We start from the raw sequence: 115,343 nt of genomic DNA, 5'->3' as shown, positions 1-115,343 counted from the left end.
ACGGGTCGCCGAACGGCGCGCGAAGCCATTCGGGCCGCAAGCGCGGATTCGCGCCGGGGTGGCTTTCCGGCGCATCGAGGGCGCCGACCAGGAAGAGCCGCGGCCGTGATTGCGGCACGAACCAACGCGCGTCCAGCGTCAGCACGTCAACGGAATAGCCGAGGCTGTTCAGCTCGGAAATCGCGGCCGCGAGGTCCTCGCCGCCATGGCTGGTCGCCAGGCCGACGACGTTCTCCAGGGTGACCACGGCCGGGCGCTTCTCCGCCGGCAGCTCGCGCAGCACCCGGGTGAACTCGTAGAACGTGGAGGACCGCTCGCCCTGCATGCCGGCTCGGGCACCGGCGAGCGACACGTCCACACAGGGCGACGAGGCCCAGGCGAGCGAGACATCCGGCGGCAGCTCGCTGCCCGTGACCTTGCGGACGTCGCCGAGCACGAAGTCGTGGTACGGGGTGTCGCCGAAGTTCGCCTCGTACATCTCGCGCTTGGCCGCCTCCAGGTCGTTGGACCACGAGATGGTGAACCCGGCGCGCTCCAAACCCATCCGGGCGAGCCCGATGCCGGCGAAGAACTCCACAGCGGTCGGACCCAGCGGCAGCTCGGCCTGCGTCGTGACCGCGGTCAGCTTCGGCTTCGACTTCGACACGGATGACACCCTAGGGAACTTACTCCTCGGGTGTGGGACCTCCGCCGGCGGGTCGCACAGTTGTTCGAGGTCACGCCGTCGGGCCCGGGACGGCCACGTGACCTACGGAACACGGTGGCCGGCGGGCGCCCGCCTCAGTCGTCCTGGGCGAGTTCGGGGTGGCGGAACACGTCGACGACCAAGCCCTCCACGTCGATCAGCTTCGGATCGGGCGGCGGATTGCCGGTTGCCTTGGCCAGCCGCACCGCGCTGAGGAAGGTCAACCTCGCCGCCTGCACCACCAGCGCGCGCCGCAGGCCGGTGGTGACATCGCCGCGCTCATAGGCCACGGCGGCGAGCCTCGAGATCGTCGCGGCGCGGCGGGCGATGCGGACGTCGTCGTGTGTCCGCTCGACCTCAGTGGCGCCGCGGGTCACCCTGAACCGCGTCGACGCGGGCAGCGGATCTAACGGGTCCATGACCTTCGGCAGCTTCTCATTGAGCACCGCGCTGAACCGGCTGTCCCAGATGGCCTGCTTGTAGATCGCGAACTCGAGGGCGTCGAGGTGCTTCTTGGCCTTGGGGAATCTGGCGGATGACCGGGTGACCTCCTGGTACTGCCAGAGCGGCCAGAGTTCGACCTCCGCGACCTCGAACACGTCGAGGATTCTCATGGCGACCGCGTCGGTTCGCTGGTTGGTGAGGTGGCGGCGGACCCGACCGCTGAGCAGCTCAAAGGTCTGCCCTATGTAGATGGGCTCGCCATCATAGTCGTAGAACGCATAACACCCCCACTTCGCGCCGCCCCACCTGCGCTTCTTTGCGTCCTTCTTGTCTAATCCGGCGGCGAGCGCTTCGTGGAACTCCAGGACAGACGCCGCGGCGGGGATGTCCGTGCTCGCCGCTCTTGATTGTGCCTTGGCCATCAAATTCCCCCAGTGGTCGGCGTCAATCCTAGGTGGCGACGGTCGGAACGCGCCAGAAGTCTTGCCCCGTCCGGCCGGGGCCGGCGCACCCCACACCCGAATGGAGTAGCGGGCCCGTGGCTGGCTCAGGTTCTGGGCTGCCCGCCGTTCCCCTGATTTTAGGGATTAGCGTTCTGGCGCTGAAACTGGACACGAGTCGTTGCTCGGATAACCGCAGGTCACGGGCTCGGTCTGGGTGGATATTGGAAAAGTGCCCCGCTCTCCGGTCGGAGGGGCTAACGTTTCACGCCGCAGAGGCTATGAGTCCCAGTGAGAACGTTGACGAGGTGGCGTCGCGGACGCCGCCAGTTCGTGCTGCCCTCAAAGTCGTGACGCGCGCCGCGCTCAGGTAGTTCGAGGTGATCGGTAAATGTCGACATGGAGTGAGCAAGTCCCCTCGGCGGGAGTGCTCGAGCTGCCCCCGGATCCGCGGGCGTTGGACGGTTTGGGAAGGAACCACTCCTTCGAGACCGCGTTGGCCGATCTGGTGGACAACTCGATCGACGCCGCGGCGACGAAGGTCGCGATCAGGATCGTGCTGAGGTCGGGCCGGCCGACCTGGCTGTGCGTCGTCGACAACGGGCGTGGCATGACGCCGTACGAGATCGACGGCGCGATGACCCTCGGCGGCCGAAGGGAGTACCGGTCGGACGATCTCGGCCGGTTCGGGCTCGGTCTCAAGGCTGCGTCGTTCAGCCAGGCGAGGAGCCTGACGGTGCTGTCCAAGGCCTCCGGCTGGGAGGCTGTCGGCCGACGATGGCAGCTGGACCGCAGCATGGACGGCTTCCACTGCGACTACGTGCCCGCGGAGTTCGCCGAGCGTGAGATCACCGGAGCGTGGGGGCTGCCCAGCGAGGACGCTTCCGGCACCGTCGTTCGATGGGACGAAGTCAGCGCGTTCCCGATGACCGAGGACTCCGTTCGGGTCGATGAGTTCCTGACGCGGACGGTGTCCACTGCCTGCTCGCATCTCGGCCTGGTGTTCCATCGGCATCTGGAGAGCCGGCGGGTGGCGATCACCGTGGAGATCCAGGACGTGGACAATCCCGGCGGCGGCACGCGCGTCGAGGTCACTCCGGTGAACCCCTTCGGGTACACGCGGTCGGGCAAGGCCGAATACCCTAAAAGCCTCGTCGCGACCAGCGGATCCTCGCGAATCGTGTTTCGGTGCCACATATGGCCTGGTAGAGCCAACACGCCGCAGTTCAAACTGCCGGCCGGGCCGATCGACAGCCAGGGACTGTACTTCTACCGCCGCGACCGGCTGCTGCACATCGGCGGCTGGGACGGAATCCACGCGCCGGACCGGCGCTTGCAGCTGGCGCGTGTCGAGGTCGACATCGACGACGACATCGCCGGGCTCTTCAAGATGAATCCGGAGAAGTCCAGGATTCTGGTCGGGCCCGAGTTCGGCAGCCTGTCCGAGGCGGCGCGGGCCGGTGACGGGACCTCGTTCACCGACTATCTGACGGTGGCCGAGGAAGTCTTTCGGGCGTCGCGCAAACGGAGCAATTCCCGCAAACCGATGATCCCGCCGGGCAAGGGGTTCCCGCCGAAGGTGCGAGACTCGATCGAGGACGAGATTCCGGCGATCCCCGGCGCGAAGCCCATCGACATCCGCTGGAAGCGCTTCAACGGCGAAAACTTCTTCGAGGTCGACCGGGAGGGGCGCACGCTGTGGTTGAACGGCGCCTATCGCGCGGCGCTGTCCGGCGGCCGACGTGGCGGCCTGAACGACCTGCCGATGATCAAAACGCTGCTGTACCTGGTCGTCGAGAACGTCTTCCAGGGTGAGTGGCTCGGCGTCAGGGACAGGGACAACATCGAGCTCTGGCAGGAGCTGCTGACCGTGGCGGCCAAGAGCGAACTCGCGAGCGCGAAAGAGTGATTTGAGTGAACTCTCCGGCCATGAGCAGCGAGCGGCATCTCTCCGCGGTGGGCTTCGAAGGCGAGCTCGCCGCGCACGCTCCGCTCGAAAGACCGATTCCAGGCAGCCCGAGCGCGTCCATTTTCATCACACCGGGCGCGGCGCCCGAGGCGGGGCTTCGGGTGGCCTGCGCTGCGGGCGCTCAAGCGTCGCCGATCGACCTCGAGCACGTGAAGACGAGGTCGGTGCGCCGGCGGGGCGAGGACTACCTGGAGATTGTCGTGTCGCGCGCCGATCTCTTCCTTGAGGCCTATCCGATGCTGTGCGCGGTCGCGGACCGGATCCAGGTGGACGCCCTGTCCTTCGACGAGGCGGTGGGACGCACGCTGCGCAGGATGGGGCAGCTGCTCCGTCGAGAGAGCGCCCTGACGACGGAACAGGAGATCGGCCTTGTCGGCGAGCTGCTCGTGTTCCTGGGGCTGGCCAACGAGCTTGGAGCCACCGAGGCCGCGCGGGCCTGGCACAGCGACTCCCTTGAGGAGCACGACTTCTCGGTGCGGGACACCGACATCGAGGTGAAGACGACCTCCGGCGAGCGCAGAACGCATTGGATCCAGTCGCTCACCCAGCTGGTCGAGTCGCCGGATCGGCCGTTGTGGCTGATCTCCCACCAGCTCACCAAGACCAGCGACACGGCCGGCTGGAGGCTGCCCAAGCTGATCGAGAGGGCCCGGCAGGCGATCGGCAGCGGCGTTGTCCGGGACGCGTTCGAAGCGCACCTGTTCGGCGCGGGCTGGCGCGAAGACTACGAGGAGACGTGCCGCACGCACTGGACTCGGCGAGCTCCGTCGCTCGCGTTCCTGGTCAAGGAGTCGTTTCCGCGGCTGACCGCGGACATGCTGCACGCGGCCGGCGCGTCGATGGATCGAGTGCAGGAAGTCAAGTACAAGCTGGATCTGAGCGAGGTTCTCGCCGACGCGCCGTCGCTCGGCTACCTCCAGTCCGCGTTGACCTACGGAGGACGGGCGTGAGCGACAGCCTGGTGGAGAGCTACCTGGCGGCCTTGGCGGCCATGAAGCGGGGCGGCCCAAGGGATCTGCATCGCAAGGCGGCCAGCGAGGCCGAGTACTTCGAGGCTGGGCTGAAGGTCGGCGACGGACCGCTTCGCGAGCACCTCGCGACGGCGCTGCCGGGGGACATGCTTCGCCGCACCCTGCACATATGTCTTGCGGACTGGGATTTCCTGCCGGCCGCCGTCGACTGGACGGAGGGAACGCAGCCGAACACCCGTGAACGGCGGGAGGTCGTGCTCCGCCGGCTCGACGTCGACGGCGAGACGTCGCGGCTGTTCCTGAAGCTGTTCCCGGTGGCGGACGCGGACGAGACCGTCGTCATCGCCAAGAGCTGGGAGCCCTGGTATTCCCGGGAGACGCTGGCCGAGCGCGGCTTCTACTGGAATCACTACAGCGATTACCTCCTGGAGAAGCGCGGTTGGGCTCCTGAGGCAGTGGCCAAGCTCGACGCCGCGACCGACCACGTCGTCGAGCGGCTCTCCGAGCCCACTCGGGACGAGGCGTACCAGGCGAAGGGGTTGGTCGTCGGCTACGTGCAGAGCGGCAAGACGGCGAACTTCACCGGTGTCGTGGCCAAGGCCATCGACGTGGGCTACCGGTTGATCATCGTGTTGACCGGCACGACCGAGGTGCTGCGCGACCAAACCCAACGCCGCCTGGACATGGAGCTGGTCGGCGAGGAGAACATCCTGCGCGGCATCAGCCCTTCGAACCACGACGCCCTCGATGCCGTCGACTACTACCACACCGAGGACTGGGCCAACGGCAAGTTCGTCCGCCACGGCCGTCAGCCGGCCGACCTCGGCAGTCCCGACATCCACCGGATGACCACCCACAAGTTCGACTACCGCAGCCTTCGGCAGGGGATCTCGGCGCTCGATTTCGAGCGCCGGGACCGAACCCGGCCGCTCTACGACCCGGCGAACCTGTTCACCTGCGACGCTCGTCTTGCGATTGTCAAGAAGAACAGCATGGTGCTGAAGAAGTTGGTGAACGACCTCGACGCGATCACCGCTCGGCTGACCGACATCCCCGTCCTGATCATCGACGACGAGTCGGACCAGGCCTCGGTCAACACCAGCAACCCGAAGAAGTGGGAGAGCGGCAAGAAGGAGCGCACGAGCATCAACTTCCTGATCTCCCAACTGCTGCGCATGCTGCCGAGGGCGCAGTACGTCGGCTACACGGCGACGCCCTTCGCGAACGTCTTCGTCGACCCGAGCGACGCCGAGGACATCTTCCCCCGTGACTTCCTGATCTCGTTGGAGCGGCCGGCCGGCTACATGGGCGCCGACGACTTCCACGACCTGGACTCGGAGATCCCGTGGAACGAGCGCACCTTCGAGAACTCGAAGGAGAAGGCGCATGTGCGGTTCGTCAGTGACGACAAGGCCGATGACATGCTTCAGGAGGCGATCGACGCCTTCGTGCTCACGGGTGCGATGAAGCTGTACCGTGAGGACCGTGGCGCGCCAGCCTACCGGCATCACACGATGCTCGTGCATGAAGGCATGAAAACCGACGTGCATCGTGACCAGGCGCTAGACATCAGAAGACTGTGGAACCAGGCTGGATATTTCTCGCCGTCGGGCGAGCGGCGACTGCGCTCCTTGTTCGAGAATGACATCTTGCCCGTCTCTGAAGCCCGGGCCAGCGACGATCCGAGGCCGAAGGACTACGGCGAGCTCAAGGACTACGTCTCGCGTGCCGTCCGCAGGATCAGCCCCAACGGGGACCCGGTGATTGTTGTCAACAGCGACCAGGCCCTTGAGCAAGAGGACCTGGACTTCGACCAGCGGTCGGTGTGGCGAATCCTCATCGGCGGCAACAAGCTCGCGCGGGGGTTCACGGTCGAGGGGCTGACCGTGTCGTACTACCTGCGCGCGACCAAGCAGGCGGACACGCTCATGCAGATGGGACGGTGGTTCGGCTTCCGGCGCGGATACCGTGATCTCGTGCGCCTGTACGTGACTCCTGACCTGCATGAGGCGTTCGAGTCCATCTGCCTCGACGAGGATCACTTCAGGCAGGAGCTCCGGCAGTACGCGCGTCCGGTCGACGGCGGACCGCAGATCACTCCGGCCGAGGTCCCGCCATTGGTCGCCTCGCACATGCTCAAGCCCACCGCCGCGGCCAAGATGTACAACGCTGTGCTCACTCAGCGGCGTTCGCCGGTGAAGGAGCCGAACCGGGGTTACCTGGACACCCGCGAGAAGGCCGCGTTGGCAGCCAATGTCCAGGCCTTCGAACCTATTCTGGCCACGCTCGAGCTTGGACCCGGGTTCCCGGGCCGAGGCGGGTTCTCCGCGTGGACGGGCCGTGTCGACCATCTGACCCTGCTGCGTGTGCTGGCCAAGCTCAAATGGGCTCACGACGACATCTTCCGAGCAGACCTGGCATGGCTGCGCACCCTGGGCCCGGAGCTTGTTCGAGACTGGGAGGTGATCATGCCTCAGGTCAAGACGACACGAACTGCCACTCTCGCCGGACACGGGCCGTTCAACTTGGTCGAGCGTAGCGCTCCCGAGCACCGAATCCGCGGCAACTCCACGCCCTCCCACCGTGTCCCAGCGGACGCGATCGCTCAAGCCGACCAGTCCCTGACCGGCGGCATGCTGCTGTACCCCATGGTGGACAACGAGGAGAAACGTTCGGCCTTGACGCCCGAGCAAGACCCTGACGGTGTGGTCATGGCTTTCTACCTGCGTGTGCCGAGCCGGGCCGAGCCCCGTGACAAGCGGCTGGTCACCTTCAGCACCAGGGATGCCTCCAAGCCGGCCTATCTGGTGCTGGACGAGTGAGTCGAAGCGTGGCTCCTGCCCGGCGGCAGGGGTGTCGGGCAGGAGCCACGGGGCGACGTCAGAAGGTGACGTCGGCGCAGGAGTAGAAGGCGTTGCCGGTGTCGGCTATGTCCCAGACACCGAGGATGAGGTGGCGGCCGGATTTGCCGGAGGGGAGCTTGCCGGGGATGGAGACGTCACCGGAGGGGCGTTGGCCGTTCCAGTTGGAGACGAGGAAGGGGGTGGGGTCGAGCTGGGCGCGGGTGAGGGGCTTGGTGGGGTCCCAGCCGTTCCTGGTGACGAAGTAGCGGAAATCGGTGGTGGCGTGGATGGCGGTGAAGTGCCAGGTGAAGGTGTAGGAGGCCCCGGAGGTGAGCTTGGTGGCGGGCCAGGTGCCGGAGCGGGGGTCGTCGAGCTGGGCGAAGCGGGCGATGCCGCCGGCGCAGATGGCGCCGTCGGCGGGACCGGCGGCGGGGAAGTTCTTGGGCCCCTCGACGGACTGGGGCTCGTACTGGATGTCGCCGCAGTTCGTGACGATGCCCTGGGCACACAGGGAGGAGCGGCTTACGGGGTTGGTGGTGTAGCCGTGGGCCTGGGCGGCGCCGGCGAAGAGCACGGGCAGGGCGACGGCGAGCGCGGCGAGCACGGGTAGGGCGAACCTCTTGCGCATGAACAGCCCCCATGGGTCGGCAGGGATCATGGCGCGGCGGCCGAAGTGGTATAGACCACTTGCCGAGTTCAGTATGGTGCCCTGACGAAAACCGTCGCAACGTCCGATTGGGCTACCGGGTGCGCAGGCCGTCGAAGGCGATTGTGCACACAGCGTCAGCGATCGAGGCGCCGGAGCGGGGGCGGTACCACTCGATCAGCGAATTGACCATGCCGAACAGCAGCCTGGCGGTGACGGCTGGCTCAACATCGGTGCGGACGTCGCCCTCGGCCTCGGCCTGCTTGACGAGATCGGTGACCAGACGATCGAACTCCTTGCGCCGGGCGACGGCGGCGCGTTCGATCTTGGTGTTGCCGCGGGCCCGCAGCAGCAGGGTGACGAACGGCAGGCGGTCGACGAGCACGCCGATGCTGCCGCGCACCACATGCTCGAGCCGGTCGATGGCCCGCCCGTCCATGGCCTGGGCCTCCTCGGCCACCGCGAACAAGCCGTCGAGGGCCCGGTCCATGGCCAGCCGCAGCAGTTCCTCCTTGCCGCTGACATGGTGGTAGATGGCGGACTTGGTGATGCCGAGCTTGCGCGAGAGCTCCTCCATCGAGGTGGCCTCGTACCCGCGCTCGTTGAACACCTTCACCGCGACGGCCAGCAGCGACTCCTGGTCGTACCCGGGCCGACCCCGGCGGGGCGCTGGCTCCACGGCGTTCTCCCAACCCTTGCGAACTGACCGAATGGCCGGTTAATAATAGCGTGCCGACGCCCGAAGGAGAGCCGCCATGCCGGAAGTGTTTCTCGTCGACGGAGTGCGCACGGCGCAGGGCCGCTACGGCGGCGCGCTGGCCAAGGAGCGCCCGGACGACCTGGCGGGTCTCGTGGTGGCCGAGGCGGTCCGCCGGGCCAACGCCCCGGCCGAGGCGATCGACGAGGTGATCCTCGGCGCGGCCAACCAGGCCGGCGAGGACAACCGCAACGTGGCCCGGATGGCGGTGCTGCTGGCCGGCCTGCCCGAGCACGTCCCCGGTTACACGGTGAACCGCCTGTGCGCCAGCGGGTTGACGGCGGTCGCCTCGGCAGCGCAGGCGATCCGCTCGGGCGAGGCGGACCTGGTGGTCGCCGGCGGCGTGGAGTCGATGACCCGCGCCCCGTGGGTGATGGCCAAGCCGGGCACCCCGTGGGCCCGCCCCGGTGAGGTGAGCGACACCTCGCTGGGCTGGCGCTTCACCAATCCCCGCTACGACAAGCAGACCACGCTGACCATGGGGGAGACGGCCGAGGAGGTCGCGGCCCTGGACGGCATCAGCCGCGAGGACAGCGACCTGTTCGCCTTGCGCAGCCACCAGAAAGCCGTCAAGGCCATCGAGAACGGCCATTTCGCCGGGGAAATCGTGTCGGTGGGCGACTTCGCCACCGACGAGGGACCGCGGCCGACGACCACTGTGGACAAACTCGCCACGCTGAAGACGGTGTTCCGCAAGGACGGCGTGGTCACGGCCGGCTCCTCGTCCCCGCTGTCGGACGGCGCGGCGGCGCTGGTGCTGGCCAGCGAGGAAGCGGTGAAGCGGCACAATCTCACGCCGCGAGCCCGGGTGATCGCCAGCGCCTCGGCCGGCGTCGCCCCGCGCGTGATGGGCCTGGGCCCGGTGCCGGCGACGGAGAAGCTGTTGTCCCGCACCGGACTCCGGGTCGACGACCTGGACGCGGTCGAGCTGAACGAGGCGTTCGCGGTGCAGAGCCTGGCGGTGATCCGCCGGCTGAAGCTGGACGAGGAGAAGGTCAACGCCGACGGCGGCGCCATCGCGCTGGGCCATCCGCTGGGCTGCTCGGGCGCGCGGCTGGTCGTCACCCTGTTGGGGCGGCTGGAGCGCGAGCAGGGTCGGCGCGGCCTGGCTACGTTGTGCGTGGGGGTCGGTCAGGGCGTGGCAATGCTCGTGGAAAGGGTCTGACGTGCGGGTAGCGGTGGTCGGCGGCGGCCGGATGGGGTCCGGCATCGCCCAGGTGTTCGCGACGGTCGGCGCCGACGTGACGGTGGTGGAGAGCGACACCATCGCCGCCAAGGCCGCCTTGACACGGGTCGAGACGGGCCTGCGTCGCGCCGCCGAGCGCGGCAAGCTGGAGGGCTCGGTGACGCAGGTGCTGTCCCGGGTCGACTTCGTCACCGAGATCCCGGCGCTGCCCAAGGACGCCGACCTGGTGGTGGAGGCGGTGCCCGAGGCCCCGGAGCTGAAGGTCCGCGTGCTCACGGCGGTGGAGCTGGCGGTGTCGACCGAGACGGTGGTGGCCACCAACACCAGCTCGCTGTCGGTGGCCGAGCTGGGCGCCGTGCTGGTGCACCCGGGCCGGTTCGTGGGCATGCACTTCTTCAACCCGGTGCCGGTGTCCAAGCTGGTGGAGATCGTGGTGGGCCCGCACACCCGGGACGACGTGCGGGACAAGGCCCTGGAGTGGGTGAAGCTGCTGGGCAAGGCCGATGTGGTGGTCCGCGACTCGCCGGGCTTCGCCACCAGCCGGCTGGGCGTGATGCTCGGCCTGGAGGCGATCCGCATGCTGGAGGAGGGCGTCACCGACGCCGAATCCATCGACCGGGCCATGGAGCTGGGCTACGGCCACCCGATGGGCCCGCTGCGCTCCACCGACCTGGTCGGCCTGGACGTGCGGCTGGCCATCGCCGAGTACCTGGAGCGCACGCTGGGCGACCGGTTCGCCCCGCCGAAGCTGCTGCGGGAGAAGGTGGAGCGGGGCGAACTGGGCCGCAAGTCGGGCCAGGGTTTCTACGCCTGGAACTGACTACTTGCCGTGGAAGGTGACGGGCTGCTTGGCCAGGAACGACTCCACGGCGCCCTGGTGGTCGGCGGTCAGGCCCAGCCGGGCCTGCGCCGCCGCCTCCGCGGCCAGCACGTCGGCCAGCGGGGGCTGGAAGCTCGCATGCAAGGCCGCCTTCGCTTCGGCGAAGGCGACGGTGGGGCCGGCGGCCAGTCGGGTGGCCAGCGCCCGGACCGCGTCCGCGAACTCGGCGTCCGGCACGACCTTGCCGACCACTCCCCACTCCAGGGCCTGCGCGGCGGTGAACGGCTCGCCGAGCAGCACCAGCTCGCTGGCCCTGGCCAGACCGACGGCGCGCGCCAGCGTGGCCGAGAGGCCGGAGTCGCAGGTCAGGCCGATGGCCGTGAATGCGGTGGCGAACTTGGCCGACTCGGCGGCGATCCGCAGGTCGCAGGCCAGGGCGATGCCCAGCCCGGCGCCGACGCATGTGCCGTTGACGGCGGCCAGCACCGGCTTGGGCAGGGCGGCCAGCGCCGACACGAGCGGGTTGTAGTCGTCGCCCACGATGTGCAGCGCCGTCGACGGGTCGGCCCGCAGCGCCTCGGCGTGCTGGGCCAGGTCCTGGCCGGCGCAGAAGGCCCGTCCTGAACCGGTGAGTACAACGGCCCGCACGGTGTCGTCGGCCCGGACCTGCTCGACGGCGGCCTTGAGCTCCTGCCGCATCTCGATGGTGAGCGCGTTGCGCCGGGCCTGGGCATCCAGGGTGATGGTCGCGACTGCGCCGTCCACGTCGACCGAAACGGTTTCCCCATCCATGGACACACGCTAGCATCTATACCGAACGGACGGTAAGTAATTCGGTCGCGAGAGGGTGCTGAGATGGCTCTGCTGCGCAGCTATGTCAACGGCCGGTGGCACACGCCCACGGCCGACGGCCAGCCGCTGCACGACGCGGTGACCGGCGAGGAGGTGTGCACGGTCTCCTCGGCCGGCGTCGACTTCGCCGCCGCCCTCGAGCACGGCCGCCGCGTGGGCGGCCCGGCGCTGCGTGCGCTGACCTTCCACCAGCGGGCCGCCCTGCTCAAGACGGTCGCCTCCATGCTGCGCGAGCACCGCGAGGAGCTGTACGCGCTGTCCGCGCGCACCGGCGCCACCAAGACCGACTCGATGGTCGACATCGATGGCGGCATCGGCGTGCTGTTCAGCTACTCCAGCAAGGGCCGCCGCGAGCTGCCCAACGACACCGTCTTCGTGGACGGCGACGTGGAGCCGCTCGGCAAGGCCGGCACCTTCCTCGGCCAGCACATCCACACCCCGCTGCGCGGGGTGGCCGTGCAGATCAACGCCTTCAACTTCCCGATGTGGGGGCCGCTGGAGAAGTTCGGCCCGGCCTTCGTCGCCGGCGTGCCGACGCTGATCAAGCCGGCCAGCCAGACCGCCTACCTGACCGCCCGCATGGTCGAGCTGATCATCGAGTCGGGGCTGCTGCCGGAGGGCTCGCTCCAGTTCGTCGCGGGCAGCGCCGGCGACCTGCTCGACCACCTCACCGAGCAGGACCTGGTCGGCTTCACCGGCTCCGCCTCCACCGCGCAGCGGCTGCGCTCGCACCCGGTCGTGGTGAACCGGTCGGTACGGTTCAACGCCGAAGCCGACTCCCTGAACTGCTCGGTGCTTGGCCCGGACGCCAAGCCCGGCACCACCGAGTTCGACCTGTACGTGAAGCAGCTGGTCAGCGAGATGACCGTGAAGGCCGGCCAGAAGTGCACGGCCATCCGTCGCGCCTTCGTGCCGGCCGAGCTGATCGACGCGGTGGCTGAGGCGGCGTCCGAGCGGCTGGCCAAGGTCAAGGTGGGCAACCCCCTGGCCGAGGGGGTCCGGATGGGCGCCCTGGCCAGCCTTGAGCAGCGCGAGGAGGTCCGGCGCTCGCTGAAGGGCCTGCTGGAGGCCGGCCGCGTGGTGTTCGGCGACCCCGACAAGGTGGACCTGGTCGACGCTGACGCCACCAAGGGCGCATTCATGTCACCGGTGCTGCTCCGCGCCGACGACGCCGACCTGCCGCAGCCGCACGAGGTCGAGGCTTTCGGTCCGGTCAGCACGCTGCTGCCGTACACCTCGACCGAGCACGTGATCGAGCTGGCCGCCCGCGGCCAGGGCAGCCTGGTCGGCTCGGTCGTCACCGGCGACGCCGACTTCGCCCGCGAGGTCGTGCTGGGCGTCGCCCCGTGGCACGGCCGCCTGCTCGTGCTGGACGCCGACGACGCCAAGGAGTCCACCGGCCACGGCTCCCCGCTGCCGATGCTGGTGCACGGCGGCCCCGGCCGGGCCGGCGGCGGCGAGGAGATGGGCGGCATCCGCGGCGTCCTGCACCACATGCAGCGCACCGCGATCCAGGCCAGCCCCAAGGTGCTCAGCAAGGTCACCAACCGCTGGGTGGCCGGCGCCGACCGCACCGTCGACGGCGTGCACCCGTTCCGGAAGTCGTTGGCGCAGCTGAAGATCGGCGACACCGTGGTGGCCGGCCCGCGGGCGGTGTCCCTTGCGGACATCGAGCACTTCGCCGAGTTCACCGGCGACACCTTCTACGCCCACATGGACGAGGAAGCCGCCAAGGCTAACCCGTTCTTCGAGGGTCGGGTCGCCCATGGCTACCTGATCGTCTCGTTCGCCGCCGGCCTGTTCGTGTCGCCCGAGCCCGGGCCGGTGCTGGCCAACTACGGCCTGGAGAACCTGCGCTTCCTGACGCCGGTGAACCCGGGCGACGAGCTGACCGTGACGTTGACCGCCAAGCAGATCACCCCGCGCGAGGCCAACGACTACGGCGAGGTCCGCTGGGACGCGGACGTGACCAACCAGAACGGCGAGTCCGTGGCCAAATACGACGTGTTGACCCTGGTGGCGAAAAATGACTGATCTGCGACAACACTTCGAGGACACCATCGCGGCCGACCACCGGATCGAGCCGCGGGACTGGGTGCCGGACGGCTACCGCAAGACGATGATCCGCCAGATCGCGCAGCACGCGCACTCGGAGATCATCGGCATGCAGCCGGAGGGCGAGTGGATCACCCGCGCGCCTTCCTTGCGGCGCAAGGCGATTCTGCTGGCCAAGGTGCAGGACGAGGCCGGGCACGGGCTCTACCTGTACTCGGCGGCCGAGACGCTGGGCGCCGACCGCGGCGAGCTGACCGAGATGCTGATCTCCGGACGGCAGAAGTACTCGTCCATCTTCAACTACCCGACGCTGACCTTCGCCGACGTCGGCGTGATCGGCTGGCTGGTGGACGGCGCGGCGATCTGCAACCAGGTTCCGTTGTGCCGCAGCTCGTACGGGCCGTACGCGCGGGGCATGATCCGCATCTGCAAGGAGGAGTCGTTCCACCAGCGGCAGGGCTACGAGCTGTTGCTCACGCTGATGCGCGGCACCCAGGCCCAGCGGGACATGGTGCAGGACGCGGTCAACCGCTGGTGGTGGCCGTCGCTGATGATGTTCGGCCCGCCCGACGACTCCTCGCCCAACACCGCGCAGTCGATGGCGTGGAAGATCAAGCGGCACACCAACGACGAGCTGCGCCAGCGGTTCGTCGACATGAGCGTTCCTCAGGCCGAGAAGCTCGGGGTGACGCTGCCGGACCCGGACCTGAAGTGGAACGAGGAGCGGCAGCACCACGACTTCGGGGCGATCGACTGGGACGAGCTCAAGCGCGTGATCTCCGGCGACGGGCCGTGCAACGCCGAGCGCATCGCCAACCGGCGTCGGGCCCACGAGGACGGCGACTGGGTCCGTGAGGCCGCGATCGCCCACGCCGCGAAGAACTCCGGAAAGGCGGCGGTGGCATGAGCCGGAACAGTTGGCCGCTGTACGAGGTTTTTGTCCGCGGCAAGCGGGGTCTGAACCACGTGCACGTCGGATCGCTGCACGCGGCCGACGACGAGATGGCCGTGCACAACGCCCGCGATCTCTACACCCGCCGCAACGAGGGTGTGAGCATCTGGGTCGTGAAGGCCGCCGACATCACCGCGTCCAGCCCGGACGAGAAGGACCCGTTCTTCGAGCCCAGCGGCGACAAGGTGTACCGGCACCCGACGTTCTACGAGATCCCCGACGACGTCCCCCACATGTGAGCAGGCGGCCATGTTCGACAACGCTTACGAGGCCCTGGGTTCCGATGGTGACGCCCGCTGGGCCTTCGGGACCGGCTTCGCCGACCCACTGTCCGGTATGGACACCACCGTTCCGTCCGATGTGGACGCCGAGCGGCTGGCGGCGTACTGCCTGATGCTGGCCGACGACGCCCTGGTGATGTCGCACCGGTTGCAGGAGTGGTGCACGCGGGCGCCGGAGCTGGAGGACGAGGTCGCCCTGGCCAACATCGGGCTGGACCTGTTGGGGCAGGCCAGGTTGCTGCTGACCCGGGCCGGCAAGGCCGACGGCAGCGAGCGTTCCGACGACGACTACGCGTTCCTGCGGGACGCGCCGGAGTACCGGAACGTGCGGCTGGTCGAGTTGCCGAACGGGGACTTCGCCTTCTCCATGGCCCGGCTGCTGGCGTTCAGCACGTGGCGGCTGGCGTTGTTGCAGCGCCTGGTGTTGTCGGCGGACCCGGTGTTGGCCGCGATCGCGGCCAAGGGCGTCAAGGAGGTCACGTACCACCGTGACTACGCGGCGCAGTGGGTGGTGCGGCTCGGCGACGGCACCCCGCTGTCGCACGAGCGCATGCAGGCCGGATTGGCGGCGGTGTGGCCGTATGTCGGCGAATTGTTCGCCGCGCACCCGTCCGACATGGTCGATCCGGTGCTGGTCCGGGACGAGTTCGACGCCGTGATCACCCAGGTGCTCGACGCCGCCGGGCTGGCGCAGCCGGAATCCGTTGGCCCGGTTGAGATTCTGGGCCGCGACGGCTCGCACACCGAGTCGCTGGCCGAGATGCTGGCCGTGATGCAGAGCGTCGCGCGGGCCCATCCGGGTGCGACATGGTGACCGCGCAGGCCGTCGCCGAGACGGTGACCGACCCCGAACTGCCGATGCTGACCCTGGCCGAGCTGGGCGTGCTGCGGTCCGTCGTGGACGAAGGCGACCGGGTGGTCGTGGCCATCACCCCGACCTACACCGGTTGCCCGGCAATGGATGCCATGCGCGACGACCTCGACCACCGGCTGCACGAGGCCGGCTACCGGCAGGTGGAGATCAAGGTCGTGCTGGAGCCGGCCTGGACAACCGACTGGATCACCGAGTCCGGGCGGCGCAAGCTGGCCGAGGCCGGCATCGCCCCGCCCGGCGCCGCGCCTCGGCGTCCGGCCGGCCCGATTCCGTTGACCCTCGGGCCATCCATGCGGGTGGTGGCCTGCCCGCGCTGCGGAAGTGCCGACACCGTCGAGCTTTCCGGGTTCAGCGCGACCGCGTGCAAGGCGCTGCGGCAGTGCCGGTCCTGCGCCGAACCTTTCGAGCACGTCAAGGAGATCTGAGTGGCCACCACGTTTCACGCGCTCACGGTGTCCGAAGTGGAGCGACTGTGCGATGACGCCGTCGCCGTCACCTTCGACGTGCCCGGCGAGCTGACCGACCTGTACGCGTTCCGACCCGGGCAGTCGCTGACGCTGCGCCGGGAGATCGACGGCCGTGAGGAGCGGCGCTCGTACTCCATCTGCGCCCCGGCCGGCGCCAAGCCGCGCATCGGCGTGCGCGAGGTGCCCGGCGGGGCCTTCTCGCCGTGGCTCGTGCACGAGGTGCGGGCCGGCGACCGCATCGAGGTGCTGCCGCCGAGCGGGTCGTTCAGCCCCGACCTCGATGTGCCCGGCCATCACGTGCTGATCGCCGCCGGCAGCGGCATCACGCCGATCCTGTCGATCGCCTCCTCGGTGCTGGGCAAGTCGTCCGCGACGCTGCTGTACGGCAACCGGCGCACCGACTCCGTGATGTTCGCCGACGAGCTCGCCGACCTCAAGGACGCCAACCGGGAGAACCTCGACCTGGTGCACGTGCTGTCCCGGGAGCCGCGCGAGGCCGAGCTGTTCACCGGCCGTCTCGACGCCGACAAGCTTCGGGCCCTGCTGCCCGCGCTGCTCGACGTGGCCGAGGTCGACCACTGGTGGCTGTGTGGGCCGTACGGCATGGTCACCGACGCCCAGGCCGTGCTCGCCGAGCTCGGCGTGCCTCGGGAGCGGGTGCACCAGGAGCTGTTCTTCGTCGACGACCTGCCGCCCGAGCCCGTCCGGCACGCCGAGCCCGGCGTCGAGGGCCCCAGCTCATCGGTCAAGGTCCAGCTCGACGGCCGCACCACCGACGTCACGCTGCCCCGCGACGTGACCATTCTCGAGGGGGCTCAGCGGGTTCGCCCCGACCTGCCCTTCGCCTGCAAGGGCGGCGTCTGCGGCACCTGCCGCGCCCGCGTCGTCACCGGCGACGTGGACATGCGCCGCAACTTCGCCCTCGAACCCGCCGAGGTCGCCGCCGGCTTCGTCCTCACCTGCCAGACCTTCCCCACCTCCGACCACATCGAGATCGACTTCGACGCCTGACCGAGCAGCCCCCGAATCAATCCAACCAGGCGAACCTGGCAACGCCGGGCCGGCGCTCTCCCGGCTGCTCGCGACTGGTCCGTTCGGGGCGGCTCGACTCGTGGCGCCGTGCGGCAGCCGGATTGCCAGGTTCGGGGTCTAGCGTGGATTCGGGGGCTGCCTTCGACTCGGGTGTGCGACGATGCCCCCGGTTTCGATCCAACCAGGCGAACCTGGCAGTGCCGGGCCGGCGCCGGGTGGCGAGCTGCCCGGCCGGGGCTGCCCGGCCGGGGCTGCCCGGCCGGGGCTGCCAGGTTTGGGGCTGCCAGGTTTGGGGCGTAGCGTGGATTCGGGGGCTGCTCGGCGCCGATCGCCCACGGCAGATTCATTCATTCGGTGTGCGGCTGAGCGTGACTCGCGGGGGTCGGGAAGTCGATCATGGTGGGGTGAGGCTCGCCAAGGCGGTCAGTGATGTGCTGGACCCGAAGAACGTGGTGGTCGCGGGGCTGGTGGTGATCGGGTGGCGCACGGGCGGACCGACGGGGCTGGCCTGGGCGTTGCTGGCGGTGGTGTTCGCGGGAGTGGTGCCGGGGGTGGTGATCCGGCTGGGCATCGCCCGGGGCAGCTGGCACGACCCGCACGTCCGCACCCGGCAGGCGAGGCTGGTGGTGATCCCGCTGGTGATGGTGTCGGTGGGCGGCTGCATCGTCCTGTTCGCGCTGCTGGGGGCGCCGCCGATCCTGGTGGGGGCCCTGATCGCGATGATGACGGTGCTGGTCCCGCTCTTCCTGGTGACGCTGGCCTGGAAGGTGAGCGTGCACGCGGCGGTGGGCAGCGGGGCGGTGACGGCGTTCGCGGCGCTGATCAGCCCCTGGTGGATGCTGGGATTCGCGGCGGTGGCGGCGGTGGGCTGGTCGCGGGTGGTGCTCAAGGAGCACACGGTGGCCCAGACGATCGTGGGGGCGCTGATCGGGGTGGCGGCGACGGGCTCGGCGATCCTCCTGCTTGGACAGTGGTGAGCGGCGGAAAAGAGTCACGCGTGGGCCCGGCCGGCCCGTGTCACGATGAGGGTCGTGGCACTGGAGTGCACCTTCGCCGAGCTGGACGCCGTGGGGGAGGCGTTGGGGCTCACGCTCCGTCGATTCCCGTTCACGTTTCCGTATTACGGCAACGGCATCAACCGAACAGCCTTGCAGGCCAAGGTGGGAGCGAGCCTCGCACGGCGGGGACTGTTGCGGGACAACAGGTTCGTGCCCGAGCTGCACGAGACGTTGACGCTGTTCGGCACGGGCGAGCCGGCGGTCGGGCTGCTCGGCTCGGCCGGGGCGGAGCAGCTCACGGCACTGGGAGTGTTCGGTGTGGACCGCGGCGTGCTCGCGACCCGGCGCGACGAGGCCATCCGCTTCGAGTTCGTGCCCTGTGACGAGATCGTGCCGGCGCTGGTCGGGCGCTTGCCGGCCATGGCCGGTGCGCACGGCGAGCCGAACGGGCAGCCGCGGCTGGGCGGGGGATCGTTCGTGCTCGACGGCCACTGCATCGGCTGGGTCGACACGGAGGCGGGCCGGCATCTGGCGGTGACCAGCCGCGGGGAGGACGGGCGGACCCGGATCGAGTACTCGCCGGGCGACGGAGCGGCGCTGGAACGGCGGCTGCGGCTGGCCTTAGCTTAGGCTAACCTAAGGCAATGCTGAAGCAGTACAAGCTGGTCACGGTGACCGGCGCGCGTCAGGTCACGCCGCGCACCCGGCGGCTCACCTTCGGCGGCCCGGAGCTGGCCGACTTCACCGACGTGGCGCCGGACCAGCAGGTCAAGCTGTTCTTCGGACGCAACGGCGAGCCGCGGCCCTGGGTGCCGCAGCCGGCCGCGGACGGCGATGTGATGCGCTGGTACCGGTCGTACATGGCGATGCCGGAGGACATCCGGCCGTGGATGCGGGCCTACTCGGTGCGCGAGCATCGCGCCGAGGCAGCCGAGATCGACATCGACTTCTTCCTGCACGAGGACGGCTGCGGCCCGGCGACGAGCTGGGCCGCGGCCGCCGAGCCGGGCGACGTGGTGGGCCTGCTCGGCCCGTCGCCGAGCCAGCTGGCCGAGCCCGGCCCGTACGACTGGCGGCTGTTCGCCGGCGACCAGAGCGCGCTACCGGCCATCGCCGCCTCGCTGGCCGCGCTGCCGGCCGGCGCGAAAGCCTTGGCCTACATCGAGGTTGCCGACGAGCACGAGGTGCAGGAGCTGGCCCGTCCGTCCGGTGTCGACGTCCGCTGGGTCCACAGTGGACTGGTCGACGCGGTGCGGGACGCCGAGTTCCCGGCCGGTCCGGTGTACGCCTGGCTGGCCGGCGAGGCCTCGGTGGTCAAGGCCCTGCGTCGGCATCTGATCGGCGAGCGCGGCGTGGCCAGGGCCATGATCGCCTTCAGCGGCTACTGGCGGGTCAACGCCACCCAGGAGGAGATCGACATGTCCTGAGCCCGTCGCACCTCTTCCTCGGGATGTAGTACACCTGCTACATTCTGTCCGAGACATTGGACAGGGGGAGGGGTTCATGAGCGTGCTCGACGTTCGTGACCTGCGGATGCGCTACGGCACGGCCGATGTGCTGACCGGGGTCACGTTCCAGGCCCACCGGGGGGAGGTGCTCGCCCTGCTCGGACCGAACGGGGCGGGCAAGACCACGACGATCGAGATCCTGGAGGGATTCAGGAAGCGCTCGGCCGGCGAGGTCAGCGTGCTGGGCATGGACCCGGCACGCGCGGATGAACAGTGGCGCGCCAGGCTGGGGGTAGTGCTCCAGTCCTGGCGCGACCACCGCCACTGGCGGGTGCGCGAACTGCTCGCACACCTCGCCCGGTACTACCGGCCCTATCGCACGCCGTGGCCGACGGGCGAGCTGATCGAACGGGTCGGCCTGGCCGCCCACGCCGACCAGCGGATCAGCACGCTGTCCGGCGGCCAGCGGCGCCGGCTCGACGTGGCCGTCGGCATCGTCGGCCGGCCGGAGCTGCTGTTCCTGGACGAGCCCACGGCCGGCTTCGATCCCGAGTCACGGCGCGACTTCCACGACTTCGTGCACGAGCTGTCCGACTTCGAGGACACCACCATCGTGCTCACCACCCACGACCTGGCCGAGGCCGAGAAGCTGGCCGACCGGATCCTGATCCTGGCCGGCGGCAAGGTGATCGCCGACGGCTCGCCCGACGCCCTGTCGCGCCGGGTGGACGCGGCCACCGAGGTGCGGTGGACCCGGCACGGCGAGCGGTTCGTGCATCCCAGCACCGAGCCCACGGCGTTCGTGCGGGAGCTGCTCGCCCAGTACGGCGAGGAGATCGCCGATGTCGAGGTGCGCCGGGCCAGCCTGGAGGACACGTACATGGCGCTGGTGCGGGACTTCGAGTCCGGCGCCGGCGAGGCGGCCGTGCGCCAGTTCGAGGAGGTGACCCGGTGAACGCGATCAGGCTCGGGCTGGTCCGCGGCCGCATCGAGCTGCGGCACATGTTCACCATTCCGGCGGAGATCCTCCAGTTGTTCCTGCCGGTCACCGTTTTCATGGCGGTGATCGCGTTTCTGCGCTACGTCCCGGTGGGCGGCAGCACGGTGTCCCTGGGCGCGATGATGCTGACGGGCGTGATCGGCTCGAGCCTGACCTCCAGCGGCCTGACCCTGATGAGCACGGGCCTGGCCGCCGACCGGGAGGACGGCACGCTGCTGCGGGCCAAGGCGCTGCCCAACGGCATGGCGGCCTACCTGACCGGGAAGACCTTGGTCGCCTCTGTTTTCGCGCTGGTGGCGGTGGTGATCCTGCTGGTGTACGGGCTGCTGCTGTTCGACGACGTGGCCTTGCGCGGCGGCAGCGGTTGGCTGAAGCTCGTGCTGGTGACCGTGTTGGGGCTGTTCGCGACGCTGCCCATCGGCGGCGTGCTCGGCTCGCTGTTCCCCAACGCCCGCGTGTCCGTCGTCATCTCCATCCCGATCCTGGCGCTGACCGGCGTGTCCGGCATCCTGTTCCCGATCACCGTGCTGCCCGAGTGGGTGCAGTGGATTGCGCAGGTGTTCCCGATGTACTGGCTGGGCCTGGGAATGCGGTCCGCGCTGCTGCCCGATTCGGCGCTGGTGGTGGAGATCGGGCACTCGTGGCGGGACTGGCAGACTTTCGCGGTGCTCGGCGCGTGGGCGCTGCTGGGACTGGTCCTGGCCCCGACCGTGCTGCGGCGCATGACCCGGCGCGGCACGGGCGCCCCGATCCGAAAGGCGACACGGCGAGTTGGCTGAGGCACGGACGACCGAGACGGTGCACAACCGCATCGCCATGCTGCGGGCCGAGCGGGGCATCAGCCGCCGCCAGCTCGCGGAGGCGCTGGGCGTGCACTACCAGACCGTCGGCTACCTCGAACGCGGCGAGTACAGCGCCAGCCTCTATCTGGCGCTGCGCATCGCCGAGTACTTCGAGGTGCCGGTCGAGGTCGTCTTCTCCACCACGCCGTTTCCGAGGATCGGCAGCGAGGCCTAAAGCTGTTGCAGGAGGTCGATCACGGCCTCGAGCGCCTCGGCGGCGACCAGGGCGGCGACCAGCAGGGTGAGCAGGGCCAGGAAGCGGTAGCGGGGGCGGGCGGGGGTGAGCAGGGCGGCCACCCGCTGGGGGACGGGGCCGGCGGAAACGCCAAGGGCGGCAACGGAAAGCCGGGAGTGGCGGGCGGCGAGGGCGGCGGTGGCGACGGCACGGGCGGTGAGCACGCGGTCACCGATGGCGTCGGCGGCGACCTCGTCGGCCCAACGCTCCACTGTGTACCGAACGACGGCCCGCAGCGGCCACAGCAGGGGCTGGGCGGCGCTGGCGAGGTCGACGAACAGCACGAAGCGGTGGTGGCGCAGGGAAACGTGGGCTCGTTCGTGGGCTAACAATGCTCGGCGCTGGTCGGCGTGCAGGGCCCGGACCATGCCGCGGGAGACCACGACGCCGCCGGGCAGGGCGTAGGCCAGGGGCTCGTCGTCGGGCAGGATGGCCAGCCCGTCAACGGGAATCCGCCACGCGGTGCGCCGGTGCCAGGCGGCGATCGCCCCGGAACCGGTTGCGGCGACAAAGAGAGCAGCCAGGACCGCGCCCAGACGCGGGTCGCCGCCGAGGAACGAGGTCACCGAGGTGACGGCGAGGGTCACGGTGCTGGACACGGCCAGCAGCACCGAGATCCCGGCGATCAGCCAGCTGGTCGGGCGCGGCGGCCACGACCGGCAGCAGACCAACAGCCAGGCCAGCATCGGCGCCAGCAGGGGCACCAGCGCGCCGTCATCCATCCGAGTCCGCGAGCAGTTGTCGCAGCAGCACTTCGTCCTCCTCGCCGAGATCGGTCACGAACCGGGCCAGCACAGTGCGCCGGTCCGGCTCGGCGTCGAGGAGCTTACGCATCCGCCCGGCCACAATCCCGGGTTCGTCCTGCACTGGGGAGTAGGCGTACGCCCGACCTTGCCTCTCCCGTGCAGCCACGCCCTTGTCGTGCAGGCGGGACAGGATCGTGACCACCGTGGTGTACGCGAGCGAGCCGCCCAGCTCGGCCTGCACCTGGGCCGGGGTCATCGGCCCGTCGGCGGCCCACAGCGCCGCCAGCACCTCCGACTCGAGCTCCCCGGATCTGCGTCGCATCGGGACAATCTACGGCGAAAGACCACATACCTGTACGGGCGAAGTCAACTCCGCGCGATGAGGGCACGGACCAGCGGCGCGAACTCGGGGTTGCGCTCGGCCTCGGCCAGGGCGCGCTCCAGCTCGCCGTCGTTGACCGGGCGCGCGGCCTCCAGTAGCGCGAAGCCGGCCTCGGTGACCTCGGTGTAGATGCCGCGCCGGTCGGTGGGGCACAGGTAGCGGCGCAGCAGCCCCCGGTCCTCCAGCCGGTTGACCAGCCGGGTGGTGGCCGACTGGCTGAGCACCACGGCGTCGGCCAGCTGGTTCATCCGAAGGTGGTGCTCCTGCTGGGTGGACAGGGTCAGCAGCACGCCGTACTCCCGCACCGACAGCTCGTGCGAGGCCTGGAGCGCCCGTTCCAGCCGGTCCTCGATGCGGTTGTGCAGCGCCGCCAGCGTGCACCAGCCCTGCGCGCGGCGGACGTCCTCGTCGGCCAGTGTCACGGCTCACTCCTCCTCGGCTTGCCCGCGTCGACATGCCTGGGGCATCCTTGCGTGCAACATTATCAAGCGTCTGCAACTATTGCGGAAGCTCGCTAATTCAGTGTACTGGGAAGGGAAGATCATGCCCGTCGCCCTGCTCGCCCTGGCGGTCAGCGCATTCGGCATCGGCACGACCGAGTTCGTCATCATGGGCCTGCTGCCGGAGGTCGCGACCGACCTGCACGTCACGATTCCGACGGCGGGGCTGCTGATCTCCGGCTATGCCCTGGGCGTGGTCGTCGGGGGGCCGCTGCTGACGGTCGCCGGCAACCGGATACCGCGCAAGAACCTGCTGCTGGGCCTGATGGTGCTGTTCATCGCCGGCAACCTGATCTCGGCGGTGGCCCACAGCTACGCCCTGCTGCTGACCGGCCGCGTGGTCGCGGCGCTGGCCCACGGGGCGTTCTTCGGGGTCGGCTCGGTGGTGGCGGCCAGCCTGGTCCCGGCGGCCAAGCAGGCCAGCGCGATCGCGCTGATGTTCACGGGCCTGACGGTGGCCAACGTGCTCGGTGTGCCCGGCGGCACGGCCCTGGGGCAGGCCTTCGGCTGGCGGTCGACGTTCTGGGCGGTGACGGCGCTCGGCGTGGTCGGCCTGCTCGGCGTGGCGTTCCTGGTGCCGAAGCAGCCGCTGGAGCCCGGCCGGGGCCTACGCGGCGAGCTGGCGGTGTTCAAGCGGCCGCAGGTGCTGCTGGCGCTGGCCATGACGGCGCTGGGCTTCGGCGCGGTGTTCGCGGCGTTCACCTACATCGCGCCGATGATGACCCAGGTCGCGGGCTACTCGAACGGCGCGGTGACCTGGCTGCTGGTGCTGTTCGGCGTCGGCCTGGTGGTCGGCAACCTGATCGGCGGCAAGGCGGCCGACCGCAGGCTCATGCCCAGCCTGTACGTCATCCTGGCCGCCCTGGCCGTGATCCTGGTGGTGTTCGTCTTCACCGCGCACGCCCAGATCCCAGCGGCGATCACCCTGTTCCTGTTCGGCGCCATCGGCTTCGCCACGGTCCCGGGCCTTCAGACCCGGGTGATGCAGCAAGCCGACGGGGCGCCGGCGTTGGCCTCGACGGCGAACATCGCGGCGTTCAACCTCGGCAACGCCTTCGGCGCGTGGCTGGGCGGCGTGGCCATCGACGCCGGCCTGGGCTACACCGCGCCGAACTGGATCGGCGCGGTGCTCGCCCTGGGCGGCCTGGTCGTCGCGGTGGCCTCCGGCCTGCTGGAGCGCCGTCAGCAGACGTGGCCGCCCTCGACCTCCAACGGCACGACCGAGCCCGCGGCGGCCGGCGTGACGTGCAGCGTGAGCAGCCCGTCGGCGTAGACCGGGCGCACGTAGTCCCGCGTGTCCACGACCGTGTCGTCGGCGACGCTGCAACCGACACCGACGACACGGTCGATCGCGCTCGCCGCGACCAGGTCCCGAACCGACAGCGAACCGTGCAAAGCGTCCTGACCCGGGAACCGGAACGCACGACCGCCCTCGCGGGACGACACGACGGCGAAGTCCGCGGGCCCGTCCGACTCGAACCACACGGCGTGGTGCGGGGACGGTTCCCGCACTACCTGCGTGCACAACAGGGTGGCCGAAGGGGCCAGCTCCAAGGCGTAGTGCTCGGCCTCGTGTCGGTCCCGGTGCCCGCCGTCGGAGGAGTAGAGCGTCACCGGACGTCCACGAAGATCGGATTCGAGTACGTCCACAGGTCGCTCCAGGGGTCCACGCCGCCGGCCGGGTCCATGCGAGGCTCGATCGAGCCATCGGCGTGCACGTTGCCGTCCGTGCCGCGCAGCCGCACGTAGAACGGGGCCCGCACGTTGCGGAAAGTGTGCTGGAAGACAGCCACGGGCACGAACCCGCGCCGCGTCTCGAAAGATTCGACGACCCGCACGTTCGGCGTGGCGAAAGTGTCGCGGTCGGCGACCGGCCCGGTGACCTGGCCCTGGATCAGGTCCAGGCGAGCCAGCTTCGGCACGCTGCCGCCGGCGTTGGGCCGGGTCGCCAGCCGGGCCACGATCAACACCGTCACGTTGCCGCCGCGCCGAACCGTCGTCCGCCCACCCAGGGTGACCGGCCAACCGCCCTCGTCGGAGAACACCGTGACCTCGAGACCGGCGAGCAGCCCGCCCATGGCCACCCACACCCGGCCGTTGCGGATGCCGTCCATCACCGCGCGGTAGCTGCGGTCGGTGGCCCCGACGACGGTCCGCGAGTACTGGCCCGGCCAGAAGTCGGCCCAGCTGTGCTTCACGCCGGAATCGACCGGGTCCAGGTGCTTGCCGGTGGCGTTGTAGTCGGCGTCGGGGGAGGGGCTGGTCAGCGTGTCGCCGAAGTTGCGGTGCGAGTCCGAGTTGGACGTGATCCACCAGCCCTTGCCCTCGGCCAGCATCGAGTCCCACAGGCCGCCGAGCTTGGCGGTCATCCAGTCGAAGCCGCCGTGGGTGCGGTAGAGCTCCAGCGGATAGCCGGGCCACGAGTCGACGCCGGGGCTGTTGGAGTAGCCGCCGCGGGCCGCGCCGTTGCCGCCCAGCGCCACGGGCGTGCTGTCGGCCTGGGCGCCGGGGGAGCCCTCCATGCCGACGGCGATGTGCGGGGCGGTGTCACGCCAGTTGCGCAGCTCGTGCGGGGACAGCCGGCCGTTGCGGGACGGGTGGTTGGCCAGGAACAGCGCCGAGTTGATCTTGCCGGCCCTGACCTGGGCGTCCAGCCAGCGCAGGCCCTGCACGGCGGCCAGCTCGTTGGCCGGGGAACTGGGGTTGGTGCCGTTCACGTTGCCGTCGAACAGCCGCTCGAACGTTTGCAGCATCTGGGCTTCGTCGTGCGAGCAGTCGAAGAACACCGTGGCGTGCTCGGCGGCCGGGGTGTTCCACTCCAGGCCCTGCCACAGCAGCAGCCCCCGGTGTTTCCGCCGGGACGCCAGCACGTCGGCGTAGGTCTGCTGCACCGCGTACTTCTCGTGGGCCAGGTAGCCGTGGTCGGTGATGACCATCCAGTCCAGGCCGTTGCGCACGCCCCCGGCGACCTGCTGCTCCACGGTGTACATGGCGTCGTTGGAGTACTGGGTGTGGATGTGGTGGTCGCCGGCCAGCCACTGGTAGCGGCCGGGGCTGTCCCAGGTGGGGCTGGCGGACGCCGTGCCGGCGGTCAGCGCGCCCGCGCCGGCGACCGTCGCGCCGAGCAGGCCGGCGTTGCGCAGGAACCGTCTGCGGCTCACGTCCAGGGGGCGGAGTTCCCGTTCCTGAACGGACATGTCGGCATAATCGGGCGTGTCGCCATGGTGGTGGTGATGGTGGTGGTGCTCGTGCACGGCGTCTCCTCAGGTCTGCGCACACCCGCTGTGGCCGGCCGGACGCTAGGAGCCGGAGATGGCCGGCGCGTGTCCGCGGGCTGAACTCGGGGCGGTTCACCTGGAACGAACAGAGTCGAAACCTCGCCGACACGGGAGACCTTGCGCACGGTCCTATCGTGAGCCTCGTGGTGGAGGTCGGTCGGACCGGAGCTCGCTTCGGGTCGGCGCGCAACCGCGACCGGTGGGAGGACGTCGAACCGGCCGTGGAACAGCGCGAACCGGAGCTACCCGAGCCGGAGGAGTCGGGCCAGCACGACACTGGCCAGCACGAGTTGGCTCCCGAGATCGGGAGAACCGGCGCGCGGTTCGGGTCGTCGCGGGCCCGTTGGCGCTGGCAGCGCGGTCCCGACGAGGAGCCGCCGGCCGAACGGCCGCGGGGCGAGCCGCCGCGTGGCCTTGAGCCGGCCGTCGACGAGCAGCGCTACGACGAGTGGCTCAACGGCGGCCCGCGCGAGGAGCCGGACGAGGCGCTGAGCACCCAGGCGCTGCCGATGCCGCCCCGGTCGGCGCCGCCTCCGCCGCCGGCCTATCCCGAGGACGACTTGGCGTGGGACGACCTCGGTCCCGGCGAGGAGCCCAGCTCGTTGGTGCGCCCTTACGCGCGGACCGGCGGCCGGACCGAGGCGAGTCGGGAACTGAGGCTGGAAACACTGATCTCCGTGCGCAATCCTGACGTAGTACTCGTCATGGAACACCGACGCATCGTGGAGCTCTGCGAGCAGACCCGCTCGGTCGCCGAGGTCGCGGCCGCGCTGCCGGCGCCGCTGGGCGTGGCCCGTGTCCTGATCGACGACCTCATCGAGCTGGGAGTGCTTACGGTGTTCACCGGAGACAGCCGCCCGGACGAGGCGCTGCTGGCCCGGGTGCTGGCCGGTCTGCGCAGACTGTGACCCGTCGGTAACGCTTGACGACCGTCAGGAAGGCGTGAAAAGTTCTCGGCTACTCCGCCGAACGGAGTCCCGGCAGACCAGCCATCCAGGCGGCAGCCGAGGCGAGGAAAGGGGCTGGCCACGTTCCGACTCGCCGACACGGGCCCGCAGCACGAGCCGACCCCGCGACAGGTCGCCGATGATCTTGTCGCGATGCTCAGCTTAGCGGAGAAGATCCAACTCACTCAGCAGGCCCAGCCCGCGCTGCCGCGGCTCGGCCTGCCGGCCGCGGACCTGACGGTGCGCGGCGCCACCGAGGGCATCGAGTCGGACTTCCCGCCGCCGCTCGCGCTGGGCAGCAGCTGGGACCCGGAACTGGTGGCCCGCATCGGGGCCGCGATCGCCGACGAGGTCCGCGCGACCGGCGGGCTGGTCCGGGAGGTCCCGGTCGCCTACCCGTCCTACGACCCGCGGCAGGCCGACAACGACGGCGGATTCGCCGAGGACCCGTTGCTGTGCTCCAAGCTGGCCACGGTGTACGCGCTGGGCATGCGCGGCCCGGAACGGGCCCACCCCAAGACGGTGCCGGTGCTGCGGCACGTGGACATGGGCCGCTGCTCGGTGGCGCCCGGCTTCAACCTGCGGGTGTTCAACGAGTACGAGCTGCCGGTGTGCCGCGCGGTGTTCGAGACCGGCGGCGGGGCCGGGGTGGTGCTGTCCCAGCTGCTGATGGAGGACTACCCGGCGCTGGCCGCGCAGCTGGTGCGGTTCGTGGTGCGGGGCTGGAGCGACGGCGAGGCGGCGATCTGGAGCGAGAAGCTGCCGGACCGGCCGCTGACCTCCGGCGGCCAGGCGCTGGCGCTGCGGCTGGGGGCCGACGCCTTCCTGGGCGGCGGCGACACCGTCGAGGAGATCACCGAGGCCTACCACCGGGGCGAGATCACCGAGCCGCTGATCACCGCCGCGGCCCGCCGGATGCTGATGCTGCGCCTGCAACTGCTGGCCTCCAGCACCGGCCCGGTGATCGTGGACCGGCCGGGGCACCGGGAGCTGGTGCAGCGGGCCGCCCGCGAGTCGATCGTGTTGCTGCGCAACGACGGCCTGCTGCCGCTGCTGGTCGGGCCGGGCATGCGGCTGGCCGTCATCGGCCCGCACGGCGAGGGGCTGGCGGCCGAGCTGGGCCGGCGGGTCACCGCGCAGCACGTGAGCGGTTCGGACCGGGTCACCGTGGCCGGGCTGGACGGCGAGTTCGAGCTGACGGAGTGGCGGCACGGCCGGTACACGCTGGAATCCGAGACCATGGTGGTGGACGCGATCACCGGCCCGGACGGCGAAGTGACCACTGTGGACGGTCAGCCGCTGGAGTGGCAGCGGGTGACCCACGGCATCGCCGACGCGGTGGCGCTGGCCCGCGAGGCCGACGTCGTGGTGCTGGCCGTTGGCGGCCATCCCGAGCTGGACGAGGGAGACCGGTCGACGCTGGAACTGCCGCCGCAGCAACACCAACTGATCCGCGCCGTGCGGGCCGCCAACCCCAACGTGGTGCTGGTCGTGCGCAGCGGCTATCCGTACGCGCTGCGCTGGGAGGACACCTACCTGCCGGCGATCCTGTGGAGCGCGCACCCGGGCCAGGCCTGCGACCGGGCGACCGCGGAGATCCTGTTCGGCGACCACGCCCCGTCCGGGCGGCTGCCGCAGACCTGGCCGCGCGGCGACGAGGACCTGCCGCCCACCCTGGACTACGACCTGATCCAGGCCGGCGGCACGTACCTGTACCAGGAGGCCGAGCCGCTGTACCCCTTCGGCCACGGCCTGACCTACACCACGTTCGAGTACGACAACCTGGACCTGAGCGCCCGGGTGATCGACGCCAAGGGCAGCGTCACCGTGACCGTTCGGGTCCGCAACACCGGGTTCCGCGACTGCCACGAGATCGTCCAGCTCTACACCCGCCAGCTCAACTCGCAGGTGCGGCAGCCGCGAAAGGTGTTGCGGGACTTCAGGAAGGTGCTCGTGCCGGCCCGGGGCAGCCAGACCGTCACGTTCCGGCTGCGCGCCGCCGACCTGTGCTTCTGGGACGTCAACGGGGACAAGTGGACGGTGGAAACCGCGCTGCACGAGGTTTTTGTCGGCGGCTCGTCGGCGAAACCGGCCGCCAGCGCCGTTCTCGACGTGCACGGCAAGACGCTCGCGCCCCGTGCGCTGGCGCGGACCTCGGTCAAGGCCCACTGCTACGACGAGTCGATGGGGCTGGCGCTGGTCGACATGTCCACCGAGACCGGCCCGGTGGTGTCGGCGGTCAAGGACGGCGGCTGGCTCGGCCTGCTCGGCTACGACCCGACCGGCTGCCGCAGCTGGAGCGTCACCGCGTCCAACGACGGCGACGAGCCGGTGTCGGTGGAGCTGCGGGCCGGCGCGCCGGACGGCCGGCTGCTGGGCACCGTGCTGGTGCCGCCGACCACCGACCGCCGCCGGTACGCCGTGGCCACCGGGTCGCTGATGCCGGCCGACGAGGTCGGCGACTTCTTCGTGGTGTTCCCGGAGAAAGGACCGTGGATCACCAGGATCGCCTTCGCCTGAGTCCGCAAGCCCGGGCTCACCCGATCTGGATCGAGCGCTTGGCCAGGCCGAGCCAGAAGCCGTCGATCACGGTGCGCTGCGTGGACAGCTCGTCCTCGCCCGCGCCGAGCGTGACGAACAGCGGCGCGAAGTGCTCGGTGCGGGGGTGGGCCATGCGCCCGGCCGGGGCCTTGTTCTCGAAGTCCAGCAATGAGTCCAGGTCGCCGCTGTCCAGGGCCCGGTGGCCCCAGTCGTCGAACTCGGTCGACCACGTCGGCGTGCCCTCGGCCCGCAGCGCCCGCAGGTTGTGGGTGAAGAAGCCGCTGCCGATGATCAGCACGCCCTCGTCGCGCAGCGGCGCGAGCTTGCGGCCGATCTCCATCAGCCGCTCGGGATCCAGCGTGGGCATGGACATCTGCAGCACCGGCACGTCGGCGTCCGGGTACATCTCCACCAGCGGCACGTACGCGCCGTGGTCGAGGCCCCGGTCGGGGACGTCGTGCACCGAGGCGCCGAGGAGCTGACGGACCCGGTCGGCCAGCTGCGGCGCGCCGGGGGCGGCGTACCGCACGTCGTAGTAGCGCTGCGGGAAGCCCCAGAAGTCGTAGACCAGCGGCACGGTGGTGGTCGCCGACAGGCTCAGCGGGGCCTCCTCCCAGTGCGCCGAGACCATCAGGATCGCCTTGGGCTTGGGCAGGTCCTTCGACCACGCGGCCAGCTGGCCGGTCCACAGCTCGTCGTCGGCCAGCGGCGGCGCGCCGTGGCTGAGGTACAGGGTGGGCAGACGCATGGGACAACCTCCCGCCTAGTTGTTGAACTTTCAACAGGATAGGCGGGAGGTAGTTCAAATTTCAAGTACAGCTACCAGGTGACCGGCAGCTCGGTCACCCCGGACAGCGCGCCCATCGGCCGCCGCGGCACCTCGTCCACCGGCACGGCCAGCCGCAGCGTCGGGATGCGGCGGAACAGCTGGGTGAAGGCGATCTCCAGCTCGGCCCGGGCCAGGTTCTGGCCGAGGCACTGGTGGATGCCGAAGCCGAAGGCCAGGTGGTGGCGCATCGGGTTGGCCACGTCCAGCTCGTCGGACTGCTCACGGTCGGCGATGGCGCTGGCCACCAGCACGCCGTCGCCGGCCTTGATCGTCACGCCGCCGAGCTCGATGTCCTCGGTGGCCTGGCGGGGCAGCATGCCGGCGATAGTCAGGTAGCGCAGCAGCTCCTCCACGGCCGCCGGGACCGCCGCCTCGTCGGCGCGGACCTTGGCCAGCTGCTCGGGGTTGTCCAGCAGCAGCATCGTGCCCAGCGAGATCATGGTGGACGTGGTGTCGTGGCCGGCGATCAGCATCACCATGCCCAGGGTGGCCAGCTCGGCCTGGTCGAGGTGGCCCTCGGCCAGCTGCTCGGCGACGAGGTCGTCGAGCAGGCCCTCGCCCGGGTTCTCGATCTTCCTGCCCACCAGCTCGTGCAGGTACTTGATCAGGTTCTGGAGGGCCAGGCCGTCGGCGTCGAGCCGGCGGCGGGACTGCTCCTCGAAGAACTCGTGGTCCTCGTAGGGCGCGCCCAGCAGTTCGCAGATCACCGTGGACGGCACCGGCAGCGCGAAGCCGGCCAGCAGGTCGGCCGGCGGCCCGGCGGCGATCATCGCGTCCAGCCGCTCGGTCACGATGCGCTCGATCCTGGGCCTGAGGGCGTTGATCTTGCGGACCGTGAAGGACGGGATCACCATGCGCCGCAGGCGGGTGTGCACCGGCGGGTCGTTGGCGACCAGCGTGGCGTTCATGTTGGTCGGCCGGTTCATCGCCGGCAGCGGCGCCGGCGACGGGAAGCCCGGCCGGCCTCGGTCGGACGACACGCGCGGGTCGGACAGCAGCGCGCGGGCCTCGGCGTGGCCGGTGACCAGCCAGGCGGTGCTGCCGTCGTAGAGCCGGACCTGGCTCACCGGTCCGCGTTCGCGCAGCTCAGCCGCCCCGTCCGGCGGGTCGAACGGGCAGGAGCGGGTCAGCTGGAGATCCGGGATGGTGTCGGTCATGAGTGTTCCCCCACTGCTTTAAGAAACGTACAGTATCTTCATTTCGAGGCTAGACTCCCCGGACAAGAAACGCAACGGATCTAATCGGGAGCCCCATGTCCGGCGCTCGACGACGCGGCGAGGAACTGGAACACGCGCTGCTCACCGCCGCGTGGGCCGAGCTGCTCGAGGTCGGCTACCCCAAGCTGACCATGGAGAACGTGGCCGTGCGGGCCGGCACCAGCAAGCCGGTGATCTACCGCCGCTGGCCCACCCGGGCCAAGCTGGTGATCGCCGCCCTCGCCCACAACCTGCCGCTGCAGAACGAGGACGTCGACACCGGCTCGCTACGCGGCGACCTGCTGGAGATCGTCGGCCGCGGCATCCGCCGCTACACCCGCATGCCCGGCGACACCCTGCCCGGCCTGATCACCGAGACCTTCCGCGACCCCGAGGTCTTCGAGGAACTCCGCGGCCGTCTCCGTCAGGACGAGGTCGTCCAGCTCCTCCGCCCCCTGCTCGCCCGCGCCGTCGCCCGCGGCGAACTGGCCACCGACCAGATCAGCGACCGCGTCCTGCGCCTGCCCTTCGACCTCCTGCGCAGCGAAACCCTGCTCTACGGCGTCCTCGTCGACGACACCACCATCACCGAGATCATCGACGACCTGGTCCTCCCCCTCTACCACCACCACGCCGGTTCAGCGGCGGGCTAGGGTGTCGATGATGCCTTCGCAGGTGCGGACCACGGTCTTGGCGGCGTCGGTCTGGGCGCGGCGCCACACGGGGTTGGAGGCGTAGGCCTGCCAGCGGTCCAGGACGCCGAGGGCGAGCTGGAGGTGGTCCTGGTCGTCGTCGAGGCCGAGGCGGCTGGCGGGGCTGGTGCCGCCCCGGCCGAGCAGGCGTTCGGCTTCGGCGGCGATCTCGCTGGGGAGCTCGACGCGGCCGGTCTGCAACGCCGCCAGCAGGCGCAGTTCGCGGAAGTCCTGGGTGGTGACCTGGATCCGCTCGACCTCGGCGTGCAGGCCCCGGGCGTCGGGGCGGGGTTCGGCCCGCAGCACGGTCTCGACGGCGACCAGAGCCGAGCGGGCCTTCAAAACCGGGGCGCGCTCGGTGAAGTGGCGTTGGACCGCCAGCCGAAGGTCGTTCAAACCGCTGCGCTGCACCAGTTCCGTGGCCAGGCGGCTGGGATCGCCGTAGCCGCGGCGCACCAGGGTGGTGGACAGGCGCACGCCGAACAGGCCGAGCCGTTCCAGCAAACCCTGCCGCAGCACGACATCTTCCAGCGACGGGTTGAGGAACCGGTCGGTGGACAGGAGAAGCTCGTCGAGCTCCTCCCGGGGCAGCGCGGCCAGGGCGGCCAGGGTGTCGAACTCGGCGTCGGTCAGGGTGCGGCCGGCGACGGCCAGAAGTCCGTCCACGGCAACGACATCCTGGCACAGCTCGCCCAGCTCGGGCTCGGCCCGCAGCCGCCGGGCGACCATCTTGGCCGAGGTCATGGCGTCGACCCGGCCGCCGCCGAGCTCGTCGGCCCGCGACAGCACGACGATCGTGTTGACCGGAATCGGATTGCCCTGGAGGGCCTGCCGGTCCTCGGCCCGCACCGGCCCGGTCAGGTGCAGCACGGCGTCCACATCGGACGTGTGCCCCTCGACGAAGTCGTCCTCGTCCAAGGCGTCCAGCAGGGTCGACTTGCCGGCCTTGGCTCGGCCGGTGACGCCGACCCGCAGCGGCTCGTCGAACAGCTGCCGTTGCTGGGTGAGGAAGTTCACCGCCTTGACGCTGCCGCGGTACAGGCGCAGGGCCCACTCCAGCATGGCCCGGGCGTCCTCGGTGAGCACCTCCTGGGTGATCATGAGGTCAGCGCCAGGGCCTGGGCACGCTGCCGGAGCGCCACCAATGTGTTGATCTCCTCGGTGATGGTCTGGTTGCGCTGGTTGCGGGCCTGCAGGTCGGCGGTGGCCAGCTCGCGGGCCCGCCGGATGGAGTCGCTGAGCGCGTCCTGCAACTGCTCGGCCTGCTCGGTGAAGTGGTCCCGCAACCGCCGCTGCACCTGCCGCAGCGCGTCCCGGCTGTGTTTGCCCACTTGGAACACCAGCTCGTCGACGTGCCGCTGCACCGCCGTCTTGGCCACGGCCTGACGGCGTTTGAGCTGCATGTCCCGATCTTCCTGCAACGTCTTCGCGCCCATCACGGCGCCGGCGCCGACGGACACGAAGTTCACCAGCCCCATGCCCAGCAGGCTGGTCAGCAGGCCGAACATCAGCATGCCGCTGTACGAGCCGCGCAGGCCCGTGATCGCCTTGTTGGCGATGCCGGGCGGGGCCAGGTCCGGGGTGTGCAGCCCGCCCAGCCGCTCCAGCACCGAGGCCGGATCGCGGAAACCCAGTTCCGGCAGGGTGCCGCGGCTCTCCTCGTCGAACTGCTCGGCGATGCGCTGGGCCAGCCAGTGGGTGCGCTCCACGGTCCAGTCGTAGTTGCGCAGCACGGCGTCGGTGAGCTTGTCGGCCAGCCAGTCGCCGAACTGCTCCCAGGTCTTGGCCGGATCGGCCTTGTCGAAGGCCTCGTCGGTGTGCCGCAGGATGATCCGGGTCCGCTCGCGCAGATCGTGGTCCACATCGGACATCAGGTCGGCCATGCCGTCCATCAGCATGTTCTGCCACCGCGAGGACTGCCGGCGCAGCAGTTCGGCCGCGCGCTGGGCGTCCTCCAGCCCGGCCAGCGAGGACGGGTCCTGTGTGGACAGTTCGGCCCGCAGCCCGAGCGAGGCCTGCTCGGTCACGGCCAGGATCGCCTCCGAGGCCGACCGGCGGGCCAGCAACCCGGCCTGGGCCTTGACCGTGTTCTCCAGGTATCCCACCAGGGCGGGAAAACCGGATTCCTCGTTGACCGCGGTGCTGCCGGTGGACAGGGCCCGCTCGCGCAGCACCGAGGACACCGCGACCAGGGGGATGGCCAGCCCGGCCTCGGCCAGCATCATCCGGTCGCGTTCCAGGTGCGACCGCCAGCGCGGGCTCATGTCGGTCTTGGTCAGCACCCCGAGCACGTTGGGGCAGATGGTGGTGGCGAACCGCAGGAACTGCAGCTCGGTGGGGGAGAGCTCGGTCAGCGAGTCGGTCACCGCCAGCACCGCGTCGGCCTCGGCCAGCTCGGCCAGGGTGCGGCTGGTGTGCTCGGACCGCAGGCCGTCCACACCGGGAGTGTCGACGATGACCAGGCCGCCGGACAGCACCGCCCGGGGCACCCCGATCTCGGCCCGGACCACCTGCCCGCCGCTGATCTCCTGGGCGACCTGCTCAAGGCCGACCGACTCCAGCCGCTGCTGCCCGGGCCGCACCACCGCCGCCCAGGCCTGCTCGGCGTGCCGGATCACCGCGGGGGCGGCGCTGGCCACGTCGTCGTGCACCGGGCACACCGACACGCCCAGCAGGGCGTTGACCAGCTGGCTCTTGCCCTGTTTGAGACCACCGACCACGACGACCCGGATCGCCGGGTCGGCGAGTCTGCCCCGCAGGCGGCTGAGCCTGCTGGTCAGGTCGCGCCGGCGGCCGATGGCCGGCTGTCGGAGCGCCTCGTCGATCACATCGAGGGCCGTCATGGTCATCACCCGAAAGATTGTGTCCTTTCCGATCGGGTGATGCACACCAGGCCGGGCCCACGCTGAGGGAGCGGGCCCGGCCTGGAGATCACATGCCGACGTTCGGAGCTGTGCCGATCAGAGATCCGGACAGGATCAGAAGCCGGGCAGGTGGGAGGCGTCGAGGTTGTGGGTCACGTCGTTGACGTGCACGCCGCCCAGGTTGATGTTGCCGATGTCGCCGATGTGGTTGTCGGAGCCGATGTTCAGGTCCTTGACCGTGGTGTCGGCCACGTCGCCCACGTGCTGGAGCACCTGGTCGCCGTGCACCGTGTTGGCCACCGTGTTGACCGTGTCCAGGGTGTGGGACACGTTCGCGACGCTGGTCGCGGCGCTGATCGGGTCGTGCGCGATGCCGGTGACCACGTGGATCGGGTCGCCGGCGGCGATCTTGGTGATGTCGGTGATGTTGTTGGCCGTGCCGGCCACCACCTTGGTCAGGCCGTCCACGTCGACCGAGTGCACCGCGGTGGTGACGTGGCCGCTGGCGTCGGCCACGACCTTGCCGGCCACCGGCACGCCGCCGGCGACACCGGCGACGGTGTGGGTGGTGGTGTCCAGCGTCTTGGTGATGTCGGCGTCCGCGGTGGCGGTCACCGAGCCGACGGTGCCGACCAGGGTCTCGGCGGTCGGGACGGCCGGGATGCCGCCGTGGGCGACGACCGGCACCTGGGCGGCCAGCTGCTGGACCTGGTCCAGGGAGCGGGCCGGGTTGGCGGCCACGCCGCGGACCTGGTCGACCAGCGCGGTCGGGTCGGCCGGCAGGCCCGGCACGGTGGGCAGGCCCGGGACGGCCGGGATGGCGGCGGTGAGGCCGTCCAGCGGCAGGTTGGGCAGGGTGGGCAGGCCGGCGGTGGGCAGGCCGGCCACCGGGAGGGCGCCGGTCAGGGCGTCGACCGGGAGGGCGCGGGCGACGCCGTCGACCGGCAGGGCGCCGGTGAGGCCGTCCACGGGAAGAGCGCCGGTCAGGCCGTCGACCGGCAGCGCGCCGGTGAGGCCGTCCACGGGAAGAGCACCGGTGAGACCGTCGACCGGGAGAGCGCCGACGGGCAGGTCGCCGACGGGCAGGTCGCCGACGGGCAGGCCGCCAACGGGCAGGCTGCCGACCGGGAGGGCGCTGGTCAGCTGGTGGGCCAGCTGCTGGAGGGTGTCGATGGCGCCGCCGGTGCCCGGCAGCGAGGGCAGACCCGGCACCGCGCCGGCGACGGTCTGCTCGAACGCCTCGACCACGTGGGTCGGCGCGTAGTCCATCACGAGCGGCAGGATCTCGTGCACGTCGGCGGCGGTGATGTCGCCGAGGCCAGCGGTCTGCAGAACACCCTCGGGGTTGCTCACGAACTGCGTCAGCGAAGCGGGGTCGCTGAGCAGCTTCAGGGTGAAGGCTTGCAGCGTCATGGCCATGGGGTGGTGCTCCTGACTTCCATCGGGGGACTTGACGGGGAGAGTCACGGTCTGCGCCGTGATGGAGACGAACCGTAGGGGCTCGCCGCCCGTACGCCATCCGGGATCACTCCCAGTCCTGTCGGCCCGAGCACTAGGGATCGGGCTCGGGGCCGGGCCTGGGGGACTAGGGAACCCCCTTCGTTACGGGCCCAGATCACGAATGGGTTACCTTGGCCCCTCACGACATGAGCCCCGGCCGCAGCGCCTCGCGGAGGAACACTTGCCGTACACGCTAGGGATCGATGTCGGCGCCAGCCGCGCCGCCGCGGCCATCACCAGGCTCGACGGACCCCACCGGGGCGCCCCGCACCCGGTCTCCCCGGTCTCGGCCGACCCCGGCCCGTTCGTCGGCCGCATCGGCGACGACGTGCCCATCGTCCTGGGCAATCGCCAGCACAACGCGCACGAGTTGATGGCATCGGGCATCGACCGCATCGTCGAGCAGGTCGCCGCCCACCACGGCGACCGGCCGGCCCGGGTCACCGTCACGCACCCGCCCACCTGGGGCCCCTACCGCATCGACCTGCTGCGGGACGCGCTGTCCCGAGTCGGCTTGGGGGACTCGGTCCTAGTGCCCGAGCCGGTCGCCGCGGCGGTGGCCGCCGCCGCCCGGCACCGCATCGACGGCCCGGCCCCGATCGCCGTGTACGACCTCGGCGGCACCTCGGTGACGGCCACCCTGCTGCGACCGGTCCAGGGCGGCTTCGAGATCATCGGCCGCTCCGAGACCGCACGGCACCCGGCCGGCGCCGACTTCGACGACGAACTGGTCGCCCTCGTGACAGCGGGCAATCCGAACGCTGGCGCGGGCCGACCGGACCCCGGCGCGGCCTGGGACGACCTGCTCAAGCTGCGGCAGGAGTGCGTGCAGGCCAAGCACGCGCTCTCCGCCGCGGCCGAGGTCGTCGTGTCGCCGTCGCAGGTCCGGGTGACCCGTGGCGAGTTCGAGGAGCTGATCAGACCGTTGTTGCACCAAGGAGTGGATGTCTTGCTGCGGGCGTTGTCGGGTGCGGGTCTCACGCCGGACCGGCTGGGCGCGGTGGTGCTCGTCGGCGGCTCGGCGCGGATGCCGCTGGTCCGCCAGGTGCTGATGGAGCGCCTGCGCCGGCCGGTGCTGGTGGACGGCGCGCCGGAGGCCACCGTGGCCGCCGGGGCGGCGCTGCTGGCCTCGCGGTCGCTGCCCGAACCGGGTAATCCGGTCGCCGAGACGGTGGTCATGGCCAAGATCACCGACGAGACCGTGGTGCTGTTCCCGATGCAGGACCCCGACCTCGACGACGACGAGGACAAGACCGAGGAGCCGCCGGCCAGACCGCCGGTGGAGACCGAGCCCCCGGAGCTGGTGCCGGCCAAGCCGGCGCTGGCCGCGGCCGCCCCGCGTCCCGCCGGCCGGCGCCGCCGGCGCAAGGCCAGCCGGCGCGGCCTGGTCATCGGCATCATGACCCTGTTGCTGGTGCTGGCCTGCGCCTATCTCGTTCTGCAGTACTTCAACACCCCAATAGGGGGCGGTCTGTGACGGTGCTGGAGACCGATCTGCGGCAGCTGGACGAGTCGATCACCGCCGACCCGTCCGCGCCGAGAGTGGTCGGGGTCCGCGCGCCCGGCGGTTACGGCAAGACCGCCCTGCTCACGCGGTGGGCCCAGCTCTATCGCGACGCCGGCGTGCCGGTGTACGACGGCCGGCACGAGCTGCCGACACGCGACGCGGCCGTGCTCGTCGACGACGCCCACCGGCTCGACGACGACCGGCTGCGCGCGCTGCGGGGGCTGGCGGTCTCGGGCAGCGCCCAGCTGGCCGTGGCCTACCGGCCGTGGCCGCGGCGGGCGGCGCTGACCGAGCTGGTCGACGCCGTGACCCGGGTGCGGCCGCCGGTGCTGCTCGGGCCGCTGAGCCGGGCCCAGATCGGCGAGCGGGCCGGGCTGCTGCTCGGCGCCAAGCCGTCGGACGACCTCGTCGACCTGGTCGGCGAGCAGACCGGCGGCGTGCCCCGGTTCGTCGACCGGCTCGTACGGGCCGTGTCTGGCACCACCGACTGTTCGGTGCCGGCCGCGGCGGTCGAGGCGTTCCGTTATGAGGTGGAGAACCTCGACGACGGCGTGCGCCGGCTGCTGCTGGCCACCGCCCTGGGCGCGGGCCTGCGGACCGACCTGCTGGCCTCGCTGCTGGGGCTGGACCTGGAGGCCCTGGGTGACGCCATGGACGGCGCCCGGGCCAGCGGCCTGGTCGACGAGTACGGGATGCTGCTGCCGATAGCGCAGCGGGCGCTGGTCGCGCTCAGCCCGTGGGAGCGGCGGCTGAGCCTGCACCAGCGGCTGATCGAGATCCAGCAGGCCCGGGGCGGTCCGCTGCTGCCGCTGGTCCGTCCGCTGCTCGGGGCGCCGGTGAGCGGGGCGCTGTTCGCCTCGGCGTTCAAGACCGCCGGGGACGAGGCGCTGGCCGAGTCGCCGGCCCTGGCCGCCCGGCTGTTCACCGCCGCCGTCGACGCCGGCGAGCCGGCGCTGGCGTTGGCGGCGCGGCGGGCCGAGGCCGCCGCGCTGTCCGGGGACCTGGACGGCGGCTTACGGCTGGCCGACCAGGCGATCGCCGCCGAGGCGGCGGCCGACCGCGCCCATGGGGCCAGCGTCGCCGCGGCCGTGCTGGCCCACCGGGGTCTGTTGGGCAGCAGCACCGAGTTGTACCGCTGGGCCGGCGAGGGCTCGGCCGTGCCGTTCGCGGCGTTGGGGCTGATCGGCACCGGCCGGCTGGCCGAGGCCGACGAGCTGCTGTCCCAGCCGGGCAGCGGCGGGCCGCCGACCCTGCTGGCCGGGGCCGCGCGGCAGCTGGCCCAGGGCGTGCGGGAGTCGGTGACCGGCTCGGCCACCACCGCCCTTGCCACCCTGACCCGGGCCGCCGTGCTGATCGAACCGTTGGGGCGCAACGTCTTGCTGCCCGACACCCCGGCCGCCCTCGCCGCGCTGGTGGCCATGCACTGCGGCGAGTTCGCCGTCGCCGAGTCGGTCCTGCGGCGGGCCATCGACTCCGGCATGGGCGGGGCCATCGCCCTGCGTCGACACCTGCTGCTGCGGGGCTGGACGGCCATGCTGCGGGGCGGCTTCGAGGCCGCCCGGGCCGATCTGCTGGCCGCCACCGCCAGCGGGTCGGTCGAGCCGCGGGACTGGCTGCTGGCCACCGGCCTGGAGATCGGGCTGGCCCGCCGGGACAGCGACCTGTCGGCGCTGCGCACCGTGTGGGATCGGGCCCGGGAGGCCATCGTCCGGCACCCCGCCGACCTGTTCGCCCTGCTGCCGCTGGGCGAGCTGGCCGTCGCCGCCGGACGGCTGCACGACACCGAGCGGCTGGCCCCGCACCTCGGGCAGGCCACGGAGTTGTTGCAGCAGCTGGGCAATCCGCCGCTGTGGTCCACCCTGCTGTCGTGGAGCCGGATGCACGCCGCCGTGCTCGACGAGCATCCCGAGGACGCCGGCCGGCACGCCGCCGACCTCGCCGCCTACGCCCCCGCCCATCCCTACTGCGCGGCCGTCGCCGACGCTGCCCGGGTGTGGGTCAAGCTGCTGGCCGGCGACGTCGACGCCGACGAGACCGAGGCCTCGGCCCGGGCGCTGGCCGCCGCCGGCCTGGTCTGGGACGGCGCCCGGCTGGCCGGCCAGGCCGCCATCCGCACCGCCGACCGGGCCGCGATGGTCGCTTTACTGGACTGCGCCCGGATCATCCAGGGCCGGCAGCAGGAGCCGGCCCAGGAGACCCCGCTCGCCGACTCCGCCACCACCCTGTCCGAGCGGGAGCGGGAGGTCGCCGAGCTCGTCGTCAGCGGCCTGACCTACAAGCAGATCGGCGAGAAGCTGTTCATCTCGGCCAAGACCGTCGAGTACCACGTGGCCCGCATGCGCCAACGGCTCGGCAGCGACACCCGCAGCGACCTGCTCAACCAGCTCAGAGGCCTGCTCGGCACCCGGGCCTAGGTGGTGTCCCGTGGATCTGGGCGATGAGAGTCGGGATCGAGGTGGTTCCTGGCGGCGCTGCGGGAACGCCCTCGTACCGGGTCGTATTCGGGCGTTTCCGCGGTGTCGTCAGGGGCCGCGTCGGCGCGGCTATCGCGGTCGTGATCCGCGGGACGCCCCCTAGTCCTCGTCGTCCTTGTCCTGCTTGGGCGCGGTCCGCTCGGCGCCCCGGCGGCGGAAGAACCCGAAGCCGGGGATGCCGACGATCGCCTGCCGCACGTCGCGGGTGACCTTGAGCAGCTCGGTCACGTCGGGGCCGACCCGGTCCAGGGTGCTGAGGATGGGCAGGATGTTGTCGGTGAGGTGCTCGGTCAGCCGGGGCAGCTCGTCGACCAGCCGGATGGCCGCGTCGACCTCCTCCTCGGACAGCTCGGTGACGAAGCGGCCGGCCAGCGGGGCGGCCCGCAGCGCGATGGGCTCGTAGACGCGGATGAGCTCGTTGGCGATGGCGGCGGTGTTCTCGGCCAGGGCCACCACGGCGGCGGCCTCGGTGCTGACCCGCGCGGCTCCGCCGACGACCTCGCCGGCCCGGCCGCTGACGTGCTCGGCGACGGCGACCACCCCGGCGGCCTGGCTGCCGACCTGCTCGGCCACCGCCACCACGCCCGCGGCCTGGCTGCTGATCTTGGCGACGTCCAGCACCAGCACGCCGGCCGAGTTCGCGACCGCCTCCACCTCGGCGACCAGCCGCTCGGCCCGGCTCACCACGTCGTTGATCCGCTCGACCAGCGACTCGGCCGCGCCGACCAGCCCGATCACCCGGGCCGGCAGCGACACGAGGGCGACGGTCGTGTCGATGGCGGCCACGGCGACCGCGCGGGCGAGACCGATGATCGGCAATGGCATACCGCCCACTCTGCCCTGGCTGAGGCCGGATTGGCGAGCCGACCGCGCCGGCAAACGTTTGCTGGGCGGGCAGCGCGTTGACACATGACGTTAGATCACGGACATGGGGCACACCACACTGACCGTGACCGAGCTCCGACTGCCCGCCGCCGGGCTCGGGCCCGAGAACCCGCTGCCGGTGCTGGGCGAAGGGCTGGAGAAGGTGCTGCCCTGCCTGCTCCAGGACGGCTACGGGCGGTCACTCTCGGCGACCGCGCTGCCGGCGGTGACGCTGGAGAACGACCACCTGCGGGCGACCGTGCTGCCCGGGCTGGGCGGCCGGCTGCACTCGCTGCTGCACAAGTCCTCGGGCCGGGACCTGCTGTTCCGCAACCCGGTGTTCCAGCCGGCCAACCTGGCCCTGCGCAACGCCTGGTTCGCCGGCGGCGTGGAGTGGAACCTCGGCAGCACCGGCCACACCACCATGACCTGCTCCCCGATGCACGCCGGCACGGTCGAGGGCCCGGACGGCTCGCCGGTGCTGCGGCTGTGGGAGTGGGAGCGGACCCGGAACCTGGTCTACCAGGTGGATCTGTGGCTGCCGCCCGGCTCCGAGTTCCTCTACGTCGGCGTGCGCATCCGGAACCCCTGGGAGCACGAGGTTCCGGCCTACTGGTGGTCGAACGCCGCGGTGCCCCGCACCGACGACACGCGGGTTCTCGTTCCGGCGGAACAGGGTTGGCACTACGGCTACACCCAGGAACTGTCCCGTTCGGACGCTTCGCTGGTCACGGTGGCCGATCGCGACGCCGCCGACATGTTCTACGACATCCCCGCCGGCCAGCAGCCGTGGATCGCGGCCGTCGACCCGTCCGGCTTCGGCCTCATGCAGACGTCCACGGATCGCCTGCGGGGCCGGAAGCTGTTCGTGTGGGGGACCGGGCCGGGCGGGCGGCGCTGGCAGTCGTGGCTGGCCCCGGGCACCGACGGCTACCTGGAGATCCAGGCCGGATTGGCGCCCACGCAGCTGGAGTACGTGCCGATGCCCGGCGGGGCGTCGTGGGACTGGCTGGAGGCCTACGGCCCGTACGGGGATTTCCCCGAGCTGCCAATCGATTCGTGGCGGACCGTGGCCGACGCCGAGCCGTCGCCGCTGTTCGCCGGCTCCGGCTGGGGCGCGCTGGAACTGGCCCGAACCGGCCTGGATCCGTTGCCCGGCACGCCTTTCGACTCCCTCGGCGACGAGCAGGCCCCGTGGCTGGCCTTGCTGGACGGCAAGATGCCGGTCTCGGACCCGCTGTCGCCGCCCGGATGCACTTTGGTGGCTTGGCTTTCGCTGCTGGAGGACGCCCCCGAGTCGTGGCTTTCCCTGTACCACTTGGGGGTTGCCCGCTGGTACCACGGCGACACGCTCGGCGCGGAGTCGGCGTGGGAGCAGTCGCTGGCCCTGGCCGAGTCGCCGTGGTCGTTGCGGGCCTTGGCTTTCGCCCGTCCGGACCGGGCCGCCGGGCTGCTGCTGCGGGCCATCGAGCTGGCTCCGTCGGTGCCGGGGCTGGCGGTCGAGACCCTGGAAGCGCTGCTGGCCGCCGGCTCGGCCGACGAGGCGGCGGCCGTGCTCGCCTCGCTGCCGGAATCCGTTGCCACGCTGGGGCGCCTGCGGCTCATGGACGCCCGGATCCGGCATGCCCGCGGCGACCTCGCCGGCGCTCGGGCCGTGTTCGACGAGGGCTTCGAGGTGGCGGATCTCCGTGAGGGCGAGGAGTCGCTGACCGATGTCTGGCGCCTGATCGCCGGCGACGAACCGGTCCCGCCCGCCTACGACTTCCGCATGGTCGCCGACTAGACCCCGGGGTCAGCGGCGGCCGGCTACCTGGGAGTACATGCGGGCGGGGTGGGCCGGGTCGAGGAAACCCGGCAGCGGCGGCAGGTCCCGCACGAAGGGGAGCAGCCGGTCGTACATGGCCGGGGCGTCGGCCGGCCGGTGCTCCGGGGCCTTGGCCAGCACGTCCTGGAGGAGCTGGCCCAGGGTCGCCGGCACCCCGGGCACGGCCGGCGGCAGCTCCTTGACCTGCCGGTCGAACACGGCGTACGCGGTGGGGCCGGTGAACAGCTGCCGGCCGGTCAGCATCTCGTGCAGCACGCAGCCCAGGGCGTAGAGGTCGCTGGACGGCCCGGCGGCCCCGCGCTGGATCTGCTCCGGGGCCATGTACGCCGGGGTGCCGAGGATCTGCCCGGCCCGGGTGAACTGGGCCAGGTCGGCCTCGCGCAGCAGGGCCAGCCCGAAGTCGAGGACCTTGACGCTGCCGTCGGGACACAGCATCAGGTTGGTGGGCTTGAGATCCCGGTGGTAGATGCCCAGGCTGTGCGCCGCCGCCAGCACCGAACAGGCTTGCGCGGCAATGGAAGCCGCCCACGCCACCGGCACCGGCCCGTGCTCGCTGACCAGATCGGCCACGGTCACGCCGTCGATGAACTGCATCACCTGGAACAACCGGTGCTCGTGCGCCCCGAAGTCGTACAGCACGGGCGCGCCCGGATGCTCCAGCCGGGCCAGGATCCGGGCCTCGCGGATGAACCGCTGCTCCAGCTCGTCGTCGGAACCGCCGGGCCAGTGCAGGAACTTCACCGCGACCCGGCGGTCGAGGTGCTTGTCGTATCCGGCGTGCACGGCGCCCATGCCGCCCCGGCTGAGCGGCAGGTCGTCGAGCTCGTACCGGTCGGCGATGAGCATCGACCCTCCCGCTAGCGTCCCGGTCGCAGGCTACCCTCGGCCAGCCCGTCCACGCCGAGCCGAACGACGGCGCCACCGAGCGTGGTCGCCTCCCGCAGGCGATCCTCGAACGCCAGCAGCCGCTCGAACGCCTCGCCGCACGCCCGCTGCTCGGCCAACGGCAGCCGGGGCACCTGGGTCCGCCGCACGTCCAGCCGGCTGGAGCCGGTCGTCGGCCGCGCGGTCGACGCCCGCAGCGCGCCGGCCAGGAACCAGGCGTCCAGCTGCTGGTCGTCGACGCGGTAGACGGTGAGATACGGCCCGAGCGCGGCGGCCTCGGTGGCGACCCGGGCCATGCCGGTCGGGGCGGCGACCACCTCGCCCGGCTCGACCAGCACCAGGTCGCCGGTGTCGGCGGCCCGCTCACTGGCCGGCCGGCCCTCGACCAGGTCGTCCATGGTGAGCACGGCGACGTCGTCGCCGGGCGCGAGCTTCACCGGCGCGTGCCGGACGCTGAGCGCCCCGGAGCGGGCCAGGTCGCCGACGGTGGTGGTCGGCGCGGACCGGTGCGCGGCCAGCACGACCAGGTCCGGCGGCGTCAGGTCGAGGCCGCGCAACCGCTCCACGGCGTCGGCGAACTGCCGGCCGATGTCCGGCCCCTGGGCCAGCTGCCGCCGCCGGGCCGGGCTGATGTCCACGTCGTCGTCGAGCAGGTCGATGATGCGCACCGCGTCCTCGGCCATCGGGTCCAGCCACGCGGTCGTCACGCCCTCGGTCCGGTCGGTGATCAGCACCGTCGACGGCGGCCGCAGGTCCGGCGTCGGCCGGCACAGCAGCCACAGGTCGGAGCCGGTCTCGGGCAGCGCGATCACGGCCCGCAGCGCGCCGGTGCGCAGCAGCTTGGCCCGGATCCGCCGGCCGGGCCGCCGGCTGGCCGCGGTCGGCGGCATCAGGATGGCGACCATGCCGCCAGGGTCGACGTGGGCCAGGCAGTGCTGCACCCAGGCCAGCTCCGGCTCGCCGCGCGGCGGCACGCCGTACTCCCAGCGGGCGTCGCCGACCAGCTCCTCGTGGCCCCAGGTGCGGTCATTGACCGGCGGGTCGCACAGCACGGCGTCGACGTGTCGGCCGGGGAAGCCGTCGTGCCGCAGCGAGTCGGCGGCGACCATGTCCACGTCGGTGTCGCGCAGGGCGAGCCGGCAGGCGGCGATCATCACGGCGGCGCGGTCGGTGTCCTGCACCAGAACCTGGTGCGCGGTGCTGGCCATCGGCAGGCTGCCGACGCCGCAGGCCGGGTCGAGCACGACGCCGCCGTCGGGGCAGGCCAGCTCGACCATCAGCTCGGCCACGGCCGGCGGGGTGACGGCCAGCCGCCGGGAGTGGGCGTCCAGGTAGCGGGCGACGATCAGCTCGAACGCCTCGGCGGCGCCGTGTTCGTCGGCCAGCTGGCGGAGCAGCTGCGCCAGCCGCTGGTCCTCGAGGCCGCTGCCGCCGGCCAGGAACAGCCCGGCGCGGGCGACCTCTTCGCCCAGTCGCAGGTCGTCGACACTGGAGCGCAGGGCCTGCCAGGCCCGCTCGGCGGTGGACAGCTCGAAGGCCTTGCCGTTGCGGCGCAGCCAGGCCTCGACCTCGGCGAGGGAGAACAGCGGGCTGGCGGCGCTGCCGCCGACCGGCTGGGGAAAGTCGTCGAACCGCCGCCGCCAGTTGCTGACGGCGGCGCGGCCCACATCGACCAGTCTGGCGATGTCGGCGGCACTGACGGTGGCGTCGTGGTTCACCGACCAAATGGTAGCAGCAGCTGTGCACAACCGTTTTGCTTGTGAACTCAGTTCACAAGTGGTTCACTGGTGCCATGGCGAACAGTTCCGAGCTTCGGTTGACCGCAGTGTCGCGCACCCACGCGGGGTGCCTGCGCGCCTACAACCAGGACGCCGTCCACGTGGGCGACTACGTGCTCGCCGTGGCCGACGGCATGGGCGGCCACGCGCACGGCGAAGTCGCCAGCTCGGTCGCGGTGACGGTACTCGCCGAACTCGACGCGGCCGTCGCCGCGGGGGAAGTCGCCGAAATCGACAAGTCCGCCGCACTCGGCTCGGTCGTCGGCGAAGTGCTCCGCCGCCTCGATGCCCTCGCCGCCCGCGACAGTGGAATGCACGGCATGGGCACCACCATCACCGCCCTGCTCTGGGACGGCGCCTCGCTGCTCGGCGTGCACATCGGCGACTCGCGGGCCTACCGCTGGCGCGCCGGCGTCATCGAGCAGCTCACCCAGGACCACACCCTCGTTCAGTCACTGCTGGACAGCGGCCGCGTCACCGAGGAGGAGGCCGCGGTGCATCCGCGGCGCAACCTCCTCGTGCGCGCCATCCAGACCGGCGGTCCCGCCGAGGGCGACCTGTTCGCCGACCCCGTCCAGCCCGGCGACCGCTACCTGCTCTGCTCCGACGGCCTCACCGCCGTGCTCACCGACGAGACCATCGCCGGCGTGCTCGCCGACCTCGCCGACCCGGACGCCGCCGTCGACCACCTCATCGACCTCTCACTGCGCGGCGGCGCCCCGGACAACGTGTCGGTGGTCCTGGCCGACGTGTCGCTCGCGGACCCGACCGCCGACTGAGATCCGGCCCCAGGAATCCGGCGGCCTGCGGATCCGGCCCCTCGCGGTCCGGTTGCCGGCCAGCTGGCGTTGTGGCCGGTGGCCGGGAAGGTTCTAGTCCGAAAATAAGACCCCAAACCGCCCTGCTGAGGCAGGTGGTGCTGGTGAGTCTGTTGGGACTCCCCATTTTCAGCCCGGAACGGGCCGGGCCCAGCCCGACCGCGGACTTTCCTGGGAATCCGGCTACCGAAAACACCGTCGGCGGCACTCTGGGTAGCGTATGCGGGGTGAGCTGGGGCAAGGGTGGCTCCCCCAGGAGGGTGACCTGGTGGGCCTGGTTGTGCTGGAGCGTGATCGCGGCCGAGGTGCTGGCCGGCGTCGTGCTGTGGTTCGCCGACGGGTGGACGTTCGACCAGGCGGTGGAGAACTTCCTGTTCACCGACAGCCTGCTGGCGATGACGTTCGCGCTGTGCGGGGTGCTGGTCGCCTGGCGGCGGTCGCGTAATCCGATCGGGTGGTTGTTGCTGTGCGGCGGGGCCGCCCACGGCACCACCGTGCTGCTGGTCGGGCTGCTCAGCTTCGGGCTGCGGCACGGCTGGTCGGAGCCCACGCTCGGGGTGATCGTCACCGCCGCGACGGCGTCCTGGCCGCTCGGGCTGCGGCTGTTCATCCCGTTCGCGCTGCTGCTGTTCCCGACCGGCACGCTGACCCGCCGGTTCCGGCCGGCGGCCGGGCTGACCGTGGTCATCGCCGTGCTGTTCGAGTGGTGGAGCCTGATCACCACCTCGCCGTACTCGGTCGGCGGCCCGGCCCCGTACACCGGCGCGTTCGCGATTCCGGCGCTGGAGCCGATCCGCCCGCAGCTGGACCTGGCCGCCATCGTCGTGCCGATGCTGATCGACGTGGTCGTGCTGGCGGTCCGGTACCGGGACGGCGACGAACGGCAGCGGCGGCAGATGCTGTGGCTGATGCTGGCCGTGCTGGTCGCGGTGCCGTGGGCGCCATTCGGCATCAGCGCCACCGCGCTGCAGATCCTGATCTTCCTCCAGCCGGTCGCCATGGCCATCGGTCTGCTGCGGCCCCAGCTGTTCGACATCAAACTGGTCGTCACCCGGACTCTGCTGTACCTGCTGCTGTCGGCGGCCGTCGTGCTGCTCTACAGCGGCGTGGTGGTGGTGTTCGACCTGGCGCTCAAGAGCAGCATCGGGGACCTGGGCGCGCCCCTGATCGCATTGGGCGTGGCCATCGCCTTCCAGCCCGGCCGGGCGTGGCTGCAACGCGGCATCGACCGCCTCTTCTACGGCGATCGCGGCGATCCCGTGCGGGCGTTGCGAAATCTCGGCGATCGCCTGCGCCACGGCCCCGGTTCGCTCGACGACCTACTCACCGCCGTGCGGGATTCGCTGCGGCTGCCGTACGCCGCGTTCCGACTGGACGGGCGAGAAACCGCGACATCTGGTCAGCCGACCGCGTCGGTCGAGACCTTGCCGCTGTTGAACTCCGACAATGGCGATGTGGAACTGGTGGTCGGCGTGCGGCCGGGACAGGGGCGACTGAACCCCGAGGACATGCGTGTGCTCGGCGTCCTCGTCGCGCCCTTGGCCGTCGCCGTTCGCGCCACTGTGCTGTCGGCCGAACTTCAGGCGTCGCGACAACGTCTCGTGTCCGCGCGCGAGGAGGAACGCCGCCGGCTACGGCGGGATCTGCATGACGGGCTCGGCCCCACCCTCAGCGGCCTGGCCTTCACCACCGACGCCGCCCGCAATCTCGTCACCGCCGAGAAACGGGCCGGGGCGCTGGAACTGCTCGGCCAGCTCCGGGAGCACACCAACTTGGCCATCAGCGAGATCCGCCGCCTCGTGGAAGGCCTGCGCCCGCCGGCGATCGACGAGCTCGGCCTCGTGAATGCCTTGCGGCAGCAGGCCGATCGGCTCAGCTTCCGGGCCGGCGGCGATCCGCTGCGCATCGTCATCGACGCCCCGAGCGAGCCGCTGGAGCTGCCCGCCGCCGTCGAGGTCGCCGCGTACCGGATCGTCGTCGAGGCTTTGACCAACGCCGCCCGGCACTCCGCCGCCGACGAGGCCCGGGTGGCCATCTCCGTGTCCGACGAGCTGCTGATCGAGGTCACCGACAACGGCGGATCCTCTTCCACTGCTTGGCAACCCGGCGTCGGCACCGCGTCCATGTCCGAACGCGCCGCCGAGGTCGACGGCTGGTGCCGCAGCGGGCCCGGACCCGGCGGCGGCCGCGTCAGCGCCGCCCTCCCGCTCGGCCTCGGGGGCGGGGGACTCAGCCGGTCGGGCTGACCGGCCCCGCGAACTCCGCGTGCGAGATCGACTTGCGCGCCTTGAACTCCATACGGATCCACTCCAAGGAAAGGACACCCCCCACACTGCACAGCCTGCCCCGACCGGCGTCCCGGCCCCAGGGTGCAGGCCCCCAGACCGGCCGGGAAGTTCGTCCCGGATGGACCGGAATCGTTCGCGATGAGGCGATAGGAGCTGAGCAGGTGTCCGATCCCGAGATCACTGTCGTGCTGGCCGACGACCATCCCGTTGTGCGCAGCGGACTTCGGGCGCTGCTCACGTCCACTCCCGGCATCACGGTCGTGGCCGAGGCCGTCAACGGCCGCGAGGCCATCCAGGCCGTCGCCGCGCTGCGGCCCACCGTGCTGCTCGCCGACATCCAGATGCCCGAACTCGACGGCATCGACGCCACCCGCGCCGTCGTCGCCGTCGCCCCCGGGACCGCCGTGCTCATGCTGACCATGTTCGAGGACGACGAGTCCGTCTTCGCCGCCGTCCGGGCCGGGGCCCGTGGCTACATTCTCAAAGGCGCCGACCAGGAGGAGATCCTCCGCGCCGTCCGCTGCGTCGCCGAGGGCGGCGTCATCTTCGGCCCCCGCATCGCCCGCCGCGTCGACTCCCTGCTCAGCAGCGGCCCCGGCGCGCCCAACCTGCCCTTCCCCCAACTCACCGAGCGGGAGCGCGAGGTCCTCGGCCTCATCGCCACCGGCCTGGCCAACCCCCAGATCTGCGAGAAACTCCACCTCGCCCCCAAGACCGTCGGCAACCACATCTCCTCGATCTTCGCCAAGCTCCAAGTCGCCGACCGCGCCCAGGCCATCGTCCGCGCCCGAGACGCCGGCCTGGGACGGTGATGGCCGGGGCATTGATGGCTGGGGAGCTGGGGGCCGAGACGGTGAGAGCCGGGGTGTCGGGGGCCGGGGTGTTTGGCCGGTCCGGCTTGCTCAGCGCGGGGTGATGTCGGCCCTCCTTCCCACCTGCTGCCTGGTGACGTGTGAGCGTCTGCGGTGGGGGTGGGACGGGAGAGTCGGCGGGCGCGCCGCGAGGCAATGGGGGAGAAGTCCATTGCCGGCTGGCACCGAAAGACTGGCTCGACTCGTTGGCGCGAACAATCCCGGTCCGGCAGCGCTCCGGCCAGACCATCCCTCGCGCAACCCCGATGCCGGCTCAGCCCCGATGCCCGCCCGGCCTCATTGCCCGCCCAGTCCCATTGCCCGCCCAGTCCCATTGCCCGCCCAGCCCCATTGCCCGCCCAGTCCCATTGCCCGCCCAACCCAGGGGGCTTCCCCCGCTGCCATTCTACCGCCCAATGTCCGAAGTGGATCTTGGAGCGGCTTGGCCTGTGGATAGAGGGGGTGACGGGATGTGGCCTGTGGACAACTCCCGGGAGCCAGGGCCAAGTGGGCCACTCAGGTGGGGAGCCGGAGTCAGATGGGGACTGGAGTCGGGTGGGGGCTGGAGTCAGTTGGGGGCTGGAGTCGGGTTGGGGCCGGAGTCAGTTGGGGGCTGGAGTCAGGTGAGGAGCCGGAGTCGGGTGGGGAGCCGGAGTCAGGTGGGCGACCTGCCCGGGGCGGTCAGGGCCCAGAGCGGCCGTGCGTGGGGAAGGCGGCGGCGCGGGAGGCGGGCAGGGGAAGGGGCGTGGCGGGGGAAGCGTTCGCCGGACGGGGGGTAGTCGAGCACGGCGTTCTCGGTGGGGATCTCGCCCCGTGCGGAGACCGGCCGGTGCTACTCGAGGACGGCTCGGAGGAGGGAGTCAGGATCCGTCATGGGGCCACCTTTCGGCGGCGTTCATGAGGCCGATCATGCCGGACACCAGTCGCATCTGGTCGACGGTGCGGATGTCGGCCTCCACGAGCCGGGGCGAGCAGACGAGGACGGCGACGGCCTGGGCGCGGGAGAGGGCGACGTTCAAGCGGTTGCGGGACAACAGGAAGTCCAGGCCCCGGGGGAGGTCGACGGCGGAGGAGGAGGTCATGGTGGTGATGACGACGGGAGCCTCCTGCCCCTGGAAGCGGTCGACGGTGCCGACGCGGACGCCGGGGAAGCCGGCGACCTCCAGGGCGCGGGTGACGACCCGGGCCTGGAGGTTGTAGGGGGCGACGACGAGGATGTCCTCGTCGCCAAGGGGACGGACGTCGCCGTCTGTCCACTTGCGACCGTGAAGGGAGCGAACGATGTCGACGACGACGGCGGCTTCCTCGACGGAGCGGGTGGTGTTGCCGCGATGGTCGACGGAGGCGAGATACAGGCCGGCGTCGATGCCGTCGATGGAGCGCTCGGCGGCGGAGGGGTGGGCGTGCAGGAGGCCGGCGTAGGACAGCCGCGACACGGGATCGCAGACGGCGGGGTGCATCCGGCGCGACTGGTCGAGGAAATAGCCCAGCGAAGGGGGAATCACGTCGTTGTCGCCGATGAGGTGCCCGAGCGCCGAAGCCTCGGCGCCGGCGGGATGGGTGCCCTGAACCACTTGCGGCAGCTGCTGGGGATCGCCGAGCAGCACGAGGTTGCGCGCGCACATGGAGACGGCGAGGGCGTCGGCGAGGGCGAACTGGCCGGCTTCGTCGATCACCAGCACGTCGAACGGCTCGGCCCGCATGGCGGCGTTGGCGAAGGTCCACGCGGTGCCGCCGACCAGATGCCCGTCGGTGTGCTCGGCCCGCCACCGCGCCAGCCCGTTGTTGTCCTTGGGCTGCTCCCAAGGCACATCCTTCTCGGGCGCCTTCTTGGGGCGCTTGGCGGCCGGCAGCGTGGGGGCGGAGGACTTGGCTGCCCGCAGGACATTCTCGACGGCCTTGTGACTGGTCGAGGTGACGGCGACGGTGCGGCCGGAGCCGACCAGGTGCGCGATGAGCTTGCCGGCCAAGTAGGTCTTGCCGGCTCCGGGCGGGCCCTGGACGGCCAACGTGGAGCCGTCGAGCAGGTCGACGGTCTCGATCACGGTGCGCACGAGGTCATCGCCGTGCGCCGGCAAAGGCCGGCCGTCACGGAGGCGAGGGGGAGTGCGGCGCAGCAGGTCGATGCCGGGATGCCTTGGCAGGTTAGGCAAAGCGTCCACGGCCAGCTGCGCGAGGTCGGCGACGGCCTCGTCCTTGGGCTGCGGCCGCACGGGCGATCCGGGCAGCACGGCGTTGGGACGGCCGGTGTCGGTGTCGTCGGGCTTGGCGCTCTCGATGAGCGTCAGCTCCTCGGCCGTGGCGGCGGTGACGATGGCGTCCCGCGTGGAATCCCCGTAGCGCAAGCGAACCTGGTCGCCGAAGGCATAGGGATGCGGCCGATCCGGATCGCAGACCAGGGTCAGGACCCGCTTGGCCAGCTTGACCCGGCCGGCGGGCGGCTGCCACGGCTCGGCCCGCACGGAGACCGGCACGGCGCAGGTGGTGTCAACCTCCAAATCGGACAGTGGGGCGGCCACCTGGCGGAAGAACTCCCACCACGCGGGATTGGTCTCCCGGCGGTGGTAGCCGACCGACGCGGCCAGCAGGGCGCGGGCCTTCTCGCCGTCGGTGGCGTCCACGGGATTGTCGGGCAGGCCCGCCAGCAGCGGGTCGACCAGGGCGGCCAGCCGGGCGGCGCGTTCGGCCCGGCGCTCGGCGGCGACGAGGTCCTCGGTCTGCGTGACGAGATCGTCCTCAATGGACTCGGGTTCGAGCTCGATCCCGGCTTCTTCCCGAACCCGGTGCAGGAAAAGGAAGAGCTCGCGGGTGGACACGCAGTCGTACTCGTTGTAGTCGCTGATGCCCTGGAGGACCTCGGCGGCACGCGGGTCGCAGAGTTGGTGCAGCGTCAGGTATTCCTCGTACGCCTCGATGCTGGACACGGCGGTCTTCACGTCGCCGTCGCGCGCGGCCGGCATGTACAGCGGCTCCAGGCACTTGATGGAGTACGACCGCTGCGACACCCGCAAAGCCTTGCGCACCACGGCATACAGGTCGATCAGCTTGCGGCCGCGGAGCAGGTCGTCGACGGCCTCCTCGCGGGTGCCGTGCACCGCGGCGAGCCGCTTCAACGCCGTCACCTCGTACGGCGCGTAGTGATACACGTGAGCGTCGGGATACTCGGCCAACCGGGCGGTGGCGAAGTCGACGAACTGCTCGAACGCGACCTTCTCGGCGGCCCGGGAGTGGGCCCAGAACGGCGTGAACCCGTCGGTCGTCACGGCGCCGAACAGGTACTCCAGCCCGGCGCCGGCCAGCGCGAACGGGTCGCCCTCCATGTCGAAGAACACGTCGCCGGGACTGGGCGCCGGCAGCGTGGCCAGCTCGGCGCCGTCCACCACCTCGTAGCTGATCTTCCCGGTGGCGTCCTGCCGCACCTGGATCGCCGCCTGCGCCCGCAAAGCGGTGAACGTGGTGGCGGACAGGTCGCGCGGGCGGTCGTCCGGCTCGGCCACGGCCAGCGCGTCGATGGTGCCCAGCCCGGCCTCGACCAGCTTGCGCCGCTGGTCGGCCCGCATGCCGGCGACCAGCGACAGGTCCCGGTCGGCTTCCCGACCGGACTCGCAGGTGCTCAGGAACCTGCAGGTGGCACAGGCCGGCCGGGCGTCGTCCCACAGCCGGGCCGGCAGCGCCGGCGCGCGCACGGAAAGCTTGGCCCGCAAGCGATCCAGCAGCGGCACGAAGTCGTCCACCCGCAGCGCCACGTCGCTGCCGTCGCCGAGCAGCAGGTGCATGTGCGGGCCGGTGGGAAACCCGGTGCGGCGCAAGGCATCCGCGTAGGCGGTGAGCTGGAGCACGGCCGCCGGCCGGGCATGCCGGGCCAACTTGGTGTCGTACGCCTCGTAGCGACCGTCGGCGTCGGCGATGAGGAAGTCCGCGCGCCCGGTCAGATCGCCGTCCCGGAACACCGCCTGGTAGATCACCGGCGTGCCGGCGCGCAGCGCGGCGAGGGTGGCGGCCACCGGGTCGTCGCCGGAGATCTCGACCACCTCGTGGGAGGCGCGCAGCCGCTCCAGCACCGCCAGCTCGTGGGCCTGCCCGTGCTTGACGGCCAGCTGGTCGCCGCCGGGATCGGGGCGCGGCGCGCCGGGCAGCCCGGCGGCCACCGCCTGGTCGAGCACGCTCCGGTGCTCGCACTCAAGCAGGTCGGCCAGGTCCGTTGGGGTGAACATCGCCGGGCCAGTCTCGCACAGCCGGAGATCAACCCCCGGTTGCCACGCGCGCGGCCTCCACGGCGAGTCGCTCGGCCAGCCCCGGGTCGTGGGCTGAGCTGAACACCGACAGCACCAGGTTGACGCAGCGCACCACCACTTCGACGCCGCGCTCGCCGATCACCTCGGTGGCCTGGTCACACGGCCCGGGCAGGTCGCGCCGACTCCCGGCGATGACCCGGGTGGCCAGGTCGAACTCCCGGGTCGATGCCGCGACGTCGCCGCTGCCGACGTAGGCGTCGATGGCGACGAACTCGATCGGCAGCGGGCCCTGGCCCTGGAACCACTCGCAGCCGTTGACGGTGGCCTCGGTGAACGTGGCGGCCGGCCCACGGTCGATGTTGGGGGAGATCCGGTCCAGCGCCGCACGGGACAGCAGCGAGCACGAGGACACGTGCGGGAAGGCCGGTTGTGGCGGCGGCCCGGCCAGCACCGGGGCCAGCAGGCCGAGCCCGGCGGCCACGACCGAGGCGATCGACAGCCAGGACAGCTGGGCGACCCGCCGCGGCGAGAGCCGGTGCCGGCAGCGAAAGGACGAAGTGGACAGCAGCAAACCCAGTGACACGACGGTGATCGTTGACACGACGAGCCATTCGCGGGCGCCGAACGTCGGCTGCCACCAGTTCACGTCCCAGGACCGGCGGACCGTCCAGCACAGCATGAAGGCCAGCGGCACCAGGGTGATCGCCACGAGCCGGACCCGGCGGCCACGAGACGTGGCCAGCACGACCTCCAGCAGCGGCGCCACGCAGGCCAGGGACAGGCTCAGCGCCAACGGGATCGTGCGGTGGTAGATCGACGGCTCGATGGGCCAGGACACCTCCAGCCACGCCAGCGCCGCCACTACCACGGCACAAGCCAGGAAAGCCCCAGTGATTTCCCTTGCCCGCCGGGGCTTCGGCGCCGGCCCGTCGACCAGCAGCGGATAGACCATGTTGGCGCGCAACAGCTCCGCGGCCACGGTGCGGCCGGTCGCGGTGCGTCGTCGCAAAGGTTTGTAGGCGGCGGCCAGCTCGTCGGCGACGTAGGCCCGGAGGTCGGCATGGGGTCGCAGCGGCAGCAAGGCGGGGATCGGCCCATCGTCGGCGTCCAGTTGGTCGAGCGTGAACTGGACCGACGCGGTTCGGGGCTGTTGAGCCAAACGCGCCCGCTGCCACGACGCGTACCCCGCCCGGGAACGGGCAAGTCGATCGTGCAGACTGTGGGCGAACCCGGCGGTGCCGATTCGGTGGTGCAGCCAGGTTTCGACGCCCAGCCAGCCGGCGACGGCCGCCAGAAGCGGCGCGACCGTCGGCAGCCGCACCGCCAGCGCGGCCAGGCCCAGCGTCGCCACCAGCCCGGCCACGGCGGCCCCGGTGCTGATCGGACGCCTTCCAGCCATGCGAGCATGATCCTCGCCGGTCGGATCGTCTCTGACTTATTTTAAGTCGTGTATTGACGCTTTCCTGTGACCCCCATAACATTCGGCCTTGTCGGGGCCGCCAACTACTGACACCTGTCCTCTTTCCAGCGAAGCAGGAGGGCCTCGTGACTGAGCTTGCGAAGGCACCATTCACCACAGCGGCCTCGGTCGCAGACTCGCCGAGCGCCAGCGAGGTGGGACTGTGACCCCTGTGCGTATCGCCGCGCTCGCGGCGGCGGTCGTGACCCTGTCCGCGACCGCAGTGAGCATCGCCATGGCGCCGGCGGCCAGCGCCGCGGTGAATCCAGGCACCTACACCGTGACCAACGTCAGCAGCGGAAAGTGCGTGGACGCCGCCTCGGCGGCCACCGCCAACGCCACCGTCGTGCAGCAGTACAGCTGCAACGGATCCGGCGCCCAGCAGTGGACCTTCACCGCCACCGACTCCGGCTACTTCCGCATCGGCGCGGCCAGCGCGCCCGCGCAGGTCTGGGACGTCACCAACGTCTCCACGGCCGACCAGGCCCTGGTCCAGCTGTGGCTCTACGGTGGCGGCGCCAACCAGCAGTGGCTGCCGGTCGACGAGGGCAACGGCAACTACCACCTGGTCAACCGCAACAGCGGCAAGTGCCTGGACGTGCCCGGCGCCTCGGTGAACGACAGCGTTCAGTTGCAGCAGTACACCTGCAACGGCACCGCCGCGCAGTCGTTCTCCATCGGTGGCGGCGGCACCACCCCGCCCCCGCCGCCCGGCACCCCGGACTTCGGCCCCAACGTGACGGTCTTCGACCCGTCCATGTCGGCGTCGACGATCCAGAGCAAGCTCACTTCCGTCTTCAGCGCGCAGGAGACCGCCCAGTTCGGCACCGGTCGCTACGCGCTGCTGTTCAAGCCCGGCACCTACAACGTCGACGCCAACGTCGGCTACTACGAGCAGGTCGCCGGCCTGGGGCTGACCCCGGGCCAGGTCACGATCAACGGCCAGGTGCACGTCGAGGCCGACTGGGACGGCGGCAACGCCACCCAGAACTTCTGGCGTGACGCCGAAGGCCTGACCATCAACCCGCCCGGCGGCACCAACACCTGGGCCGTCTCGCAGGCCGACCCGCTGCGCCGGGTGCAGGTCAACGGCAACCTGAAGCTGGACGACAACGGCTGGTCCTCCGGCGGCTTCCTGGCCGACTCCCGGGTCACCGGCCAGGTGCAGTCCGGCAGCCAGCAGCAGTGGCTGTCCCGCAACGACACCATCGGCTCCTGGGCCGGCTCCAACTGGAACATGGTGTTCTCCGGCGTGCAGGGCGCGCCCGGCAACACCTTCCCCAGCCCGCCGTACACCACGATCACCAACACCGCGGTGATCGCCGAGAAGCCGTACCTCTACGTCGACGGCTCCGGCAACTACAACGTGTTCGTGCCGGCGCTGCGCACCAACAGCTCGGGCACCTCGTGGGCCAACGGCAACCCGGCCGGCACCTCGCTGCCGATCAGCCAGTTCTACATCGTCAAGTCGGGTGACACCGCCGCGACGATCAACGCGCAGCTGGCCGCCGGCAAGAACCTGCTTGTCACGCCGGGCATCTACCACCTCAACCAGACGCTCAACGTGACCCGCGCCGACACCGTGATCCTCGGCCTCGGCGTCGCGACCTTCGTGCCGGACAACGGCGTCACCGCCATCTCCACCGCCGACGTCAACGGCGTGAAGATCGCCGGCCTGCTCATCGACGCCGGCACCACCAACTCGCAGACCCTGGTGCAGGTCGGCCCGAGCGGCTCGTCCGCCGACCACTCCGCCGACCCGACCGTGCTGTCCGACGTGCACTTCCGCATCGGCGGCGCGACCGTCGGCAAGGCCACGCAGTCGCTGGTCGTCAACAGCAACAACGTGATCACCGACGACACCTGGCTGTGGCGGGCCGACCACGGCAACGGCGGCACCGTCGGCTGGGGCACCAACACCGCCCAGAACGGCCTGATCGTCAACGGCAACAACGTCACCGCGTACGGCCTGTTCGCCGAGCACTACCAGCAGTACCAGGTGATCTGGAACGGCCAGGGCGGCAAGACCGTCTTCTACCAGAGCGAGATGCCCTACGACGTGCCCAACCAGGCGTCGTACATGAACGGCACCCGCAACGGCTGGGCCTCCTACAAGGTCGGCGCCAACGTCACCAGCCACGAGGCGTGGGGCCTGGGCGTGTACTGCTACTTCAGCGCCAACACCAGCGTGAACAACTACCACGCGTTCGAGGCGCCGCAGAACAGCAACGTCAAGTTCCACGACATCATGGACATCTCGCTGGGCAACAGCGGGTCGATCACCCACGTCATCAACGACACCGGTGCGCAGACCCCGACCAACACCACCCCGGTGAACATCGTCAGTTACCCGTGAGCCCGGGGGTGGTCGAGGGGAGCCGCTGGGCCTCCTCGACCACCCTCCACCATCGTGCCGATTAGGACGCCTCACCCGCGCTGAACGAGGGTGAGGCGTCCTTTGTCGGCATAATGACCGGTGAGATGAGACGCCGAGCCAAGCCGCCACTGCCGCAGCGCCTCGGCCTCGACCCGGTGCGGATGCGGATGCCGGCGGAGGGGCCGTGGCGGACGCTGCGTGAGCACCTCGTGTTCCGACTGCCCCGAGTGGACCCCGCGCGGATCGACGAGATGTTGCGGGAGCGACGAATCGTCGACGTGGACGGTCCGCTGGGGCCCGACGCCCCGTTCGTGCCGGAGGGCGTGATCTGGTTCCACCGGGACCTGCCGGTGGAGACGCCGGTGCCGTTCGCCATCGACATCGTGCACCGGGACGATGATCTGCTCGTCGTGGACAAACCTCATTTCCTGGCCACGATCCCGCGCGGACAGCACATCGCCGAGACCGCCCTGGTGCGGCTGCGCCGAGACCTCGACCTGCCGGACCTCGTGCCCGCGCACCGTCTGGACCGGGTCACGTCCGGGTTGGTGCTGTTCCTGATCCGCCCCGAAATCCGTGGCCGGTACCAGACGATGTTCCGGGATCGCTTGGTGCGCAAGGAATACGAGGCCATCGCCCGACACCGTGCCGACCTGGTCCTGCCCACGACCGTGCGCAGCCGCATCGTCAAGGAGAAGGGCGTGATCGTCGCCCAGGAGGTGCCCGGGCCGCCCAACGCCGAGACCCTCGTCGACCTCGTCGAGCACCGCGACGGTCTCGGCCGCTATCGGCTGCGGCCCCTCACCGGCCGTACCCACCAGCTGCGGCTGCACATGAGCGGGCTCGGCGTGCCCATCCTCAACGACGACTTCTACCCCGTGCTCACCGAGAAGCCCCTCGACGACTTCACCCACCCGCTCCAGCTGCTGGCCAAAGTCCTCGAGTTCGACGATCCGCTCACCGGCGAGGCCCGCCGCTTCGAGAGCCGCCGAACCCTGTCCACCTGGCACTGACTCCCTGTGTTGGGTAATAGGCGCCGGCTCTGATATCAGGCGGCCGAATACTGTCGCCGGTGGTTGATCTCGCAATCGGGTCGCGCGGGCTTGACGGCAGGTCGGGTCCGATCGCCCGCTCGATCCGCAGGTCACGCACCTGGTTGCTGCCTCTATCCACAGGGGGCACACCGTCGTGGGTTCTATCCACAGGCAAAGCCGCTCCAAGATCCACTTCGGACGTTGGGCGGTAGAATGGCAGCGGGGGAAGCCCCCTGGGTTGGGCGGGCAATGGGGTTGGGTCAGGGGGCCGGCGAGGTCTGGGGTGTGTTGTGCTGGTGGCGGGTGTGGGTGTACTTCGGGTGCCCGCGCCGCGCGGTTGCCGGGGGCGGGGATTGCGATGAGAGGTGGGGTGGATCGTTTTGGGTTGGTGGCGGCGGGGTGGAGTCTGCTTGAGGGGCGAGGGGCCGTTATCCAGCTGACTCCGGGTGGATTTTGCGCGGAGACCTCTGGGCGATGGCGTATCAAGGCGCTATCGGGCAGGCTCCGCCTGCCTCGATACGCAACAAGCTTATGCCATCGCCCCCCTCCGCGCAAAATCCACCCTCCGGAGCGTGGAGGTGAAGATGATTGTCGCCGTGGTGCTGTGGGTGGGGTCGTGATGCTGCTTGTGGGGTCGTCGCGATTATGTATGAAACGGGATTTCACCCGTTAGTGGTTCGATTTGGATCTTCAATAGGGGTATTCTTGGGGTATGGAAGAAATCACCCGAGAGCTAGAGTCTGCGGAGCCTTCGGGAGCGATGCTGGACCTGCTCCTGAGTGCTGATCTTTCCACTCTCACACCTGAGCAACAAGTCACCGCATTCATCGCGGCCCGCAAGATCACGGCGGTTGCCGACCATGCCCGGCTGTGCATTCTCCGGGGTTTCGACGATCTGGCCGAGATGTCGATGGCCACCCACGAGTCCGAACAGTCCCTGTTCCGCCAGCAAGAACGCGCCGAGGTCCTGGACCGGCTGCCTCGGCTGTGTGAGCAGCTGCGACGCGGGGAGATCGACCTACGCCGGCTGGAGACCGTGGACGAGCGGGTGGTCCACCTCGACCCCGCCACGATCCCCCAGATCGAAGACCAACTGGTCGACGTCGCCGCTGAGCTCACCCGCACCCAGTTGGCTCGCCGCACCACCAAGCTGGTCGCCGAGGCCGATCCTCTCGGCTACGAGCAGCGTCGCCAGAAGGCGCGCGACAAGGAACGGCGGATCGAGTTCTACCCGCTGCCCAACGGCATGGCCGAGCTGCGGATCCGGATGTCGGCGATCGACGCCCGGCAGTGCTATGACATCGCCACCGCTGATGCCCGCGCGTTGTGCAAGGACTGCCGCACGACTGACCAGAAGCGAGTGGACGCGTTCCTGGACCGGTTCCTCGGGTACGGCATCGACCGCAAGGTCCAGGTCCACGTCACCCTGTCCATGGAGACCTTGATGGGCTTGACCGAGGACCCGGGCCTGCTCGACGGCTACGGCCCCATCAGCGCCGACTCCGCCCGCGAACTCGCCATGCTCGGCCCCTGGCGCGGCGTCCTGCTCGACGAGTACCAGCGGGCCGCCGCCATGGCCACCCACCTCTACAAGCCCCCAGCCCGCTGCCGGGAGTTCACCAAGCTCCGCGACGGCGGCACCTGCTGCGCCCCCGGCTGTGTCAACCCGATCCAGGAAATCGACCACACCGTGCCCTGGCCCCAGGGAAAGACGAACCCGGACCAGCTCAAGGGCTACTGCCAACACCACCACCACATCAAGCACGGCAACCACACCGTCACCCTCGACGACGACGGCACCCTGCACTGGGTCACTCCCCAGGGCCGCCACTACACCACCCAGCCCCACCAGTACTGACCACCACGCAGTCCCACCCCGCTCACTGAAACTGTTCTTTGACAATTCCACAACGGACCGAAACACCCTCCAACAACACAAAGCCGGTAACCTGCGAAAGCGACTGGCAACACAGACTTTCCGCTTTGACAATCGGAGGGTGGATTTTGTGTGGAGGGGGGCGATGGCATAAGCTTTTTGCGTATCGAGGCAGGCGGAGCCTGCCCGATAGCGCCTTGATACGCCATCGCCCAGAGGTCTCCACACAAAATCCACCCGGAGCCACCAACCCACCGCCCCATCCCCAACCACACAACGCCCCCTACCCCACAAAGCAGAACCCACCCCACCCCCAACCACATAAAACCCCCACCCCGCAAAAGCAAACCCACCCCCCGGCAACCGCGCGGCGCGGGCACCCGACCCACAACCGCACCCGACTTCGGCCCCGCGCTTGCCGCTGACGCCGGCCACGTCCATGCCGGGCGGGATGAACGGCCCCGAGCGAGTGAGGCGGCTCAGACGCCGAGAGAGTCGGTGATCGCCTTGGACAGCCGGGGGAGCTGGTTGTTGAGGTAGAAGTGGGCGCCGGGGTAGGGCGTGATGCTGAACTCGGCGGTGGTGTGCTCCTGCCAGGCTTGGGCTTCCTCGGCGTCGACCTTGGGGTCGCTCTGTCCGAAGTGGACGTGGATGGGCGTGGTCAGCGGCGCGCCCGGCTGCCAGCGGTAGGTTTCGGCGGCCCGGTAGTCGTTGCGCACCACCGGCAGGATCATGCGCAGGATCTCGTCGTCGGCCAGCACCTTGCTGTCGGTGCCGGACAGTGCCTTCATCTCGGCGATGAGCGCGTTGTCGCCCTTGGTGTGCACGGATTCGTCCCGGTGTCGGGACGGCGCGCGGCGGCCGCTGGCGAACAGCGCCCGGAGTTCGACGCCGCGCTCCTCCAGCCGGCGGGCGACCTCGTAGGCGACGGTCGCGCCCATGCTGTGGCCGAACAGGGCGACGGGCCGGTCGGCCAGCGCCAGCACGGGCTCGACGGCGGCGTCGGCCATGGCCTCGATGGTGGTCAGGAACGGCTCGGAGCGGCGGTCCTGCCGACCGGGGTACTGCATGGCCACGACGTCGAGCCGGGGCGAGAGGGCCTGGGCGAACGGCAGGTAGGCGGGCGCGGCCCCGCCGGCGTGCGGGAAGCAGACCAGCCGCACGGCGGCGTCGGGGGCCGGCTGGTAGCGCCGGGCCCACTGGTCGTTGGTGACGCTCGCGGTCATGCTCACTCCCTGCCACGGATCGACAATCCGGCCACCATTAGAAGGCAGAACGGTCTCGCCACGCCTCTCGCCGGGCCCGAAGCTAGGGGAAGCCGTAGTACCTGATCGCCCTGCTGGTAGGCGCGGCCGCCCGAGGTGACGCGCGTCGCGCGCAGTGATCGGGCTTCTACATGGTGCTACCGGTCATTACGATGATGCCTCGTGACCCGAACGAAGCCAGCTGACCGCCACCCGGCTTCGGGTCCGGACCACCCCGGCATGCTGCCGGCCGCCCTGGCCGGCCGTCGCGCCGACCTGGACGACGAGGCCGACCACCTGGAGCGCTCGCCCCGGGACATCGCCGTCGACCTGCTGTGCGTGCTGGTCTCGCTGATTATCGGCGCGTTCTCGCTGCTGATCTCCTCCCCGGACGACCCGTGGACGCCGAGCTGGGACGTCAGCATCGCGCTCGGGGTGGCGGCCTCGATCGGGCTGTGGTGGCGCCGCCGCTTCGCCGTCTCGCAGACGCTGATCCTGATCGGACTGTCGGCCTGGTTCCTGACCGTCGGCGGCGCGAGCGTGATCGCCCTGTTCACGGTGGCCGTGCACCGCAAGACCAGGCCGGTGATCTGGCTGACCGGGCTGGCGCTGGTGTCCAGCCTGGTCCAGTACCGGGTGCAGCCGCTCGACCCGGACACCAGCCTGGCCTACTGGCTGGCGGTTCTGATCAACTCGCTGCTCTCGGTGCTGGCGGTCGGCTGGGGCATGGCGATCCGGGCCCGCCGGCAGCTGGTGGTGGAGCTGTCCGAGCGGGCCTACCGGGCCGAGACCGAGCAGGAGTTGCGGGTCGGCCAGGCCCGGCTGCGGGAGCGCGAACGCATCGCCCGGGAGATGCACGACATGCTCGCGCACCGGTTGTCGCTGCTCAGCATGCACGCGGGCGCGCTGGAGTTCCGGCCGGACATGCCGGCCGACGAGCTCAGCCGGGTGGCCGGCGTCATCCGGGCCACCGCCCACCAGTCGCTGCTGGACCTGCGTGAGGTCATCTACGTGCTGCGCGAGCCGGGGGAGGGCGAGGACGACCTGCCGCTGCGCAAGCACACCCTGGCCGACCTGCCCGAGCTGGTCGAGGAGACCCGGCAGACCGGCGCCGAGGTGCGCTACGACGAGCGGCTGGCCGAGGCCGACGAGGCCCCGGCCCAGCTGGCCAGCACCGTGTACCGGATCCTCCAGGAAGGCCTGACCAACACTCGCAAACACGCGCCCGGATCCGCGGTGCGCATCCAGGTGCTGGGCGCGCCCGCCGAAGGCATCACCCTGGAGATGGTCAACCCCGTCGCCGACCACCGGCCGCGCGCGGACCGCCTGGACCCGGCGGCGGCGCCGGTGCCCGGCTCCGGCTCCGGCCTGGCCGGCCTGGTCGAGCGGGCCTCACTGGCCGGCGGCCGGCTCGAACACGGCCGCACCACCGGTGGCGAGTTCCGCCTGTGGGCCTGGCTACCCTGGCCGTCATGAGCGAGCTTCCCGACGCGCCGATCCGACTGCTTGTCGTCGACGACGACCCGCTGGTCCGCGGCGGCCTGCGGACAATGCTCGGCGGCACCGCCGAGCTGGAGATCCTGGGCGAGGCCACCAACGGCGTCGAGGCGCTCAAGGCCGTGGAGTCGCTGCGGCCCGACGTGGTCCTGATGGACATCCGGATGCCGCAGATGGACGGCCTGACCGCCACCCAGAAGCTGCGCTCCCGGGAGAACCCACCCGAGATCATCATCCTGACCACACTGGACACCGACGACCACGTGCTGCGGGCGCTGCGCGCCGGGGCCAGCGGCTTCCTGCTCAAGTACACGCCGCCGGCCGAGATCGTGGCCGCCATCAAGCGCGTCGCCGCCGGCGAGCCGATCCTGTCGCCGACCGTGACCCGCAAGCTCATCGACCACATCTCCGACGACTGGCAGCCCAACCGCCAGCAGGTGGCCAAGGACCAGTTCGCCCAGCTCTCGACCCGGGAGCAGGAGGTGGCCAAGGCCATCGGCGAGGGCAAGACCAACGCCCAGATCGCCCAGCAGCTGTTCATGAGCGTGCCGACGGTCAAGGCGCACATCACCCGCATCCTGACCAAGCTCGACTTCAACAACCGGGTGCAGATCGCCCTGCTCGCCCACGACGCCCAGTGACCCCAGCGCAGTGACCCCAGTGCAGTGACCCCAGTGCAGTGACCCCGGCAACGCCAGGAAGGCCCGATACTGGCGCCTGGTGCAGTGAGCGGGCCTTTCCTGTCAGTTTTTTGGTGTCATGAAGGGCCCCATACTGACGTTGAACGTGAGGAAGGGCCCCTTCATGGCGTCTGGTGTCATGAAGGGGCCCTTCCTGGCGTTGAACGTGAGGTTTGGTCCCTTGATCTTGGGGGAATTCCGGTGATCCGGGAGTTGGCCGTGCCTCGACATCGCCGTGTCGGGGCGGTGGGGCGGGGCCGATCGGGCAGCTGACCGGCCGATCGGACGTATACCAAAGTCGGTACCCGGGACCGACGGAAGGTGCGGTCGGCTGTACCGAAGCTGGCTGTGTCGACCGGTGGCCCCGGCCAGACTTGAGCCCATGACCGGATTCACGTCTGCGCCTGGTGGAGCCGTCGACCGCGCCGAGTACATCGGCACGACCACGAGTTTCCTCAAGTCCACCACCAAGGTGGACTACGCCAAAGCGATGATCAACCAGAAGGTGCTGTTCCCGCACCGCGGGACCGTCGTGCTGCACAGCAGCCGGCTGGTGCTCACCGACTGGGGTGGCGAGGGCAGCGACGTGACCGTCTACCCGAGCCAGATCGACAGCATCAGCAACACGTTCACCCCGCACTACGACCGCTTCATCGGCGGCGGGGTGAAGAAGTTCGGGGCGCCGATCATCCTGCACCAGACCGACGGCGAGGAGGTCTACCTCCTGCTCAACTACCGCTGGTTCTGGGAGCGGACGGACAACGTCCGCTGGTTCGCCATGCTCACCGAGTGGCACCGGGTCGCCCGCAACGCGTCCCACGGCTACCGCTGACCTTCACGTTTTTCAGGAGAATACTGTGGACAACAACACCTGGCTCCAGCTACTGGGGTTGGTCATCACCGTCGCCCTCGCCATCGCCGCGCTGCGCATGCTGCTGGCGCTGCTGGGTCTGGTGTCCTCGTCCGGCCGGCTCACCCGGCGCTCCCAGCACAACAAGACGCTGGCCCTGGCCCACATCTTCTCCATCGCCGGCTACGGCCTGGTCACCTACGCCCAGCTGGTCTACGTGGGCACCAAGTACCAGATCCCGATGGACGTGGCCGCCGTGGTGTGCCTGGCCATCGGCTGGACCTCCACCATCGTGATCGAGCGGCGCATCCGCCGGTCCGTCGCATGAGACCCGCTGTCTCACGAGGCCGGCGGTGAGGCGGCCGCCGGTTTCGAACTTCGTCGGGGAGGAATCCGCCATGGCAGTTGTCGCACCGGGAAGCCGTGAGCACTCCTCCGTTTACCCTCAGGTCACGTCGAGTCACGTTTTGTCCAGTTATACTGCGGAAACCGGGGAGATCAGCGCGGCGATGACGATGGAATCGCGTGACTTCGAGGGGGACTCGATGGCCGACACCGCGGTGTTGTCCAGCGGTTCCGGCCTCGTCGACCGCGAGGGCCAACTCGCGGCGGTGGCCGGCCGGCTGGCGCGGACCCGCGACGGCCAGGGCGGACTCGTGGTGGTCAGCGGGGGAATCGGGACCGGAAAGACTGCCTTTCTTCACCTCTTGTCCGAACGGGCGGCCGACGGGTTCACCGTGCTGCTGGCAGGATGCGCGCAGGGCCAAGCGGCACTGTCGCTGGCCGAACGCGTTGCGGCGGAGGCGTGTGAGCAGTTGACTGAGCAAGCACCGCGGACCTCGTCGGGCACGGCCCCGTACGCGCGGCTGCGAGTGCTCACCGGGCCGGTGATCCGGCTGGCCGAGCGGCGGCCGGTGCTGGTGCTGGTCGACGACGCGCACCGGTGTGACCACGATTCCTTGGCCTGGCTGAACTTCCTGGTCCGGAGGGCCGCGGGCGTCCCGGTGCTGGTGGTGGTCGCGCAGGCCGACCACGGCCCGGTCGACGCCGCGGAAGTGTTGTCGGAGGCGGCATCCGCGTCGGACAACACGATCCTCACATTGCCGCCGCTGGATTCCGACGGCGTCGCCGAGGTGCTGCACCGCGCGTTCGGGGAGCCGCCGATGCCGGCGTTCACCGAGCTGTGCCGCACGTTGTCGGCCGGCGTGCCGGCGCTGCTGCGCCGGCTGGCCTCTGTGTTGTGCACGTCCGGGATCTACCCGGTCGACGAGGACCTGGCGCGGGCGATGGAGGTGGGCAGCGTGGCGCTGGCCCCGCTGTTGCCGCACTGCCTGTTCGGCTCGAACCCCGGCGCCGCGGCCGTGTTGCGGGCGGTCGCGTCGCTGGGGGTGGCCGATGTCGAGCTGGCGGCGGCCCTGTCCGGAGTCTCGGCCCGGGACGTCGCCCAGGTGATCGACGAGCTGGACCGGCGGCTGGCCGCCGGCCCGGTCCGCGACGCCGTGCTGGCCGGCGTGCTGGCCGAGCTGTCCGCTTCGGAGCGGGGCCGGCTGCGTGCGGGCGCGGCGGCGCTGCGGGCGGACGCGGGGCTGGCGCCCGCGGCGCCGGGCGAGGAAAGCCTTGCCGTAGCGGCAACTTCCGAGGAGGTCCTGCCCGACGCGGAGTTGGCCGCGGTGCTCGCGGCCGAGACCGACCCGCTGGCGCTGTCCCGAGCGGTCCTCAGGTTCGGTGGCGGGTCGATCAATCCGATGTGGAGCCCGATCGCCGTCGAGCTGGCCACCCAGGCGATGACCCGACTGTCCGATGAGGACGATTTGACGGTCGCCGCGCTGGAGCCGGTGCTGCTGATGCTGCGCTCCCAGGCCGACACCTACATGTCCCGGTACGTCACCGGGAGCTGGCACTGCCCGGCCTCGGCCCGCCGCGCGTCGGCGGCGCGGGCGTGGGCGGCCACCCTCAGCGGCAACGACGCGCGGCGGGCGGCCGAGGACACGCGGCACGCGCTCGGCGCCGGCGTTCGGGGCCTGGGCGAATGGTGGTGGTGGACCAGCGCGTCCACGCTGCACGCCGCCGACGAGACCGGCGCCGCGCTGGAGGCGATCACCGCCCGGCTCGACGACGATGTCGACTCGGCCTGGGCCCGGTGCCAGAGCCTGTCCTTCCGCTCGCTGATCGCGCTCGACGCCGCGCAGCTGGGCGACTCCCTGGACGACGCCCGCGAGGCGACGGCCATCGTCGAGCGCGAGGGCTGGCAGTCCCGCGGCGCGATCGCCCGGACCGCGCTGGCCCTGAACCTGTTGGCCCGCGGCGATGTCGACCGCGCGCAGTCGGCGCTGGCCCGGGTCGACCGGGACTGGCTGAGCGACCGGCCGGTGCTGGAGATGCGCTACCTGGTGGCCGTCGCCCGCCACCGGTGGATGTCCGGCGACCAGAGCGGGGCGGTCGACGTGATGTGGGAGTGCGAGCGCCTGCGCGAGTCCGTGCGCATCGAGAACCCGGTGATGTCGCCGGTCTGGCTCGACCTGGTCTGCGGCCTGTCCACGCTCGGCCGGGGCCGGGAGGCCCGCGAGCTGATCGAGTGGGCCGAGCAGGGGGCGCAGCGCTGGGGCACCGCGCACGCCCTCGGCGCGGCCGCGCTCGGCCGTGGCCTGCTGACCGGTGGCAGCGACGGGATTCGGTCCATCTCCGAGGCGGTCACGCTGCTGTCCCGGTCGCCGGCGCGGCAGACCTACTGGCGGGCCAAGAGAATTCTCGGCAACCGGCTGGCCCGGCAGCGGGACGGCGTGGCCCCGCGCCGGCACCTGGTCCGGGTCGCCGGCGCCGAGCACGCCATCGCCGGCGCCGACCGGCCGATGCCGGAGCGGCCCGCGGCCGAGCGGTCGGCCCCCAGCGGGCACCGCCAGGGCGCGGGGCAGTCGGCCGAGCGGACGCTCAGCGAGTCCGAGCGCCGGATCGCCGCGTTGGCCGTCGACGGCCACACCAACCGGGAGATCGCCGTCCAGCTGTCCGTGCACGTGCGCACCGTGGAGGCGCATCTGACCAACGTGTACCGCAAGCTGTGCGTGAGCGGGCGCCGCGAGCTGCGGAGACGCCTGGCGTGAGCGACATGGCGACGATCGACGGTCGGCCGGCCGGCGACGTGGTGGCGCGAGTGCGCGCCGGCGTCGGTCAGGTCGTGCACATCGGTGGCCCGCAAGGCAATCCGGCCACGTCCGCCGTGGCCGAGCTGGTGGCCGCGTCGGTGGAGAGCGGTTTCCACGCCGTGCGGGCCATCGCCTCGCCGGTCGAGACCGGCCTGCGCTTCGGCGTCGCCTCGCAGATCCTGTTGGCGCTGGGGGCGAAGCCGGTCACCGAGGAGCGCGCCGCCATGCGGGCGGTGCACGCCCGTGTGCTGCCGGCCGTGCGCAAGCGTCCGCTGGTGATCGCGGTGGACGACGCGCAGTGGCTGGACCCCGAGTCGGGCTGGTGGCTGCGGGCGCTGGCCCGCCGCGCGCGGACCGAGCCGTTGCTGATCGTGTTGGGCAGCACCGGGGCTCGGGTCTCGGTGTTCGACGACGACCCGGCGGCGCTGTCGATCTGGCTGGGGCCGGGCGCGGGCGCGGTCGAGCCGGTGCTGGACGGGATCCCGGACGACGTGCTCCGGCTGTTGCGGGCGATCGCGGTCGCCGACGGCCGGCTGGACCTCGATCTGGTGCGGCAGCTGGCCGGGCGGGACGGCATGCCGCGCGTCGCGCTGCTGGACGCCGCGCTGCGCACCGGGCTCGTCGTGGCCGGCCGGCGCGGGCCGACCGCGGCGAACCCGGCCGTCGCCGAGGCGCTGCTGGAGTCCATGACCGGCGCGGACCGCGCCGACCTCTACACGCGGGCGGCCGAACTCTGTTACCGCGCAGGGCTGCCCGAGGCCGACACCGCCGCGTTCGCGCTGCACGTGCCGCCGCTGCGGACGCCATGGGTGGTGCGCGCGCTGCGGCAGGCGGCGGCGGACGCGAGGACCCGGGGCGAGCACGAGTTCGCCGCGCGGCTGCTCGAACGCGCGCTGGCCGAGCCGGTCGACGAGGTGACCGAGGTGCGGCTGCTGGCCGAGCTGGGCGAGGTCCAGCTGCACACGGCCCACGAGCTCGGCGAGCGCCGGATCGCGCGGGCGCTGCTCGGCGCCGGCGGGGATCGGTTGGCCCGCACCATGCTGCGCGCCGCGGACGTGCTCAGCCTGCACCACTGCGCCGACGACGGCCGGGCGGCGATCGCCCGCGCCTGCGGGCGCGACGACCTGGGCCGGGCCGGCCGGGACGGGATGGTGGCGCTGTACTGGCTCGGCGAGAGCGGCATGCCGAGCCCGCCCCGCCCCGGCGCCGACCTGGTCCCGGAACTGCCCGATTTACCGGCCGACCCGGCCCAGTCCGGGGTGGCGGCCTGGCGCCGGGCGGCCAACGGCCGCAACCTCAAGGCGGTGCGCGCGCTGGCCACCGCGGCGCTGGAGGGCCAGGCCGTCACCGACGCCCTGCTGGCGCCCCGGATCTGCGCGGCCAACGCGCTGGTGCTGACCGACGACGTCGACCTCGCGGCCCGGGCGCTGGACGAGGTCGTGCGGGAGTCCCGTCGCCGCGCCATCCCGGTCGCCGCGGCCAGCGCGCTGCTCAGCCGGGCGCGCCTGCAGCTGTCCACCGGCCGGTTCCCGGCGGCGCTGCGGGATCTGGCCGTGGCCAAGCACGAGGTGCGCGACGACCGGTGGCCGCCGATGCTGCAGCCGTCCGTGGCCGCCACCGAGATGATCATCTACGCGGTGCTCGGCCGGCACGAGGACGCCGAGCGGGTGGAGGCGACCCCGCCGGCCCCGGCGGCCGAGCGCGGCTACGGCTGGACGCTGCTGCTGTTCGCGATGGGACTGCGGCGGATCTCCGCCGGCGTGGACGTGGCCAAGGGCCGCGACTACGTGCTGGAGGCCGGCCGGCGGCTGCTGTCCCGGCAGTGGGACAACCCGGCGCTGCTGCCGTGGCGGTCCACCGCCGCCCTGGCCGGCCCCGGCAACGGGCTGATCGAGGGCGAGCTGGCCGCGGCCCACGCCTGGGGCACCAACAGCAGCATCGGGTTGGCCCACATGAACGCCGGCATGGCCCGCCGCGACCAGGCCTCGATGGGGCACCTGAACGCGGCGGCGGCGCTGCTGCGGGACTCGCCCACCGACACGTACTACGTCCGGGCCCTGCTGGAACTGGCCACCCTGCACGCCGACGAGGGCGACTGGCCCGAGGTCGGCTCCCTTCTGGAGGAGGCCGGGGACCTGTCCGCCGACCTCGGCTGGGACATCGCCGAGCAGCGGATCGCCGAGCTGGCCTCGCGCCGCGCGGCCGCCGTGCTCGGGGCCCGGCTCTGCCTGTCCGAAGTGGAGGCGAGGGTGGCCGGCCTGGCCGCGGACCGGGTGCCCAACGCGGTGATCGCCCGCCGCCTGTCCATCAGCACGCGGGCGGTGGAGGCCCACCTCACCGGCGTGTACCACAAGCTCGACATCCAGGGTCGGGGGCAGCTCGGGTCGGTGCTGCGGAAGGCTGAGTAGGTGCGTTGATGCTGTTGGAGAGAACCGACGAGCTGGCGCTCGCGGACGAGGCCCTCGCGGGCGCGGCCCGCGGGCGCGGCAGCTCGATGCTGGTCAGCTCGTGGATGGGCGGCGGCAAGTCGGCCCTGCTGGAGGAGATCGCCCAGCGCGCCTTCGACCACGACGTGACGGTGCTGCGGGCCAGCGCGGCGCGGGCCGAGCGCGACTTCGCCTTCGGCCTGGTGCACCAGCTGTTCGAACGCGACGACCTGCTCGGCGAGCAGGAGGAGGCCGACCCGGCCATCCTGCACGAGCTGTTCACGGCGCTGGTGGACAAGGCCGAGCGGCGCGCGATCCTGCTGCTGGTGGACGACGTGCAGTGGGCGGACGCCCCGTCGCTGTCCTGGCTGTGCTACCTGGCCCGCCGCATCGACGGCGCGCCGGTGGCGCTCGTGATGTCCACAAGGGACGGTGACCCGGACTCCGAGCAGGTGGCCGTGCGCGAGCTGGCCCGCACCGCGACCGTGGCGACCCAGCTGCGGCCGCTGTCCCCGGACGGCGTCGAGACCCTCGTGCACGAGTACTTCGGCCCGATGCGGGACAACGCCTTCGCGCTGGCCTGCCACTCGACCAGCGGCGGCAACCCGATGATGCTCACGCTGCTGCTCAACGGGATCCGCACCGAGCACCTGGACCTGGACGCCGAGCGGGTCGACGCGGTGCGGCCGGTGGCGCTGGGCGGCTGGGTGCTGGCCGCGCTGCGGGCCCAGCCCGAATCGGTGCGGCTGGTGGCCAACGCGCTGGCCATCCTCGATTCCGACGCCGACCTCGACCTGATCGCCCGGCTGACCGAGCTGGACGCCGTGGAGTGCGCCTCGGTGCTGCGGTCGCTGTCCCGGCTGGGGCTGCTGTCGGCCAAGCGCCCGGCCCGGCTGGTCAACCGCGCGGTGGCCGAGGTCATCGAGGAGGCGATGTCGACCGAGGACTACGAGCGGCTGCACCTGCGGGCCGCGACCGCGCTCGGCGAACGGACCGGGACCGCCGAGCAGATCGTCGAGCACCTGTCGCTGGTCACCGTGCCGCACGAGCAGTGGGCGGTGGACGTGCTGCGGATGGCCGCGCGCACGGCTATCGGCCGCCGCAACGGCGATGTCGGCCGTGCGCACCTGCGCCGGGCGCTGCTGATCAGCCCGCCGGAGAGCACCACCCGGGCCGAGATCCTGATCGAGCTGGCGGCGGCCAACCGGGCCGTGGACCAGGCCGCGGCCGTCCGGCACCTGCGGCAGGCGCTGCCGATGCTGCCCTCGGTCCACGACCGGGCCCAGGCCGTGGTGGACATCGTGCCGGTGGTGGTCGACTGGGCCGCGCCGCCGACGGTGGCGCTGGTGCACGCGTTCACCGGGCAGCTGCCCGAATCCGGCGGTGTCGACGAGCAGTTGGCGACCAGCCTGCGTGCGCGGGCGCTGTACTCGATGCTCGGCGACGCCGTCGCCCAGCCGACGGTGCTGGACGAGCTGGATCGGCGTGGCGGCCAGTTCCCGGTCGACACCGCCGCCGACCGTGAGCTCACGGCCGTGCTGGTGCACGCCGGCGCGCTCACCCAGCGGATGACCGCTACCCAGGTCGGCATGGCCGTTGGGCCGTTGCTGTCCCGGGAGCACGTCCGCCGCGGCTATCCGGGCACCGCGGTGCCGCTGGTGATCTCCTCGGCGATGGCCGCGCAGCGGCACGACATCGTGCGGTCGTGGCTGTCGCTGGCGATCGAGCGGTCCCGCATGCTCGACGACATCGAGGACCGCCTGCTGCTGCTGAGCCAGCTCGCCCTCAACACCGCCCACAGTGGACAGCTGACCGACCTGGTCCGGCACGCCACCGAGGCGCTGGAGCTGGCCGGCTCGCCGGACCTGGCCGGGGCCACCGGTTTCCTGGAGCCGCTGGGCTTGGCCGTGTTGCACCTGGTCGGCGCGGGCAACCACACCGTGCTGATCGAACGGGTGGCCGCCGCCTACGACGCGCGTCTGGAGGAGTCGCTGACCCTGCGGCACCGGTGCGTCCGGCAGCTGCTGGCCACGGTCCTGGCCACGCCGCAGACCGTGCGGCCCGCGGTGGAGCGGCTCCAGGACTCCGGCCGCCAGCTCACCCAGCTGGGCTGGACCAACCCGGCGCTGCTGCCGTGGCGGGTCTGGCTGGCCCGCGCGCTGTTCCGGCTCGGCGACCTCGACAGCGCCGCTTCCCTGGTGGAGCAGGAGGTTTCGCACGCGCGGGCCTGGAGTTCGGCGGTGCCGCTCGGCCGGGCGCTGCGGGCCAGCGCCCGGCTGACCGACGGCCCGCGGGCCATCGAGCTGCTGCGCGAGTCGATGGCCGTGCTGTCCGGCGGGCCCAACCGCTTCGAGCTGGCCAAGACCCTGACCTTGCTGGGCGACCGGCTGCGCACCGTGGACCAGGTCGAGTCCGAGCAGCGGCTGCGGGAGGCGGTGTTCGCCACCGCGGTCAGCAGCCAGGGCTGGATGCCGGCCGGCGACGAGGACCCCCGCACCGGCCGGCACACCGAGGCCGCCAAGCGCGCCGGGCTGACCGCCACCGAGCAGCAGGTGGTCGACCTGGTGCTCGGCGGCCGGGCCAACGGCGAAATAGCGGCCAAACTCGGCGTCACCCGCCGGGCCGTCGAAAAGCACTTAACGAAGATTTATCGCAAGCTTGATGTTGACGGCCGTTCCGGACTGCTCATCGCGTTCGCCGAGGCGAAAGCCGGGCAATAGGGGGCGCCCGGAAATAGGGGCCGCCGCCGGCCGTTGTCCGGGGCGGGTCGAATTGATCTTCGTCGCCGGCTCTCCGCGCCGTGGTGGACCACTGCGCGACCGGTGACGACCGGGGCCCGCCGTCCCCACCCGCGAGCAGCGCCACGCCTGGTCAGGGCGGGGCGCTGCGTGGCGTCAAGATCGCGGTGAATGGGCGGTTCGACCGGTCCCCGCGGGCGCGTGGGCGGGCGGGCGGGGCGGGCCCGGGGCGATCGCCGCCCCGGGCGGGGCCGGTCGGATCTACTCTCCGTGTGCCCTGCCCATTTGTTCACCCACTCTACGGGCGGGCATCCGGCCGTCGAACGGCCCGCCATCGAAATGAAACGGGTCCCGGCAGTTTAATCCGCTTTCACCGCCGCGCAGTGGGCGGGTGGGCGCCGCTACTCCGTTCGGACGCCCCCGTATTTGCGGTCACGTTGCGTCTTTGCAGGTCAGAGGCGGTTTCTAGCGGGCTTAGTGGGGAGGCGTGACCGCCAGTAGGGGTTCCTAAGGGGTTCCGTACCTGGGGGGTCGACAACCTTCGCAACGGTCCGAACCATTTCACTTTCGGACCGAACCTGTAGCCAACCGGCTACAGGTCACATTGACTTCGTAAGAGCCGTGAAGGTACCTTCGGATCAGAGAGTTTGAAATGTGCGAGCCGGCCTTTCGTCTTACGTTCACCACATGTGCTGGCTTGAAATCTTTTTAAGCTTAGTGGCTTGGGGGCTGCGAATGAGTAACGGACAGGTCTTAGAGGCGTTGCCGTCCACCGTCGACATCGACGACGGTTACGAGCACATCTTCAAGTCATTCTTCGAGCGCTACGGGATGTGCATGGCGGTGCTCGACCGGCGGCTGCGGGTGCAGATCGCCAACTCCGACCTGCTGGAGCAGCTCGGCGCCGATCCGGCCGAGCTCAACGGCCAGCAGCTGCACGACTACTTCCACCCGTCGGTCCGCACCCACCTGCGCGGCCAGTTCCGCCGGCTCGTGGAGGGCTACCGCACCCGGTTCACCGACCGTGTGGTGGCGATCCCGCTGGGCAAGCCCGCCTTCTCCGGCGAGCTGACCAGCATCGCGGTGCAGACCGACATCGGCCAGATCAGCAACGTCATCACCTTCATCCGGCCGGAGCGGGTGGCCACCGACTCCCAGCGGGCCATCGCTCAGAACAAGAAGCTGCTCAGCAAGCTGGACGCCCGGATCCTGGAGGGCGTGGCGATGGGGACCGGCACCGTGCGGCTGGCCAGCGACCTGTTCCTGTCCCGGCAGGGCGTCGAGTACCACGTGAGCACCATGCTGCGCCGGTTCAAGGTGCCCAACCGGGCGGCGCTGGTGTCGAAGTCCTACTCGATCGGGATCCTGTCGGTGGGCGTCTGGCCGCCGCACGTGCCGGCCGAGTACATCAAATGAGGGTGGCTCTGTTCTTGGGCGGCTCCTGCCAGTCGCGGTTCTCCTTGTGCCAGGCCGCGGTGTCGGCCAGGCCTGCTCGAACGGGACCTGCGGGACGTAGCCGAGCTCGGTGGAGATCTTGGTGATGTCCACCGAGTAGCGGCGGTCGTGGTCCCTGCGGGGTGCCCAACACGTTGGTGCGGATGAACTGCGCGGATCCCTGGATGGAACGGTCCACATGGGACTCGGCCGCGAAGTGGACAACGACGTCCACGCCGGCCATCAGCTTGCCGACCAGCTCCGCGTCGCAGATGTCGCCCCGCACGAAGCGAAACCGGGGATTGTCGTTGACGGGGGCCAGGTTCGCGAGATTGCCGGCGTAGGTCAGCTTGTCCAGCACGACGACCTCGGTGTCGGCGTAGGCCGGGTGGTGACCGCCGAGCGCCTTGCGCACGTAGTCGGACCCGATGAAACCGGCGCCGCCGGTGACCGGGATCTGCATAGTTGGCTCTCTTTGTTGGTGTGCAATGAAGATTCGATATCCACATCGGACAGCCACGCGCGGGTGGCGGTGTCGGCAGTGTGGGCGGACGGGGGATCCGGTCACCGCCGGCTACCAGTCGGGAACTGGGAAAACTCTCACACCGGCTGTGCTCCCGGCCGCCGATGTCGTGAGTCGGACTACCTTTCGCGGCCATGAAGGTACGTGAACTCGCGATCGAGGGCGCGCTCGAATTCAGCCCGACGGTGTTCGCCGACCAGCGCGGCCTGTTCGTCTCCCCGCTCCAGGAACCGGCCTTCTCGGACGCGACCGGCGCGCCCTTCCGGCTGGCCCGGTCCTTCCACAGCACCTCGCGCCGGGGGGTGCTGCGGGGCATCCACTTCACCACCGCGCCGCCCGGCTGCGCCAAGTACATCCACTGCGCCCGGGGCCGGGCGCTGAACTTCGTGGTCGACCTGCGGGAGGGCTCGCCGAGCTTCGGCCGGTGGGACGCCGTCGACCTCGACGAGGTGTCCTACCGGGCCATCTACCTGACCAGCGGCCTCGGCCACGCCTTCGTGGCGCTGGAGGACGACACCGACATGGTTTTCCTGTGCACGGCCCCGTACCGCGCCGACGACGAGCTCTCGGTCAACCCGCTGGACCCGGAGATCGGCCTGCCGGTGCCGGCCGGCCTCGACCCGGTGCGGTCGGACCGGGACACGGTCGCGCCGACGCTGGCCCAGGCGCTGGCCGACGGCCTGCTGCCGAGGTTCGAGGACTGCCGGGTGTGACCGGGCCGCGCGTGGGACTGGATCGGGCCGGATTGTGGGGGTTCGACCAGACTCGGGCCGTCAGCCGCCCGGGACACCGCGCGAGGCGCCGATGATCGCACCCGCTTGACCCAAGCACAGATCGCCGACAAGACGGTAGGTACGGGCAGTGAAGGGAATCATTCTCGCCGGCGGCAGCGGAACGCGCCTGCACCCGGCGACTCTCGGGGTGTCCAAGCAGCTGATGCCCATCTACGACAAGCCGATGGTGTACTACCCGCTGTCGGTGCTCATGCTCGCCGACATCCAGGACATCCTGCTCATCTCGACGCCGACCGACCTGCCGCTGTTCGAGCGCCTGCTCGGCGACGGGTCCGAGCTGGGCCTGAACATCAGCTATGCGGTGCAGCCCAGCCCGGACGGCCTGCCGCAGGCGTTCACCATCGGCGCCGACCACATCGGCGACGACTCGGTCGCGCTGATCCTGGGCGACAACGTCTTCCACGGCCCCGGTTTCTCCGAGCTGCTGGCCAACACCGCGCGCAATCTCGACGGCGCGGTGCTGTTCGGCTACCCGGTGGCCGACCCCGAGCGCTACGGCGTGGGCGAGGTCGACGCCACCGGCAAGCTGATCTCCATCGAGGAGAAGCCGGCCCAGCCCAAGTCCAACCGCGCCATCACCGGGCTGTACTTCTACGACAACGACGTCGTGGACATCGCCCGCAACCTCAAGCCCTCGGCCCGCGGCGAGCTGGAGATCACCGACGTGATCCGCGCCTACCAGGCCCGGGACAAGGTGCACGTGGTCGACCTCGGCCGCGGTTTCGCCTGGCTGGACACGGGCATGCACGACGCGCTGCTGGAGGCCTCGCAGTACGTGCAGACCCTGCAGAACCGGCAGGGCGTGGGCATCGCGTGTCTCGAGGAGATCGCGATGCGGATGGGCTTCATCAGCGCCGACGAGTGCTACCGGCTGGGCGAGAAGCTGGCCAAGTCCGGGTACGGCAAGTACCTGATGACCGTGGCCGCCGCAGGCGCCTGAGAGAAGGGGGAACCTCCATGGCGGGCAAGCACATCGCGGTGTTCAACTTCCCCGCGCACGGGCACGTCAACCCGTCGCTGCCGGTGGTCGCCGAGTTGGTGCGCCGGGGGCACCGGGTCACCTACTTCGTGCCGGAGAACTACCACGAGGCGGTGGCCGCGACCGGCGCGACCCCGGTCGCCTACGTCTCGTCCGCGCCGGTCGACTGGTCGACCGAGCGGATCCCGGCCGTGATGACGCCGGAGGTCGTCTACAAGGCGCTGCGGTTCCAGGTGGACGAGGGCTTCGCCCCGCTGTCGGTGGCCGAGCGGCGGCTGGCCGACGACCGGCCGGACCTGATCATCTACGACCAGGTCGCCATGCACGCCGGCAAGCTGTTGGCCCGCAAGTGGAACGTGCCGGCGGTGATGGCCTGCACGACGTTCGCGGCCAACGAGCTGTACTCGCCGTACGCGAGCATGTCGGCCGACTTCCCGGTGGACATCGACCCGAACCACCCGGACCTGGCCGAGATGGCCAAGATCACGCCGGCCACGCTGGCCGAGCACGACGTGCCGATCGAGGAGTTCGCCGCCCGCAACGAAAAGGCCGTGCTGGTCTACCTGCCGCGGTCGTTCCAGCTGGGGCAGGAGCACTTCGACGACAGCTACGCGTTTGTCGGCCCGGCGCTGGACGAGGGCGGCCGGCACGACGACACCGACTGGACGCCGCCGACCGACGGCCGCCCGCTGCTGCTGATCACCATGGGCAGCCACGACTACGAGAACCGGTTGCAGTTCTACCGGGACTGCGTCACCGCCTTCGCCGATTCCCCGTGGCACGTGGTGATGGCCGTCGGCAAGCGGATCGACGTCGCCGACCTGGGCCCGCTGCCGGCGCACTTCGAGGTCCACTCGTGGATCCCGCAGCCGGAGATCCTCAAGCACGCCAAGGCATTCCTCGCTCACGGCGGCATGGGAAGCGTGATGGAGGCGCTGAGCAACGGGGTCGCGCCGGTCGTGCTGCCCAAGCTCGCGGAGCAGGGTCTGATCGCCGACCAGGTGGTGGCGCTCGGCGTCGGCCGCAAGATCGCGCCGACCGAGGTCACGCCGGCCCGGCTGCGCGCGGCGGTCGACGAGCTGGCCGCCGACGAGTTGGCCCAGCAGCGGGCCAAGCAGCTGAGCGCGGACATCCGTGCCGCCGGCGGCGCGCCCGCGGCGGCCGATGCGGTCGAGGCGGTGTTGCCATGAGCGATTCCCGGCGACTGCACGTCGCTTTCCTGCCTTACCCGGCGCACGGGCACACCCCGCCGATGCTGCCCCTGGTCGCGGAGATGGTCCGCCGCGGCCACCGGGTCACGTGCTTCACCTCGCCGGCCTTCCAGGAGCGGGTCGAGGCCACCGGCGCCCGGGCCGTGCTCTACGGGGCCGAGCTGGAGACCCGGCCGGCCAAGGACTGGTTCACCGTCGACGAGGTGTGCTGGATGATGACCGACCTGGTGAACAACACCATGGCGGTCGCGCCCGGCATCGACGCCGAGTTCGCGCGGGACTGGCCCGACGTCATCGCCTACGACACCACCCTGTGGGCGCCGGGCCGGTTCACCACCTGGCGGGCCCGCGAGAACGTGGTCCAGATGATCGCCACCTTCGCGTCCAACGAGCACTTCTCGATGGCCGCCGACGGCGGCAAGGTGGCCGGCGAGGGCGGCACCGAGGTCGGCGAGATCGACCCCGACCACCCCGGCCTGGTCGAGCTGGGCCGCCTGCTGGACAAGCACTCCAGCCACTACGGCGTGCCGGCGGACGCGATCGACGGGCTGCTGGAGGGCTTCGACGAGTTCAGCCTGGTCTTCGTGCCCCGGGAGCTCCAGCCGGCCGGCGACACCTTCGGCGACAGCCACGTCTTCGTCGGCTCCCTGCTCAGCGAGTCGTCGACCGACCAGGGCTGGCGGCCGCCGGACAACGGCCGGCCGGTGGTGCTGGTGTCGCTGGGCACCACGGTCAACCGTGGCCCGGAGTTCTTCCAGGACACCATGCGGGCCATGGCCGACCTGCCGTGGCACGTGGTGATGACCATGGGCAACAAGGTGAATCCCGACGAGCTGGGCGAGCTGCCCGACAACGTCGAGGTGCACCAGTGGATTCCGCTCGACGACGTGCTGCGGCACGCGAGCCTGATGGTGTGCCAGGGCGGCATGGGCACCGTGTTGCAGTCGCTGTGGCACGGCGTGCCGATGATCGTGGTGCCCCATCACGGCGAGCAGAAGCTCAACGCCGACCGGCTCGACCAGCTCGGCCTAGCCCGGGTGCTGTCCCAGGAACAGGTGAGCCCGCAGGCGTTGCGTGAGCTCGCGCTGGAGCTGGTCGACGACACCGAGCTGCACGGCCGGGTGGCGGCGATGCGCGATGTCGTGCGCGACAGCGGCGGTGTCCGGCTGGCCGCCGACACCCTCGAAGCCCGCGCCAAGGGAGGGCGATGATGGACGAACCGATGTACGGGCTGCCCACCGAGCGCGTCACTCCGTTCGATCCGCCCGAGGTCTACCGGGAACTGCGGGAACGGGGTTGCCCCGTCAGCAGGATGCGGATGCCGGTCAGCCTGGACGGGCAGGACGGCTGGCTGGTGACCAGCCTCGAGCACGCGCGCGAGGTGCTGGCCGACAACCGGTTCAGCCACCGCAAGGAACTGGTCTCGCTGGCCATCCCGTCGCCGGTTCCGTTGGGGGACGGCAAGTACGAGCCGACCCCGGCCGCGCCCGGCGCGTTCATCGCCATGGACCCGCCCGAGCACGGCCGCTACCGGCGCATGCTCACCGGCCACTTCACCGTGCGCCGGGTGCGGGAGCTCGAACCGCTGATGGAGCGGGTGGCCGGCCGCTACCTGGACGAGATGGCCGCCGCCGGCGGCCCGGTGGACCTGGTCTCCGCCTTCGCCCACCCGTTCCCCATCGACATGATGTGCGAGCTGGTCGGGGTGCCGGAGTGGGCGCGCCAGCCCGCGGTCGACCACCTGGCCATGGTGGCGCGCACCTCGTACACCATGGACGAGATCATGGCGGCCATCATCGAGCTGCCGGTGATCCTGACCAAGCTGGTCGAGGACGCCAAGGCCGCGCCGGCCGGCGACGACATGCTCAGCGCGCTGGTGCGGCTGCCGGACGTGACCGACGAGGAACTGGTCAGTCTGTTGTGGACGGTGCTCGGCGGCGGCTTCGACACCAGCGGCAACATGCTGGCGCTGGGGGTGTTCGCGCTGCTGGAGCACCCCGACCAGCTGGCCAGGCTCCAAGCCGAGCCGGAGCTGCTGGACAACGCCGTCGAGGAGCTGCTGCGCTACCTGACGATCTCCCAGTTCGGGGCCAGCCGGGCGGCGCTGGAGGACGTGGAGATCGGCGGGCAGCTGATCAAGAAGGGCCAGACCGTGGCGGTGGGCCTGCCGGCCGCCAACCGCGACCCCGACAAGTTCCCGGACCCCGACCGGCTCGACATCTGCCGGTCCACCCAGGGGCACGTCGCCTTCGGGCACGGCGTGCACCAGTGCCTGGGCCAGAACCTGGCCCGGATGACGCTGAAGGTCGGCTACCGCATGCTGTTCGAGCGTTTCCCCACGCTGCGCCTGGCCACGCCGGCCAGCGAGGTGCCCACCGGCGGCGACCTCGTGCACTACGGGGTGCACAAGCTGATGGTCACCTGGGACTCGTGACCATGCCTCGTCTGTAGTGATCCTGCTAGAGCCCACCTTCACGCCGGCCCCGCACCAGTGGGGCCGGCGTGATACTGCGGCCATGCCAGCGTTGCCGCCCTGCCCTCCCTGTTCCCGCGTTTGTGTCGGTGGCGAGAAGGCCACGTTCGCACCGGCTGCCCCAAGGAGCTGACTTCAGATGGAGAACGAGCAGAAACTCCGTGACTACCTGAAGCGGGTCACGGCCGAACTGGGCCAGGTTCGGCGGCAGCTGCGGGAGAGCGAGAACAGGCAGAACGAGCCGATCGCCATCGTGTCGATGAGCTGCCGGCTGCCCGGCGGCGTGACGACTCCGGAACAGGCGTGGCAGCTGCTGGTCGACGAGCGCGACACGGTCGGGGAGTGCCCGACCGACCGGGGCTGGGACATCGAGGGCCTCTACGACCCCGACCCCGAGCACATCGGCACCACCTACACCCTGGCCGGCTCCTTCCTCGACGACGCGGCCGGGTTCGACGCGGACTTCTTCGGCTCCTCGCCGCGGGAGGCGCTGGCGATGGACCCGCAGCAGCGGGTGCTGCTCGAAGCCACCTGGGAGGCGTTCGAGCGGGCCGGGCTGGTGCCGGCCGAGCTGCGCGGCAGCCGGACGGGCGTGTTCGTGGGCGTCAGCGACCAGGCCTACGGCAGCGGGGAGGTGGCCGACCGGGACAGCGTGGAAGGGCATCTGCTGCTGGGCACCAGCATCGCGGCCGTGGCCGGCCGGGTCGCCTACAGCTTCGGCCTCGAGGGGCCGACGATGACCGTGGACACGATGTGCTCCTCGGCGCTGGTCGCCGCGCACACGGCGGCGCAGGCGTTGCGCCGTAACGAATGCACGCTCGCGGTGGTGGCCGGGGTCACGGTCATGGGCTCGCCGCGCAACTTCATCGAGTTCAGCCGGCAGCGGGGCCTGGCGGCCGACGGCCGCTGCAAGCCGTTCTCGGCCGACGCCGACGGCACCGGCTGGGGCGAGGGCGTCGGCGTCCTGGTGCTGGAACGGCTTTCCGACGCGCAGCGCAACGGGCACAAGGTGCTGGCCGTGATGCGGGGCAGCGCGGTCAACTCCGACGGCGCGTCCAACGGCCTGACCGCGCCCAACGGCCCGTCGCAGCGGCGGCTGATCCGGCAGGCGCTGGCCGACGCCAAGCTGACCGGCGCGCAGATCGACGTCGTCGAGGCGCACGGCACGGGCACCACACTGGGCGACCCGATCGAGGCGCAGGCGCTGCTGGCGACCTACGGCCAGGACCACAGCGAGGAAAGGCCGCTGTGGCTGGGCACCATCAAGTCGAACATCGGGCACACCCAGGCCGCCTCGGGCGCGGCCGGGATCATCAAGATGGTGCTGGCGATGCAGCGCGGGGTGCTGCCCAAGTCGCTGCACTCCGAGGAACCGACCCCGCACGTCGACTGGTCGGCCGGCCACGTGCAGCTGGTGACCGAGTCGATGGCGTGGCCGGCCGACGGCGAGGAGCCGCGGCGGTCCGCCGTGTCGTCCTTCGGCGGCAGCGGCACCAACGCGCACGTGATCCTCGAACAGGCGCCCGCCGTGACCGAGGAGGAGCCGGCCCGCACGCCGACGACGCGGGTGGTTCCCCTTGTCCTGTCCGGCAAGTCGCCGGAAGCGGTGGCGGAGCAGGCTTCGCGGCTGACGGGCGTGGACGCCGACCCGGTCGATGTCGCCTTCACGCTCGCGACCCTTCGGTCCGCCTTCGACTTCAGCTCGGTCGTGCTCAGCGACGCCGTGTCCGAGGGCCTGGCGGCGATCGCCTCTGGCGAGAGCCGTCCCGTGGTCCGGTTGACCGGGCAGACCGCGTTCGCCTTCACTGGCCAGGGCGCGCAGCGGGTCGGCATGGGGCGCGAGTTGCACGCCACGTTTCCGGCGTTCGCCGCCGCGTGGGACGAGGTGGTGGCCCACCTGGACCCGAAGCTGGCCGATGTCGTGTGGGGCACGGACCAGGCAGTGTTGAACCAGACGGCTTTCGCGCAGCCGGCGCTGTTCGCCTTCGAGGTGGCGCTGTTCCGGTTGCTGGAGTCGTGGGGCGTCAAGCCCGACTTCGTCTTCGGGCACTCGGTCGGCGAACTCGCCGCCGCGCACGTGGCCGGCGTTCTGTCCATTGAGGACGCTTGCGCGCTGGTGTCGGCTCGGGGTCGGCTGATGCAGGCGCTGCCCGAGGGCGGCGCGATGGTGGCGGTGCAGGCGGCCGAGGCCGATGTGCTGCCATACCTGACCGACCGGGTGTCGATCGCCGCGGTCAACGGCCCGGATGCCGTGGTGCTGTCCGGCGACGAAGAGGCCGTGCTGGCCGTGGCGGCCCGGTTCGAGAAGACCAAGCGGCTCCAGGTTTCGCACGCGTTCCACTCGCCGCTGATGGAGCCGATGCTGGCCGAGTTCCGCCAGGTCGCCGAGGGGCTTTCCTTCAGCGAACCGCGAATCCCGGTGGTGACGACCTCCGCCGGCGGCGGGCGCTGGACCGAACCGGAGTACTGGGTTCGACACGTGCGCGAGGCGGTTCGCTTCGCCGACGGCGTGCGGGAGCTCGAAGACGCCGAGGCCACCCGGATCATCGAGATCGGGCCGGACGCCGTCCTGTCGGGGATGGCCGCTTCGTGCGCGCGTGCGGCTTCAGTTGTTGCCATGCAACGGCGTGAGCGTTCGCAGGAGCGTGAGCTGGTCGCCGGCCTGGCCCGGGCGTTCGCCCTCGGCGTGGACGTCGACTGGACGGCCTTCTTCACCGGCATCGACGCCCGGCCGGCCGACCTGCCGACGTATGCCTTCCAGCACCAGAGCTTCTGGCTGGCCACGGGCAGCAAGGCCGGCGACGTTCGGTCGGCGGGTCTGGAGTCGACCGGGCACCAGCTGCTGGGCGCGGCCCTGGACCGGCCGGAGGTCGGCGGGATCGTGCTGACCGGCCGGCTGTCGGTGGATGCCACGCCGTGGCTGGCCGATCACGTGATCGGCAGCACGAAGTTGTTCCCCGGCACGGGTTTCGTCGAGCTGGCGCTGTGGGCCGGCGACCAGGTCGGCTGCGACGTGGTCGAGGAGCTGACGTTGCAGGCGCCGCTGGTGCTGCCCGATCGGGGCGGCGTGGCGGTCCAGGTCGTGGTCGACGAGTCGAACCAGGCCGCGGTGTACTCGCGGGCCGAGGGCTCCGACGAGTCGTGGATCCGGCACGCCACGGCGGTTCTCGGCACCGGATCGGCCGAGTCGTTCGAGCTGACGGAGTGGCCGCCGGCCGGGGCGCAGCCGGTGGACCTGACCGGCTGGTACGACCGGGCGGCCGAGGTCGGCGCGGTGTTCGGCCCGGTTTTCCGGGGCATGCGGGCGGCGTGGACGGTTGGCGAGGAGGTGTTCGCCGAGGTCGCGCTGCCGGAGGGCACCGAGGTCGACGGCCTCGGGGTGCATCCGGCGCTGCTGGACGCCGCCCTGCACGCCTTCCGCCTGACGCGGCCGGACACCGAGCGGGCGGCGATCCCGTTCGCCTGGGAATCGGTTTCGTTGCACGCCACCGGCGCTTCCGCGCTGCGGGTGCGGCTCAAGCCGACCGGCGACGGCACGGCCATGCTGTGGGCGGCCGACCCGACCGGTGCGCCGGTGGTGTCGGTGGAATCGTTGGCGTTGCGGCAGGTTGACACCGACGAGGTCGGCGCGCGGCGGTCGGGTGACTCGCTGTTCGCCGTCGAGTGGGCGCCGGTCACGGACACGGCCGAGGCCGTGGCCCCGGAGCACACGGTGTTCGAGCCGGACGTGACCTCGGTCCGCACGGCCACGTATGCGACGTTGGCGCGGTTGCAGGCCGGCGAGCCGGTGGTCGTGGTGACCCGCGGCGATCTCCCCGGCGCGGCGGTGGCCGGCCTGGTCCGGTCGGCCCAGCTGGAGAACCCGGACCGGTTCGTGCTGGTGGACGCCGAGCCGGGGGTGGACGTCGAGGCGTTGCTGCCGCGGATCATCGGCTCCGGCCGGTCGGAACTGCGGGTGCGGGACGGCGAGCTGTTGGCGGCCCGGCTGGCCCGGGTGGCGGTGCCGGAGCCGGCGGCGGTGTTCGACGGCCCGGTGCTGGTCACCGGCGGCACCGGTGGCTTGGGCGCGCAGCTGGCTCGTCACCTGGTTGTGGCGCACGGGGTTCGCGACCTGGTGCTGACCAGCCGTCGCGGCCCGGACGCGCCCGGTGCGTCCACTGTGGAGCGTGAGCTGACCGAGCTCGGCGCGACGGTGAAGATCGTCGCCTGCGACGCGGCCGACCGGGACCAGCTGGCGGCGGTGATTCGCCCCGACCTGGCCGCGGTGGTGCACGTTGCCGGCGTCATCGACGACGGTGTGCTGTCCGCGCTGACGCCGGACCGGCTGGACACGGTGTTCCGGCCGAAGGTGGACGCGGCCTGGAACCTGCACGAGCTCACCAAGGACCTGAACCTCAAGGCGTTTGTGCTGTTCTCCTCGGCGACCGGGGTCATCGGCAACGCCGGCCAGGCCAACTACGGCGCGGCCAACGCCTACCTCGACGGGCTGGCCGAATACCGGCGTTCCCTTGGCCTGCCTGCGGTTTCGCTGGCCTGGGGCATGTGGGACGGCGGCATGGCCGACACCGTCGACACCGCGCGGATCAACCGCGGCGGCGTGTTGGGCCTGTCGATCGAGCAGGGCCTGGCCCTGTTCGACGCCGCGACCGGCAGCGAACACGCCGCGCTGGTGCCGATTCGCCTGGACGTCAAGGCGTTGAACGACCTCGGCCCCGACCGGGTGCCGGCGATGCTGCGTGGTCTGGTCCGAGCCCGGCGGCGGGTCGCCGGGCAGGCGGCCGCCGGCGCGCTGGCCGCGCGGCTGACCGGCGTCCCCGTCGACGAGCGCCTGGCCGTCGTGCTGGGTGTCGTGCGGCAGGAGGCGGCGACGGTCCTCGGCCACGCCGGCCCGGAGGCGATCGCTCCGGAGCGGGCGTTCACCGAGCTGGGCTTCGATTCCCTGCTGGCGGTGGAGTTCCGCAACGGGTTGAGCGAGCGGGTCGGCGCGCGGCTGCCGGCGACGCTGGTGTTCGACTACCCGACCCCGGCCGTGCTGGCCGAGCACCTGCTGGCCGAGGTGGTCGGGGACAGTCCGGCCGAGGCCAAGGCCGTGCGGGCCAAAGTGTCCTCGGACGAGCCGATCGCGATCGTCGGCATGGCCTGCCGCTACCCGGGCGGTGTCAGCTCGCCCGAGGACCTGTGGCGGCTGGTCGCCGACGGCGTGGACGCGGTGTCGCTGTTCCCCGGCGACCGCGGCTGGGGCGTCGAGGGCAGCTACGACCCGACCGGCGAGCGGCCCGGCACCACGTACACCCGTGAGGGCGGCTTCCTGCACGACGCCGCGATGTTCGACCCGGGCCTGTTCTCGATCAGCCCCCGCGAGGCGATCACCATGGACCCGCAGCAGCGGTTGCTGCTGGAGACGGCGTGGGAGACGTTCGAGCGGGCCGGTATCGACCCGAAGTCGTTGCGGGGCAGTGACACCGGTGTGTTCGCCGGCCTGATGTACCACGAGTACGAGGGCAACCAGAACACGGGTTCGATCGCCTCCGGCCGCGTGTCGTACACCTTCGGTCTGGAAGGGCCGGCGGTCACGGTCGACACGGCGTGCTCGTCTTCGCTGGTGGCCATGCACCTTGCCGCGCAGTCGCTGCGCTCGGGCGAGTCCTCGCTGGCGCTGGCCGGTGGTGTGACCGTGATGCCGACGCCGGACATGTTCATCGAGTTCAGCCGGCAGAGCGGCCTCGCCAACGACAGCCGGTGCAAGTCCTTCGCCGACGCGGCCAACGGCACGGGCTGGTCCGAGGGCGTCGGCCTGCTGCTGCTGGAGCGGCTGTCGGACGCCAAGCGGAACGGCCACCGGGTGCTGGCCCTGATCAGGGGTTCCGCGGTCAATCAGGACGGTGCTTCCAACGGTCTGACGGCCCCGAACGGCCCGTCGCAGCAGCGGGTGATCCGCCGGGCGCTGGCTTCCGCTGGGTTGGATGTGTCCGATGTGGACGCCGTTGAGGCGCATGGCACCGGCACGCGGCTGGGCGACCCGATCGAGGCGCAGGCGATTCTGGCCACCTACGGTCAGGACCGCGACGAGCCGCTGTGGTTGGGGTCGATCAAGTCCAACATCGGCCACACTCAGGCTGCGGCCGGTGTTGCCGGTGTGATCAAGATGGTCATGGCCATGCGGCACGGTGTGCTGCCGCGGACCTTGCACGTCGACACGCCCAGCACGCACGTGGACTGGACCGAGGGTGCGGTTGAGCTGCTGACCGAGCAGCGGGCGTGGCCGGAGACCGGTCGTCCGCGCCGGGCCGGCATCTCGTCGTTCGGTGTGAGCGGCACCAATGCGCACGTGATCATCGAGCAGGCCCCGGCGGTCAAGGAGACGGCCGTTGAGCGCTCGGCCTTCGCGCCGCTGGTGCTGTCCGGTGCGACCAAGGAGGCCCTGCGCGGCCAGGCCGCTCGACTCGCATCCATTGTGGACGGTGAGGAGCTGGCGGACGTCGCCTACTCGCTGGTGAAGACGCGGACGTCGTTCGAGCACCGCGCCGTGGTGTTCAGTGCCGACGCGCTGCGCGCCTTCGCCGAGGGCCGGCCCGCGCCGGGGGTGGTGACCGGCGCAGCCGTGGATGGCCTGACGGCGTTCATGTTCTCCGGTCAGGGGTCGCAGCGAGTGGGCATGGGGCGCGAGCTGTACGCGGCCTTCCCGGTGTTCGCCGAGGCGCTGGACGCGGTGTTGGCCCACCTGGATGGGGATCTTCGCGGCGCGATGTTCGACGGCACCGCTGACCTGAGCCAGACCGGCTACACGCAGCCGGCTTTGTTCGCCATCGAGGTTGCCCTGTTCCGTCTGCTGGAGTCGTGGGGCGTCAAGCCGGACTTCCTGGTGGGGCACTCGATCGGCGAGTTGGCGGCCGCACATGTCGCTGGCGTACTGAGCCTTGCGGATGCGTGCCGGCTGGTGACCGCCCGTGGTCGTCTGATGCAGGCGCTGCCCGAGGGCGGCGCGATGGTGGCCGTCCAGGGCACTGAGGCCGAGGTTCTGCCGTACCTGTCCGAGAAGGTGTCCATCGCCGCGATCAACGGGCCGGACTCGGTCGTCGTCTCCGGCGACGAGGACGCGGTGCTGGCGGTGGCCGCGAGGTTCGAGAAGACCAAGCGGCTCAAGGTTTCGCACGCTTTCCACTCGCCGCTGATGGACCCGATGCTCGACGAGTTCCGTGCGATCGCCGAGGGCATCAGCTACGCCCAGCCTCGGATTTCCGTGGTGTCGAACCTGACCGGCGAGCTGGTCGCCGAGTTCGACGCCGAGTACTGGGTGCGGCACGTGCGTGAGGCCGTGCGGTTCCACGACGGCGTGACCACGTTGCGGGCTCAGGGCGTGACCACCTTCCTGGAGGTCGGGCCGGACGGCGTCCTGGCGGCCATGGCCGAGGGTTCCGTCGCGCTGCTGCGCCGCGACCGTGACGAGGTCGAGGCGGCCACCGCCGCGCTGGCCGGGCTGCACGTCCGCGGGATCAAGGTCGACTGGCTCAAGCTGATCTCCGGCCGGCTGATCGACCTGCCGACCTACGCGTTCCAGCGCGAGCGCTTCTGGATCAACGCCAAGCCGGTTGGCCGGTCCACTGTGGACAACTGGCACTACGGCCTGACCTGGACCCCGGTCAACAGCGCCCCAAGTGCCCCGGTGTCGGGCGCCTGGGTGCTGGCGGTGCCGGAGCACGAGCTGGACAGCGGCGTGGTCGGCTCGGTCGCCAAGCAGCTGCGCGAGCGGCTCGGCGAGGTAGTCCCGCTCGTCGTCGGCGACGTCGACCGCGAGACCCTGGCCGGCCGGCTGGCTGAGCTGCCGGGCGAGGTGACCGGCGTGATCTCCTTGCTGGCCCTGGACGACCAGGCCGACCCGGACCACCCCGAGGTCTCGGCCGGCGTCGCCCGGACCCTCACCCTGGTGCAGGCCGCCGGCGACGCCGGCCGCACCACCCCGCTGTGGTGCCTGACCCAGGGCGCGGTCGCCGTCGACGACAGCGACCCGCTGAGCAGCCTGCCGCAGGCCGGCATGTGGGGCCTGGGCCGGGTGATCGCGCTGGAGTACCCGCAGCAGTGGGGCGGACTGATCGACCTGCCCGAGGTGCTCGACGACCGGGCGACCGAACGCCTCATCGGCGCGCTGGCCGGCCCCGGCGGCGAGGACCAACTGGCCATTCGCGCCGCCGGCGTGTTCGCCCCGCGCATCACGCTATCCACTGTGGACGGACCCGTGGCCAAGCCGTGGCAGCCGCACGGAACCGTGCTGGTCACCGGCGGCACCGGCGCGCTCGGCGGCCACGTCGCCCGGCAGCTGGCCGGTAGCGGTGCGGAGCACCTGCTGCTGGTCAGCCGGCGTGGTCCGGCCGCCGACGGCGCGGCCGAACTGGAAGCGGAGCTGACCGAGCTCGGTGTGCGGGTGACCGTGGCCGCGTGCGACGTCGCCGACGCGGACGCCGTCCGTGAGCTGCTGGCCTCGATCCCGTCGGAGCAGCCGCTCACCGCGGTCGTGCACACCGCCGGCGTCCTGGCCGACAGCGTGGTGGATGCCTTGACACCGGAGCGTTTTGTCGACGTGCTGCGCTCGAAGGTGACCTCGGCCGAGGTGCTGGACGAGGTGACCCGTGACCTCGACCTGGACGCCTTCGTGCTGTTCAGCTCGCTGTCCGGGGTCGTGGGCACGCCCGGCCAGGGCAACTACGCCGCCGCCAACAGCGCCCTGGACGCGCTGGCCGGACGCCGCCGGGCCGCCGGTCTGCCGGCCGTCTCCATCGCCTGGGGCCCGTGGGCCGGCGGCGGCATGGCCGACGAGGCGATCATGGCCCGACACCGCCGTAGCGGCGTCGTGCCCATGTCCCCGGAACGCGCCGCCGCCGCGATGCGCCTTGCCGTCGATCACGGCCAGGTCCGGCCGATCATCGTCGACGTCGACTGGGAGCGCTTCGTCCCGACCTTCACCGGTCCCCGCACCAGCCACCTGTTCGACGTCGTGCATGAGCCGAGCGGGCCGGCGGTCAGCTCCGACGCCCTACGGGAACGCCTGACCGGACTGGCCCGGCCGGAGCGGATCCGCGTGCTGGAGGACCTGGTCTGCGGCACCGCCGCCGTCGTCCTGGGCCACGCCAGCGCCACCGCCGTCGAGCCCACCCGCGCCTTCCGTGAGCTCGGCTTCGACTCCCTCATGGCCGTCGAACTCCGCAACGGCCTCGGCGCCGCCACGGACCTGTCCCTGCCCGCCACCGTCGTCTTCGACCACGTCACCCCGGCCGCACTGGCCGAACGCCTCCTCGTCGAGCTCTTCCCCGACGAGGCCGGCGACCAGTTCGACGACCTCGAGACCCGGACCCGCAAGGCCCTGGCCGAGATCCCGCTGCAACGACTGCGCGACGCCGGCCTGCTCGACACCCTGCTCACACTGGCCGACCCGGACGCCCAGCCCGCCCCCGCCGGCCAGGCCGATATCGCCGACTCGATCGACGAGATGGACGCCGACAGCCTGATGCGCCTGGTGCAGGGCGACTTCGCCGCGCACCAGCTCTCCGAAGGGAACCAGCCATGACTGAGCCGACGGCGAAGGTCGTCGAAGCGCTCCGGACCGCGGTCAAGCAGATCGAGACGCTGCGCGCGCAGAACCGCGAACTGGTGGACGCGGCGAGGGAACCGATCGCGATCGTGTCCATGGCGTGTCGGTTCCCGGGCGGGGTGCGGACTCCGGAGGACCTGTGGCGGTTGCTGGCCGACGGGACGGACGCCATGTCCGGGTTCCCGACGGACCGGGGCTGGGACCTGGAGACGCTGATCGACTCGGATCCGGACCGGGTCGGGGCCAGTTATGTGGACCAGGGCGGCTTCCTGGACGACGCGGCGGAGTTCGACCCGGGGTTCTTCGGCATCTCGCCGCGCGAGGCGGTGGCGATGGACCCGCAGCAGCGGCTGCTGCTGGCCACGTCGTGGGAGGCGATGGAGCGGGCGGGCATCGACCCGCACTCGCTCAAGGGCGGCCCGGTCGGCGTGTTCACGGGCACCAACGGCCAGGACTATGGCCTGCTCGCGGCGGAGGCCGTCGAGGAGACGGAGGCCTATCAGGCCACCGGCAACAACGCCTCGGTGATGGCCGGCCGGCTCTCCTACACCTTCGGGTTCGAGGGCCCGGCGGTCACGATGGACACGGCGTGCTCGGCGTCGCTGGTGGCGATGCACCTTGCCGCGCAGGCACTTCGGTCCGGCGAATGCTCGCTGGCGCTGGCCGGCGGTGTGACGGTGATGTCCACGCCGACGATCTTCTCGATCTTCTCCCGGCAGCGCGGCTTGTCCAAGGACGGCCGGGTGCGGGCGTTCTCCGACGACACCGACGGCACCGGCTGGGGCGAAGGCGTCGGCATGGTCGTGCTGGAGCGGCTGTCCGACGCCAAGCGCAACGGCCACCCGATTCTGGCCGTGCTCAAGGGATCCGCGGTCAACCAGGACGGCGCGTCCAACGGCCTGACGGCCCCGAACGGCCCGTCGCAGCAGCGGGTCATCCGGCAGGCGCTGAACAACGCCAACCTGTCGGCGTCCGAAGTGGACGTCGTCGAGGCGCACGGCACCGGCACCACCCTGGGCGACCCGATCGAGGCGCAGGCGCTGATCGCGACCTACGGCCGCGACCGGGACCAGGAGCGGCCGCTGTGGCTGGGGTCGATCAAGTCCAACATCGGCCACACCCAGGCCGCGGCCGGGGTCGCCGGCGTGATGAAGATCGTGCTGGCGTTGCAGAACGGCGTGCTGCCCAAGACTTTGCACGTGTCCGAGCCGACGTCCCATGTGGACTGGAGCGCCGGCACGGTCAAGCTGGCGACCGAGCAGGTGCCGTGGCCGGCCCGGGCCGACCGGCCCCGCCGGGCCGGTGTGTCCTCCTTCGGCGTCAGCGGCACCAACGCGCACGTGATCATCGAACAGGCGCCGGCGGTCGACGAGCCGGAGCGGGTTGAACCCCACGGTGTCATTCCCTGGCCGCTGTCCGGGCGGACCGAGCAGGCGCTCAGCGATCAGGCCCGGCGGCTGCGGGACGCGCTGGACGACGGTTTCTCGGTGGCGGACATCGGTTTCTCGCTGGCCACCACCCGTAGCGCGTTCGACGAGCGCGCGGTGCTGATCGGCCAGGACCGTGACGAGTTCCGCGAGGCCCTGGACGCGGTCATCGGCGCGACACCGTCGCCGCGGGTGCTGCGCGGCCGCGCGCTGGGCCGGGGCAAGGTCGCTTTTGTCTTCCCGGGCCAGGGTTCGCAGTGGGTCGGCATGGCCGTCGACCTGATCGAGGCCTACCCGGTGTTCGCCGCCCGCATGGACGAGTGCGCGCAGGCGCTGTCCGAGTTCGTCGACTGGTCGCTGCTGGACGTCCTCGGGGATGCCGAGGCGCTGGAGCGGGTCGACGTCGTGCAGCCGGTGCTGTTCGCGGTGATGGTGTCGCTGGCCGCACTGTGGCGGTCGTTCGGGGTCGAACCGTCGGCCGTGGTCGGCCACTCGCAGGGTGAGATCGCCGCCGCCTGTGTCGCCGGCGCACTGTCCCTTCAGGACGCCGCGCGGGTCGTTGCCCTGCGCTCGAAGGCGATTCTGGCTCTGTCCGGCAAGGGCGGCATGGTGTCCGTGCCGCTGCCGGTGGACCAGATCGAGCTGCCCGATGGCGTGTCGATCGCGGCGGTGAACGGGCCGTCCTCGGTCGTCGTCTCCGGCGATCCCGACGGCCTGGCCACCGTGCTGGCCACGATCGACCGGGCCAAGGCGATCCCGGTGGACTACTCCTCGCACTCGGCCCAGGTCGAGTCGCTGCGCGAGGAGCTGCTGGAGATCCTCGCCCCGATCCGGCCGCGCGCGGCCGAGGTGCCGTTCTACTCGGCGGTGACCGGCGAGGAGTTCGACACCACCGGCCTGAACGCCGAGTACTGGTACACCAACCTGCGCCAGACCGTCTGGTTCGCCAAGACGGCCCAGGCATTGGCCGCGAGCGGCCACCGCTACTTCATCGAGTCCAGCCCGCACCCGGTGCTGGCCTTCGGTCTCCGGGAGACCCTGGACGACGACTCGGTCGTCCTCGGCTCGCTGCGTCGTGACGACGGCGGCCGCCAGCGCTGGATTACCTCGCTGGGCGAGGCCCACGCCCTCGGCCTCAAGCTGGACTGGGACGCCGTGTTCGCGGGCGTCGACGCGCGCCGCACCGAGTTGCCGACCTACGCCTTCCAGCTTGAGCGTTTCTGGTTGGAGCTCAAGCAGTCCGCCCGCGCCGACGTCACGTCGGCCGGCCTGCGGGCCACCGACCACCCGCTGCTGGGCGCGGCCATGGCCGTGGCCGACGACGACCGTCTGGTCTTCACCGGCCGTATCTCCACCCGCACCCATCCCTGGCTGGCTGATCACGCCGTGCTCGGCACGGTTCTGTTGCCCGGCACGGCTTTTGTCGAGCTGGCCCTGCACGCCGGGGAGCAGGTGGGCTGCGCGCACCTGGCCGACCTCGCGCTGGAGACCCCGCTGACGCTGCCCGCGCACAGCAGCGTCCAGCTCCAGGTCTCGGTGACCGCGGCCGACGAGTCCGGCAACCGGGCCGTCACGATCAACTCCCGCGAGAGCGAGGACGTGCCGTGGACGCGGCACGCCACCGGCACCCTCACCGCGACCGCTCCGACCAGCACCTTTGACCTGTCGGTGTGGCCGCCGGCCGGCGCGACGCCGGTGGAGTTCGGCGACATCTACGGCCGGCTGGCCGAGACCGGATTCGGCTACGGCCCGGTGTTCCAGGGCCTGCGTGCCGCATGGCGCTCGGGCAACGACATCTACGCCGAGATCCGGCTGCCCGAGGAGCAGCAGGACCTGGCCGCCCGCTTCGGCGTGCATCCGGCGCTGCTCGACGCCTCCCTGCACTCGTACCTGATCGACGAGGTCGACGAGGTCGCGCTGCCCTTCGCCTGGACCGGCGTGACCCTGCATGCCGTCGGCGCCAACGCCCTTCGCGTGCACGTCACGCCGGACGGCCGCGTGCTGGGCGCCGACGAGACCGGCGCTCCGGTGGTGTCGGTCGAGCGCATCGTGTCGCGGCCGCTGCCCAAGGGCGGGCTGCGCCAGCGTGTCGACTCGCTGTACGAGGTGGAGTGGGTCCCGGCCGTCTCGGCCGACGACAATTCCGAGTACGTGGTCCGGGACGCGCCGGAGGACCTGTACGAAGCCCTTGCCCTGGCCCAGGAATGGCTCGCCGACGAGCAGTCCCGGCTGGTGCTGGTCACCAAGGGCGCGGTCGCGGTCGGCCCGGACGAGGACGTGCCGAACCTGATGGGGGCGGCCGTGCTCGGCCTGCTCCGTTCGGCCCAGAACGAGAACCCCGGCCGATTCACCCTGGTTGACATCGACGAGGAGCCGGTTTCCCGCGAGGCGGTCGACGCGGCGGCGAGGACCGGTGAGCCGCAGATCGCCATTCGTAGCGGCGAACTTCGCATGCCGCGCCTGGCCCGCGCCGACGCCGGTGACGAGTTCACCTGGAACACCGAGGGCACGGTCCTGATCACCGGCGGCACCGGCCTGATCGGCGCATTGGTGGCTAAGCATCTCGTCACCGAACACGGTGTGCGCAACCTGCTGCTGACCAGCCGTCGCGGGCCGGACGCCCCCGGTGTGTCCACTTTGGAGCAAGAGCTCACCGAACTCGGTGCTGCGGTAACGATTGCCGCCTGCGACGCCGCCGACCGGGAGGCGCTGGCGGCCTTGCTGGCCGAGCACCCGGTGACGGCCGTCGTGCACAGCGCCGGCGTGCTGGACGACGGCATCGTCACGGCGCTGACGCCGGAGCGGCTGGACACCGTGCTGCGGCCCAAGGTCGACGCCGCCCGCAACCTGCACGAGCTGACCGGCGACCTGGACGCCTTCATCCTGTTCTCCTCCGGCGCCGGCGTGTTCGGCGGCCCCGGCCAGGGCAACTACGCCGCCGCCAACTCCTACCTGGACGCGTTGGCCCAGCACCGCCGGGCCAACGGCCAGCCAGGTGTCTCGCTGGCCTGGGGCCTGTGGGAGCAGGCCAGCGGCATGACCGGGCATCTGGACACCGCCGAGAAATCCCGGATGCGGGTCAACCAACTGTCCAATGAGGACGGTATGCGGCTGTTCGACGCCGCGCTGGGCGCCGACCGGGCCCTGCTCGTCCCGGTGGCGCTGGACTTCCGGATCAAGGACGTGCCGCACCTGCTGCGCGGCCTGATCCGCACCACTACCCGTCGCACGGCCAAGGCCGCCACGGTTGAGGGCTCGGCCTTCGCGCGCAGCATCGCCGCCCTCGCCCCGGAGGAGCGCGGCAAGGCGCTGCTCGACCTGGTCCGTGAGCACGCGGCGTCGGTGCTCGGCCATGCCAGCCCCGAGGCCGTGCGGCCCGACAACGCCTTCCGTGAGCTCGGTTTCGACTCGCTGACCGCGGTGACCCTGCGCAACCAGCTCACCGCCGCCACCGGCCTGAAGCTGCCGGCCACGCTGGTCTTCGACCACCCGTCCCCGGCCGTGCTGGCCCGCCACCTGCTGACCATGCTGGAGGGGGAGCGGACGGTCGTCGAGGCGGCGCCGCTGGCCGCCGCCGACGACGACCCGATCGTGATCGTCGGCATGGCCTGCCGCTTCCCCGGCGGGGTCGGCTCGCCCGAGGACCTGTGGAATCTGGTGACCGGCGGCGTCGACGCCATCTCCGGCATGCCCACCGACCGCGGCTGGGACCTGGACGCCATCTACCACCCGGACCCCGACCACCCCGGCACCACCCACGTCCGCGGCGGCGGGTTCCTTTACGACGCCGGGGAGTTCGACGCCGGCTTCTTCGGTATCTCACCCCGCGAGGCGCTCACCGTCGACCCGCAGCAGCGGTTGCTGCTGGAGACGGCGTGGGAGACGTTCGAGCGGGCTGGCATCGACCCGAAAACGTTGCGCGGCAGCGACACCGGCGTGTTCGCCGGCCTCATGTACCACGAGTACGAGGGCAATCACAACACCGGGTCGATCGCCTCCGGCCGCGTCTCCTACACCTTCGGCCTGGAAGGGCCGGCGGTCACGGTCGACACCGCGTGCTCGTCTTCGTTGGTGGCCATGCACTTGGCGATGCAGGCCCTGCGGTCCGGTGAGTCTTCGCTGGCCCTGGCCGGCGGTGTGGCCGTGATGTCCACGCCGGAGTTGTTCGTCGAGTTCTCCACCCTGCGGGGCTTGTCGGCCGACAGCCGCTGCCGCTCGTTCGCCGACGCGGCCGACGGCACCGGGTTCTCCGAGGGCGTGGGCATGGTGCTGCTGGAGCGCCAGTCCGACGCCCGTCGCAACGGCCACCAGATCTTGGCTGTGGTCAAGGGTTCCGCGGTCAATCAGGATGGTGCTTCCAACGGTCTGACGGCCCCGAACGGCCCGTCGCAGCAGCGGGTGATTCGCCGGGCCTTGGCGGTCGCCGGCCTCACTCCGTCCGATGTGGACACTGTGGAGGCGCACGGCACCGGAACCACGCTCGGCGACCCGATCGAGGCGCAGGCGATTCTGGCCACCTATGGCCAGGACCGCGACGAGCCGCTGTGGTTGGGGTCGATCAAGTCCAACATTGGCCACACGCAGGCTGCGGCCGGTGTTGCCGGCGTCATCAAGATGGTCATGGCCATGCGGCACGGTGTGCTGCCGCAGACCTTGCACGTCGACACCCCCAGCACGCACGTGGACTGGACCGAGGGTGCGGTTGAGCTGCTGACCGAGCAGCGGGCGTGGCCGGAGACCGGCCGTCCGCGCCGGGCCGGCATTTCCTCGTTCGGCGTGAGCGGCACCAACGCGCACGTGATCATCGAGCAGGCCCCGGCGGTCAAGGAGACGCCGGCCAGCGAGCCGGTGCCCCAGCCGGTTCCGCTGGTGTTGTCGGCGAAGTCGGATGCCGCGCTGCGCCAGCAGGCCCGCAAGCTGGCCGCCTTCCCCGAGGACAACGTCGCCGACATCGCGTTCTCGCTGCTGAGCACGCGGGCGCAGTTCGACCACCGCGTCGTCGCGGTGGGGCAGGAGCACGACGCGCTGGCGTCGGTGCTGGACCGGTTCGCCGATGGGGACCTCGCCGCCACGGCGGTGCACGGTGTCGCCGATGTCGTGGGCAAGAAGGTGTTCGTCTTCCCCGGTCAGGGTTCGCAGTGGGTCGGCATGACCACCGAGCTGCTGGCCACCTCGCCGGTGTTCGCGGCCCGGATGGCCGAGTGCGAGGCGGCGCTGTCGTCCTATGTGGACTGGTCGCTGACCGAGGTGCTGTCCGACGCCGAGGCCCTGGAGCGGGTCGACGTCGTGCAGCCGGTGATGTTCGCGACGATGGTGTCGCTGGCCGCGCTATGGCGTTCGCACGGCGTGCAGCCGGACGCGGTGATCGGCCACTCGCAGGGCGAGATCGCCGCCGCCTGTGTGGCCGGCGCGTTGTCGCTGGACGACGCGGCGAAGATCGTTGCCTTGCGCAGCCAGGTGATCGCCGCCTCGCTGGCCGGCCTGGGCGGCATGATGTCGGTCGCGCTGCCGGTGGCCGAGGTCGAGCCGCTGCTGGTCGAGGGCGTCTCCATCGCCGCCACCAACGGCCCGCGTTCGGTCGTGGTGGCCGGCTCGCCGGAGGGGCTGCTCTCGATCCAGGCGACGGTCGAGGCCAACGACGGCCGGGCGCGGATGGTCCCGGTGGACTACGCCTCGCACACCGATCACGTCGAGGCGATCGAGTCGGAGCTGCTGACCGCGCTGGCCGGCGTCACGCCTGTCCAGGCGTCCACGGCGTTCTTCTCGACCGTGACCAACGACTGGATCACCGACACCACCGAGCTCGACGCCGCCTACTGGTACCGCAACCTGCGGCACCAGGTCCGGTTCGCCGAGTCGGTGCGGGTATTGGCCGAGCAGGGCTACGGCTTCTTCATCGAGACCAGCGCCCACGCGGTGCTGACCATGAGCGTTCAGGATGTGCTGGACGAGGCCGGTGTCGACGCGGTCGCGGTGGGCACGCTGCGCCGCAACGACGGCGGCCCGCAGCGGTGGCTGCTGTCCTTGGCCGAGGCCTACGTCCGCGGTGTGGACGTCGACTGGAAGCTGACCGGCCGGCCCGTCGATCTGCCGACTTATGCCTTCGACCGCAGGCACTACTGGATCAAGTCCGTTGTGGACGGTCCCGTGCGCTCGACGGTCGACGAGTGGCGGCACCGCGTCACCTGGCGTCCGGTGGCGGATGCCAAGCCCGCCAACGGAACCTGGCTGGTGGTCACGCCGTCGGCCGAGCGCGACTGGTCGATCGGCGACAACACGATCCACGTCGTCACCGACGGCGCGGACCGGACCACGCTGGCCGAGCAGCTGCGGGCCGCGCTGGCCGAGCCGGTGGCCGGTGTCGTGTCGCTGCTGGCCCTCGACCAGCCGGTCACCGCGACCCTGCACCTGACCCAGGCGCTGGGCGACATCGACGCCGACGCGCCGCTGTGGCTGGTGACCAAGGGCGCGGTCTCGGTCGGCGACAACGACCGGATCGGCAATCCCGAGCAAGCCCAGGTGTGGGGCATGGGCCGCGTGATCGCCCTCGAACACCCCGAGCGCTGGGGTGGCCTGGTCGACGTTCCCGCCGAGATCGACGACGTCGTGCTGCGCCGCCTGGCCGGTGTCCTCGGCGGTGCCGACGAAGACGAGCTGGCCGTCCGCCAGAACGGCGTCTTCGCGCGGCGGCTCACGCCGGCCGCCCCGCATGTCAAGGCCACCGAACCGTGGAAGCCGGAAGGCACGGTCCTGGTCACCGGCGGCACCGGCGCGCTCGGCGCGCACGTGGCCCGCTGGCTGGCCGAGGCCGGCGCGAGCCACCTGGTGCTGACCAGCCGTCGCGGCCGGAACGCCGATGGCATCGAGGAACTGGAAGCCGAGCTGACCGAGCTCGGGGCCGAGGTGACGGTCGCGGCCGTCGACGCCGCCGATCGCGACGCCATGGCCGAGCTGATCGCGCAGTACCCGCCGAACGCGGTGATCCACACCGCCGGTGTGTTGGACGACGGTGTCCTGGAGAGCCAGGACGCCTCCCGTCTGGACCGTGTATTCGCGCCCAAGGTCACTGCGGCGCGGAACCTGCACGAGCTGACCCGCGATCTCCCGCTGAGCGCGTTTGTCCTGTTCTCGTCCGCTGCCGGTGTGTTGGGTAGCGCGGGGCAGGCCAACTACGCCGCCGCCAACGCCTACCTGGACGCCCTGGCCGAGCAGCGCCGGGCCGACGGCCTGGTCGCGACCTCCGTGGCCTGGGGTGCTTGGGCGGACAGCGGCCTGGCCGCCGACGCCGGCGTGGTGGAGGAAAGGCTGCGGCAGACCGGGGTCTTCCCGATGCGGCCGGGCCAGGCGATCACCGCGCTACAGGGTGCGCTGGACGACGGCGATGCCACCCTCGTGGTCGTCGACATGGACTGGCAGCGCGCCGCCGGCCGGCCGTGGAGCCGTGAGCTGGTGGAGGTCGAGACCACCGCCGGCGCCGGCGACTCGCTGCGGGACCGCCTGTCGGCGCTGTCCCGGGACGAGGCCGACCGTGCGCTGATCACGTTGGTGCGTAAGCAGGTTGCCGAGGTCCTCGGGCACGACGGGATCGAGGACGTGCCGCTGGGCCGGCAGTTCCGCGAGCTCGGCTTCGACTCGCTGACCGCCGTCGAGCTGCGCAACCGCATCGGCGCGGCGACGGGTCTGAAGCTGCCGACCACGTTGGTCTTCGACCACCCGACCGTCCGCGAACTGGCGGCGTTGCTGGGCAACGACCTGCTCGGCACGAGCGCCGATGTTGTTGTCCCGACTCAGGTTCGGACGGTCGACCCGGACACCGACCCGGTGGTCGTGGTGGCCATGAGCTGCCGCTTCCCCGGCGGCATCGGCTCGCCCGAGGACCTGTGGCAGCTGCTGGTCGACGGCCGCGACGCGGTCGGCGACTTCCCGACCGACCGCGGTTGGGACCTCGACAACCTGCACCACCCGGACCCCGACCACCTCGGCACGACCTACGCCCGCGGCGGCGCCTTCCTGGCCGACGCCTCGCAGTTCGACGCCGGGTTCTTCGGGATCAGCCCGCGTGAGGCGCTGGCCATGGACCCGCAGCAGCGGTTGCTGCTGGAGGCCTCGTGGGAGGCGTTGGAGCGGGCCGGCATCGACCCGCACTCGCTCAAGGGTTCGCCGGCCGGCGTGTTCATCGGCACCAACGGCCAGGACTATCCGATGGTGCTGGCCGCCGCCGAGGACGACGTCGCCGGGCACGCCCTGACCGGCAACGCCAGCAGCGTCGTCTCCGGCCGCGTCTCCTACACCCTGGGTCTCGAAGGCCCGTCGGTGACGCTGGACACCGCGTGCTCGGCGTCGCTGGTCGCGATGCACTGGGCCGCCCAGGCTTTGCGCTCTGGCGAGTGCTCGCTGGCGTTGGCCGGCGGTGTGTCGGTGATGTCCACGCCGGGCGTGCTCATCGAGTTCAGCCGGCAGCGGGGCCTGTCGGTGGACGGCCGGATCCGGGCCTTCTCGGACGACGCCGAGGGCACCGCGTGGGGTGAAGGCGTCGGCATGATCGTGCTGGAGCGCCAGTCCGACGCCATCCGCAACGGCCACCCGATTCTGGCTGTGCTGCGCGGAAGCGCGATCAACCAGGACGGCGCCTCCAACGGTCTGACCGCCCCGAACGGTCCCTCGCAGCAGCGAGTCATCCGTCAGGCGTTGGCCCAGGCCGGGCTGTCGGTGTCCGATGTGGACGCGGTCGAGGCGCATGGCACCGGCACGACGCTGGGTGATCCGATCGAGGCCCAGGCGCTGTTGGCGACCTACGGCCAGGATCGCGAAGAGCCGCTGTGGCTGGGTTCGGTCAAGTCCAACATCGGCCACACGCAGGCGGCCGCCGGGGTCGCCGGTGTCATCAAGATGGTGTTGGCGATGCAGAACGGCGTGCTTCCCCAGACGCTGAACGTGTCGGAGCCGACGTCCCATGTGGACTGGACGGCCGGCAAGGTCTCGTTGCTGACCGAGGCGCGGGAGTGGCCGGTCGGTAGTGGCCCGCGCCGGGCCGGTGTGTCGTCGTTCGGTGTCAGTGGCACCAACGCGCACGTGATCCTGGAGCAGGCCCCGGCGGTGGAGACGCCTGCGGTCGAGCGTTCCGTTGTGGCTCCGTGGGTGCTGTCCGGCACCTCGCCGGAAGCCTTGCGGGACCAGGCCGAGCGTCTGGTGTCCCGTGTGGACACTGAAGACGCGGCCGATGTCGCCTTCTCGCTGGTGTCGTCGCGGTCGGCGTTCGAGCACCGTGCGGTGGTGTTCGGGGCCGATGCCCTGCGGGCGCTGGCCGCTGGCCAGGCGTCGCCGGGTGTGGTCACCGGCACCGCTGGCGATGGTCTGACGGCGTTCATGTTCTCCGGTCAGGGCTCGCAGCGGGTCGGCATGGGTCGCGAGCTGTACGCGGCCTTCCCGGTGTTCGCCGAGGCGCTGGACGCGGTTCTCGCCCATCTTGACGCCGACCTGCGTGAGGTGATGTTCGAGGGCACCGCCGACCTGGACCAGACTGGTTACACGCAGCCGGCGTTGTTCGCCATTGAGGTGGCGCTGTTCCGTCTGCTGGAGTCGTGGGGGGTCAAGCCGGACTTCCTGGTGGGGCACTCGATCGGTGAGTTGGCGGCGGCGCATGTCGCTGGCGTGCTGAGCCTTGCGGACGCGTGCAAGCTGGTGTCCGCACGGGGTCGCCTGATGCAGGCGCTGCCCGAGGGCGGCGCGATGATCGCGATCCAAGCCACCGAGGCCGAGGTTCTGCCTCACCTGTCGGACAAGGTCTCGATCGCCGCGATCAACGGGCCGACCTCCGTTGTGGTGTCGGGTGACGAGGAGGCCGCCCTCGCGGTGGCCGCGAGGTTCGAGAAGACCAAGCGGCTCAAGGTCTCCCACGCGTTCCACTCGCCGCTGATGGACCCGATGCTGGCGGAGTTCCGCCAGGTGGCGGAGACCATCGCCTACGGCCGGCCCACGATCGCGGTGGTGTCGAACCTGACCGGCGAGCTGGTCACCGAGTTCGACGCCGAGTACTGGGTCCGGCACGTCCGCGAGGCCGTGCGCTTCAACGATGGTGTGACGACCCTGCGCCGCGAAGGCGTGACGACGTTGCTGGAGGTCGGCCCGGACGGCGTGCTGTCCGGCATGGCCGACGGCATCGCCAGCCTGCGCCGCAACCGCGACGAGGTCGAGGCGATCACCACGGCCCTGGCCCAGCTGCACGTCAACGGGGTCAAGGTCGACTGGCTCAAGCTGATCTCCGGCCGCCGCATCGACCTGCCGACCTATGCCTTCCAGCACGAGCGCTACTGGCCGAAGCCCGGCGCCGCCGCGGCGAAGGCCGTTGTCGACAGCGTGGACAGCGCGTTCTGGGCCGCAGTCGAGAACAACAACCTGGAGGCGCTGGCCGACACCCTGGAGGTCGACGGTTCGGAGCTGGGCGACGTCCTGCCGCTGCTGTCCTCCTGGCGGCGCAAGCAGCGCGAACAGTCCACTGTGGACGCCTGGCGCTACCGGGTGCGGTGGAAGCCGATGTCGGTGCGGGGCACGGCCCTGACCGGCCGCTGGCTGGCGCTGGCCCCGACCGGCCAGGGACAGGACTACCTGGAGGCGTTGACCGGCGCGGAGATCGTCCGTGTCGACGTCGATCCCACGGCGATCGACCGCCAGGCCCTGGCCGAGCGGCTGTCCGGCGAGCAGGTCGACGGCGTCCTGTCGCTGCTGGCCCTGGACGAGAACCACGGTGTGACGGCGACATTGGTCGCCACCCAGGCGCTGCGGGACGCCGAGATCGAGGCCCCGCTGTGGATCCTGACCTCGGGCGCGGTGTCCGCCGGTCGCTCGGACCAGGTGACCAGCGCGTCCCAGTCGCAGGTGTGGGGCTTCGGCCGGGTCGTCGGCCTGGAGTTCCCGGCCCTGTGGGGCGGTCTGGTCGACGTGCCGGCGGTCCTGGACGAGCGGGCCGCGCAGCGGTTGGGCGCGGTGCTGGCCGGGATCGACGGCGAGGACCAGATCGCGGTCCGGTCCTCGGGGGTGTTCGTCCGCCGGGTCGAGCACGCGCCGGCCGTCAAGAGCTCCCGCGACTGGACGCCGAGCGGCACCGTGCTGATCACGGGCGGCACCGGCGGCCTGGGCAGCCTGGTCGCCCGCTGGGTGGCCGGCGCGGGCGCCGAGCACGTGGTGCTGACCAGCCGTCGCGGCATCGAGGCCGACGGCGCGCGGGAGTTGGAGGCCGCGCTGGTCGAACTCGGCGCTCGGGTGACCATCGCCGCATGTGACGCGGCGGACCGGGACTCGCTGGCCGAGTTGCTCGACCGGTTGGCGGCCGAGGGATCCCCGGTGCGGTCGGTGTTCCACGCCGCCGGTGTCTCCCGCCCCGACCTGATCGGCGACACCACGACTGATGAGTTCGGCATCAGCCTGTCGGCCAAGGCCGACGGCGCGCGGAACCTGGACGAACTGTTGCGCGGCAAGGAGTTGGACGCCTTCGTCCTGTTCTCCTCCATCGCGGCGGTCTGGGGCAGTGGCGGTCAGGCCGCCTACTCCGCGGCCAACGCCTACCTGGACGGCCTGGCCGAGATCCGGCGTGCTCGCGGTGAGACCGCGACGTCGGTGGCCTGGGGCGCCTGGGCCGAGGTCGGCATGGGCGCGGACTCTGAGGCCGAGCGGGCGCTGGCCCGGGCCGGGATCCGCAGCATGGCACCGGAGTTGGCGCTGTCGGCGCTACGGCAGGCCATGGACGCCGACGAGACGTTCCTCGCGGTGGCGGACATGGACTGGGCGGTGTTCGCGCCCGGGTTCTCCCTCGCCCGCCGGCGGCCGCTGATCGAGGACCTGCCCGAGGTTGTCACAGCCCTGGCTGCGGCTTCCCCGGCTACTACTGGTGAATCGGTGTCCGAGTTCGCCGGGCGACTGGCCGCGCTGCCGGCCGCCGACCGCGAACGTGCTGCGGTGGAAGAGATCTGCGCCCAGGCCGCGGTGACGCTCGGGCACTCCACCGCCGCCAAGATCGACCCCGACCGTGCGTTCCGCGAGCTCGGCTTCGACTCGCTGACCGCGGTGGAGCTGCGCAACCGGCTCACCGCCGCCACCGGGCTCACGCTGCCCTCGACCGTGGTGTTCGACTTCCCGTCGGCGCGGTCGTTGGCCGAGCACGTGCTGGGCGAGCTGTTCGGGGCCGAGGCCGACGCGGTGGACCGCCGCGCGGTCGCGGTGGACGAGCCGATGGCCATCGTGGGCATGGCCTGCCGCTTCCCAGGCGGGGTCACCTCGCCCGAGCAGCTATGGGAGCTCGTGCTGGACGGCCGCGATGCGACTTCCAACTACCCGCTCGACCGGTCGTGGGACTTCTCCGCGCTGACCGGCGCGTTCGAGCACCGGGCCGGCTTCATCGACGACGCCGACAAGTTCGACGCCGGGTTCTTCGGCATCGGCCCGCGTGAGGCGCTGGCCATGGACCCGCAGCAGCGCCTGCTGCTGGAGTCCTCGTGGGAGGCGCTGGAGCGGGCGGGTCTGGACCCGTCGGCCTTGCGCGGCACCGCGACCGGTGTCTTCGTCGGCAGTTCGCCCGACGGCTACGGCACCGGGTCGCTGGCCGACCCGGACGAGGTCCGGGGCTACCTGCTGACCGGCAACGCGCATTCCGTGGTGTCGGGCCGCATTTCCTACTCGCTGGGCCTGGAGGGGCCGGCGATGACGATCGACACCGCCTGCTCTTCCTCGCTGGTGGCCATGCACCTCGCGGCGCAGTCGCTGCGGGCCGGCGAGTGCGACCTGGCGCTAGCCGGTGGTGTCGCGGTCATCGCGCAGTCGGTGGTGTTCGAGGAGTTCTCCCGCCAGGGCGGGCTTGCCGCCGACGGTCGGGTCAAGGCGTTCTCCGATGACGCCGACGGCACCGGTTGGGGCGAGGGTGTCGGCATGGTGGTGTTGGAGCGTCTGTCCGACGCTCAGCGCAACGGGCACCAGATCTTGGCCGTGGTCCGGGGTTCCGCGGTCAACCAGGACGGGGCTTCCAACGGTCTCACGGCCCCGAACGGTCCGTCGCAGCGCCGGGTCATCCGCCAGGCGCTGGCCCAGGCCGACCTTGCTCCGTCCGATGTGGACGTTGTCGAGGCGCACGGCACCGGCACGACGTTGGGCGACCCGATCGAGGCCCAGGCCCTGCTGGCCACCTACGGCCAGGACCGCGACGAGCCGCTGTGGCTGGGGTCGATCAAGTCCAACATCGGCCACACCCAGGCGGCCTCCGGTGTCGCCAGCGTGATCAAGATGGTGATGGCCCTCCGGCACGCCACGCTGCCGCAAACCTTGAACGTCGGCACGCCCAGCACGCACGTGGACTGGACGGCCGGCAAGGTCGAGCTGCTGACCGAGTCGAGGCAGTGGACCGACTCCGGACGCCCGCGCCGGGCCGGCGTCTCCTCGTTCGGCCTGAGCGGCACCAACGCGCACGTGATCATCGAGCAGGCGCCGGCGGCCGAGGAACTGCCGGCCAGCCCGCCGGCGACCGACCCGGCGCCGTGGGTGCTGTCGGCGAAGTCCGAGGCCGCGCTGCGGGCGCAGGCCCGCCGGCTGGCCGACCTGCCGGGGCACAACGTCACCGACGTCGCCTTCTCGCTCGACCGCACGCGGGCGTCGTTCGAGCACCGGGCCGTCGCGATCGGGCAGCAGCCCGACGCGCTGGCCGCCGCGCTGGAGCGGTTCGCCGAGGGCGACCTGCCGGCGACGATGGCGCAGGGCGTGGCCGACGTCGCCGGCAAGAAGGTGTTCGTCTTCCCGGGCCAGGGGTCGCAGTGGGTGGACATGGCCACCGAGCTGCTGGCCGCCTCGCCGGTGTTCGAGCGGCGGATGGTGGAGTGCGAGGCGGCGCTGTCGTCCTATGTGGACTGGTCGCTGCTCGACGTGCTGAACGACGCCGAAGCGTTGGAGCGGGTGGACATCGTTCAGCCGGTGCTGTTCGCGACGATGGTGTCGCTGGCCGAGCTGTGGCGTTCGCACGGCGTCGAGCCCGACGCCGTGGTGGGTCACTCGCAGGGTGAGATCGCGGCCGCCTGTGTCGCCGGCGCGCTGTCGCTGGACGACGCGGCGAAGGTGGTTGCCCTGCGCAGCAAGGCGATCGCCGCCTCATTGGCCGGTCTCGGCGGCATGATGTCGGTTGCCCTGCCGGTGGCCGAGGTCGAGCCGCTGCTGGTCGACGGCGTCTTCGTGGCCGCGGTCAACGGGCCGCGGTCGGTGGTGGTCGCCGGTTCGCCCGAGGGGCTGCTGACGGTTCAGGCCGCGGTGGAGGCTCGGGGCGACCGGGCGCGGATGGTCCCGGTGGACTACGCCTCGCACACCGACCACGTCGAGGCCATCGAGTCGGACCTGGCCGTGGCACTGGCCGGCATCGCGCCGGTCCAGGCGTCGACGGCGTTCTTCTCCACGGTGACCGGGGACTGGATCACCGACACCACCGCGCTCGACGCCGCGTACTGGTACCGCAACCTGCGGCACCAGGTCCGCTTCGCCGAGTCGATCGCGTCGCTGGCCGAGCAGGGTTACGGCTTCTTCATCGAGACCAGCGCCCATCCGGTGCTGACCATGAGCGTCCAGGACATCCTGGACGAGGCCGGCGCCGAGGCGGTCGCGGTGGGCACGTTGCGCCGCAACGACGGCGGCCTCCAGCGGTGGCTGCTGTCGCTGGCCGAGGCCCACGTCCGCGGTCTGGACGTGCGGTGGAACCTGACCGGGCGGAGCGTGGATCTGCCGACCTACGCCTTCGACCACAAGCGGTACTGGCTTGAGACCATTGTGGACAGTTCCACGAGGTCGGTGGTCGACGACTGGCGGCACCGCGTCACCTGGAAGCCGGTGGACGACGCCTCGCCGGCCGGCGGCGCCTGGGTCGTGGTCTCGGCGTCCGACAACGACTGGACCTTCGGTGACACCACGATCCGGGTCGTCACCGACGGTTCCGACCGGGCGGCGCTGGCCGAGCAGCTGCGGGCGGCGATCACCGAGCCGGTGGCCGGCATCGTGTCGCTGCTGGCCTTCGACCGGCCGATCACGGCCACGCTGCACCTCGTGCAGGCCCTCGGCGACATCGAGGCCGACGCGAAGCTGTGGCTGGTCACCAAGGGCGCGGTCGCGGTCGACGAGAACGACCGCATCGCCAACCCCGAGCAGGCCCAGGTCTGGGGCATGGGCCGAGTGATCGCCCTCGAACAGCCCGAGCTCTGGGGCGGCGTGGTCGACCTGCCGGTCGACGCCGACGACATCGCGCTGCGCCGCCTGTCCTGGGTGGTCAACGGCCGGGACGGCGAGGACGAGCTGGCCATCCGCGAGCGCGGCGTCCGCGTTCGCCGGTTCGCCAAGGCGGCCCCGCACATCGCGGCCGCCGACCCGTGGACGCCGGAAGGCACGGTCCTGGTCACCGGCGGCACCGGCGCCCTGGGCGGGCATGTCGCCCGCTGGTTGGCCGAGGCCGGCGCGAGCCACCTAGTGCTGACCAGCCGTCGCGGCCGGGACGCCGAAGGCGCTGCGGAGCTCGAAGCCGAGCTGCGTGAGCTGGGCGCCGAGGTCACGATCGCGGGGGTGGACGCCGCCGATCGCGGTGCCATGGCGGACCTGATCGCGCAGTACCCGCCGACCGCCGTGATCCACACGGCCGGCGTGCTGGACGACGGCGTGCTGGAGAGCCAGGACGCGTCGAAGCTGGCGCGGGTGTTCGCTCCGAAGGTCACGGCGGCGCAGAACCTGCACGAGCTGACCCGCGATCTGCCGTTGAGCGCGTTCGTGCTGTTCTCGGCCGGCGCCGGCGTGCTGGGTAGTGCCGGCCAGTCGAACTACGCGGCGGCCAATGCCTACCTGGACGCCCTGGCCGAGCAGCGCCGGGCCGACGGCCTGGTGGCGACCTCGATCGCTTGGGGCGCCTGGGCCGACAGCGGCCTGGCGGCCGACGCCGGCGTGGTGGAGGAGAGGCTGCGGCAGACCGGGGTCTTCCCGATGCGGCCCGACCTCGCCATCAGCGCCCTCCAGGGTGCGCTGGACGACGGCGACGCCACGCTCGTGGTCATCGACATGGACTGGCAGCGCACCGCCGGCCGGCCATGGAGCCGTGACCTCGTGGTCACGGAAACCGCGGCCGAGCAAGGTGATTCGCTCAAGGACCGGCTGGCGGCGCTGCCGCGGGACGAGGCCGACCGCACGCTGGTCACGTTGGTGCGCAAGCACGTCTCCGATGTGCTCGGGCACGACGGCATCGACGCCGTGCCGACCGCGAAGCCGTTCCGCGAGCTCGGGTTCGACTCGCTGGCCGCGGTCGAACTCCGCAACCGCATCGGCGCGGCGACGGGTCTGAAACTGCCGACCACGCTGGTCTTCGACCATCCGACCGTCCGAGAACTGGCCACCCGGCTCGGCACGGACCTGCTCGGCGTCAGCGCCGAAGTCGTTGTGTCGGAACAGATCAGGACGGTCGACGTCGACAACGACCCGGTGGTCATCGTGGGCATGAGCTGCCGGTTCCCCGGCGGTGTGGCCACGCCCGAGGACCTGTGGCAGATGCTGGTCGACGGCCGCGACGCGGTCGGCGACTTCCCGACCGACCGTGGCTGGGACCTGGACTCGCTGTTCCACTCCGACCCCGACAACGTCGGCACCACGACCGCGCGCGGCGGGGCCTTCCTGCACGGCGCCTCGGGCTTCGACGCCGGCTTCTTCGGGGTGTCGCCGCGTGAGGCGGTGGCGATGGACCCGCAGCAGCGGTTGCTGCTGGAGTCCTCGTGGGAGGCGTTGGAGCGGGCCGGCATCGACCCGAGGTCGTTGCGGGGCAGCGACACCGGTGTGTTCGCCGGCACCAACGGCCAGGACTACCTGATGGTCCTGACCGAGGCGGAGGACGACATCGCCGGGCACGTCGTCACCGGCAACGCCGGCAGCGTCGTCTCCGGCCGCGTCTCCTACACCTTGGGCCTGGAGGGCCCATCGGCCACAGTGGACACCGCGTGCTCGGCGTCGCTGGTGGCGATGCACTGGGCCGCGCAGTCGCTGCGGTCCGGCGAGTGCTCGCTGGCCCTGGCCGGCGGCGTCACGGTGATGTCCACGCCGGGCCTGTTCGTCTCCTTCTCGCGGCAGCGCGGTCTGGCGGCCGACGGCCGGATCCGGGCCTTCTCCGACGACGCCGAGGGCACGGGCTGGTCCGAGGGTGTCGGCATGGTGGTGCTGGAGCGCCAGTCCGACGCCATCCGCAACGGCCACCCGATTCTGGCCGTGCTCAAGGGATCCGCGATCAACCAGGACGGCGCGTCCAACGGCCTGACCGCCCCGAACGGTCCCTCGCAGCAGCGGGTGATCCGCCGGGCCCTGGCCAATGCTGGCCTCACTCCGTCCGAAGTGGACGCGGTCGAGGCGCATGGCACCGGCACCACCCTGGGCGACCCGATCGAGGCCCAGGCGCTGCTGGCCACCTACGGTCAGGACCGGGACGAGCCGCTGTGGCTGGGCTCGGTGAAGTCCAACATCTCGCACACCCAGGCCGCCGCCGGTGTCGCCGGCGTCATCAAGATGGTGCTGGCGATGCAGCACGGCGTGCTGCCGCAGACCATCAACGTGTCGGAGCCGACGTCCCATGTGGACTGGACCGCCGGCAAGGTCTCGTTGCTGACCGAAGCGCGGGAGTGGCCGCGGACGGATCACCCGCGCCGGGCCGGTGTCTCGTCGTTCGGGGTCAGCGGCACCAACGCGCACGTGATCCTGGAGCAGGCCCCGACGCCCGACCAGGGTGAGATCGAGCGGTCGGCCGTGGCCCCGTGGGTGTTGTCGGCCGCGTCCGAGAGCGCGCTGCGCGACCAGGCGGCCCGACTGGCGTCCATTGTGGACGACCACGACCCGGCCGACGTGGCCTACTCGCTGGTGGCCTCCCGGACGTCCTTCGAGCACCGCGCGGTGGTGTCCGGGGCGGATGCCCTGCGGGCGCTGGCCGCCGGCCAGGTCGCGCCGGGTGTTGTCACCGGCACGGCGGCCGAAGGTCTGACCGCGTTCATGTTCTCGGGTCAGGGTTCGCAGCGGGTCGGCATGGGCACGCAGCTGTACGCGGCCTTCCCGGTGTTCGCCCAGGCGCTCGACGCGGTGTTGGCCCACCTGGACACCGATCTGCGTGGGGCGATCTTCGAGGGCTCGGCCGATCTCGACCAGACCGGGTACACCCAGCCGGCACTGTTCGCCGTCGAGGTGGCGCTGTTCCGTCTGCTGGAGTCCTGGGGCGTCAAGCCGGACTACCTGGTGGGGCACTCGATCGGTGAGCTGGCGGCGGCGCATGTCGCCGGCGTGCTCAGCCTTGAGGATGCCTGCACGTTGGTGTCCGCGCGGGGTCGTCTGATGCAGGCGCTGCCGGAAGGCGGGGCCATGGTGGCGATCCAGGCGACCGAGGAGGAGGTGCTGCCGCACCTGACCGACAAGGTCTCGGTCGCCGCGGTCAACGGCCCCGACTCGGTGGTCGTCTCCGGTGACGAGCAGGCCGTCCTCGCGGTGGCCGCGAAGTTCGAGAAGACCAAGCGGCTCAAGGTTTCCCACGCGTTCCACTCGCCGCTGATGGACCCGATGCTCGACGAGTTCCGCGCCATCGCCGAGGGCCTGACCTACGCCGAGCCCCGGATTCCGGTGGTGACGACGTCGGCCGGCGGCGGGCAGTGGACCGAGCCGGAGTACTGGGTGCGGCACGTCCGCGAGGCCGTGCGCTTCCACGACGGCGTGACCACGCTGGCAAACGAAGGCGTGACGACCTTCCTGGAGATCGGCCCGGACGGCGTGCTGTCCGGCATGGCCGACGGCATCGCCAGCCTGCGCCGCAACCGCGACGAGGTCGAGGCGATCACCAACGCCCTGGCCCAGCTGCACGTCCGCGGCGTCGAGATCGACTGGCTGAAGCTGATCTCCGGCCGGCGGATCGACCTGCCGACCTACGCCTTCCAGCACGTCTCCTACTGGCCGAAGCTGCGGGCCAAGAAGACGACGGTCGACACGGTCGACGGCGCGTTCTGGGAGGCCGTCGAGAGCAACAACCTGGAGGAGCTGGCCGGCGCGCTGGAGCTGGACAGCGCCGAGCTGGACGGCGTGCTGCCGGCCCTGTCGACCTGGCGGCGCAAGCAGCGCGAGCAGTCGGTGGCCGACGAGTGGCGCTACCAGATCACCTGGCGTCAGGCCAAGGACACGGCGCCGCCGGTCCTGGCCGGCGACTGGCTGGTGGTGGCCCCGAAGGGCGAGTTCCGGCTGGTTGAGGAGAGTGTCGCCGCGCTGACCGGGGCCGGCGCGCAGGTCGAGATCGTGCGGGTCGACGTGGCCCACGCCGATCGGGCCGGCCTGACGGCCGAGCTGGTGGGCCGCGAGCCGGCCGGCGTGCTGTCCCTGCTGGCGCTGGACGAGGCGGAACTGCCGTCGCACCCGGTGCTGACCCAGGGCGTCGCCGGCACCTTGCTCCTGGTTCAGGCGCTGGCCGACGCCGGGATCACCGCGCCGCTGTGGCTGGGCACCTCCGGCGCGGTGGCCACCGGCGGCTCGGACCGGGTCGTCAGCCCGGCCCAGGCCCAGGTGTGGGGGATGGGCCGCGTGGTCGGCCTGGAGTTCCCCGACCGCTGGGGCGGCCTGCTCGACCTGCCGGCGACCCTGGACGACCAGGCCGCCCGGCTCGTGGCCGGTGTACTGGGCAGTACAGATGGCGAAGACCAGGTCGCGGTGCGGGAGAACGGCGTGTTCCTGCGCCGGCTCGTGCACGACCCGGTGGGCGGCCGGCAACCGGTCCGGGCCTGGAACCCGGCCGGCACCACGCTGATCACCGGCGGCACCGGGGCCATCGGCGGGCACGTCGCCCGCTGGCTGGCCGGCAACGGGGCCGAGCACCTGGTGCTGCTCGGACGGCGCGGGGCCGACACCCCGGGCGTGGCCGAGTTGGAGACGGAGCTGACCGCGCTGGGCGCACGGGTCACCGTGGCCGCCTGCGACGTGGCCGACCGGGACTCGCTGTCCCGGCTGCTCAAGGAGCTGGAGGCGGCCGGCGACCAGGTCCGCGGCGTCGTGCACGCCGCGGGCGTGGAACGGCCGGGGCCGCTGGCCGAGACCGACGCCCAGGAGTTCGCCGAGGTCATCGCGGCCAAGGTGGCCGGGGCGATCAACCTCGACGAGCTGCTCGACGACTCGGTGCTGGACACCTTCGTCCTGATGTCGTCCAACGCGGCGGTGTGGGGCAGCGGCGGCCAGGCGGCCTACGCGGCCGGCAACGCGTTCGTCGACGCGCTGGCCGAGCAGCGCCGGTCGCGCGGGGCCACGGCGACCTCGGTCGCCTGGGGCGCCTGGGCCGGCGGCGGCATGGCCGCCACCGAGGGGGCCGGCGAGCATCTGCGCCGGCGGGGCGTGCGGACCATGCGTCCCGAGTACGCGGTGGCCAGCCTGCGGCAGGCAGTGGAGCTGGACGAGACGTTCGTGACCGTGACGGACATGGACTGGGCCCAGTTCGCCAAGGGCTTCACGGCGGCCCGGCGGCGTCCGCTGCTGGACGAGCTGCCCGAGGTCGTGGTCGACGCCGCCCCCGAGGCGGACGCCTCGGCCGCCGGCCTGGCCGACCAGCTGGCCGGCCTGCCCGGCCCGGAGCGGGAGCGGGTCGTCGTGGACCTGGTGCGGACCCACGTGGCCGCGGTGCTCGGCCACGCCGGCGTCGAGGCGGTCGACCCGGCCCGTCCGTTCAAGGACCTCGGGTTCGACTCGCTGACCTCGGTCGAGCTGCGCAACCAGCTCGCCGCGGCCACCGGCGAGCGGCTGCCGGCCTCGGTGGTGTTCGACCACCCGACGACCGTGGAGCTGGCCGGCTTCCTGCTGGGCCGGCTGGGAGTCGAGCAGGTCTCGGTGCTGGACGAGCTCGACCGCGTCCACCAGGCCATTTCAGCAGTTTCCCTAGACGACGCCGAACATCACATGATTGTCGCCCGGCTGCGAACGATGCTGGCCAAGCTCGACGGGGGCCAGGAGAAGACGGAGGGCGCCACCGTCGCGGAGCGGCTCGACGCCGCCACCGACGACGAGATCTTCGAGTTCATCAACCAGGAATTCGGGAGGTCGTAGGGCGCTGCGGGCGGGGTCCGTCACCGCCGGACGTGACCGGAAGGAACGGCAAGTGCTGCGATCAGAGCAACTCAGGACAAGTGAGCCGCCCAGGACGGGCGGCGTGGAGGTCGCGGCGTTCGCCCTCACTCCGGTGGCGGTGATCGCCGGCGCGATGGGCGTGCTGCTGCTGGGCTTCGGCAACGGCTACGGCTTCTTCGGCGACGAGCTGTACTTCATCGCCGCCGGCCACCACCTGGACTTCAGCTACGTGGACCAGCCGCCACTGGTCCCGTTCCTGGCCATGGTGGCCGACACGATCGCGCCGGGATCGCTGTGGGTGACGCACCTGCCGTCGGTCGTGGTGACGGTGGCCGGCATCTTCATCGCCGCGCTGACGGCCTGGGAGCTCGGCGGCGGCCGGCGGTCCCAGGTCATCGCGGCCGCGGTCTACTGCACCGCGCCGCTGGTCGCCGGCGGCGGCCACCTGCTGGCCACCTCCACCATCGACCTGTTCTTCTGGACGGCCATCACCTGGCTGCTGGTCCGCTGGCTGCGGACCCGACAGGACAAGCTGCTGCTGTGGGCCGGCATCGTCACCGCCGTCGACCTACAGGTGAAGTACCTGATCGCGTTCTTCTGGGCGGTCGTCGCGGTCGCCATCCTCATCGCCGGGCCGCGCGACTTCTTCCGCAGCAAGATGCTGTGGCTGGGCGGCGCGATCGCCGTGCTGACCACGCTGCCGTCGCTGATCTGGCAGGCCGACCACGGCTGGCCGCAGGTGGACATGGCCCGGCAGATCGCCTACGAGGAGTCCGCCGGCGTCGGCGGCCCCGGCATGTTCCTGGTGTTCTTCGCCATCCTGCTCGGCATCATCGGCACGCCGCTCGCGGCGTACGGACTGTGGCGCGCGGCCCGCCAGCCGCGCTACCGGTTCCTGGCCATCACCGCGGTCGCCCTCACCGTCGTGTTCATCGCGACCGGCGGCCGCCCGTACTACCCGGCCGGCATCGCGGCCGTGCTGTGGGCGCTGGCCGCGGTCGGCCTGGAGGGTCCGCGCAAGCGCTGGGTGCCGTGGGTGGCCTGGCCGGCGCTGGTGCTGTCCGGGGTGCTGACGGTGATCGGGATGCCGATCGCCCCGGTGGAGTCGGTCCGCGGCACCGAGACCTCGGATGTCACCAACGCCGAGAGCATCGGCTGGCCGCAGATGGCCAACGAGGTCGCCGCCGCCTACCGGGCGCTGCCCGACGACGTCCGCCGGCACACCGCCATCATGGGCGACAGTTTCTGGACCGCCGCCGTGGTCGACGTCTACGGCCCGGCGCTGGGCCTGCCGCGGGCGTACAGCCCGAGCCGGGGCTACTGGTATTTCGGCGTGCCGCCGGAGACCGCCACCAACGTGCTCTACATCGGCGACAACAACGCCGACGTGGTGCGGGCCCATTTCGCCAAGTCGGTCAAGGTCGCCACCGTGGACAACAAGCTCGGCATCGACAACAACTACCAGGGCGCTCCGATCTCCCTGTTCTCGACCAAGGACGCCTCCTGGTCGACGCTGTGGCCCGAGATCAAGACCCTCACCGGCTGACCACCGCCCAGCAGCCGACCGGCGGGGGGGGGGCCCCCCCCCGGGGGGGCCCCCCCCCCCGCGGGGGGGCCCGGGGGGGGGCGGGTTTAAACCAGCGGCCCGGCGACACCGCCCGCGGGCCGCCGGGGGGGGCCCACGGGGGGC

At 71.3% G+C, this 115,343-nt stretch carries 67 protein-coding genes and 1 pseudogene (1 of these 68 only partly in view); 46 read left to right on the top strand and 22 right to left on the bottom strand.

Going from position 1 to position 115,343, the window contains the following annotated elements; translation table 11 throughout:
• Together ACIG5F_RS13650 and ACIG5F_RS13645 are read right to left on the bottom strand one after the other, a co-directional pair.
• On the bottom strand, positions 1–646 hold the 5' portion of the coding sequence (locus tag ACIG5F_RS13650) for a DNA cytosine methyltransferase (protein WP_396517962.1). It extends 557 nt beyond the left edge of the window; 646 of the gene's 1,203 nt are visible here — the first part of the coding sequence; the start codon lies at positions 644–646; its stop codon lies off the left edge, out of view.
• A 134-nt stretch (positions 647–780) separates the two neighbouring features.
• Complete coding sequence (locus ACIG5F_RS13645) at positions 781–1,551, bottom strand: GIY-YIG nuclease family protein (RefSeq protein WP_396517961.1); 771 nt, start codon at positions 1,549–1,551, stop codon at positions 781–783.
• A gap of 445 nt (positions 1,552–1,996) precedes the next feature.
• On the opposite strand from ACIG5F_RS13645, the gene ACIG5F_RS13640 reads away from it, so the two are divergent.
• From ACIG5F_RS13640 to ACIG5F_RS13630, 3 genes are read left to right on the top strand one after another with little or no spacing between them, the layout of a single operon-like run.
• On the top strand, positions 1,997–3,478 hold the full coding sequence (locus ACIG5F_RS13640; RefSeq protein ID WP_396517960.1) for an ATP-binding protein: 1,482 nt from the start codon (positions 1,997–1,999) through the stop codon (positions 3,476–3,478).
• A gap of 20 nt (positions 3,479–3,498) precedes the next feature.
• The gene (locus tag ACIG5F_RS13635) at positions 3,499–4,488 is read left to right on the top strand and encodes a PD-(D/E)XK motif protein (RefSeq protein ID WP_396517959.1); all 990 of its coding nucleotides are present in this window, start codon (positions 3,499–3,501) and stop codon (positions 4,486–4,488) included.
• Positions 4,485–7,331, top strand: a complete 2,847-nt coding sequence (locus tag ACIG5F_RS13630) for a Z1 domain-containing protein (RefSeq protein ID WP_396517958.1) — start codon at positions 4,485–4,487, stop codon at positions 7,329–7,331. The genes ACIG5F_RS13635 and ACIG5F_RS13630 overlap by 4 nt, the downstream gene beginning before the upstream one ends.
• A gap of 58 nt (positions 7,332–7,389) precedes the next feature.
• On the opposite strand, the gene ACIG5F_RS13625 is transcribed toward ACIG5F_RS13630, so the two are convergent.
• Entirely contained in the window at positions 7,390–7,980 is a 591-nt protein-coding gene (locus tag ACIG5F_RS13625; RefSeq protein ID WP_396517957.1) for a lytic polysaccharide monooxygenase, read from the bottom strand.
• 112 nt (positions 7,981–8,092) lie between these two features.
• On the bottom strand, positions 8,093–8,677 hold the full coding sequence (locus tag ACIG5F_RS13620; RefSeq protein ID WP_396517956.1) for a TetR/AcrR family transcriptional regulator: 585 nt from the start codon (positions 8,675–8,677) through the stop codon (positions 8,093–8,095).
• 76 nt (positions 8,678–8,753) lie between these two features.
• Here ACIG5F_RS13620 and ACIG5F_RS13615 point away from each other — a divergent pair, with 76 nt between their 5' ends.
• Positions 8,754–9,920: a thiolase family protein gene (locus ACIG5F_RS13615; RefSeq protein ID WP_396517955.1), complete on the top strand. Its 1,167-nt coding sequence runs from the start codon at positions 8,754–8,756 to the stop codon at positions 9,918–9,920.
• Position 9,921: 1 nt separating this feature from the next.
• Positions 9,922–10,761: a 3-hydroxyacyl-CoA dehydrogenase family protein gene (locus ACIG5F_RS13610; protein ID WP_396517954.1), complete on the top strand. Its 840-nt coding sequence runs from the start codon at positions 9,922–9,924 to the stop codon at positions 10,759–10,761.
• Here ACIG5F_RS13610 and ACIG5F_RS13605 read toward each other — a convergent pair whose 3' ends face one another.
• Entirely contained in the window at positions 10,762–11,553 is a 792-nt protein-coding gene (locus ACIG5F_RS13605) for an enoyl-CoA hydratase/isomerase family protein (protein ID WP_396517953.1), read from the bottom strand.
• 63 nt (positions 11,554–11,616) lie between these two features.
• On the opposite strand from ACIG5F_RS13605, the gene paaZ reads away from it, so the two are divergent.
• The 12 genes from paaZ (at position 11,617) to ACIG5F_RS13545 (ending at position 21,737) form a co-directional block, all read left to right on the top strand.
• Entirely contained in the window at positions 11,617–13,647 is a 2,031-nt protein-coding gene (gene paaZ / locus ACIG5F_RS13600; RefSeq protein ID WP_396517952.1) for a phenylacetic acid degradation bifunctional protein PaaZ, read from the top strand.
• The gene (paaA, locus tag ACIG5F_RS13595) at positions 13,640–14,575 is read left to right on the top strand and encodes a 1,2-phenylacetyl-CoA epoxidase subunit PaaA (RefSeq protein ID WP_396517951.1); all 936 of its coding nucleotides are present in this window, start codon (positions 13,640–13,642) and stop codon (positions 14,573–14,575) included. Before paaZ ends, paaA begins: the two co-directional genes overlap by 8 nt.
• Positions 14,572–14,859: a 1,2-phenylacetyl-CoA epoxidase subunit PaaB gene (gene paaB, locus ACIG5F_RS13590; protein ID WP_396517950.1), complete on the top strand. Its 288-nt coding sequence runs from the start codon at positions 14,572–14,574 to the stop codon at positions 14,857–14,859. Before paaA ends, paaB begins: the two co-directional genes overlap by 4 nt.
• Positions 14,860–14,869: 10 nt before the next feature.
• Entirely contained in the window at positions 14,870–15,715 is an 846-nt protein-coding gene (paaC, locus tag ACIG5F_RS13585) for a 1,2-phenylacetyl-CoA epoxidase subunit PaaC (RefSeq protein ID WP_396517949.1), read from the top strand.
• The gene (gene paaD, locus ACIG5F_RS13580; protein WP_396517947.1) at positions 15,709–16,200 is read left to right on the top strand and encodes a 1,2-phenylacetyl-CoA epoxidase subunit PaaD; all 492 of its coding nucleotides are present in this window, start codon (positions 15,709–15,711) and stop codon (positions 16,198–16,200) included. The genes paaC and paaD overlap by 7 nt, the downstream gene beginning before the upstream one ends.
• On the top strand, positions 16,201–17,253 hold the full coding sequence (gene paaE, locus ACIG5F_RS13575; protein WP_396517946.1) for a 1,2-phenylacetyl-CoA epoxidase subunit PaaE: 1,053 nt from the start codon (positions 16,201–16,203) through the stop codon (positions 17,251–17,253).
• 425 nt (positions 17,254–17,678) lie between these two features.
• Positions 17,679–18,251, top strand: coding sequence for a hypothetical protein (locus ACIG5F_RS13570; protein WP_396517945.1), 573 nt, complete (start codon positions 17,679–17,681; stop codon positions 18,249–18,251).
• A gap of 54 nt (positions 18,252–18,305) precedes the next feature.
• Positions 18,306–18,902, top strand: coding sequence for an ESX secretion-associated protein EspG (locus ACIG5F_RS13565; RefSeq protein ID WP_396517944.1), 597 nt, complete (start codon positions 18,306–18,308; stop codon positions 18,900–18,902).
• Between the two features lie 14 nt (positions 18,903–18,916).
• Complete coding sequence (locus ACIG5F_RS13560; protein WP_396517943.1) at positions 18,917–19,699, top strand: siderophore-interacting protein; 783 nt, start codon at positions 18,917–18,919, stop codon at positions 19,697–19,699.
• 76 nt (positions 19,700–19,775) lie between these two features.
• Complete coding sequence (locus ACIG5F_RS13555; protein WP_396517942.1) at positions 19,776–20,675, top strand: ABC transporter ATP-binding protein; 900 nt, start codon at positions 19,776–19,778, stop codon at positions 20,673–20,675.
• On the top strand, positions 20,672–21,499 hold the full coding sequence (locus ACIG5F_RS13550) for an ABC transporter permease (protein WP_396517941.1): 828 nt from the start codon (positions 20,672–20,674) through the stop codon (positions 21,497–21,499). The genes ACIG5F_RS13555 and ACIG5F_RS13550 overlap by 4 nt, the downstream gene beginning before the upstream one ends.
• A 37-nt stretch (positions 21,500–21,536) precedes the next feature.
• On the top strand, positions 21,537–21,737 hold the full coding sequence (locus tag ACIG5F_RS13545; protein WP_396518104.1) for a helix-turn-helix transcriptional regulator: 201 nt from the start codon (positions 21,537–21,539) through the stop codon (positions 21,735–21,737).
• Here ACIG5F_RS13545 and ACIG5F_RS13540 read toward each other — a convergent pair.
• From ACIG5F_RS13540 to ACIG5F_RS13530, 3 genes are read right to left on the bottom strand one after another with little or no spacing between them, the layout of a single operon-like run.
• Positions 21,734–22,519 carry a M56 family metallopeptidase gene (locus ACIG5F_RS13540; protein ID WP_396517940.1) on the bottom strand — a complete coding sequence of 262 codons (786 nt, stop codon included), beginning with the start codon at positions 22,517–22,519 and terminating at the stop codon, positions 21,734–21,736. The two genes, ACIG5F_RS13545 and ACIG5F_RS13540, sit on opposite strands and share 4 nt — an antisense overlap.
• Positions 22,512–22,865 carry a BlaI/MecI/CopY family transcriptional regulator gene (locus tag ACIG5F_RS13535; RefSeq protein WP_396517939.1) on the bottom strand — a complete coding sequence of 118 codons (354 nt, stop codon included), beginning with the start codon at positions 22,863–22,865 and terminating at the stop codon, positions 22,512–22,514. Before ACIG5F_RS13535 ends, ACIG5F_RS13540 begins: the two co-directional genes overlap by 8 nt.
• Before the next feature lie 44 nt (positions 22,866–22,909).
• On the bottom strand, positions 22,910–23,347 hold the full coding sequence (locus tag ACIG5F_RS13530) for a MarR family winged helix-turn-helix transcriptional regulator (protein ID WP_396517938.1): 438 nt from the start codon (positions 23,345–23,347) through the stop codon (positions 22,910–22,912).
• 121 nt (positions 23,348–23,468) lie between these two features.
• Between ACIG5F_RS13530 and ACIG5F_RS13525 the strand changes: the two genes are divergently transcribed.
• Complete coding sequence (locus ACIG5F_RS13525; RefSeq protein WP_396517936.1) at positions 23,469–24,698, top strand: MFS transporter; 1,230 nt, start codon at positions 23,469–23,471, stop codon at positions 24,696–24,698.
• On the opposite strand, the gene ACIG5F_RS13520 is transcribed toward ACIG5F_RS13525, so the two are convergent.
• Together ACIG5F_RS13520 and ACIG5F_RS13515 are read right to left on the bottom strand one after the other, a co-directional pair.
• On the bottom strand, positions 24,608–25,039 hold the full coding sequence (locus ACIG5F_RS13520) for a hypothetical protein (RefSeq protein ID WP_396517935.1): 432 nt from the start codon (positions 25,037–25,039) through the stop codon (positions 24,608–24,610). The two genes, ACIG5F_RS13525 and ACIG5F_RS13520, sit on opposite strands and share 91 nt — an antisense overlap.
• Positions 25,036–26,622 carry a PHP domain-containing protein gene (locus ACIG5F_RS13515; protein ID WP_396517934.1) on the bottom strand — a complete coding sequence of 529 codons (1,587 nt, stop codon included), beginning with the start codon at positions 26,620–26,622 and terminating at the stop codon, positions 25,036–25,038. The genes ACIG5F_RS13520 and ACIG5F_RS13515 overlap by 4 nt, the downstream gene beginning before the upstream one ends.
• A gap of 215 nt (positions 26,623–26,837) precedes the next feature.
• On the opposite strand from ACIG5F_RS13515, the gene ACIG5F_RS13510 reads away from it, so the two are divergent.
• Positions 26,838–27,611, top strand: a complete 774-nt coding sequence (locus ACIG5F_RS13510) for a DUF742 domain-containing protein (protein ID WP_396517933.1) — start codon at positions 26,838–26,840, stop codon at positions 27,609–27,611.
• Between the two features lie 192 nt (positions 27,612–27,803).
• Entirely contained in the window at positions 27,804–30,170 is a 2,367-nt protein-coding gene (locus ACIG5F_RS13505; protein ID WP_396517931.1) for a glycoside hydrolase family 3 C-terminal domain-containing protein, read from the top strand.
• A 16-nt stretch (positions 30,171–30,186) separates the two neighbouring features.
• Here the strand turns inward: ACIG5F_RS13505 and ACIG5F_RS13500 are convergent, their stop codons facing one another.
• Positions 30,187–30,939, bottom strand: coding sequence for a dioxygenase (locus ACIG5F_RS13500; protein WP_396517930.1), 753 nt, complete (start codon positions 30,937–30,939; stop codon positions 30,187–30,189).
• A 71-nt stretch (positions 30,940–31,010) separates the two neighbouring features.
• On the bottom strand, positions 31,011–32,177 hold the full coding sequence (locus tag ACIG5F_RS13495; RefSeq protein ID WP_396517929.1) for a cytochrome P450: 1,167 nt from the start codon (positions 32,175–32,177) through the stop codon (positions 31,011–31,013).
• Positions 32,178–32,272: 95 nt separating this feature from the next.
• On the opposite strand from ACIG5F_RS13495, the gene ACIG5F_RS13490 reads away from it, so the two are divergent.
• Positions 32,273–32,869 carry a TetR/AcrR family transcriptional regulator gene (locus tag ACIG5F_RS13490; protein WP_396517928.1) on the top strand — a complete coding sequence of 199 codons (597 nt, stop codon included), beginning with the start codon at positions 32,273–32,275 and terminating at the stop codon, positions 32,867–32,869.
• On the opposite strand, the gene ACIG5F_RS13485 is transcribed toward ACIG5F_RS13490, so the two are convergent.
• The 3 genes from ACIG5F_RS13485 to ACIG5F_RS13475 all read right to left on the bottom strand — a co-directional run bounded on the left by ACIG5F_RS13485 (position 32,855) and on the right by ACIG5F_RS13475 (position 37,185).
• Positions 32,855–34,009 carry a hypothetical protein gene (locus ACIG5F_RS13485; protein ID WP_396517927.1) on the bottom strand — a complete coding sequence of 385 codons (1,155 nt, stop codon included), beginning with the start codon at positions 34,007–34,009 and terminating at the stop codon, positions 32,855–32,857. The two genes, ACIG5F_RS13490 and ACIG5F_RS13485, sit on opposite strands and share 15 nt — an antisense overlap.
• Positions 34,006–35,751 carry a dynamin family protein gene (locus tag ACIG5F_RS13480; RefSeq protein WP_396517926.1) on the bottom strand — a complete coding sequence of 582 codons (1,746 nt, stop codon included), beginning with the start codon at positions 35,749–35,751 and terminating at the stop codon, positions 34,006–34,008. Before ACIG5F_RS13480 ends, ACIG5F_RS13485 begins: the two co-directional genes overlap by 4 nt.
• Positions 35,752–35,886: 135 nt before the next feature.
• A complete protein-coding gene (locus ACIG5F_RS13475) occupies positions 35,887–37,185 on the bottom strand; it encodes an IniB N-terminal domain-containing protein (RefSeq protein ID WP_396517925.1) in 1,299 nt (432 codons plus the stop codon).
• 268 nt (positions 37,186–37,453) lie between these two features.
• Here ACIG5F_RS13475 and ACIG5F_RS13470 point away from each other — a divergent pair, with 268 nt between their 5' ends.
• Entirely contained in the window at positions 37,454–38,749 is a 1,296-nt protein-coding gene (locus ACIG5F_RS13470; protein ID WP_396517924.1) for an Hsp70 family protein, read from the top strand.
• Positions 38,746–41,193, top strand: a complete 2,448-nt coding sequence (locus ACIG5F_RS13465; protein ID WP_396517923.1) for a LuxR C-terminal-related transcriptional regulator — start codon at positions 38,746–38,748, stop codon at positions 41,191–41,193. The genes ACIG5F_RS13470 and ACIG5F_RS13465 overlap by 4 nt, the downstream gene beginning before the upstream one ends.
• 159 nt (positions 41,194–41,352) lie before the next feature.
• Here ACIG5F_RS13465 and ACIG5F_RS13460 read toward each other — a convergent pair whose 3' ends face one another.
• Positions 41,353–42,078: a hypothetical protein gene (locus ACIG5F_RS13460; RefSeq protein WP_396517922.1), complete on the bottom strand. Its 726-nt coding sequence runs from the start codon at positions 42,076–42,078 to the stop codon at positions 41,353–41,355.
• Positions 42,079–42,181: 103 nt separating this feature from the next.
• Here ACIG5F_RS13460 and ACIG5F_RS13455 point away from each other — a divergent pair, with 103 nt between their 5' ends.
• The gene (locus ACIG5F_RS13455) at positions 42,182–43,900 is read left to right on the top strand and encodes a DUF5107 domain-containing protein (RefSeq protein ID WP_396517921.1); all 1,719 of its coding nucleotides are present in this window, start codon (positions 42,182–42,184) and stop codon (positions 43,898–43,900) included.
• 9 nt (positions 43,901–43,909) lie between these two features.
• Here the strand turns inward: ACIG5F_RS13455 and ACIG5F_RS13450 are convergent, their stop codons facing one another.
• Both ACIG5F_RS13450 and ACIG5F_RS13445 read right to left on the bottom strand, forming a co-directional pair.
• The gene (locus ACIG5F_RS13450; protein WP_396517920.1) at positions 43,910–44,788 is read right to left on the bottom strand and encodes a serine/threonine-protein kinase; all 879 of its coding nucleotides are present in this window, start codon (positions 44,786–44,788) and stop codon (positions 43,910–43,912) included.
• A gap of 11 nt (positions 44,789–44,799) precedes the next feature.
• Positions 44,800–46,545, bottom strand: a complete 1,746-nt coding sequence (locus tag ACIG5F_RS13445) for an N-6 DNA methylase (RefSeq protein ID WP_396517919.1) — start codon at positions 46,543–46,545, stop codon at positions 44,800–44,802.
• Positions 46,546–46,619: 74 nt separating this feature from the next.
• On the opposite strand from ACIG5F_RS13445, the gene ACIG5F_RS13440 reads away from it, so the two are divergent.
• From ACIG5F_RS13440 to ACIG5F_RS13430, 3 genes are all read left to right on the top strand, one after another.
• Positions 46,620–47,384 (top strand): PP2C family protein-serine/threonine phosphatase, encoded by a 765-nt coding sequence (locus ACIG5F_RS13440; protein ID WP_396517918.1) that lies wholly within the window; start codon positions 46,620–46,622, stop codon positions 47,382–47,384.
• Positions 47,385–47,650: 266 nt separating this feature from the next.
• Positions 47,651–49,669 carry a histidine kinase gene (locus ACIG5F_RS13435; protein ID WP_396517917.1) on the top strand — a complete coding sequence of 673 codons (2,019 nt, stop codon included), beginning with the start codon at positions 47,651–47,653 and terminating at the stop codon, positions 49,667–49,669.
• A 203-nt stretch (positions 49,670–49,872) separates the two neighbouring features.
• Positions 49,873–50,523, top strand: coding sequence for a response regulator (locus ACIG5F_RS13430; RefSeq protein ID WP_396517916.1), 651 nt, complete (start codon positions 49,873–49,875; stop codon positions 50,521–50,523).
• A gap of 899 nt (positions 50,524–51,422) precedes the next feature.
• On the opposite strand, the gene ACIG5F_RS13425 is transcribed toward ACIG5F_RS13430, so the two are convergent.
• Positions 51,423–54,776 carry a TM0106 family RecB-like putative nuclease gene (locus ACIG5F_RS13425; protein WP_396517915.1) on the bottom strand — a complete coding sequence of 1,118 codons (3,354 nt, stop codon included), beginning with the start codon at positions 54,774–54,776 and terminating at the stop codon, positions 51,423–51,425.
• Positions 54,777–54,804: 28 nt separating this feature from the next.
• Complete coding sequence (locus ACIG5F_RS13420) at positions 54,805–56,196, bottom strand: hypothetical protein (protein ID WP_396517914.1); 1,392 nt, start codon at positions 56,194–56,196, stop codon at positions 54,805–54,807.
• 295 nt (positions 56,197–56,491) lie between these two features.
• Between ACIG5F_RS13420 and ACIG5F_RS13415 the strand changes: the two genes are divergently transcribed.
• From ACIG5F_RS13415 to ACIG5F_RS13405, 3 genes are all read left to right on the top strand, one after another.
• On the top strand, positions 56,492–58,612 hold the full coding sequence (locus tag ACIG5F_RS13415) for an RICIN domain-containing protein (RefSeq protein ID WP_396518103.1): 2,121 nt from the start codon (positions 56,492–56,494) through the stop codon (positions 58,610–58,612).
• Between the two features lie 125 nt (positions 58,613–58,737).
• Positions 58,738–59,646, top strand: a complete 909-nt coding sequence (locus ACIG5F_RS13410) for an RluA family pseudouridine synthase (protein ID WP_396517913.1) — start codon at positions 58,738–58,740, stop codon at positions 59,644–59,646.
• Between the two features lie 781 nt (positions 59,647–60,427).
• On the top strand, positions 60,428–61,525 hold the full coding sequence (locus ACIG5F_RS13405; protein ID WP_396517912.1) for a DUF222 domain-containing protein: 1,098 nt from the start codon (positions 60,428–60,430) through the stop codon (positions 61,523–61,525).
• A gap of 497 nt (positions 61,526–62,022) precedes the next feature.
• On the opposite strand, the gene ACIG5F_RS13400 is transcribed toward ACIG5F_RS13405, so the two are convergent.
• The gene (locus ACIG5F_RS13400) at positions 62,023–62,769 is read right to left on the bottom strand and encodes a thioesterase II family protein (protein ID WP_396517911.1); all 747 of its coding nucleotides are present in this window, start codon (positions 62,767–62,769) and stop codon (positions 62,023–62,025) included.
• Positions 62,770–62,970: 201 nt separating this feature from the next.
• Between ACIG5F_RS13400 and ACIG5F_RS13395 the strand changes: the two genes are divergently transcribed.
• The 8 genes from ACIG5F_RS13395 to ACIG5F_RS13360 all read left to right on the top strand — a co-directional run bounded on the left by ACIG5F_RS13395 (position 62,971) and on the right by ACIG5F_RS13360 (position 75,534).
• Positions 62,971–64,263, top strand: coding sequence for a sensor histidine kinase (locus ACIG5F_RS13395; protein WP_396517910.1), 1,293 nt, complete (start codon positions 62,971–62,973; stop codon positions 64,261–64,263).
• On the top strand, positions 64,260–64,925 hold the full coding sequence (locus tag ACIG5F_RS13390; RefSeq protein WP_396517909.1) for a response regulator: 666 nt from the start codon (positions 64,260–64,262) through the stop codon (positions 64,923–64,925). Before ACIG5F_RS13395 ends, ACIG5F_RS13390 begins: the two co-directional genes overlap by 4 nt.
• Before the next feature lie 421 nt (positions 64,926–65,346).
• A complete protein-coding gene (locus ACIG5F_RS13385; RefSeq protein ID WP_396517908.1) occupies positions 65,347–65,796 on the top strand; it encodes a hypothetical protein in 450 nt (149 codons plus the stop codon).
• Positions 65,797–65,821: 25 nt separating this feature from the next.
• Complete coding sequence (locus tag ACIG5F_RS13380; protein ID WP_396517907.1) at positions 65,822–66,142, top strand: hypothetical protein; 321 nt, start codon at positions 65,822–65,824, stop codon at positions 66,140–66,142.
• Positions 66,143–66,323: 181 nt separating this feature from the next.
• Complete coding sequence (locus tag ACIG5F_RS13375; RefSeq protein ID WP_396517906.1) at positions 66,324–68,912, top strand: AAA family ATPase; 2,589 nt, start codon at positions 66,324–66,326, stop codon at positions 68,910–68,912.
• A 5-nt stretch (positions 68,913–68,917) separates the two neighbouring features.
• Positions 68,918–71,362 (top strand): LuxR C-terminal-related transcriptional regulator, encoded by a 2,445-nt coding sequence (locus ACIG5F_RS13370; RefSeq protein ID WP_396518102.1) that lies wholly within the window; start codon positions 68,918–68,920, stop codon positions 71,360–71,362.
• Positions 71,363–71,370: 8 nt separating this feature from the next.
• Complete coding sequence (locus tag ACIG5F_RS13365) at positions 71,371–74,100, top strand: AAA family ATPase (RefSeq protein WP_396517905.1); 2,730 nt, start codon at positions 71,371–71,373, stop codon at positions 74,098–74,100.
• A 753-nt stretch (positions 74,101–74,853) separates the two neighbouring features.
• Positions 74,854–75,534, top strand: a complete 681-nt coding sequence (locus ACIG5F_RS13360; RefSeq protein ID WP_396517904.1) for a LuxR C-terminal-related transcriptional regulator — start codon at positions 74,854–74,856, stop codon at positions 75,532–75,534.
• A gap of 160 nt (positions 75,535–75,694) precedes the next feature.
• On the opposite strand, the pseudogene ACIG5F_RS13355 reads toward ACIG5F_RS13360, so the two are convergent.
• A pseudogene (locus tag ACIG5F_RS13355) lies at positions 75,695–76,015 on the bottom strand (GDP-mannose 4,6-dehydratase); the annotation flags it as partial.
• Positions 76,016–76,209: 194 nt separating this feature from the next.
• Here ACIG5F_RS13355 and ACIG5F_RS13350 point away from each other — a divergent pair.
• The 8 genes from ACIG5F_RS13350 to ACIG5F_RS13315 all read left to right on the top strand — a co-directional run bounded on the left by ACIG5F_RS13350 (position 76,210) and on the right by ACIG5F_RS13315 (position 115,199).
• Entirely contained in the window at positions 76,210–76,788 is a 579-nt protein-coding gene (locus ACIG5F_RS13350) for a dTDP-4-dehydrorhamnose 3,5-epimerase family protein (RefSeq protein ID WP_396517903.1), read from the top strand.
• A gap of 148 nt (positions 76,789–76,936) precedes the next feature.
• A complete protein-coding gene (gene rfbA, locus ACIG5F_RS13345; protein ID WP_396517902.1) occupies positions 76,937–77,809 on the top strand; it encodes a glucose-1-phosphate thymidylyltransferase RfbA in 873 nt (290 codons plus the stop codon).
• Between the two features lie 17 nt (positions 77,810–77,826).
• Positions 77,827–79,038: a macrolide family glycosyltransferase gene (locus ACIG5F_RS13340; RefSeq protein WP_396517901.1), complete on the top strand. Its 1,212-nt coding sequence runs from the start codon at positions 77,827–77,829 to the stop codon at positions 79,036–79,038.
• Positions 79,035–80,270, top strand: coding sequence for a macrolide family glycosyltransferase (locus tag ACIG5F_RS13335; RefSeq protein WP_396517900.1), 1,236 nt, complete (start codon positions 79,035–79,037; stop codon positions 80,268–80,270). The genes ACIG5F_RS13340 and ACIG5F_RS13335 overlap by 4 nt, the downstream gene beginning before the upstream one ends.
• Positions 80,270–81,493: a cytochrome P450 gene (locus tag ACIG5F_RS13330; protein ID WP_396517899.1), complete on the top strand. Its 1,224-nt coding sequence runs from the start codon at positions 80,270–80,272 to the stop codon at positions 81,491–81,493. The genes ACIG5F_RS13335 and ACIG5F_RS13330 overlap by 1 nt, the downstream gene beginning before the upstream one ends.
• A gap of 178 nt (positions 81,494–81,671) precedes the next feature.
• Entirely contained in the window at positions 81,672–91,091 is a 9,420-nt protein-coding gene (locus tag ACIG5F_RS13325) for an SDR family NAD(P)-dependent oxidoreductase (RefSeq protein WP_396517898.1), read from the top strand.
• Entirely contained in the window at positions 91,088–113,632 is a 22,545-nt protein-coding gene (locus tag ACIG5F_RS13320) for a type I polyketide synthase (RefSeq protein ID WP_396517897.1), read from the top strand. The genes ACIG5F_RS13325 and ACIG5F_RS13320 overlap by 4 nt, the downstream gene beginning before the upstream one ends.
• Before the next feature lie 103 nt (positions 113,633–113,735).
• The gene (locus tag ACIG5F_RS13315) at positions 113,736–115,199 is read left to right on the top strand and encodes an ArnT family glycosyltransferase (RefSeq protein ID WP_396517896.1); all 1,464 of its coding nucleotides are present in this window, start codon (positions 113,736–113,738) and stop codon (positions 115,197–115,199) included.
• Positions 115,200–115,343 lie beyond the last annotated feature (144 nt).

It is taken from the genome of Kutzneria sp. NPDC052558 (assembly GCF_044547355.1).
Classification (GTDB): domain Bacteria; phylum Actinomycetota; class Actinomycetes; order Mycobacteriales; family Pseudonocardiaceae; genus Kutzneria.
The sequence above is the reverse complement of the archived record's forward strand: the minus strand, read 5'-3'. Positions and strand labels throughout refer to the sequence as shown.

Excerpts from the sequence above, each read along its gene's own strand:
- ACIG5F_RS13645 (WP_396517961.1), bottom strand. The coding sequence starts at position 1,551 with ATGGCCAAGGCACAATCAAGAGCGGCGAGCACGGACATCCCCGCCGCG.
- ACIG5F_RS13635 (WP_396517959.1), top strand. The coding sequence starts at position 3,499 with ATGAGCAGCGAGCGGCATCTCTCCGCGGTGGGCTTCGAAGGCGAGCTC.
- ACIG5F_RS13625 (WP_396517957.1), bottom strand. The coding sequence starts at position 7,980 with ATGCGCAAGAGGTTCGCCCTACCCGTGCTCGCCGCGCTCGCCGTCGCC.
- ACIG5F_RS13615 (WP_396517955.1), top strand. The coding sequence starts at position 8,754 with ATGCCGGAAGTGTTTCTCGTCGACGGAGTGCGCACGGCGCAGGGCCGC.
- ACIG5F_RS13605 (WP_396517953.1), bottom strand. The coding sequence starts at position 11,553 with ATGGATGGGGAAACCGTTTCGGTCGACGTGGACGGCGCAGTCGCGACC.
- paaZ (WP_396517952.1), top strand. The coding sequence starts at position 11,617 with ATGGCTCTGCTGCGCAGCTATGTCAACGGCCGGTGGCACACGCCCACG.
- paaA (WP_396517951.1), top strand. The coding sequence starts at position 13,640 with ATGACTGATCTGCGACAACACTTCGAGGACACCATCGCGGCCGACCAC.
- paaB (WP_396517950.1), top strand. The coding sequence starts at position 14,572 with ATGAGCCGGAACAGTTGGCCGCTGTACGAGGTTTTTGTCCGCGGCAAG.
- paaC (WP_396517949.1), top strand. The coding sequence starts at position 14,870 with ATGTTCGACAACGCTTACGAGGCCCTGGGTTCCGATGGTGACGCCCGC.
- paaD (WP_396517947.1), top strand. The coding sequence starts at position 15,709 with ATGGTGACCGCGCAGGCCGTCGCCGAGACGGTGACCGACCCCGAACTG.
- ACIG5F_RS13560 (WP_396517943.1), top strand. The coding sequence starts at position 18,917 with ATGCTGAAGCAGTACAAGCTGGTCACGGTGACCGGCGCGCGTCAGGTC.
- ACIG5F_RS13555 (WP_396517942.1), top strand. The coding sequence starts at position 19,776 with ATGAGCGTGCTCGACGTTCGTGACCTGCGGATGCGCTACGGCACGGCC.
- ACIG5F_RS13545 (WP_396518104.1), top strand. The coding sequence starts at position 21,537 with ATGCTGCGGGCCGAGCGGGGCATCAGCCGCCGCCAGCTCGCGGAGGCG.
- ACIG5F_RS13540 (WP_396517940.1), bottom strand. The coding sequence starts at position 22,519 with ATGGATGACGGCGCGCTGGTGCCCCTGCTGGCGCCGATGCTGGCCTGG.
- ACIG5F_RS13535 (WP_396517939.1), bottom strand. The coding sequence starts at position 22,865 with ATGCGACGCAGATCCGGGGAGCTCGAGTCGGAGGTGCTGGCGGCGCTG.
- ACIG5F_RS13525 (WP_396517936.1), top strand. The coding sequence starts at position 23,469 with ATGCCCGTCGCCCTGCTCGCCCTGGCGGTCAGCGCATTCGGCATCGGC.
- ACIG5F_RS13515 (WP_396517934.1), bottom strand. The coding sequence starts at position 26,622 with ATGTCCGTTCAGGAACGGGAACTCCGCCCCCTGGACGTGAGCCGCAGA.
- ACIG5F_RS13505 (WP_396517931.1), top strand. The coding sequence starts at position 27,804 with ATGCTCAGCTTAGCGGAGAAGATCCAACTCACTCAGCAGGCCCAGCCC.
- ACIG5F_RS13500 (WP_396517930.1), bottom strand. The coding sequence starts at position 30,939 with ATGCGTCTGCCCACCCTGTACCTCAGCCACGGCGCGCCGCCGCTGGCC.
- ACIG5F_RS13495 (WP_396517929.1), bottom strand. The coding sequence starts at position 32,177 with ATGACCGACACCATCCCGGATCTCCAGCTGACCCGCTCCTGCCCGTTC.
- ACIG5F_RS13490 (WP_396517928.1), top strand. The coding sequence starts at position 32,273 with ATGTCCGGCGCTCGACGACGCGGCGAGGAACTGGAACACGCGCTGCTC.
- ACIG5F_RS13485 (WP_396517927.1), bottom strand. The coding sequence starts at position 34,009 with ATGATCACCCAGGAGGTGCTCACCGAGGACGCCCGGGCCATGCTGGAG.
- ACIG5F_RS13480 (WP_396517926.1), bottom strand. The coding sequence starts at position 35,751 with ATGACGGCCCTCGATGTGATCGACGAGGCGCTCCGACAGCCGGCCATC.
- ACIG5F_RS13475 (WP_396517925.1), bottom strand. The coding sequence starts at position 37,185 with ATGACGCTGCAAGCCTTCACCCTGAAGCTGCTCAGCGACCCCGCTTCG.
- ACIG5F_RS13460 (WP_396517922.1), bottom strand. The coding sequence starts at position 42,078 with ATGCCATTGCCGATCATCGGTCTCGCCCGCGCGGTCGCCGTGGCCGCC.
- ACIG5F_RS13455 (WP_396517921.1), top strand. The coding sequence starts at position 42,182 with ATGGGGCACACCACACTGACCGTGACCGAGCTCCGACTGCCCGCCGCC.
- ACIG5F_RS13450 (WP_396517920.1), bottom strand. The coding sequence starts at position 44,788 with ATGCTCATCGCCGACCGGTACGAGCTCGACGACCTGCCGCTCAGCCGG.
- ACIG5F_RS13440 (WP_396517918.1), top strand. The coding sequence starts at position 46,620 with ATGGCGAACAGTTCCGAGCTTCGGTTGACCGCAGTGTCGCGCACCCAC.
- ACIG5F_RS13425 (WP_396517915.1), bottom strand. The coding sequence starts at position 54,776 with ATGTTCACCCCAACGGACCTGGCCGACCTGCTTGAGTGCGAGCACCGG.
- ACIG5F_RS13420 (WP_396517914.1), bottom strand. The coding sequence starts at position 56,196 with ATGGCTGGAAGGCGTCCGATCAGCACCGGGGCCGCCGTGGCCGGGCTG.
- ACIG5F_RS13415 (WP_396518103.1), top strand. The coding sequence starts at position 56,492 with ATGGCGCCGGCGGCCAGCGCCGCGGTGAATCCAGGCACCTACACCGTG.
- ACIG5F_RS13410 (WP_396517913.1), top strand. The coding sequence starts at position 58,738 with ATGAGACGCCGAGCCAAGCCGCCACTGCCGCAGCGCCTCGGCCTCGAC.
- ACIG5F_RS13405 (WP_396517912.1), top strand. The coding sequence starts at position 60,428 with ATGCTGGACCTGCTCCTGAGTGCTGATCTTTCCACTCTCACACCTGAG.
- ACIG5F_RS13400 (WP_396517911.1), bottom strand. The coding sequence starts at position 62,769 with ATGACCGCGAGCGTCACCAACGACCAGTGGGCCCGGCGCTACCAGCCG.
- ACIG5F_RS13390 (WP_396517909.1), top strand. The coding sequence starts at position 64,260 with ATGAGCGAGCTTCCCGACGCGCCGATCCGACTGCTTGTCGTCGACGAC.
- ACIG5F_RS13385 (WP_396517908.1), top strand. The coding sequence starts at position 65,347 with ATGACCGGATTCACGTCTGCGCCTGGTGGAGCCGTCGACCGCGCCGAG.
- ACIG5F_RS13375 (WP_396517906.1), top strand. The coding sequence starts at position 66,324 with ATGACGATGGAATCGCGTGACTTCGAGGGGGACTCGATGGCCGACACC.
- ACIG5F_RS13370 (WP_396518102.1), top strand. The coding sequence starts at position 68,918 with ATGGCGACGATCGACGGTCGGCCGGCCGGCGACGTGGTGGCGCGAGTG.
- ACIG5F_RS13365 (WP_396517905.1), top strand. The coding sequence starts at position 71,371 with ATGCTGTTGGAGAGAACCGACGAGCTGGCGCTCGCGGACGAGGCCCTC.
- ACIG5F_RS13360 (WP_396517904.1), top strand. The coding sequence starts at position 74,854 with ATGAGTAACGGACAGGTCTTAGAGGCGTTGCCGTCCACCGTCGACATC.
- ACIG5F_RS13350 (WP_396517903.1), top strand. The coding sequence starts at position 76,210 with ATGAAGGTACGTGAACTCGCGATCGAGGGCGCGCTCGAATTCAGCCCG.
- ACIG5F_RS13340 (WP_396517901.1), top strand. The coding sequence starts at position 77,827 with ATGGCGGGCAAGCACATCGCGGTGTTCAACTTCCCCGCGCACGGGCAC.
- ACIG5F_RS13335 (WP_396517900.1), top strand. The coding sequence starts at position 79,035 with ATGAGCGATTCCCGGCGACTGCACGTCGCTTTCCTGCCTTACCCGGCG.
- ACIG5F_RS13330 (WP_396517899.1), top strand. The coding sequence starts at position 80,270 with ATGGACGAACCGATGTACGGGCTGCCCACCGAGCGCGTCACTCCGTTC.
- ACIG5F_RS13325 (WP_396517898.1), top strand. The coding sequence starts at position 81,672 with ATGGAGAACGAGCAGAAACTCCGTGACTACCTGAAGCGGGTCACGGCC.
- ACIG5F_RS13320 (WP_396517897.1), top strand. The coding sequence starts at position 91,088 with ATGACTGAGCCGACGGCGAAGGTCGTCGAAGCGCTCCGGACCGCGGTC.